The organism is Tenacibaculum halocynthiae (assembly GCF_964512825.1).
Taxonomy (GTDB): domain Bacteria; phylum Bacteroidota; class Bacteroidia; order Flavobacteriales; family Flavobacteriaceae; genus Polaribacter; species Polaribacter halocynthiae.
This window is the reverse complement of the sequence record NZ_CAZELG010000040.1, coordinates 115,343-206,888: the sequence shown is the minus strand read 5'-3', so window position 1 is coordinate 206,888 and position 91,546 is coordinate 115,343. Positions and strand designations below refer to the sequence as shown.

Sequence of the window (91,546 nt, the reverse complement as noted above, 5' to 3'; positions counted from 1 at the left end):
AAGTGGAAAAACAACCTTAATGAAATTATTACTTGGTTTTTATCAAGTAGATACCGGAGATATAAGTATAGGAAACTTTAATTTAAAAAATATTTCTCAAAAAGAATGGAGAAGAAACTGTGGAGTAGTAATGCAGGAGGGGTATATTTTTAATGATTCCATCGCAAAAAACATCGCTGTTGGAGAGGATTATGTAGATAAGGAGAAATTAGCACATGCTATAAACGTAGCCAATATAGCTGATTATATAGAGGGTTTACCTTTAGGATACAACACAAAAATAGGTAGTGAAGGAAACGGGCTTAGTACAGGGCAAAAACAACGATTACTAATTGCACGATCAGTATATAAAAATCCAAAGTTTTTGTTTTTTGATGAAGCGACTAGTGCATTAGATGCAAATAATGAGAAAGTAATTATGGGGAAACTGAATGAGTTTTTCTCTAATAAAACCGCAGTAGTTATTGCACATAGATTAAGTACTGTTAAAAATGCGCATCAAATAGTAGTGCTAGAAAAAGGAAAAATTATAGAAAAAGGAACACATCAGGAATTAATAGCATTAAAAGGAAGCTATCATCACCTAGTTAAAAATCAACTAGATTTAGGTAAATAAAATATAAAAACGTCATAACCAGGAATGAAATAACGAAGTTATCTCTTTAAAATTAGATCACTCCATTGGTCATGACAAAAATATTCTCTCGCGAGGAATAGACATATACCTTGAATGTCTTAAAATGATCAAGGGTTTAACAAACCAATTAAATCTTTTTAAAATGAAAAAATCAATTTTAAATTTAGGAAAAACCATAAACAAAGCTGAACAAAAACAAATTAATGGAGGATCAGGTCACAACGGTTGGCAATGCTGTAGTAGATCATCAAAATTATGTGGAACGTGTGTTTATACTACCAATAATAACTGTAGTGGTACATATGGAGAAGATATTTTTGCTCAGCCTTGTACTGTTAAAACAAAAGCCTCTTTTACAGATGTTTAATCTTGAAATCAAGATAAAAATATTTTTTTTGCGAAGAGTAGACACAAACTGTAAATGTCTTTAAATGATTACAGTATTAATAAATATTTAATTTTTTTAATTATGAAAAAACAAATTTTAATTTTAGGACAAGCTTTAAATAAAGCAGATCAAAAACAAATTTTTGGTGGTGGAAAAACTGTAACTGGTTCTAATCAATGTTATAGTGATAGTGATTGTTGTAATCATAAACATAACTCTTCATATGGATATGTATGTAGTGGTTATGGAGGTGTTTGTGTTCCTGGAATATTTGGAGAAAATCCTTGTGGATTATAATTTCAAAAAAAATATCTATTCTTAAAAGTTATATAAATAAGTTTAAGATATAATTTAGAATTAAAAATCAAAGAAGGTGCTCTTTACAGAGCACCTTAAAAAAAAGTTATATGCCAGATAATAATATAGAAATAAGAAGTGAAGAAGTTCAAGAGATTTTAAGTTATGTTCCAAGTTGGATGATTCGCTGGGGAAACACTTTATTTTTTTTACTGATTATAATGCTGTTATCTATTTCTTGGCTTATTAAATATCCAGATGTAATTACTGCAGAAGTCATGATTACAACAACAAATCCACCAGAGAAAATTTTTGCTAATTCAGCAGGAAAATTTGATGCTATTTTAATAAAAAATGGAGATTCAGTTACCATAAACAATAATCTAGCTATTCTTGAAAACTCAGCGCTTTATAAAGATGTTTTTTTATTAAAAAAAGTAATAGATATGTTTCCAATTAATAGAAATGATTTTTTATTTCCAATAAACGAATTACCTCCTTTAATGTTAGGGAGTATTTTATCTAGTTTTAATGATTTTGAAAATAATTATTCAGAATACCGTTTAAATAAAAAACTAAATCCTTTTAAGAATCAATCATCAGCAAATCGTTTATCATTAATAGAAGCAAAATTGAGATTACAAATATTACAATCACAAAAAAGTATAAATCTAAAAGAATTAGATTACAAGCAAATAGATTTAAAAAGGAGTAGAAACCTTTTTGAAAAAGGAGTTATATCAGCCAAAGAGAAAGAACAAAAAGAAATAGAGTTTTTACAAGAAAAAAAAGCCTTTAAAAACATAGAAAATTCGATATCACAAACTAAAGAATTAATTAGCAATTCGAATAAGACCTTAAAAGGAACTTCAATAGAGAAAATACAACAGGAAAGCAGGTTACTAAAAAAGACAATTCAATCTTTTTATCAACTTAAAGAGGCAATTAAAAATTGGGAAAAGCAATATCTCTTAAAATCATCAATTTCTGGTAAAATTTCTTTTCTATCCTTTTGGAATAAAAATCAAACAGTAAAAAACGGAGACTTAGTTTTTACAATTATTCCAACAGAAACGGAATCTTTTATTGGAAAAATTATTGCACCAGCTGCCAATTCTGGAAAAATAAAGAGAGGTCAAAAGGTACAAATACAACTAACTAATTATCCATCAGATGAGTTTGGCGAGTTAAACGGAGATATCAAAACTATTCCTTTAGTTCCAAACCAAGAAGGAAATTATTTAATAGATGTAGCATTGCCAAAAAAGTTGATCACAACGTATGGAAAAGAAATAGATTTCAGGCAAGAAATGAAAGGAACTGCAAATATTGTAACAGAAAATTTACGTTTAATAGAGCGCTTTTTTTATCAATTAAAAAATGTATTTAAAAGTTAATACATATTAACTATGCTTAATTTATTTTTTCATGAATTTACTTAACATCTTACTTCATTGAATTCAAGTGATATTTAATCGTTTTTTTCATTTCATAAAATACAAAGATACATTGTTACTCATATCACCCATATCTAAAAACCTTATTATCAACACCTATAAGGTTCTATTCAACAAAATCAAGTTAGATAATCATTGAACTCCGTTATCCCAGTAATTAAACCCTAAAAACTCAATAATCTTTATTCTAAATTGAATGTGAGGTATTCGTCCATTCCATTGCTCATTTAGATTCTGCTAATAATATTAATTCAACCCATATTGCTGAAACTATTCAATATAGAAACTTGGTTAGGGTAATAAATACAAATAAACAACACTTATTGTTAGGCTATATTATAATGTAATTTTAATTATAACTTAACAAAATTATGGTAGTACATGAAACAACTTATTTAAAAGTTTTTTTCGACCAACCTAATGATTTGTTCATTCAAACATGGAAAACATCTCCAAACACAAAAATTATTTTTAAAGGTGAAATGCTAAAATTTGTTCATAAATACAAAGAATATTCTCCTTCAAAAGCTCTTTGGTTGCATGAAAATTTTAAATTTATGATAGACTTAGAAACAAAAAAATGGACAGAAAAAAATGTAATAGTCCCTTGTGTTAAAGCTGGCAACAAAAAACTAGCTTTTGTAGTGAGTGAAAATATATTCTCTCATTTAAGTGTATTAGATAGTTTTAAAGGAACAAAAATAGATTCTCCAAAACATTTTCCAAACAAATCTTTAGCCATGGAATGGATATCTTCCAATACATTTAACACCCTTGAGGACAACGTTGAACCTTATATTTCATTTAACGGAATAGACGAACAAGGTAATGTGGTGTTAAAATTTAAAACAAATTCAGAAACTTCTAATCTTTTAAAATCTCTAAAGAGTATTATAGAAGTAGAAAAATTTAAACAAAAAAACTATTTAAAATTCCTTTCGCTTACAAAAAGAGAAAAGGAAGTTTTATTTAAATATATACATGGCGAATCTTTAAATACAATTTCAGACTCATTGTATATTTCAATTTACACAACAAGAACACATTGGAGAAGCATAAAAAGGAAATTAAAAATCCAGTCAAATTACAATCTAATAAAATACTTATGCTATTATTAAACAAGTAAACTTAAATTTTAAAAGCTATCGAATAAGAATTTATCCGATAGCTTTTATTCATTAGTTATTCATTGTTAATGATGGAATTTGGACACAAGGTTCATCTGGGAAAAAGACTAAGGGGCCTACATTTGTATTTCCACAACATATTTTTTGAAACAATCGTATTTCACAGTTTGAATTTGCAATTTCTTGTTGATGGTCACAAAAAGCTTGTTTTTTTGACGTACAATTACCTGGATACGTAGTATTATTCAATTCAAATGAATTTGGCAAACAATTATTGAATCCATCAGGAATTGGTGGATTAGAAGGATCAAAAGGAAAAGGGCTTATAGGATAATCACCTGTAAAATTCAACTCTTTAGAATTTGTATAATAAATAGGTTTCCCTTTATACTTAATAAAGTCAAGTTGATTTCTTGAACTTCTTCTTAACCAATTATACTGATTAAGTGTCATCCATAAAGTAACTTCTTCTTGAGCTATTTTATCTTTAATTTTTATATAACCCCAACCATTAAGATTAGTAGCTTCATCTTTTTTAAAAACAACTTCGTTTTCAGTTTTAGAATTACTTGTTAAAGGTAATTCCTCATTTTTTGTACAACTTAGTGCTAAAACTAACACTAACGATAAAATAAGTTTTTTCATGATTATTTGGTTTTGATTATTCATACAACAAAATTCAAATAATAGCCTCTGAAAATCAATACCTAAAATTGACTATTTTTTAATATAAATTACTTTTTTGAGTACTTCTTTTAGGTTTATATGGTTCATTAAATATTTATTACCTTAGTCGTCTACTATAAACTATTAATTTTAAATTAAACTAAAATGAAAAAATTAATTTACCTAGCAATTGCCTCTATTGCTATAGTTTCTTGTAAACAAGAAGCGAAAGATTATGTTACTTTTTCAGGAAAAATAACAAATAAAAATTCTGACTCTATTGTTGTTGCAAATCGAGCAGGCTTTAAAAGAGTAATAAAAGTTGACGAAAACGGTGCTTTTAAAGACACTATGAAAGTAGTTAATGGAGTTTATTCTGTTTTTGACGGTAAAGAATTTGCTACAACATTTTTAAGAAATGGTGATGATATAAAATTAACATTAGACGCTAAACAATTTGATGAGACCATTTCTTATACTGGTAAAGGTGCTGGGGAGAGTAATTTCATAGCAAAAACTGCTTTAGCTCAAGAAGAGTTTTTCAAGGATGAATCTCTTTTCAAATTACCTAAAGCTGAATTTGACGCTAAAATAAAATCATATATAGATGGTTTTAATTCAAGACTTGTAGCAAAACCATTAGATTCTGCTTTTACAGCGAATCAAACAAAAAACATTTCAGGTCTTAAACCGTATTTAGACAGTAGATATGCTCAAGAAAAATACATGGCTGAAACCTTAGCTAAAGGATTAGTTTCTCCAAAATTTACAGAGTATGAAAACCATAAAGGAGGAAAAACTTCTTTAGATGATTTAAAAGGAAAATACGTTTATATAGATGTTTGGGCAACTTGGTGTAATCCTTGTAAACAAGAAATCCCTTATTTAAAGACCGTAGAAAAGAAATTTCATGATAAAAACATTGAATTTGTAAGTGTTTCTATCGATCAACAAAAAGACCATGCTACTTGGGTAAAAATGGTTAATGATAAAGAATTAGGTGGAGTTCAATTATTTGCTGATAATAACTGGAATTCTAAATTTGTAAAAGACTATGCTATTTCTGGAATTCCAAGATTTATTTTAGTTGATCCAGAAGGAAATATTGTGAATGCAAATGCTCCAAGACCTTCTAGTCCTGAATTAGTTAAATTATTTGAATCTTTAAAAATGTAATAGACAGTAATAATTAATATACAAAAACTCGCCCATTGGCGAGTTTTTTAGTTACATAAGAATTAGCACAATAAAAAAACCTCTCAAATTGAGAGGTTTTAATTTAATAAAATAAATTATTAATTAGTATCTATAATGTTCTGGTTTAAAAGGACCTTCAACTGTAACACCAATATAAGAAGCTTGATCTTCACGTAATTCAGTTAACTCTACACCAATTTTAGCTAAATGTAATTTTGCTACTTTCTCATCTAAATGCTTAGGTAACATATATACTTCATTTTCATAAGCATCACGATTAGTCCATAATTCAATTTGAGCTAATGTTTGGTTAGTAAATGAGTTAGACATTACAAAACTAGGGTGTCCAGTTGCACATCCTAAGTTTACTAAACGACCTTCAGCTAAAATAATAATGTCATTTCCGTTTACATTATACTTATCAACTTGTGGCTTAATAGTATCTTTAGTATGTCCATGGTTTTCATTTAACCAAGCCATATCAATTTCATTGTCAAAATGCCCAATATTACATACGATGGCTTTGTCTTTTAATGCTTCAAAATGACGAGATTGAACGATGTCTTTGTTACCTGTTGTAGTAATTACAATATCAGCATTACCAATAACAGTTTCTAATTTTTTTACTTCAAAACCATCCATTGCAGCTTGTAACGCACAAATTGGGTCAATTTCAGTAACAGTAACAATACTTCCAGCTCCTTTAAATGAAGCAGCAGTACCTTTACCTACATCACCATATCCACAAACAACTACACGCTTACCTGCTAACATAATATCAGTTGCTCTACGAATTGCATCAACTGCAGACTCTTTACATCCGTATTTGTTATCAAACTTTGATTTAGTAACTGAATCATTTACGTTAATCGCTGGCATAGGTAATGTTCCAGCTTTAACTCTATCATATAAACGGTGAACACCAGTAGTAGTTTCTTCTGATAAACCATTAATTCCAGCAGCTAACTCAGGATACTTATCTAATACCATATTAGTTAAATCACCTCCATCATCTAAAATTAAGTTTAATGGTTTTTTATCTTCTCCAAAAAATAAAGTTTGTTCAATACACCAATCAAACTCTTCTTCTGTCATATCTTTCCAAGCATATACTGGAGTTCCAGCAGCAGCTATAGCAGCAGCAGCTTGATCTTGAGTAGAAAAAATATTACATGAACTCCAAGTTACCTCAGCACCTAAAGCTTGTAATGTTTCAATTAAAACCGCAGTTTGAATTGTCATATGTAAACAACCAGCAATTCTTGCCCCTTTTAAAGGTTGCTCGTCTTTATACTCTTCACGCAAGCTCATTAAACCTGGCATTTCAGCTTCTGCCAATTCTATTTCTTTTCTTCCCCAATCTGCTAAAGAAATATCTTTAACTTTGTATGGTACGTATGCAGCGGTATTTGTGCTCATATTTTTGTATATTTATTATCAAATTTTCGAACTGCAAAGTTACAAAATAACTTTTTAAATTATGCCACTTTACAAAATAGTAACAATTAGTAATAGCACTAAAGCCTTGATTTGGAAGATTGAAGAATCATTTAATGATTTGTTAAAAGAAATTCAATTAACCGAAAAAAGCGCTGACAGACTAAATGGAATGAAATCTGAACTGCATCAAAGAGGTTTTTTAAGTATTCGTCACTTATTAAAAGAGGTAGGATATACAGATAATGATTTAATTTATGATCAATTTGGAAAACCGCATTTAAAAGACGGAAAACATATTTCAATTACCCATTCTTTTACTTTTTCTGGTATTATTATTTCTGATGAAAAACCTGTTGGTATTGATATTGAGAAAAGAAGAGATAAAATTGTAAAAATTGCTCATAAGTTTACTCCAATTGAAGAATACAAATCAATTGCCAATCACGATGCTTTAGTAAGTAAACTTACCATTGTTTGGGGGGCCAAAGAAAGTTTATATAAAATTTACGGGAAGAAAAAATTATTGTTCTTGGAAAACATTTACATTGAAGACTTCTCTTTTAACAGTAATAAACAAACCACTGGTAAGATATTATACGAAGGTATAACCTCACATTACGATATTCATTTTTTAGAAATAGATGATTTCACCTGTGTTTATGCGTATTAGTTTTGGTATAGGTTTTGATTAACCATTGAAAACAATATCAAAACTAATTGCCATGAAACTACGTTACCTTTTATTTTTACTTCTTCCTTTTTTTTTTACTAGTTGTAAAAAAGAAAATCAAAAACCATTTATACCTAAGAATCATTTAGCTGATTTTATCACAGAAAAATCTCAGTTTTTTGATTTAGATACTATCGAATTTAAAGAAATTATAGGTAAATATGGAACAAAAATCAGATACGTGAGAGATTACTTTAACTTAAAACAAAATGATAAAGTTCAATTAGAGTTAATCGAATTATATGATTTTAATGAAATATTATATAGAAATATACAAACACTTACAACTGATAATGAACTTTTAGAAACTTCTGGAGTTTTAAAAATAGTGTTTACCTCTAATGGTAAAAAGTTAAACCTTAGAAAAGGAGAAAAGATTATTGTATACCCTCCTAAAAGGAAATTAAAAAATAATACTATTTTTCTTTCAGAATCAGATCATACAGGGAATATAAAATGGAAAATTACAAGTCAGAATTACCGTTTATTTTCAATTTATAGAGGTGGTGGAATTTGGGTAAAAACACTTATTGATAAAGATTCATTACCTTATTACAAAAAAATAAATTTAAATAGTATAGGTCATGAAACCTATGAAAAATATATTTCCAAAGATTTAATAGTTAAGGACTTTTTTATTCTTAATCAAAATGATTCAAACTGGATTAATATTGATCGCTTTGTTAAAAATACATCTAAGATTAATTTTAAGTTAAATGATAAGTCTAATAAATTCTCAGGCTTCGATTCCTATATAGTTTATAAAAACATAGATTCATTTATACACGAATCTAAATTCGAAAATGATATACTTTTTGAAAACATCCCAATAAGTGGAACAACTTATATTATTATAGTTGGAAGTTATAGAACTCAAATTTATTATGATAAAATAACACTAAATGAAAAGTTAGATAATTCAGAAATACAATTAAACATGAAAAAAACAACAAAAGAAGAATTGAAGAATTTATTCAAGCAATAGATTATCTTTACTTTTTTAAATTTAAACAATGAAAATATCTGTTGAATTGACTTTAACCCCACTTCAAAATGAATTTGAAGAACCAATAATAAACTTTATTAAAAAACTAAGAGCATCTGGTTTAACTATACTTGAAAATCCATTGAGTACTCAAGTTTATGGAGATTATGATAAAGTAATGCAGTTAATTACTTCCGAATTAAAAAATTCATTTGAACTCATAGACAATGGAATCTTATTAATGAAAATTGTAAAATCTGACCGTAGTAACTATGAACCAAATTTTTGATTTTCTTTTTAGCCAATACGCTAACTCTTCTACACTTGACATTTCTCTTGAAATTATAGCTGTTTTTTTTGGTTTCTTATCTGTTTGGTGTTCTAAGAAGAATAACATTTGGGTATTTCCAACAGGAATGATTAGTACTTCCATTTTTGTATACTTATTACTAAAATGGGGACTGCTTGGTGATATGATGATAAATGGTTACTATTTTGCTATGAGTGTATATGGTTGGTATATATGGACACGTAAAGTAGATGCATCTCATGTTACTCCAATATCAAGAACAACCTCCAAAGAAAAGAAAATAAGTATCCTTATTTTCTTCGCTACCTTAATTTTTGTGTATGCTGTGTATACTTATTTCGACAAATGGAATAATTGGACCGCATATGTTGATACGGTTACAACAGCAGTATTCTTTGTAGGTATGTGGCTTATGGCAAGAAGAAAAATTGAGAACTGGATTTATTGGATTATAGGAGACCTTATATCTGTTCCTTTATATTGGTATAAAGGCTTTACATTTACTAGTATACAATATTTCTTTTTTATATTCATTGCAATTTTAGGTTATATAGCATGGAAAAAAAATATAGACAACAACAAATCAACCTTGTAAAGGTTGTATTATTTGGACCAGAAAGCACCGGTAAAACAACACTTTCTGGGCAATTAGCACGTCATTACAATACAGTATGGACACCTGAATTTGCACGTGAATATTTGCAAGACAAATGGAATAACGAACGTAAAACTTGTGAACAAGAAGACATACTTCCTATAGCTGAAGGTCAAATAAAATTAGAAAATGAATTAGCTAAAAAAGCAGACAAAGTATTAATTTGCGATACTGATTTATTAGAAACTAAAGTATATTCTGAAGAATATTATGGAGGATTCGTTGATCCTGTTTTAGACAGCGCTGCCCTATCTAACACCTATGACATTTACTTCCTAACATATATAGATACTCCTTGGGAAGCCGATGATTTACGTGATAAACCCGAAGAACGAGAAGAGATGTTTAAAGCTTTTGAAAATACATTAAAGAAATACAACAGACCTTATGTTTTATTAAAAGGAGACAAAGAAACTCGTTTAAAAAAAGCAATAACTATTATTGATAATTTACTTTCTAAAAAAGAAAATTTATATTCTTTTTCTGATAGTTTAACTGATTTAGATATGCATTTTATGCATCAAAATATTGATTCTAATAATTTCTCTTTACAATAGTGAATATTACTGAGTTAATAAGAGAGTTTACCTTCAAAGCTACAAGAAGTTCTGGTGCTGGTGGACAACATGTAAATAAAGTTTCATCAAAAATTGAACTATCTTTTGATGTAAAAAATTCTATAGTACTTTCTCCTAGAGAAAAAGAATTACTTTCTAAAAACTTAGCACATCGATTAACTAAAAATCATTTCCTTATTTTATTTTGTGATGATACTCGTTCACAACACCGAAATAAAGAATTAGCTATTAAAAGATTTATTGAATTAATTAAGCTCAATTTAATTCGTCCTAAAAGTAGAAGACCTACAAAACCTACTAAAAACTCTATAAAAAAAAGGGTAGAAACTAAAAAGAAAAATTCTTTAAAAAAAGCATTACGTAAAAAACCTAAAATATAATATTGCATGAGTTTATTAAAATAAACTCATGCAATTACTATTTATTACAAAGGAATATTCCCGTGTTTTCTTTTGGGTCTTTCCACTTTTTTACCTTCTAACATTGCAAAAGCTTTTATTAACTTTCTTCTTGTTTCTTCAGGTAATATAACTTCATCTACAAATCCACGTTCAGCAGCTGTATAAGGATTTGCGAATAACTCAGCATATTCGGCTTCCTTCTCTAATAATTTAGCTTCTTTATCTTCAGCTTCTGAAATTTCCTTTTTAAAGATAATCTCACTTGCTCCTTTAGCTCCCATTACAGCAATTTCAGCAGCAGGCCAAGCAAAATTCATATCAGCCCCAATGTGTTTAGAGTTCATTACATCATAAGCTCCTCCATAAGCCTTACGAGTAATCACACTAATTCTTGGAACAGTAGCTTCACTTAAAGCATATAATAATTTTGCTCCGTTTGTAATAATTGCGTTCCACTCTTGATCTGTTCCTGGTAAAAACCCAGGTACATCAACCAACACTAATAAAGGAATATTAAAACAATCACAAAAACGCGTAAATCGAGCTGCTTTTTTAGAACTATTAACATCTAAACATCCAGCTAAACTCATTGGTTGATTTGCAACAATTCCGATACTTCTACCACCTAAACGAGCAAAACCAACTACAATATTTTCAGCATAATCTTTATGTATTTCAAAAAAAGAGTCAGCATCAGCAATTCCATTAATAACCACTTTCATATCATACGGTTTATTTGCATTCTCAGGAACTATACTCGCTAATTCTTCTCTAAACTCATCTCCTAGCGTAAAAGGAATTTTCTGAGTCGTTTCTTGATTGTTTTGTGGCATATAACTCAACAATGTTTTGACATCTTCTAAACATTGTACATCATTAACAGCTGTTAAATGAGTTACTCCTGATTTTGTTGAATGAGCACTTGCTCCACCCAACTCTTCAGATGTTACTTCTTCGTTCGTTACAGTTTTAACAACATTAGGTCCTGTAACAAACATGTAACTAGAATTCTCTACCATAACAGTAAAATCAGTCATCGCTGGTGAGTAAACTGCTCCTCCTGCACAGGGTCCCATAATAGCTGAAATTTGAGGAATTACTCCTGAAGCTTGTACGTTTCTGTAAAAAATATCTGCATATCCTCCTAATGAGCGAACTCCTTCTTGAATACGTGCGCCTCCTGAATCATTTAACCCGATTAAAGGAGCTCCTATTTTCACAGCTAAATCCATTATTTTACATATTTTTTCAGCATGAGTTTCAGATAATGACCCTCCAAAAACAGTGAAATCTTGTGCAAAAACATATATTAAACGTCCATTTACTGTACCATACCCAGTAACTACACCATCTCCATAAAACTTTTGATCTTCCATTCCAAAATCTTTAGTTCGGTGTGTTACTAAAATACCTACTTCTTCAAAAGAACCTTCATCTAATAAATAATGTATTCGTTCTCGTGCAGTAAGCTTTCCTTTTTGATGCTGACGGTCGATTCTTTTTTGACCTCCTCCTAACTTTGCTTCTGCTATTTTTTCTTGTAATTGTTCTATTTTAGATTTCACGAGTTGGTACTTTTAAAATTTGTTGTTCTTTTAAATATTGTTGTAATGCTATTTTAGCTGCAATTTTAGCCTCAATCTTGAAGTTTTCTTCTAAACTTTCAGGTGTATAAAACTTTTTCACAAAATGTGTGTCAAAATTACCTGAAATAAAAGCATCATGTTCACAAACAAACTTACCAAAAGGTAATGTAGTTTTTATTCCTTTTATTTTATAGCTAACAATAGCTTCTTTCATTAACTCAATGGCTTCTTCACGGGTTTCACCATAAGTAATTAATTTTGAAATCATAGGATCATAATAAATAGGAATTTCCATACCCTCTTCAAAACCATCATCTACACGAATGTTTTTTCCAACTGGTGCTTGATACTTTTCCAAAATTCCAATACTTGGACTAAATCCTTCTAACGGATCTTCTGCATAAATACGTAATTCCAATGCATGTCCTTTAATTTTTAAATCTTCTTGAGTAAACGACAGTGCTTCTCCTCTAGCTATTTTTATTTGCTCTTCTACCAAATCTACTCCAGTTATCATTTCTGTTATTGGATGCTCTACTTGCAAACGAGTATTCATCTCTAAAAAATAGAAATTCTTGTTTTCATCTAACAAAAATTCAACGGTACCAGCCCCTAAATAATCACATGCCTTCGCTACCTTTACTGCAGCCTCTCCCATTTTTTGACGAATTTCTGGTGTTAATACACTAGAAGGTGCTTCTTCAACTACTTTTTGATGACGTCTTTGAACTGAACATTCACGTTCAAATAAGTGTACTACATTCCCATGACTATCTGCGAGTACTTGTATTTCAATATGGCGTGGAGAGCCCACATATTTCTCAATAAAAACTGAACCATCACCAAAAGAAGATACTGCCTCAGATATTGCACGTTCCATTTGCTCTTTAACATCTGCTTGTTTTTCAACAACACGCATCCCTTTTCCTCCTCCTCCAGCAGACGCTTTAATAAGAATTGGATACCCTATTTCATTTGCTACTTTTTCAGCATAAGACACATCGGTAACGGCTTCATCTATTCCTGGTACCATAGGAATATTATATGCTTTTACAGCTTCCTTAGCTGCTAACTTACTACCCATTACTTTTATAGCTTTTGATTTTGGACCAATAAAAGTAATTCCACTTGCTGCTACAGCCTCGCCAAATGCGGCATTTTCGCTTAAAAAACCATATCCAGGATGAATTCCATCTACACCTAATTCTTTAGCAACTGCAATAATTTTATCTCCTAACAAATACGATTCATTAGAGGGTGCTGGTCCTATACAAACTGCTTCATCAGCAAACTTAACATGTGGTGATTTTCTATCTGCTTCTGAAAAAACAGCTACAGTTTTAATTCCCATTTTTTTAGCTGAACGCATTACTCTTAACGCAATTTCACCTCTATTTGCAACTAATATCTTCCTCATTTTACGCTTCCATTTCAATTAAAACTGTATTTTTTTCTACTTTATCTCCAACTTTAATGTCTATCGATTTAATAATCCCGTCTCGTGGAGCTAATAATGTATTTTCCATTTTCATAGCTTCAAGTACCAAAATACCTTCATTTTCTTTTACTTCCTGACCTACAACTACATCAATAGAAACAATAAGTCCTGGCATTGGAGCCTTAACATCATTCTCTTTCTTTTCTAAAGAGGCTTCCATTCCTAACTCATTAATTAATATATCTAACTCATCAGAAACTTTTATTTCGTACACATTTCCATTAATTTGAATTGAGTACTTTTTCTTATTAAAATCACTCTTAAGAAGCGCTGCTTCAAAAGTTTGATTATTCTCTATAACGTGATAACTTTTATTTGATTTTTCAACAATATCTAATGAGTTTATTTCATTCTCATTAAAGTTAAAATCATATAATTCGTTAACGTTTATTTTAAATGGTTTATTCATAAATAAAAATAGATTACGACTACTAAAGTATCAAATTAAATCTTGACCTAATAATTCTTTTTAATCATTTCTAATTCAAAAATCCGTCATACATTTGTGCCGTTCTCATAAAGGGGTGCCTTAAAAATTAAAATTAGGCTGAGATCATACCCATTGAACCTAGAACAGGTAATGCTGTTTAGGAAAATGAATGTCATAAACAAGTAATTAAAAAATTACGATACTAATTATTGGTAAAGAAAATTACACTTCATCAATGTTATAAAATGGCAACTAATTATTCAATAACAAACCATAGAATAATTACCTCTTTTTATTCCATTTTATTTTAAAAAAAAATGAGACCGATGTCTTTTATTAAACAAGTGAAGAGAGTAGCTTTTTTAATGGTATTATTTGCAACCTTAACTGCAAATGCACAATCTTTTATTTTATCAGGTAAAGTAGTTGATAGTAAACAAAAGGGCTTAGAAGGAGCAACTGTTGTTGTAAAATCTATCAAAAAAGGAACAATTACTGATTTTGAAGGTGGTTTTAAATTAAAATTAGCAAAAGGTACTCACTCTATTGAAGTGTCTTATGTTGGTTTTAAAACATTAATACAGAACGTTACGTTAACAAGTAACGAAAATTTTATTTTTCAATTAAACTCAGACACTGATCTTTTAGATGAAGTTTTAGTATCAGCAGTACGTGTAAAAGCAGACGCTCCTGTTACTCACTCTAATTTATCAAAAAAAGAGATTGCTAAACGTAATTTAGGACAAGATATTCCTATCTTAATGAATTACTTACCTTCTGTAGTAACTACTTCAGATGCTGGTGCTGGAATTGGTTACACAGGTATTCGTGTGCGTGGTTCAGATGCAACACGTGTAAATGTTACTATTAATGGTATTCCTTATAATGATAGCGAAAGCCAAGGAACTTTTTGGGTTAACATGCCTGACTTTTCATCATCTACACAAAGTATTCAATTACAAAGAGGAGTAGGTACATCAACGAACGGTGCTGGTGCATTTGGTGCTAGCTTAAACGTACTAACTGATAGTGACTCTGATGAAGCTTATGGTGAAATAGCTACTTCATTTGGTTCATTTAACACACAAAAATACACTGCAAAAGCTGGTACTGGAAAATTAAATGACCATGTTAAGTTTACAGGACGTATTTCTAGAGTTAGATCTGATGGATTTATTGATAGAGCTTCTTCAAATTTAAAATCTTATTTCTTACAAGGAAGTTATGTTGATGATAATACGTTAATTAAAGGACTTGTTTTTGGAGGTCATGAAATTACATATCAATCATGGAATGGTGTTGATGCAGCTACTTTAAAAACTAACAAAACTTTTAATTCTGCCGGTGCTTTATATGATACTAACTGGAATGTAATAGGATATTATGACAATGAGGTTGATAATTATAAACAAGATCATGCTCAATTGCACTGGAACCAAAAGTATAATGATAACTTATCATCAAATATTGCGTTGCATTATACTTTTGGAAGAGGATTTTACGAACAATACAAACAGGATGCAAATTTTTCAAGTTATAATTTATCACCTATTACTATTGGAGGTCAAACTATTAACTCTACTGATTTAGTAAGAAGAAAATGGTTAAGAAATGACTTCTACGGAATTACCTATAATTTAAATTACAAAAATGATTATTTAGATATTCTTTTTGGAGGTGCATGGAATCAATATAAAGGAGATCATTTTGGTGAAGTTATTTGGGCTCGCTATGCATCATCAAGTGAAATAAGAAATCGCTACTATGATAACTATGGAAATAAAGAAGATTTTAACCTTTTTGTAAAAGCTACCTATAAAATGAGCGATCAATTATCTTTATTTGTTGATCTTCAAAATAGAAACGTAAACTATAAAGCTAACGGAGTACAGCCTAACTTAGTAAACGATACATTTAATTTTTTCAATCCTAAAGCAGGATTCAATTTTAAATTCAATGATAATAACAGCTTATATTTTTCATTTGCACGTGCACAAAGAGAACCTAACAGAACAGATTACGAAAATGGAAATCCAAAACCTGAAAAGTTAGATGATTATGAATTAGGATGGCGTTTTAACTCAGGTAACATTAAGATTAATACAAATGTATACTATATGGCGTATACTGACCAATTAGCGTTAACTGGTGAAATTGACAACGTAGGATCTTTTATTAGGGCTAATATTGGTGAAAGCTATCGTTTAGGATTAGAAGTTGATGCTTCTATAAAAATAACTGATTATCTAAACGTTACCCCTAATTTTACAATTAGTAAAAACAGAAATGTTGATTTCAAAGAAACTACAGGAACTATTTTAAATAACTTAGGGAATACTAGTATTTCATATTCTCCTGAATTTATTGCTGGTAATGCTATTAATGTACAACCTATACAAAATTTAAACATAGCTTTTTTATCTAAATACGTAAGTTCTCAATTTATGAGTAACAATGAATTTAAAGATTCAAAGTTAGATGGTTATTTTGTGAATGACTTGAATATTAATTATACTATAAATACAACTTCTATATTCAAAAATATTGTTATATCAGGATTGATTAATAACATTTTCGATACAGAATATAGCTCTAATGGATACATGTGGGGAGCAACTCCATATTATTTTCCACAAGCTGGCACAAACTTTTTACTTGGAGCCACGTTAAAATTTTAATCATAAAAAAAACCGAGCAAATTGCTCGGTTTTTTTTATTCTGCTTTATTCAAACTAAAAAGCAGTTTTACTATTTTTTTTAATTCATTAGGTGGATACCCTTCATCAAATGTTGAAGATTTGTATGATGCTTCTCCAGTTTTTACAGCTAAGTTAGCATGCAAAACACGATCTGTAGCTCTTTTATTACTAGGTGCCTTTAATGAGTTTATATTTTTAAGTGATAAATCACTTAACATCTGAACAAGCTTATCTCTATTTACTTTAGATAAAGGAACTTCTTTTGTTTCTTTATTGTTTTTAAAGTATACACTATTTTGAGTTACTTTAATAACATGCTCACTTCCTCTTGTTCTTGCTTCGTAAGTAATTTCAGTAAAATCATTTACTTTTTCTTGTGCAAAACTATTCATCGCCATAAAAAATATGATTGATGTTATTTTTAATAAATACTTCATGTTCCTTTTATTTTGTGATAAATATAAAAAAAGGTGCCTAAAAAGACACCTTTTTAATAAAATAAATATTTTTATTAGTCAGCCATAGTAGCTCTAAATCCTCCTGGAGCAAAAACTGCATCCATTCTTGTTTTTTGACCTTGCGTAAACATGTACATACAATTATCATCAGAATAGTCCATGAAATTCATTGTCATATTATTACTACCACACTCATTTGTAGGATAAGAAGGACAACCTCTACTTGGACCATCTGCATCTGGTGTATCTGCAACAAAATCGCTAGCACCACATCCTCCATCACCCCAAATATGGCGTAAGTTTAACCAGTGTCCAACCTCATGGGTTGCTGTTCTTTGGTTTCTTCCAACAAAAGGAGCAGCTAAAACAACTCCATCAGTAGACCAGCTACCTCCTGGAAATTGTGCATATCCTAAAATTTGACCTGTTTGATATGGCATATAATTAACTATCCAAATATTTAAAAATTCTTGTGGATTAACTACATCACTACCTCCTGAAGAAGCAAATTTCATAGAATCATCTGGTCTCCAACGTCTTTTCTTTTTATTTTGAACTCTAATTACACTTTCAATTACAAAATCAACTTCAACATTCGCTTCAACACCTGCAAATTCAGCTGGTAAAGATCCTCTGTTTGGATTTTGAAGGTTAAAATCTTCATTCATTGCTGTTATTTGATCTTGCAATACTGCCAATGACACGTTTTCACTAGAACGCTTATAGATTACGTGAAACACCACTGGTATTTGAATTTTTCCATTTACTAATCTTTGAGAAAACTCACCTTTTTTTACTTTAGAAACATATTCATTAGTAAAACTTTCAACAGCTTCCATTTTACCTTTTAAAGATGGATCATTATTCATGTTTTTACCTAAAACATCCATTGTAAAACATTGCTTTTCTGCTTTTTGCAATGAAGTTGTCTCAGTAAATTCGCTTTCAATAGGGTTTTGCTCATTGGTTTCACATCCAATTAAAACACTAGCAACTACTGCTAGAGATAAAATAAGTTTTTTCATCTTTTAAAATTTTAAATTTTAATTAATATTAGTTAAGAGTTTAAAAAGCACTAATACTTTAATGATTACTTAATAATTAAGACAAGAGGGAAACTTAATAAGAATTATTAAAGAAGGGATATAAAAAAAGCGCTATTTTCATAGCGCTTATATATTTTTAGTTGATCATTGAAGCTCTAGCTCCACCAGATTGAAAGATAGCTCTCATTCTTGATTTTTGACCTTCTGTAAACAAACTCATACATGCATCATCCGTATAATCCATATAGTTCATTGTCATATCATTTGAACGACAGTTTACAGTTGGATATGATGGACATCCATAGTTAGGAGCATCAGAAGAAGGAGTATCAGCAACGAAATCATCTTGACGACATCTACCATCTCCCCATATATGACGTAAGTTTAAATAATGACCTACTTCATGTGTCATAGTTCTACCACCATCAAATGGAGAAGAAACATAACCTGTTGTACCAAAATATTGTGGTGCACAAACAACACCATCAGTAGAAGAGTTTCCTCCAGGAAATTGTGCATAACCTAAAATTCCACCACCAATATTACATACCCAAATATTTAAGTGAGTTTCTGGTGTTACAGGAGGATAAGCTGACTTTACAGCATCATTAGTTCCCCAAGAAGTTCTAGAATTAGAATATCTAAACGTACCTGCTAATGAGAAAGTAAATTCTGAATCAGCAGCAACCCCTGCAAATTCTGAAGGAGTATTACTAGCATCAGAATTAGTCTTTCTAAAATCATCATTAAGCACACTCATTTGAGAAGCTATTTGAGTATTACTAATATTTTCGTTTGAGTTACTATACACAACATGTACATAAACAGGAATATTGATAACACCTAAGTTGTCAGGTGTAGTTCCACCGCCACCGCCACCGGTACCACCGCCGCCGTTTCCATTTCCACCACCGTTACCACCTTTCTTACCAGCGATTAACTTTCTTGTAGCGTACTCAACATCGTACATTTTTTTGTAAAGCTTTGGGTTTTCTTTAAGCTGTCTGTTTAGAACTTTCATTGAATGACATTGATCATTCCCCCCTCTATGTTGAACTTCATCAGTTTGAACATAGAAATCACTCATGTCAACCGGCACTTCTTGACCTAAAACTTCGTCATTCTTTGACTCATCTTGACACCCCATTAGAACAGCAGTTGCTACTGCCATTGTTAAAAAAATTTTTCTCATGTTAATAAATTAAAATTAATTATATACTGTTTGTCAAAAAACCATCTATAAAACCTAAAAGGTTAAAGAAATGTTAACTTATTACCGAAAAGATAAAATTAGAAGGGTTTTCTTAACGATTTGCAAGATATAATCTTTTTTTAATAATAAAAACACTTTTTTTTAACAACAAAAATGTATAAGAACCCTTTTAAATATCACTACTGAGCTCCTTTTAACAAATTCATAAAACCAAACGTTAAAATCAAAAAAGATTGAAAAAACGTCAAATAATCACTTAAATAATTAAAAAATTAAACAAATTAATGCAATTATGTTGCATTTTAAACATTAAAAATAACAAATAATAAACTAACTTTTTAGTATTAGTTATTTATAAATATCTTTACAGAAAATTAAATATTTATGGAAAATTCATTCAACAACAAAGTATTAGTATCTCAATTATCAGGAGCAGAAAGAATCGCTTTTTACAAAAAGACCTATGCGCATGTAGCTGGTGGTGTATTACTTTTTGTTTTATTCGAATACTTATTACTACAAAACGCTACCATTGTAGAGTTTACGTTATCTATGACTCAAGGGTATAAATGGTTACTTTTATTAGGTGGTTTTATGCTTATTACAAACTATGCTGAAAGTACTGCTTTAAAAACTACAGATAAAAATTTACAATATTTAGCATATGCAGGTTATACTTTTGCTCAAGCTTTTATATTTATTCCGCTTATTTATATTGCAATTTCTTATACTAACAATTTTGACTTATTAAAACAAGCGGCTATAGTAACATTAGGGTTGTTTGCTGGTATTTCTTCTATTGTTTTTATTACAAAAAAGGATTTTTCTTTTATTAGTGCAGGATTATCTATTGGCTTTTTTATTGCTATTGGTTTAATGATAGCTGGTATGTTATTTGGATTTAACCTTGGATTATGGTTCTCTGTAGGAATGTGTGTATTAGCTGGTGGTTCAATATTATATCAAACATCAAACTTAGTTCATAAATTTTCTAATGAAGATTATATTCCTGCTGCAATGGGATTATTTGCTTCTTTGATGCTTTTATTTTGGTATGTATTGCAAATTTTCATGTCAAGAGATTAATAAAAACTTATAACAAAAAATAAAAAAGCAATGTAATTTACATTGCTTTTTTATTTATATCATTTTTTGATTTCAAACAAACCTTATCTAAATCAATTAGTTAAGACAACATCATTTTTGCTTTTTTAACAGCATTCACCAAAATATCAATTTCTTCTTTTGTATTGTAAAAAGAGAAAGAAGCTCTTATTGTTCCAGGAATACAATAAAAATTCATTATAGGTTGAGCACAATGATGCCCAGTTCTAACTGCCACCCCTAATTTATCCAAAATAGATCCAATATCATACGGGTGAACTCCTTCTATATTAAATGAAATAACAGATGCTTTATTGGTAGTTCCATATATTTTTAATCCATCTATTTTTTCTAACTCTTGAGTTCCATAAGCTAACAATTCGTTTTCTTGTTTAGCAATGGCATCAAAACCTATTGAATTCATATAATCTATAGCAACTCCAAAAGCAATACCTCCACAAATATTTGGAGTCCCTGCTTCAAATTTATGAGGTAAACCTGCATACGTGGTTTTTTCAAAAGTTACTGTTTCAATCATCTCTCCTCCTCCTTGATAAGGTGGTAATTTATTCAATAGCTCTTCTTTTCCATACAAAAGTCCAACACCAGTAGGTCCACACATTTTATGAGCAGAAGCTACATAAAAATCAACATCCAACTCTTGAACATCTGGCCTAATATGAGGACAAGCTTGTGCACCATCAATCAAAACATAAGCACCAAATTTATGAGCGGCATGAATCATTTCTTTAATTGGATTAATGGTACCCAAAGCATTAGAAACATGATTACAAAACACCAATTTTGTTTTAGAATTTAATAGCTCATGATAAGCTTCCATTTCTAATGAACCATCTTCAGCCATAGGGATTACTTTTAAAACTGCTCCTGTTTTTTCACATAGCATTTGCCACGGAACAATATTAGAGTGATGCTCTAAAGATGAAACAATTATTTCATCTCCTTCTTTTAGTAATGAAGCAAATCCAGATGCAACAATATTTACACTATGTGTTGTTCCAGCTGTTAAAATTATCTCATAAGAATGTTTAGCATTAAAGTGCTTTTGAATTTTAAGACGTGCCTCTTCATACTTATCAGTAGCTTCTTGACTTAAAGTATGAACTCCTCTATGAATATTTGCATTGTAATTAGAATAATAATCAACAATTGCATCTATAACTATTTGTGGAGTTTGTGAAGTAGCACCATTGTCAAAATATACTAATGGCTTTCCATGAACCTCACGATTAAGAATAGGAAAATCTGCTCGAATTTTTTCTATACTAAACATATTATCATCTAATTTAAAACAAAGGTAATACTTGGTTTTTAAAAATGAGAACAATCAATTAAATTATTACATTTGCTAAAAAACATTGATAATGAAACTCCTAAAAAGAATACTTCTTATTATTTTAGTTATAGTAATAGCTGTAGTTTTTTATAATTACTCTAAGTTAAACATATTAGCAGGGTATTCAGCAAAAAACACCGCTTCTTCAGTTTTTGTTGCAGGCCGAAATTTAGCTTTTACTGATAGTACAGACAATAATTTTTCTCCAATTAATTTAACTTCAGATAAAATTAATTTAGAAGAAAAATCAGCAACAGGTTCTGCTTTTGGCTTATTAAAAAGAAAAGCTATATACAGAAAAGGGTTAGGAGCTGTTTTAATTACTGATGATTTTGACACCTCTGCACCGTATTTAACACCAAATAGAGAAACTTCAGATAACTTAACTCCATACCCTTATGGAAACGCATCTCAAAAGGATTCGGTTTTTGCAAATATTGACTACAATAAGCTACACAATACTGTTAGCTCTATATTTAACGAAACCAATAAAACTAGAGCTGTAGTTGTTGTTTACAAGGATAAAATTATTTCAGAAAAATACGATAAAGGTTTTACTAAAGATTCAAAGTTATTGGGTTGGTCTATGACAAAAAGTATAACCTCAACCTTGTTTGGAATTTTACAATGTAAAGGTGGAATTAATGTTATGGATAAAGCCCCTATAAAAGAATGGCAAAATGATGATCGTAAAAACATAACCATACATAACCTGCTTCAAATGAATTCAGGGCTAGAATGGCTGGAAGATTACAATACAATTTCTGATGTAACAAAAATGTTATTTTTAGAAAAAGATGTTACTAAAACCCAAATAAACAAACCATTAGTTGGTAAACCAAATGAAACTTGGAATTACTCATCTGGAACCACAAATTTACTATCTGGTATTTTACGTAGTCAATTTTCTACACATCAAGAATATTTAGATTTTTGGTATAGTGCTTTAATTGATAAAATAGGAATGAATTCTATGATTTTAGAAGCTGACATGAGAGGGAATTATATTGGTTCTTCTTATGCTTGGGCTACCCCAAGAGACTGGGCTAAATTTGGATTATTGTACTTACATAATGGTCATTGGAATGGTGAAAATTTATTTGACAAGGATTGGGTTACCTATGCAACCACACCAACACCTACCTCTAATATTAAAAAAGAAGGTGGTTACGGTGCTCAAATATGGTTAAACACAGCTAAAAGATACCCTGATGCTCCTACAAACATGTATTCTTTTAACGGATATAAAGGACAAAATGTATTTATTTTACCTGATCAAGAATTAGTAATTGTTAGAATGGGATTGACTAAAAATGCAGATATTAATGTATTTTTGAAAAATATAATTTCATCTATAAAAAACTAATATATGAATCCTTACTACTACGTATTATCAATTAATGGATTACTATTTATATTTAGTATTGTCTTTTATTTTTTTCCTCCTAAAAAGATAAATTCTTTTTATGGCTACCGTACTAATAAAACAATGAAAAATGAAGTTGTTTGGAATTTTGCTAATACCTTTTTTACCAAACAATTTTTAATATACGCCACTATTTCTTTAATAGCTTCTTTATTACTCGTTTCTATTAATGCTAAAATAAGCTGGCAACCAATGGCTATAATGCTATTATCATTAGCTGTTTCAGTAATAAAAACAGAACAAGAAATTACTAAAAATTTTGATGAAGAGGGGAATAAAAAATAACAATCTATTTTTTATACTCTTCTTTTAGCAAAGTAATATCGTTAATAATTTTTTGCATATTCTCTTTCTTGGTACCATCATAAATACCTCGAATGCGACGTTCCTTATCTATCAATACAAAATTCTCGGTATGAACCCAGTCATTCTCATCACCATTACCTTCATCTAATACAGCAAAGTAATGTTTACGAGCTAGATTATAAATTTCTTTTTTTTCTCCTGTAGTTACATTCCACTTCCCATCAATAACCCCTTTTTTATCAGCATAAGCCCTTAAAACAGGAACACTGTCCATAACTGGTGTTACCGAATGTGATAAAAATAAGACATCTTTATCATCTTTAAAATGACTTTGTAATTCAGTCATATTTAAAGCCATTATTATACAAATAGTTTGACAACGCGTAAAAAAGAAATCAGCTACATAAATTTTATTTTTATAATTCTCTTGAGTAATTGTCTCTCCATTTTGATTTATTAAAGAAAAATCTCCAACTGTATGATTTTTAGATTTATTTCTAACAGAGGCGTCTACTAACTTAGGATTAATATCAACTGGATTATAAATTGGTAACTTCTTATCTACTTTTACTAAATGATAAAAGACAGGAAGTGCTATTGCTGAAAAAACAAGTAAAAAAATTAATGTGCTTTTCGATTTTTTAAAGAATTTTAAGTCCATTCTTCTGAAATTTTACACAAAAATACGACTAAAAACAAGTATTCTATATTCTTACTACAAAAAGTTTGTTAAATCAATGAATCCCTCCTATTGCAAACTTTTAGAACTCTTTTTAAAAACGTACATTTGTCAAATTTTAAATTTTAGAAATAAACCCATTTATGGAAATTTTAATAAAAGCATCACAATTTATTTTAAGCTTATCGCTTTTAATTGTTCTTCATGAGTTAGGCCATTTTATCCCAGCCAAACTATTTAAAACCAAAGTAGAAAAGTTCTACTTATTTTTTGATTACAAGTTTTCTTTATTTAAAAAGAAAATTGGTGAAACTGTTTATGGTATTGGATGGATTCCTTTAGGTGGTTATGTAAAAATTGCTGGAATGATTGATGAAAGTATGGATACTGAGCAATTAAAAGAAGAACCTAAACCATGGGAATTTAGATCAAAACCAGCATGGCAACGTTTAATTATTATGTTAGGTGGTGTGGTTGTAAATTTCATTTTAGGTATCTTAATTTACATTTGTTTAATGTGGGGCTATGGTGAGAAATTTTTACCTAACGATAATGTAAAAGATGGTGTTTGGGTACAAGACAAACTTGCTTCCGATTTAGGATTGCAAACTGGAGATAAAATATTATCTATCGATGGTCAAAAACCAAGAATGTTTAGAGAACTAACATTAAGTTTTATTAATGGTAATGAATTCTCTATTGAAAGAAATGGCGAATTACTAACAAAAAAAATCCCTACAGATTTTATATCTAAATTAATAGATCGAAAAAAAGAAGCTGGACCTTTTTTATCTGTAAGAGTTCCTTTCATGATTGCTGAAATAGATAAAAAATCAAAAAATTTAAATGTTGGTTTATTAAAAAAAGATATTATTATAGGAGTTAATGGGAGTCCTGTTAAATATTATGATGAGATTGTCAAAAAATTTAAAAGTTATAAAGGGCAAACAATTTCTATAGATGTAAAAAGAAATGATGAAATTAAAACTTTTACGGTTTCTATTTCGGACAAAGGAAAACTAGGAGCTTACCCTGTTAATTTAAAGCCTAACCAACTTGAAAAACTTGGATATTATAATCTAGCTAATAACAATTACTCTTTCTCTGAAGCTATTCCTGTTGGTTTAAATAAATCTTGGACAACATTAACGAGTTATATAAAACAACTAAAGAAAATAGTAAATCCAAGTACTGGAGCATATAAGGGCTTAGGAGGTTTTTTATCAATTGCTGATGTTTTTCCTTCTACTTGGAGCTGGCAAGCATTTTGGGAAATAACAGCATTCTTATCAATCATGTTAGGCTTTATGAATTTATTACCTATTCCAGCTTTAGATGGTGGTCATGTAGTATTTACCTTATGGGAAATGATAACAGGGAAAAAGCCAAGTGATAAATTTTTAGAATACGCTCAAGTTATTGGATTTGTTTTATTATTAACCCTATTACTATTTGCTAATGGTAATGATGTTTTTAGGAAATTCTTTAAATAAGTCACAATAACATATCTATAAAAACTCCCAAAGAAAGTTAACTTTCTTTGGGAGTTTTTATATTTTTACTGTATAGACTTACAACCTCCATATAAAAAAATAATTCATGTTGATATGGATGCATTTTATGCATCTGTTGAGCAACTTGATAATCCAGAGTTACTGGGTAAACCTGTTGCTGTTGGAGGTAATGAAATTAGAGGTGTTGTATCTGCTGCTAGTTATGAAGCCAGAGTATTTGGCGTACGATCAGCAATGAGTGGCGCTTTAGCAAAACAAAAATGTCCGCATTTAATTTTTGTAAAACCAAGATATAGTCGTTACAAAGAAATATCATCGAAAATAAGAGCTATTTTTTATGACTATACTGATTTGGTTGAGCCTTTATCTTTAGATGAGGCCTATTTAGATGTTACTGAAAATAAAAAAGGTATTTCGTCAGCTAGTTTAATTGCACAAGAAATTCGTCAACGTATCTGGGAAGAATTAGAATTACGTGCTTCTGCAGGTATTTCTATTAATAAATTTATAGCCAAAGTAGCTTCTGATATTAACAAGCCTAACGGACAAAAAACAATTAAACCTAATGAAGTTATTGACTTCTTAGAAAAACTCCCTGTAAATAAGTTTTATGGCGTTGGAAAGGTAACCGCAGCTAAGATGCATAACTTAGGGATATTTACTGGTTTAGATTTAAAGAGAAAAAACTTAGAAGAACTCATTAAACTTTTTGGGAAATCTGGCTTACACTACTATAACATAGTAAGAGGTATGCAGAACAGCAAAGTAAAACCTAACAGAATTCGTAAATCTATAGCTGCTGAAAGAACTTTTAATGAAAATATTTCTTCAGAAATATACATGATAGAACGGCTTGATGCAATAGCAGAAGAGTTAGAAAAAAGAATGCTTCATTCTAAAACCAAAGGAAAAACATTAACCTTAAAAATTAAATATAGTAATTTTACTCAACAAACAAGAAGTAAAACTGTTTCTGAGTATATTCATTTAAAAAAAGACTTTATGCCTATTATTAAAGAGCTCTTATATCAAGAGGAATTAAAAGAATCTGTTAGGCTGTTAGGTATATCATTTAGTAACTTAGATACTGATAAAAAAGATCCAGTTTGGATACAGTTATCTTTTGATTTTTAACTAAGTGGTATTTTCAATGATACTTTTGTCCCAGCTGGAGAATTATTTTTATCAGTTAAATCAGTATAAACTAATGAATAACAATTCTTAAACTCATCTGTAAAGTTTTGCAACCGTTGTTTTGTTAACTCAATACCTATTGACTTTCTTTTAAGTGATTTGTTCTTTTTTATTCTTAAAGCTTCCTCTCTCCCTATCCCATTATCTGATATATCAATTTGTATAAAATCATTGGATACTTTAAGTACAGATAAGCTTACTTTTTTTATTCCTTTTTTTGAAGACAAACCATGCCATATTGCGTTTTCTAAAAACGGTTGTAAAATTAAAGGAGGTACTTTTACTTTGTCTAAATTTATTCCTTCATCAATATTTTCATGATAAACAATTTCATTTGAAAACCTAATATTTTCAATACTCATATATAGGTTCATTGTTTTTAACTCATCACTTAGAGGAACTTCTTTTGTTTTTGATGATTCTAAAATACTTCTAATTAGTTTTGAGAATTTATTCAGGTAATAAACTGCATTTTTCTGTTCATTATTTATAATATAAAGTTTTATCGAATTAAGCGCATTGAACACAAAATGAGGATTCATTTGATTTTGTAGTGCTTCTTGCTCTAGCACCAGTATTTTTTTATCATTACTTAACAAACGTTGGCCATAGATAGCATACAGTAAAACACCAAATAAAGCAATTGAAACTAAAGCTATTATTAAAATATTTCTATTTCGAGTAAGCTTTAATTTAGTAATCTCATTTTCTTTCGCTAAACTTTTTATTTTATTATTTTTTACTTCATTATCATACTTATTAATCAAGTTATTCACATAAAGAATATTCCTATCATTAAATGTTTTATGAGTTCCTACAATAGATTTTTTATAAAAAACATACGCTTTCTCAAAATCTCTCTTTAACCTATAAATTTCTGATAAATATTCATATGATTTATTTGTATTAGTAGGAATACCATGCTTTAACGAAATACTTAAAGACTTGTTTACATTCTTTTTACCTTCATCAAGTTTCCCTAATTTTATTTGACAATAACCAAGGGTGTTGTAAATTCTAGATATGTAAAATTTGTTTCCTATTTGTTCAGATAAGACTTTTACTTCTTCAATATATTTTAAAGCTTTTTTATATTCACCTTTTAAAATTAAAACATTACTAATACTATTATGACATATAACCTTACCTATTCTAGATTTATTTTCTAAATTGTATTGTAACGACTTATTATAATTAACCAATGCACTGTCTAATTTTTCTAAATTTTGGTATGCAAATCCAATATTTTGGTGATTAATTGCTAGTCCTCTTTTATCTTGTAACTCTTGTTGGGTTACAATTGCTTTTTCAAATTTTTCTAACGCTAATTTATATTGCTTCAGTTTTAAATATATATTACCAATACTATTTTCACAAACACTTTTACTTATTTTTATGTCTTTGGTAGGATTGGGTATTTTATTTACTAACTCAAGAGCAAATTGATGATAGTTTAAAGCACTTCTTATTTTATCTTGTCTTCGATAAACAACCCCTATTTGATTTAATACAACAATTTCTGCATTTACCTTTTTAAACTCTCTTGATAAATTAAGCGCATTTAAATAATTTTCAATTGCTTTTTCATAGGTTGTTTTATTTCTATAATACCTACCTAATAAGGTATAAGAATAAATTTTTCCTAGAATATTTTTACTCCCCTTACTTTTTTCTAATAGGAAATCTATTTCACCTTTTCCAAACTGCGTCTTATTAAAATAATGCTGTACTTGAAAATAGTCGTTAAAGTCTTCTTTAAAAAAAGCTTTAATCATAGTTTCACTCTCAACAGGTTGATCTTGAGAATATCCACTGAAGTTTATACAAAAAAAGAAAATATATAAGGGAAAGAGTTTCATTAAATTTTAAAATTTGTCTAAAAAATCTGATTTTTTCTGCCTTGAAACAGGTATTTTATGATTGTTTTCTAAAATAACATAGCCATCTGATTTTAAAAACTCTTTTATCTTATTAAGGTTGATAATAAAAGAATTATGAATTCTAAAAAAATGATCGTCAGGCAACAAGATATTAACTTCTTTTAATTTTTTAGTTATTACTATTTTTTTATTATTTATTGTATGTATTGAACAATAGTTTCCATCAGATTCAACAAACAAAATTTCTGATTCCTCTAAAAAAACAAGTTTTCCATCGGTATTAATTGTAATTTTACGTCTATTAAACTTCTCATTAAAACTTGATAATATTTTATCAAACTTACTTGTACTACTAGTTTTAGAATAGTAATTTTTTATTCGACTTAATGTTTCTTCCAAGTCATCAGAATCAACAGGCTTTAACAAGTAATCAATTGCTTGGTTTTTTAATGCTTTTATAGCATACTCATTATAAGCAGTTGTTATTACAACCGCAAAATCTTTTCTCTCTAGTTTTTCTAACAATTGAAAACCATCCATAGTTGGCATTTCAATATCTAAAAATAAACAATCAAGAACATTTGAATTGATATATTCAATTGCTTTATCAGCCTCAGTAAAAGTTTTAATAATTTCTAAGTCATTATTAAAATTAGACAATTCCCAGGTAAGACCTTGAATTGCCTTAGGCTCATCATCTACAATAACTGCTCTTATCATATTATAGTATTTGTATCAAATGTAACCTTTAAAAAGCTAAAATTAAAATTGAAAAAACCTCATTTTAGTGCACTCACATCATAAATAATACATCTCATAACAAATTATATGCAAATTATACATGAAGATATGCAAACTATACATTAAGCCTATATTAAATTATTTTTTAATCTCATATTTGCAGTGTAATATACAAGGGGAATCATTTTGATAATTGGGGGATTAATCAACAATGATAATTAAATTGAAAAGCACTACATTGTAGTGCTTTTCTTTTTTTATAATTCTGATAAAAACCTATAAAAAGATTCTTTTAAAAGTTAGTTTAAAATATTTCTTACTGCTTTAAAGCTTGTGACAAATCATCTAATAGATCATCTATATCTTCAACACCAACACTTAATCTAATTAAAGATTCAGTAATTCCTATTTTTAATCTTTCTTCTTCTGGAATTGAAGCATGAGTCATTGTAGTTGGATGATTCACTAAACTCTCTACTCCTCCTAAAGATTCTGCTAACGTAAATAACTTAGTGCTCTCTAAAAATTTAAACGTTGCTTTTTTACTTTCATCCTTCAAACGAAAAGAAACCATCCCTCCAAAATCATCCATTTGATTCTTAGCAATTTCATGATTAGGATGACTTTCTAAACCTGGATAATATACGTTACTTACTTTGTTATGCTCTTTCAAAAATTTAGCTACAGCCATTCCATTTTCGCAATGGCGTTGCATACGTAAATGCAATGTTTTTATGCCTCGTAATGCTAAAAAGGAATCCATAGGGCCAGCTATCGCCCCAGCTGCGAATTGTATAAAGTGTAACTCTTTAGCTAACTTTTCATCTTTTACCATTAGAGCTCCCATTACTAAATCTGAATGACCTCCTAGATATTTAGTAGCTGAATGCATAACAATATCTACTCCTAAATCTAATGGACGTTGTAAATAAGGGGTTGCAAATGTATTATCAACAGCAACTAAAATATCAGTATTTTTATTTTTTACAGCATTAGTTACTCCTACAACATCAACTATTTTCATTAATGGATTGGTAGGCGTTTCTAACCAAATTAACTTTGTTGCATCAGAAACCTCATCAACTACATTAGTAACTTCACCTACATCAACAAATTTAAACTTTAAACCATATTTTTGAAACAGTCTGGTAAACATTCGATACGTTCCACCATACAAATCATCTCCTGTAATAATCTCATCACCTGGTTTTAATAAACGTAGTACACAATCAATAGCAGACAACCCTGAAGAAAAGGCAAACCCATGAGTTCCATTCTCTATAGATGCAAATGCATTTTCTAAAGCAGTTCTTGTAGGATTAGCTGCACGTGAATACTCGTAACCTTTATGCACACCAGGACTAGATTGAGCATATGTAGAAGTTTGAAAAATTGGGGTCATTACCGACCCTGTTGCTTCTTCATGCTGTTGACCACCATGTATAGCTTTAGTATTAAATTTCATACTACTAAAAATTTACACTAACTTTCTCATTGCCATAATTACTCCTAAATGCATTCCTTCATGCATATTATTAAAAGCTAGAGCAGTTTTAAAAGAATCTAAAACAAAACCTGTACTTGTTTTATAAGACGTATAATCTGTAAAAATACCAGCTTCAAAATCTTCTTTTAAAGTATCAGGTAATCCCAACAACAATTCTTTCACCTCTTCTAACTCTTCTTCAGTAAAAGTTTCTGATGGCTTAGTTCCTTTTCTATAATTATCTATCAATTCATCTGACACTAAACACTGTAATCCAGATAATTTATAATGTAACAATTGTTGAGTTACTACCAAATGAGCAACATTCCAAGCTATATTATTATTAAACCCTTCTGGAATCTTATGTAACTGCTCAATAGTTAGTCCATCTATAAGATTAAACACTAACTCTCTAGATTTTTTTAGAACTTCAAATTGTGTATCCATTTTTCTGTTTATTTTAGCTCAAATATATTATTAAACATTTACATAAAATGAAGAAAGTTTATTTTTTACAAACCTGTGATACTTGTCGAAGAATTTTAAAAGAAGTAAACTTAGATGGTTTTGAAAAACAAGAAATTAAATCAACTCCAATTACTATAAAACAACTAGAAGAAATGTATAGTTTAAGCGGAAGTTTTGGAGCGTTATTTAATAAAAGAGCAAAACTGTATAGAGAAATGGATTTAAAAAATCAAACATTAACAGAAACTGATTACAAACAATATATTTTAGATGAATACACTTTCTTAAAACGCCCTGTTTTCATCGTAAACAATGAAATTTATATAGGAAATAGTAAAAAGGTTATTGAAAGTTTAAAAAAGGCAATTCAATAAAAAAAGGCGGAAATAATTTTTCCGCCTTTTTTATTTTATTTGGAAGCAACATCTTTATTATTTGATGAACTAATAATTGAAGCTAACTCTTCTTTTGTTAATTTGGTTTTAACCCCCAACAAAACAAGTTTATCATCATCAGCACTTGCTTTAATAATAATTTCTCTCACTAAATTATTTTTTTCTATAAAAAGAATTTCTGCTTTCCCTCCTTTATCCTTAGCCCTTATCAAAGTTTTCAATTTATTCCTTCTAGAAAACCTTTTAAAATCTTTAGCTACATCGCTTCTATTCTTATCAAAAATCATAAGTTTAAAATCACTTGATTTTTTTATTAGATTTTTAATTTCGTCATCATCTTCATCATCAAAAAATGAACCAGCAAAAGAACTTGATAAATTTATTGAGAAAGCTGTTTTGTTTTTATTCGCCTTATAAAAGCTTTTAAATTTTGCTTCTTGTGCATTAATACTAACTAAAAATAAGCAAAAAAATGCAGTTAAAAATCGTTTCATAATATTTGGTTTTAAAAAGAAGACGACTCGTTTTAAAACTTGTTACAAAAAAAAGTCTTAACTAAAATATAGTTAAGACTTTTAAGTTGGCCTACAAGGACTCGAACCTTGAATGTCGGTACCAAAAACCGGTGTGTTGCCAATTACACCATAGGCCAATAATTTGTGAGTGCAAATATAAAAATAAAGTTTGTATTAAAAAACACAAACTTTATTAAAAAATCATAATTACTTTTTTTAACGCTTCATTTAACTATTTAGCTACTATAAAAGTTCCATTATATTTATTTTCTTCATCATCAATTACCATATATTTATATATTCCTGATGTAAATCCTGGCTCGTTAAACACTACTTGCTTTCTATTACTAAATGATGTTTGTACTTTTTCTGAATAAACCACTCTACCTAATAAATCAAAAACCTTAATATTTGCAAAAGATGATTCTCTATTTAACCTAATCATTGTGGTATTTTTAAATGGATTCGGGTAATTTAAGAGCTTATCATTAGATGCTGTGTCTGCAAAATCTTGAACACCTAAAGCAACTCCACTTCTAAAAACTACGTCTTTAATACCTACAGAATACTCAACCTCATTAATATAATCTCCTATCACAGAAAAAACAATTGTTTTAACATCTTTCACATCACCTTTTACGCCATTCTGATCTACAAAATCATTAAAATTTATCTCATATTTTGTTTCTTTAGAGTTTCCTTTTATTTTATAACGTAACCTAGAATTCCAATCTTCCAAACCTTCAGGCATTAATACTATCTCGATATCTTTATTTGTATTAACAGTAAAAGATAAATAATCATACTCAGCAACATCTAATGTTTGATCTCCAGCTAAAAGGTGTCTAAAAATATTCATATTTCCTTTTACCTTCCCTTCCACTTCTATTTCTCTATTCACCTCATAAATTCCTTCTATATCAGTTACATCATTATTCGTTACTTCAAACCTACTTACACTTGCGTATTCTTTTAAGTAATCTAAACCCCATGGTCCATCAGCTAAATACAATGCATCTATTTGATCGTTTCCTGACACACTTAAAGAAAAACCAATATCAAACAACACTCCAGTTTCTATAGTTAAAGTTTCATTCCATTCTCCTGACAACTCTATTGCTGTATTCATATTAAATGAATTAGAAGTTTCAGTTGGATATATATTACCGTCAAAAACTACTTCTTTACTCTTACTTTTATTAATAATATCTATCGTTATTTTTCCATTAGAATAGCTCCCAGACTTTACAAACACTGTTGGTATTGATGTTTCTTCAGGATTGCTAGTCAGCGTTTTTTCTTCAATAAAAGAATCTAAAATATGATTTACTACTGAAAATACTTGAGAATATGTGCTTCCCCATACTTGAAAATTCATATAATTTCCTTCCGGGTATTTATCTATATTCCAGTAACTATGCAATTCATTTCCACCATCTTCAGTTTTTATTGAAAAACTTAAAGCATACTCAACAACACCATTTGCTCTTCTTATTTTTGAACTTACAATTTTATGCTCTCTAGTAATTACTGTTCTTACATCTTCAATTTCAGAATTATTTAAACGATCACAAATAGCTTTAGAGTGATCATATACTTTACCTTCTGTTCTAGTTGCTAACACAGCTGAAACTCTTTCATTACCATTATAATAATCTACCGAAAACACTTCTTTTGCATTTGTTATCCCTATCAGGTCTGTTGGGCTAGATACATTTGAAGTTTCATTTCCATACATACCTGTTGTAGGTAAATAATCTACTAATGTTTTAGTTCCTTTTTTTAATAATTTTGATTTATTAAAAGGCTTTTGAAATTCTTTAAGATTTTTAAACGTTTTATTTCTACTTCTCTCAAGGTTTCTTTTTGCTATTAATTGAGCTAATTTACCATTACTTTCTAATCCTCCATCATATGACGAAGTAACATTACTTGCTGAACTTACATCAGCAACATTAGTTGTTTTTAATGCTGAAAAAGGAGTAGCTGTTACATAAAATATAGCATCATTAAAATCATTATCACAACTACCATAATCCCTTCTAATATCTTCAAAACCTAAAATCACTCTTTCGTTATCTGGATCAGACAATAATACATTATGATATTGTAAACTTGAAGAACTTTCAGGATTAAAACTTGGTTCAGAAAATAACGTCCAATGTCCGTACCCAACAGTTTGATATGTTGAACTCCATGCATTCGCCATTAACACCCAACCAATTCCTGTATTTGCGGGAAAACTTCCAATTTTAACTTTATCTCCAGCCTGAAGTCCTCCTCCACTTCCTAATGCAGATACATTAGGAAAAATTATGGTGATATCTTCATCACTTGGTTTTGTTGTAGGAGGGTTATTAATATCATACGTATAGAATCCTAATACATTTCTATACCCTGCACCCTCAGAAACAAAAGTAACAAATACGTCTGCTTGTGCATTTAACTCAATACTTGTATCATAACCAGCCGTTATATATTGTGGATTGTAATCTGGAACTGGATATGATTCTGGCAAAGAATTACTTATCATTTCTAAAGTCTCTACCGAAACATTATCTCCTGGGGCTTCCAAATAATCTGGTTTTCCATTAGAAGAATATGTTCCTAGATAATTATAATTCTGAGCTATTGTAACTTGCCCTATAAATACGATAAAAAGTAATAATTTTTTCATAATTCCTTGATTTATAATATCAAAATTATGATGATTCTTACCTTTTTAACATGTTTTTCGATTACTGGTAGCTATCTCAAAGATAAGTTGACTTAAAAAGAAGATTAAAGGTTCTATTGATTTAAAATAAAACACAAATAAAAAGCTCTTACTTTCGTAAGAGCTTTGTTGGCCTACAAGGACTCGAACCTTGAATATTGGTACCAAAAACCAGTGTGTTACCATTACACCATAGGCCAATTGCTTATTGCGGGTGCAAATATAAAACAGAAATTTATTTTGACAAAATAAATTTTACTTTTTTCTTTTAACAGAACTTTATTCTGAAAAAATAAATCAAAATTATATTTTTGCTATACTTAAAACACACTAGTTATTAGTACATTCGCAACAACTTATTAAAAATTATATGAACGATTTTAACTACAAAAAATGGAATACTATTTTAGGATGGGCTTCATTTGCCGTGGCGTTAATAACCTATACCCTAACTCTTGAACCTACAGTAAGCTCTTGGGATTGTGGTGAATACATTTCAACAGCCGTAAAATTAGAAGTTGGTCATCCTCCTGGTGCACCATTATTTCAAATGCTAGGGGCATTTTTTGCTATGTTCAGTAATGACCCAAGTCAATGGGCAAAAATGGTTAACTTCATGTCTGGTTTAGCTAGTGCTTTTACCATCTTATTCATGTTTTGGACAATTACCAATTTGGCAAAGAAAATGGTAATTAAAAACGGTAATTTTAACAAAAACGAAGCGATTGCTGTTTTAGGTAGTGGATTAGTAGGTGCTTTAGCCTATACTTTCTCTGATAGTTTTTGGTTTAGTGCTGTAGAAGGTGAAGTATACGCAATGTCATCTTTTTTAATGGCTTTATTATTCTGGTTAGGTTTAAAATGGGAAGAAGCAATCCACTTACCTAGGGGTAATAAATGGTTAGTTATCATAAGTTTTGTGGTTGGGTTATCATTTGGAGTTCATATTTTATCTCTATTGGTTATCCCTTCTATTGTAATGTTATACTTCTTTAAAACTTATAAAAACATTACTATAAAAACCACTGCAATTGCTACTGTAATTTCAATATTGGTTTTAGCTTTTGTTTTTAAATTTTTATTCCCTTTCACATTAAAATTCTTTAGTGTTTCTGAGCTGTTTTTTATAAACCAAATAGGATTACCTTATAATTCTGGAACTATCATTGCTGGTATTATTTTAATAGGATTGTTTTATTTCGGATTAAACTATACTCGTAAAAAGAATTTAATTACAGGTAATACATTAATACTATCTGTTCTATTTATAATGATTGGTTTTTCATCATGGCTAATGTTACCTATACGTGCTAATGCTGATACTGTTATTAATGAAAACAACCCATCAAGTGCTCGTGAACTTTTAGCTTATTACAATCGTGAACAATATGGTGATGCTAATGTTTTTTATGATAAATATTATTCTATAACTTATAACAGAGAACAAGACGCTAGTCAGCCTTTTAAAGATGACAAACCAAAATATGAGAAAAGAAATGGTAAATATGAAATTGTAAATAAATACAAAAACGTAATACCTAACTATTCTGATAAACATAAAGGTTTTATCCCTAGGATGGTTGACCCAGGTTCTGAAAAACATTATAAAAGAATTGCTGGTATTCCAGCTCGTAGTAAAAGAAGACCAACATTCCTTGAAAATATAAAATTCATGGTAGATTACCAGTTTGGTTATATGTATGGGCGTTATTTTATGTGGAATTTTGTTGGACGTCAAAACGATATTCAAGGTCATTTAGATTTTGAAAATGGTAACTGGCTAAGTGGTATTAATTTTATTGATGAAATGCGACTTGGATCTCAACAAAATCTCCCTGAAGTAATTAAAAATAATAAAGGTAGGAACACTTACTTTTTTCTACCTCTTATATTAGGTTTTATAGGGTTACTTTATCAAATAAACAAAGACAAGAAAAACTTATATGCCTTAACTTTATTTTTTGTTTTTACTGGTTTTGCAATTATATTTTACACAAACCCTAAACCTTTTGAACCTCGTGAACGTGATTATGCAGTAGTAGGTTCTTTTTACGTATTTGCTATCTGGATTGGTTTCGGTGTACTTGCATTATATGATTACTTTAAAAAGTATGCAAACAAACAAACTGTAGCAATTGCTGTTTCTGTAGTTTCATTATTAGCAGTTCCTGTATTAATGGGTGCTCAAAACTGGGATGATCATGATAGAGGAGATCGTTTTGTAGCACAACTAAATGCACAGACATATTTAGAAAGTTGTGATCCAAATGCAATTATTTTTACTATTGGTGATAATGATACATTCCCTTTATGGTACATGCAACAAGTAGAAGGTATTCGTCCAGATATAAAGATTGTTAATACTAGTCTTTTTCAAACAGATTGGTACATTGACCAAATGAAAAAGAAAACATACGATGCTGATCCTATTCCTTCAACATTAACACATGATCAATACAAATATGGAACTTTAGATTTAGCGTACCATATTCCGCATCCTAGATTTAAAGACTCTATTATGTCTATAAAAAACTTTATGCGTTGGATTGAAAGTGACAATAAAGTTACTTATTATATTGATGAAGAAAATAATGTAAAAGAAAAGTTTTACCCAACTAATAGAATTCGTATTCCAGTAAATAAAGAAAATGTATTAAAAACTGGTTTAGTTGCACAAAAAGACGCTACTAAAATAGTAGACTACATTGATATTACTATTGACAGACAAGGCATTGCTAAAAACCGAATTTTAATGCTTGACATCTTGAATAACTTTGATTGGAAACGTCCAATTTATTTCACTGGAGGTGCAAATGCTGATGAAGAATATATTTGGTTGAAAGATTATTTACAATTAGATGGTATGTCTTATAAGTTAGTACCTATAAAGACTTCTAACAAAGGAAAATCTATGTTTGATATGGGAAGAATTGATCCTGAAAAGATGTATGCTAATGTAAAAAAATGGGACTGGAAGACTATTAATAATGGAAAAATATACTTAGACGAACAAAGTAAGCGAAATGCTATATCATTACGTAATAACTTAATGCGTTTATCAGAAGAATTTTTAAAATTAAACGATTCAGTTAATGCCAAGGATGTTTTAGATTTATCTCTGTACAAAATGCCTATTAAAGATTTTGGCCATTATAGTATTTCTCTTGGATATCCTGAATTATATTACAAAATAGGTGATAAAGATAAAGCACGTGAAACTGCTGAAACATTAATAGATATTTTTCAACAAAATCTTATTTATTACACTACCTTTAAAGGTGCTGATGAAAAATTAGTTTTTGAAAATATTGATACTAATTTATATATGTACCAGAATATAGTGCGACAAATTACTCAATACGATTTAGATAAAGATTTTACTGACAAGATTTTTAAAGCCTATATTGATCATGCAAAATTATTTAAGCATTTAATGGGTGATGAACAAGATTCTTTACCTGAAGAATTAGACTCTATTAAACCTTAGTGCATTGAAATTTTACACAATTAAAACACCACGTATAATCAAGAAATTATTTTCAAGATATACGTGGTGTTTTTCTTCTACTAAAAAAGAGATTTATTTAACTTTTGATGACGGACCTATTCCAGTAGTAACTGAATTTGTGTTAGATCAACTAAAAATACACAATGCTAAAGCCACTTTTTTTTGCATTGGTGACAATATTAAAAAGCACCCTATTGTATTTAATCAAATTTTAAAAGAAGGTCATACCATAGGAAATCACACTTTTAATCATTTAAATGGCTGGAAACACTCCTTAAAAAATTACATAAACAATACAAAGAAAGCTGAGGGAATTATTCAGAAATATAGTAAAGAAAAAGTTACCACAAAGCTTTTTCGCCCACCGTATGGTAAAATAAAACGTTCACAAGCTACTGAACTTATAAATAAGGGGTATAAAATTATAATGTGGGATGTTCTTTCAGCAGATTTTGACAAAAATATATCTAAAGAGGAATGTTTTGAAAATGTTATAAAAAACACCAATAATGGAAGCATAATTGTTTTTCACGACAGTATAAAAGCTAAAGAAAAGCTTTACTATGCATTACCAAAAATTCTTGAAGAATATACTAAGAAAGGATACCTTTTTAAAGCTATTCCTTAAACGTATTGTTGAACTAAACCTATAAGCGTATTTGCATCTTGCTCTCCAGTTTGGCGCCACTTCATTTCTCCATTTTTATAGATCATAAATGTTGGATTTCCCTTTACACGAAGTGCATCTGCTAAAATCTCATTTTTTCTAATGTCTATTTTTATAACTTTTGCTCTATCTCCTAAAGCAGCAGCAACATCACGAAGTGTGTCTATACTTGGTTCAAACTCACTCCAATCAGCATAAAAATCAATTAACACAGGTTTATTAACACTTATGATTTCACCAAATTTTGTCATATAACATAATTTTTTTCTGTAAATCGCCTAAAAGTACTAATTTTTTAGCACTAAAATCTTAAATTAAGATTAAAAACGCTAAAAGCTAGGCTTTTTTCAACTCTATAACAGTTATTTCAGGCCAAATACCAACTCTACCAGGAAAAGCATGGTATCCAAAACCTCTATTCACATTAACATATCTACCAAATTCTTCATATAATCCAGCCCACTGTTTGTACACATATTGAGATGGACTCCATTTAAAAAAACCAGGGATTTCAATTCCAAATTGCAACCCATGAGTATGACCACTTAATGTTAACTGATAATTAAAATCATCTGTTTTTACTTTGTATTCCCAATGGCTTGGATCATGACTCATTAAAACTTTAAAATCCTCTTTATCAATTCCTACAGACGCCTTTTTTAAATCTCCAGCTTGGTTAAAACCTTTACCCCAGTTTTCAACTCCAACTAGTGCTATTTTTTGTCCGCCTTTTTCTATATATCTATGCTCATTTAGCAATAAATCAAACCCTATTTTTGGATGAATATTTTTAATTGCTTCAAAATTCTCTTTTTTATCATCTTTATTTTTCCACTTTGAATAATCACCATAATCATGATTTCCTAAAATTGAATATTTTCCCATTGGAGCTTTAAGTTGAGAAAAAACAGGAATCCAATCATCCATTTCATGTGCAAAATTATTTACTATATCACCTGTAAATAAAATAACATCTGACTGTTGTTTATTAACTAAATCAACGGCATATTCAATTTTTTCTTTGTTATCAAAACTTCCAGAATGAATATCTGTTATTTGTGTTATTGTAAAGCCATCAAAAGCTTCAGGTAAATCATCAAAACTTAATTCATATTTTAATACCTTATAATTATATTTCCCTTTAAAAATCCCATACAATAAACTTGCAAATGGAATTGCAGCTAAACCTAATGCTAATTGAGCTATAAATTTTCTTCTACCTACTAATACTTTTGTTTCTTCATATGAAAAATAAGAAATCCCCTTTTTTATCAACCTTACTATATCTTCCCCTAACATAAAAAGAATCATTATCAATTTTGGTAATAAAATTAACAACAAAAAACCTACTGCCCATTGAAATTGGCGAGTTTGCCCCGAGCTTCTGTCTGTAGAAAAAATTACATAAAAAAAATTAATATATGCTAAGGCACCTACAAATAACCATCCATACCTGATCATTTTATTTTTAGTTAGCATTTTAATTGCTTGAAAAGCATAAGCTTCAAAAACAATAATTATTAAAGAAGCAATAATTAAGAAGGAAATCCAACGAGGCATATATCTAATTTTAGAAGAATGTAAAGATAGTGGTAAAACTAAAAATCAATTTTTAACATCTTGTTAAAGTTTCGTAGCTTTACTGCTTAGTTAAATGTGACATTTACTTTAGATTTATTTCTAAACAATTAAGATATTTCAATAGCTTTTATATAACAACATGGCAAATAGAAAACGACTTTTTTTACTGGATGCATACGCTTTAATTTTTAGAGGATATTATGCATTTATCAAAAACCCAAGGATAAATTCAAAAGGGCTAGACACTTCAGCAGTTTTAGGCTTTACAAATTCTCTTTTAGATGTAATAAAAAGAGAGAAACCTGACTATTTAGCTGTTTGTTTTGATAAAGGAGGAAGTGTTGATAGAGTAGAAGCTTTTCCTGAATACAAAGCCAACAGACAAGAAACGCCTGAAGCAATAAAAATAGCAGTTCCTTATATTGAAAAAATATTAGAAGCCATGAACATCCCTGCTATTGTAAAAACTGGATATGAAGCTGATGATATTATAGGAACTCTTGCCAAAAAAGCTGAAAAAGCTGGTTTAGAAACTTACATGGTTACGCCAGATAAGGATTTTGCGCAACTTGTTTCTGAACATATTTTCATGTACAAACCACCTAGAATGGGAAATGGATATGAAAAATGGGGAGTTGAAGAAGTTAAAGACAAATTTGGAGTTGAACACCCTGAACAAGTTATTGATTATTTAGGAATGATGGGGGATGCAGTTGACAACATTCCTGGATTACCTGGAGTTGGAGATAAAACAGCAAAAAAATTCCTTGCGGCTTATGGTAGTATGGAAGGCTTATTTGAAAATATTGATCAGCTAAAGGGTAAAATGAAAGAAAAGGTAGAAGCTAATCAAGAATTAGGCTTACTTTCAAAACAACTAGCTACTATTATGCTAGATGTTCCTGTTGATTTAGAAGAGGATAAACTTATTTTTGAGCAACCTAATTTTGAAAAAACTACAGAAATATTTAGTGAATTGGAGTTTAGAAGATTAGTTGAAAACTTAAAAAAAACTTATAATATTTCTGTCGAGACGAAAAGTCAAACAGAAACCACCACTACAAAAACTCCACAAACAACTGATAATCAACAATTCGATTTATTTACTACACCTGGAAGTGGAACAGTTTCTGAAGAAAACAATATTAACGGATTTAAAACGATTGAAAACACTAACCATCTTTATCAATTAGTAAATACTCCGTTAAGCAGAAAATTATTACTTAAAAAACTTAAACAACAAACTTCAGTGTGTTTTGATACTGAAACTACTGGTTTAAAATCTTTAGAAGTAGAATTAATTGGTATTTCTTTTTCTTGGGAAGTTGGAAAAGGATATTATATAACTTTTCCAGAAAACCAGGAAGAAACTCAAACTATTATTGAAGAGTTTTTACCTTTCTTTGAAAACGAAAAAATCGAGAAAATTGGTCATAATTTAAAATATGATATTAAAGTTTTATCAAATTATAACATTCCAGTAAAAGGAAAATTGTTTGATACTATGATTGCACATTATTTGATAAATCCAGATATGCGTCATAATATGGATATACTTTCTGAAACCTATTTAAATTACCAACCAGTTTCTATTACTGAATTAATTGGTAAAAAAGGAAAAAACCAACTTTCTATGCGTCAAGTTGAACTTTCAAAGCAAAGTGAATATGCTGTAGAAGATGCTGATATTACTTTACAACTTAAAAAGCATTTTACTAAAGAATTAGAAAGTGGCAACGTAACAAAGTTATTTAATGATGTTGAAATCCCTTTAGTGTCCGTTTTAACCGCCGTGGAAATTGAAGGTATTAATTTAAATATTGATTTTTTAAATTGTTTATCAACTGAGTTAACAAATGACATTCAAGAATTAGAAAAACGAATTTTTGAACAAGCTGGTGAAGAGTTCAATATTGGTTCTCCAAAACAACTAGGAATTGTTTTATTTGAAAACATGAAACTAGTTGACAAACCTAAAAAAACTAAAACTGGTCAATATTCAACAGCTGAAGATGTATTATCAAACTTAGCTAAAGACCATAAAATAATAGAAGACATTTTATTATATCGTCAATATAAAAAACTACAAAGCACTTATGTTGATGCATTACCAAATGAAGTTAATCCGAAAACAAAAAGGGTTCATACAGTATACGCACAAGCAGTGGCAGCTACAGGAAGACTAAGTTCTAACAATCCTAACTTACAAAATATTCCAATTAGAACTAAAAGAGGACAAGAAGTACGTAAAGCTTTTATTCCAAAAGATAAAAACCATGTATTATTAGCTGCTGATTATAGTCAAATAGAGTTACGTATTATTGCTGCTTTAAGCGAAGAGGAAACAATGATTAAAGCTTTTAAAGATGGTGAAGACATTCATGCTTCAACTGCTTCAAAAGTATTTAATGTACCTATAGAAGAGGTAACTCGAGAACAACGTAGTAATGCTAAAACAGTAAATTTTGGAATTATCTATGGTGTTTCTGCATTTGGATTAAGTAATCAAACATCTTTAAGTAGAAAAGAAGCTAAATCTTTAATTGATGCTTACTATGAAACGTATCCTAAATTACGTAATTATATTTCTAAGCAAGTAGATTTTGCTCGTGAACATGGATATGTAGAAACTATTTTAGAAAGAAGACGTTACTTAAAGGACATAAATTCTCGTAATGCCATTGTGCGTGGTGCTGCTGAACGAAATGCCGTAAATGCACCTATTCAAGGTAGTGCAGCTGACATTATTAAACTAGCAATGATTAATATCCACAACCGTTTTAAGCAAGAGAACTTTACTTCTAAAATGTTACTTCAAGTGCATGATGAACTAGTTTTTGATGCTCATAAAGATGAATTAGAGGTCATAAAACCTATAATAAAGGAAGAAATGGAGAATGCTTTTAAATTATCTGTTCCTTTAGATGTTGAAATTGGTATTGGAGATAATTGGTTAGAAGCTCATTAAAGTAATTTATTTATTTGATTTTTAAGTTCAGGGAGAATATTTTTTTCAAACCAAGGATTTTTAGTTAACCAGAAACGATTTCTAGGAGATGGATGTGGTAATACAAAATAATTTGGAAGATATTTTTGATAATTACTAACTGTATTGGTTAACGTTTTTTCAGCTTTATCTTTTAAATAATATTTTTGAGCATACATTCCTATTAATAATACTAGCTCTACATTTGGCATTTTATTTAACAATAATTTATGCCATTGTGGAGCACATTCTTTTCTAGGCGGTAAATCTCCCGTTTTTCCTTTACCAGGATAACAAAATCCCATAGGAATGATTCCAAAATTATCTACATTATAAAATTGATCATTAGTAACGTCTAACCATTTTCTGAGTTGTTTTCCACTAGCATCGTCCCAAGGGATACCAGAAGCATGAACTCTTGTTCCAGGTGCTTGCCCAATAATTAATATTTTAGATTTCTCATTTGCAAAAACTACTGGCCTAGGTGTAATATAATTTTCACAAATATCACAACCTCTAACCTCTTCTAGTAATTCATTCATTTTATAAAACTAACAAAAAAAACACTCGCTTTATCTTAAAACGAGTGTTTTCTATTCAAAAAAATTTTGCTTAATGATTTATAGCATATCCAGCGCCCTTGCCAAATTCTGCTAATACCAATAACATGTTTTTTAAAATTTTTTGAATCCCCTTAAGTAATCTTTTTTTCATTGTTAGTTAATTTATTAATTTTTCCCATGGTAAATATAAAACATAACCAACTGACAATCAAGAGTGTTTTCCCCCTTTATGATTTAGTTTAAAAAACATATAAGTATTATAAAATAAAATTATGGAAGAAATTGAATAAATAAAACACTTTAAATTAAGTAAATAAAAAAACACTCGCTTTATCTTAAAACGAGTGTCTCTTCTTCAAAATATCTTTATTGTTTAGTGGTTTATAGCGTATCCAGCTCCTTTGCCAAATTCTCTTAAAACCAATAATAAGTTTTTAATAAAGTTTTGAATCCCCTTAAGTAATGTTTTTTTCATTGTAATGTTTATTAATTAATTTCCCTATTGCAAAAATAAAACATAAACACCTGATTATCAATATAATCAGGTGTTTTCTAATATTAAATTAAAAAAAATGTATAAATGGTATAGAATTAATTATAATTGGTTTTGGAATACTTATAAATAGTTCTAATAAATTATTATAAAATGGTTAAAAAATCATTAAAAGCAACATAATATGGTTGGTTTTTAAACACTGGCAAGTCAACACTTTCAGCATTTGCTATTCCTATACCTGCATACCATATTTTCGCATTTTGCTTTTTTGCATGCTCTTTAAATGTTTCCATCCATAAAACATCGTAGTCTTCTGGGTTTTGTATGTTTTGAGTTACGTTTACTAATACAAAGATTGTTGGCTCTCCTTTTTTAAACAATACAAATTGAGGATGTTTTTTTAAAGTGCTATTAATTGCAACAAATTCATACCCTTTTTCTTGTAGTTTTTTCCCTACAATATTCATCCCTAAATTGTGCAATTCTTGCTCGGTAAGTCTTTGCATTTTTATTTTTTCTTATTGCGCTTATTGTAATTCTTATCCCCTCTCGTTTTAGGTTTCTTATATTTTTTTACTATTTCCCTTCTATAAGACCCCCCTAAATTGACTTTCTTATTTTTTTCCTTCTTTTCATGAAAAGCAGGACCTGGAACATACTCTTGTGAGGTTCTATTTTTTGACTGATCTCTATCTTCACTTGGTCTTTCTTCTTCAGTTAATTCTTTAGATATTACTACTTGTTCAGGAATTTCAACTAGTGGTATTTTATAATCCATCAGTTCTTCTATCGCTAACTTTACCTTTTGTTCATTTTCAGTTGCAAATAAAATAGACTTCCCTTTACGCTCAGCACGACCTGTACGACCAATTCTATGCATATAGTTTTCAGGGTATTGAGTTGGATTAAAATTAATTACATGAGTAATCTCATTTAAATCTAACCCTCTAGCTATCACATCAGTAGCGATTAAAATCCTATGATTTCCATTATTAAATTCTTCAATTGATCGTAAACGGTAATTTTGAGTTTTATTAGAGTGTATTACACAAGATTGATTTGGAAATTCATCTTCAACTAAATTAAATATCCTGTCAGCATTCCTCTTATTTGGAGCAAAAATTAACACTTTACCAAATTCATTTTTATCGAATAGTAACTCCAACAATAAATTAATTTTAGTGTAAAAATTAGGTACATTATAAGCTACTTGCTCTATATTATCTAGGGGTGTTCCACTTACTGCAATTGCTATTTTTTTAGGCCCAACAAAGTAATCGTCTATTAACGCTTCAACATCTTCAGTCATTGTTGCTGAAAACATTACATTTTGACGTCTTACTGGTAATAATTCAAAAATATTCAACAATTGAAAACGAAAGCCTAAATCTAACATTACATCTACTTCATCTATAACTACTTTTTGAATAGATTTTAGTTTCAACACTCTGCTTATTGCCAAATCATATAAACGACCTGGTGTTGCAACTATAATATCAGTTCCTTGTAAAACTGCTTCTTTATGACGATTTAAATTTACACCACCATAAACTCCTAAAACACGTAAGTTTATATACTTTGCTAGCTTTTCAATTTCATCTACCACCTGAACTACTAATTCTCTTGTAGGTACTAACACTAATATTCTAGGGTGCTGCTGTTTAGAAAACTTTAAATCCCTTAAAATGGGTAACATGTAGGCAAATGTTTTTCCTGTACCTGTTTGCGCAATACCTACTACATCTTTACCAGAACGAACAACCGAAAAAGCTTGTTCTTGTATTGGTGTTGGGTTGATAAATCCTAAGTCTTCAATGGAATTTCTTAGTGGATTTGATAAATCTAAATCTTGAAAAGAGATCATTTATAGAAAATTTTGACAAAGGTACGGTTTCTATATTTAGAAAAGGAAATCTCTAGTATGTATACCTATACAATATGAAGAGCATTTATGAATGAAATTCTTGAAAATATTTTTTTACAAGAATGACATTTATATAATTTTGGTAGAAATAAAGTTTTTTGAAGTGTAGTTCTTTTAACCTTTTTAATCAATTTAGAGTTACATTTAGGACATTCCATGATGGTTTTGTTTATGAAGTTGGGTAGCCTCATAAATATAACTAAAAAAAGAACTTTAATAGAAGGGGGGGTTCCTGTTTTTATAAAAAATGAGCCTAAATATTTTGATTACTAATTTGCTTATTTATTTTAGTTTTATATGGAACGATAGATTTTCCAAAAAAAGGAAAATAAAAAAACACTGTAGCACAACTAAAACATTTTAATTTTTTGCTGTTTGGCAAAATAATTTTTTGAAAGACACTTCTCTTTTTACGATTAACTATTATTGATTGGCAGTTTGGACAATTCATTATTATTATTTTTTCAAAAGTATTACTTTAACTAATATTCCAAATCACCCAAAATGGGTGATTTTAATCTTCTGCTAAGATTCTAAAAAATCACATAGAATATCCACAAAACTTTCCGAACGACATTAAATAGCTTCTAAATGTAAAAAACCAACGCATAAGCGTCGGTTTTTAATAGCTTTAATTTTATTTTAATGTAAATCTACCCATAATGATTTTCCAAACTTTACTTTCATCCATAAATCCCCTGGAAATGCAAGATTAACAGTAAAAGCTGTACCTCCGGCATATGTAGCAAATGGGTAATACGCACAAGTAGTATTTACAAAAACAGTGTATTGCTGACCAGATACTACATTTATTGCATTAGATAGTACAATTTCTTGTTCTCCAGCTCCTACTGTATATGATTGTGTATGTATTGGAGTACCCGTTACAGTATTACCACTATATATTTTTAATGTCCCTCCGGTTACTGCTGCCTGGAAGTTCAAAACTAATTTTGTGAAATTGCCAGTCTCTGTAGCTGTAAATGATTGTCCCGAAAAAGTTAAATTTCCTATAAATGTATTATGATTAATAAATAGTTCAGATTCTGGAAACCCTTGATATCCTTGAAACTTACCTGTTTCTTTATTAAAAATAATCAATCCAGGGTTTTTAGCTAATGCATCTCTTTCAGCAGTAGTTAAACGAGGTAAAAGAAGACCTCCCGTTGTTGAGTTGATCTCTACTGCTGCTCCTGAAGTTACGGTTGAAGTTCCAACACCTAATTTACTCACATTAGTAATTGTTTTTGTGCCTGCATCACTACTTTTAGTTAGCACCTCAGTAAGAGAAGGTTTAGCTGGAGCGCTCCATGAAGATGAAGTACCATCAGTAGTTAAAACTTTTCCTGAATTTCCAGATTGGGTTGGCAATTCAGAGTACTTACTTAAATCTACTGTAGTTGCTGAACTATTATTAGTAATTTTTAAATTATTATCAACTAATGATAAATCTTGAATTTCATTAGTTAAACTACCATCAACTTCTGTTTGTAAATACCCATTGTTGTTTGCAAAGACATCTACTTGTGATTCAGTTAATTGTGTGTTAGTATTGTCTAAAAATTTACTTAAATCTATTGTTACTGCAGATTCATTGTTAGTAATCTTTAATTTATTTCCAACTAATGATAAATCTTGTATTTCATTCGTTACACTACCATCAACTTCTGTTTTTAAATACCCATTATTATTTGCAAAAGCATCTACTTGTGATTCTGTTAATTGTGTATTTGTATTATCTAAATATTTACTTAAATCTATTGTTGTAGCTGTTCCATTTTTAGTAATTTTTAATTTATTTCCAACAAGCGACAAATCTTGTATCTCATTAGTTACACTACCATCAACTTCTGTTTTTAAATACCCATTATTGTTTGTAAAAGCATCTACTTGTGATTCTGTTAATTGCGTATCTGTATTATCTAGATACCTACTTAAATCTATTATTGTAGCTGTTCCATTTTTAGTGATTTTCAACTTATTTCCAACTAACGATAAATCTTGGATTTCATTAGTTATACTTCCATCAACTTCTGTTTTTAAATACCCATTATTATCTACAAAAGCATCTACTTGTGTTTCGGTTAGTTGTGTATCTGTATTATCTAGATACCCACTTAAATCTATTGTTGTAGCTGTTCCATTTTTAGTGATTTTCAACTTATTTCCAACTAACGATAAATCTTGGATTTCATTAGTTATACTTCCATCAACTTCTGTTTTTAAATACCCATTATTGTTTGTAAAAGCATCTACTTGTGATTCGGTTAGTTGTGTATCTGTATTATCTAAATAACCACTTAAATCTATTGTTGTAGCTGTTCCATTTTTAGTGATTTTCAACTTACTTCCAACTAACGATAAATCTTGGATTTCATTAGTTATACTTCCATCAACTTCAGTTTTCAAATATCCATTATTATCTACAAAAGAATCTACTTCTGCTTCACTTAACTGTGTATTTGTATCAATTGTATGTTTTAAATCTGATATTTGACTTTCTTTAATAGTACCTGAGAAATTACTAGCAGTTTTGGCATGCAAGGCATAAGGAACACTCATTAATTGACTAGTACCTGTAATCTTATAATTCGTACCTCCTACTGGATCTATTTCAGTTTTAATAAAAAAAGTATCACTAGACCAATCTATAGAATTAAACTTGCCTGTAACATTTATACCTTTTCCTATTTCTAAGCTAATTAAACCATTTTTATTAGTTAAAGGTGTTTGTGTTTCTGAATATACAGCAGAACCGTTAATACTACCTTTTAATATACTTATTTGTACACCTATTGATTGCTCTTTAATTAATGCATTAGTTGCATCTCTTATTACTGCTTGGTAACTTATTTGATCTGGAGTTTGCCCAAATACACTACTTGTAATTATTATTGCTATTAATAAGGAGAAAAATTTCTTCATGTATTTAATTTTTAATTATTTTAAATATCTTCATTAATCTATTTTTGTCATATACACTTAATAAATAAGCACCTGCTGGTAAATTCAACATACTAATCACTGTTTTGTTAGTTTCAAAATCTTCTTGCTGTATGAATTTTCCTTGGATATCATAAAGTTTATAACTTAAATTTTCATTTATATAATTCCCAACGCTAAGAGTAAGATTTTCAATAGTCGGGTTTGGAAATGCTTTTAATTGCAGCTTAACCTCCTCTAAATCGATTCCTAAAACTGTCGATATTTCAAAAGGTTGTTGTACTCCCTCAGTTATAGAACCGTTTGCATTTGAATATGTTTGATAAGCAAAGCTTCCAATCGTATAACTTAAGCTTCCATTACTACTCTTAACACTACCTCCAGAACTAATAATTGCTTGTTGTGCTTTTAATCCACTAATCATTAGTAAAAAAAACAGCATGTTTAATTTTTGTTTAGACCGCATTTATGTTTTAATTAAAAAACAAATATGCTTCGCTTAAATATTTTTATAAATTATTTGTGAAGATTGGAGTGTTTTTTGTGAAGTTGAATACAATAATTATTAATATTCTTATATAGCCTCATTTTATAAGACTTACATACATTTGAAATAAAGAGTACTATTTAACGATTAATACTTGCTCTACTTCTTTTTTATATTTTAAAGAAAGTGGAATATTTTCATCATTTATAGAAACATAATCTTTTCCAACCACCTTAATTTTATTTATGTTTACTAGGTACCTTTGGTGACTTTGAAAGAATATAGTATGAGGTAGTTGTTTTTTAAATTCCATTAATTTATTTCTTACAACATATTTTTTTTCTTTTAACTTAATTTCTAAATAGTTTCCATCAGATTTTATATAATAAATATCATTGATATTTATTTTTACTTTCATAGATCTATCTTTTATGAAGATAAAAACATCAGAATCATTGTTTTCTTTAAATACCTCTCTTTCTTTTTCACTTTCTAAAAAATTATTTAATGCAATAGTAATTGTTGTTAATAATGTTGCCTCTTGATAAGGCTTCATTAAATAACCATTAGGCTTTGTTTCTAATACTTCTTTTAACGTTTGTTGATCTCCATAAGCAGTTAAATAAACTATTGGAATTTTAAAATTTTCTCTAACCTTTTGAGCCAACCAAATACCATTTTTATCTCCTGATAAATTAATATCTAATAAAATTAAATTTGGTTTTGTTTGTTGAATATCAATCCAAGCAACTTCTGCTTTAGCAGCTGAACCAGATACGATATAGTTATTTTCTAACAACATTGTTTCTAATGACATTCTTGATATAGCAATATCTTCAACTATGTATACTTTTATAGGTGCTTCCAATTAATCTATTTTAAAGTTAAAAATATAAGTCAATCCTTTTTCATTTTCAATTTTTAAATCGGCTTCTATTTCTTCAGCTAGCATTTTTATCAATCTCTGACCAAGTGAATTATTATTATCTTTTTTAGCTATATAACCGCTACCATTATCAGAATACTTAAATAAATACTCATTTTTATGAATCTCTTTTAATGACAATTTTACAATTCCGTTTTGAGAAGTTAGAGCATATTTTAATGAATTAGTTATCAATTCATTTACTATCAATCCAAGGGTTGTTGCATAATCTACAGGTAAAGAAACATCTATAATATTTAACTTATAAGTTATTTTTTTTTGAGATGAAACTTGTAGTAATTGAGTTCCTAGTTCTTTTAAATACTTTTCCATTGAAACTAACGAAATAGTATCATCTTTATATAACATTTCATGAACTAAAGCAATCGAATTTATATGTTTTTGAGACTCATCTATCATTGCTGATACTTCATCATTTTTGTGTTTAACTGATTGCAAATACAAGAGTCCTGAAATTAATTGTAAGTTGTTTTTAACTCTATGGTGAATTTCTTTAAGTAGAATAGTTTTTTGCTTCGCAATTAATTCTATTTCTTTCTTTTTCTCTTCAATGTTAATTCTATCCTTTCTAGATTTAAGTATAAAAACAATGATTGCTATTAAAAAAATAAACAAAAACATGATTGCATAGGCTACAATCAAAAACAAATCTTTCTGATTATTAATCATCTAAACCATTCTTATTTATATAATTCCATTCAACAAAAATAAACACTTGATAAACGATGTAAAATAAGGTGTTAAAAATCCAAATATCTATATAAGGGTCTTCAATAAAAACTAATTCATAATTTCCAAACAAAAATATTAAAGAACTACATAAAAGATACAATATCATACCTACAGACAGGTAAAAGTATTTTTTCTTAGTACCCATTGTATTACTCAAATGAATTAACGCATAAATAATTAGTAATACAGAAGTCATAGCTATTTCAAATAAATTGAATTGCCAAAATAATTGGTTATTGTAAATATACATTCCAAGTATTATAAGAGTTACTATTACATAATTCAAAATAACTAGTTTTTTTAGTTTTTGACTCTTGAATAAGCGATAAAAAACGATACTCAATAAAATGAATTGTGCATTGAAATAGAAATGCGATAAATAAAAGTTTTGACCTGGATATAAATAACCAATTGTATTACAAAACAACTCTACTATAAATAATATTACCAAATAGGTTGCTACATAACTATATGTAGAATTATTGATTTTTTTTACTTTGCTTACAAATAATATTGAATTGATGAGTAATAAGAATAAACTAAAAACACTCAATACAAATCCTAAAAATAATGCCCCCATATTTTAACTGATTTTTATAAATATAATAATTTTTCAATAAGAATTAATATTTACCATCCTATGCCCTTTTATTATTAACAAAAAACCGAGCAAATTGCTCGGTTTTATATATTAAAAGGTTAAAAGTTTCTATCCTCCAAAATCATCAAATCTGATGTTTTCATCATCAAGACCAAAATCTTCACCCATTTTTTGTACTGCTTTATTCATTAGTGGTGGACCACAGAAATATAATTCTAAATCTTCAGGACTATCATGCTTAGATAAATATTGGTCTATTACAACTTGGTGAATAAAACCAACAAAACCGTCTCCTGCCTCATCATTAATATCTGTTTTAGGCTTCCAATTATCTTGTTCTAATGGTTCTGATAATGCCAAGTAGAATTTAAAGTTTGGAAAATCTTTTTCTAATGCTCTAAAGTAGTGAATATAAAACAACTCAGCTTTAGAACGACCTCCGTACCAATAAGTTACTTTTCTACCTGTTTTTAAAGTTCTAAATAAATGATAAATATGTGAACGCATTGGTGCCATACCAGCTCCACCTCCAACATATAACATTTCTGCTTCAGATTCATTTATGAAGAACTCTCCATAAGGTCCTGAAATAGTTACTTTATCTCCTGGTTTTTGATTAAAAATATATGAAGAAGCTACACCTGGATTAACATCCATCCATCCGCCTTTAGCACGGTCAAAAGGAGGTGTTGCTACACGAACATTTAACATAATTTCTCTTCCTTCGGCAGGATAAGAAGCCATAGAATATGCTCTTTCTACTATTTCAGTATTCTTCATTACCAATGGCCACAATCCAAACTTCTCCCAATCAGCTTTAAATTTATCAGGTTCTCCTGGATGATCTGAAGGATGTGCTGAAATATCCATGTCTGAATATTTAATTTCACATTGAGGAATTTCAATTTGAATATAACCTCCAGCTTTATAGTCCATTTCCTCAGGAATTTCAACTACAAATTCCTTAATAAAAGTTGCAACATTATAGTTACGTACAACTGTTGCCTCCCATTTCTTAATTCCAAAAATTTCTTCTGGAATAGAAATATCCATGTCTTGTTTTACTTTAACCTGACATGCTAAACGGATACCGTGTTGTAATTCTTTACGTGTAAAGTGAGGTGTTTCAGTTGGTAAGGCTTCACCTCCACCTGCATTTACATGACACTCACATTGTACACAAGATCCACCTCCACCACAAGCTGATGGTAAGAAAATCTTTTCGTTTCCTAAGGTTGTTAACAATGTAGCTCCAGAAGCAACTTCAATTGTCTTATCACCATTAATTGTAATTTTTACTGGTCCTGATGGTGCTAATTTTTGCTTTACAAATAATAACAACCCTACTAAAACTAATACAATTCCTAAGAATGCTACTACAGTTACAGCTACTGTACCTCCAGTACTTACTTCCAAAAACATCATTATTCTGTAATTTTTTTAGTGTTATCAGCTAATTTAGCTTCAGCTTCTTTCTTTGCTTTTTCTAAATCTTCTTTCTTAATTTCAGCTTTAGGTGCTTCTTCTTTCTTTTCTTCATCTCCTCCTGTTAACATTCCACCAAAACTCATAAATCCAATTGCCATTAAACCAGTTATAATAAAAGTAATTCCTAATCCTCTTAATGCTGGTGGTACCGATGAGTATCTAATTTTTTCACGAATAGCAGCAATAGCTAAAATTGCTAAAAACCATCCGATACCAGACCCTACTCCATATGTTAATGATAATCCTAATGTAGGAATTTCACGAGATTGCATAAATAAAGACCCTCCTAAAATTGCACAGTTTACAGCAATTAACGGTAAGAAAATACCTAAAGAGTTATATAAAGCAGGTGCGAACTTTTCTACAATAATTTCTACCAATTGTACCATTGTTGCAATTGTTGCAATAAACATGATAAATGATAAGAAACTTAAATCATAATCTGCATATTCAGCTCCTAACCAAGATAATGCTCCTGGTTGCAATAAATATTGATCTAATAACCAGTTAATAGGTACTGTAACCGCTAATACAAATATAACTGCAGCTCCTAAACCTACCGCTGTTGATACTTTTTTAGATACAGCTAAGTAAGAACACATTCCTAAGAACGTAGCAAATACCATATTATCAATAAATATCGACTTGAAAAATAATTCTAAATGTTCCATATTTTATATTTTTCCCTCTATCAAATTATCTCTAAAAATTGAAGAGATATTGAAGAGGATTTAATCCTCGATTAATGCTTTGTTTCTACTACGTTGTACCCAAATAATAATACCTACAACAATTAATGCCATTGGTGATAATAACATAAATCCGTTATTTTCGTATCCAATAGAATATAATCCAGTTTTTTCAATTGGGTCTCCTAATACTTTAAATCCTAGCAGAGTACCTGAACCTAACAATTCTCTGAAGAAACCTACAGCAATTAAAATCACTGCATATCCTAAAGCATTTCCAATTCCATCTAAGAATGATCTCCAAGGCCCGTTTCCTAAAGCAAAAGCTTCAAAACGTCCCATAATAATACAGTTCGTAATAATTAACCCTACGAATACCGAAAGTGTTTTACTTAATTCATAAGCAAAAGCTTTTAATACTTGATCAACTATAATTACTAAAGCTGCTACTACGATTAACTGTACAATAATTCTAATTTTTGAAGGAATAATATTTCTTAATAAAGAAATTACAACATTTCCTATTCCTAATACAAACAATACAGATACTGACATTACAATAGATGCTTGTAATTCAGCAGTAATTGCTAATGCTGAACATATACCCAATACTTGAATTGTAATTGGATTATTATCTGCTAATGGGTCAGTAATTAATGCTGCGTCTTTTTTTGATAAAAGTCCCATAATTATTTTAATGTTTTAAAGTAAGGTACGTATAAACCTAGTTCAGATTTAATCATTGCTGCAACACCGTCTCCAGTAATAGTTGCTCCTGCAATTGCATCTACCTCGTTATCATTTTTATCTTCGTTCTTCGGGTCATTATTTGATTTAGAAACAGTAATTCCTTTGAAAGAACCATTACTTTTTAAATTTTCTCCGATGAAATCATCCATAAAATAGCGTTGCTTAATGTTAGCTCCTAAACCTGGTGTTTCTCCTTTGTGATCAAAGAATGCACCTTGAACTACCATATCCTTATCCATAGCAACGTAACCCCATATAGCGTCCCAAAGACCTTTTCCTCTAATTGGTGCTATATAAAACGTTTTACCATCTTTTTCTCCAATAAACAAAGGCAATTTTCTTACCTTACCAGCTTTAGCAGCTGTTTGTTCTTTTTTAACATCTATTAAATAAGCTTTAGCATTTTCAGTAGTATTATCACCTTCAATAACTAATTGCTTTTTAATATATTTAGAAAACTCTTCAGCTACCTTTTCTTTTGACACAAAGATTGCGCTACTTTCATCATTTTCATTTACTCCCATTGCATACAAAATATTTTGTTGCTTTTCAATACGCTTATTAGCGTCTATCATTGGGCGAAGTGATGAAGCTGTAAAAGCTAACAACGCTCCTACTACTAATACCATACCAATGGCAAAAAGTAGTGTATATCCATTACTATCTGTTCTCTTACTCATAATTAGGCAGTTTTAACTTTAGCACGTTTTAATCTTCTCTTTACATTACCTTGAACCACATAGTGATCAATTGTTGGAGCAAAAACGTTCATTAATAAAATAGCTAACATTACTCCTTCTGGGTATGCTGGATTGAATACACGAATCATTATAGATAAAAAACCTATTAAGAAACCGTAAATCCATTTCCCTTTATTAGTTTGTGAAGCTGTTACTGGATCTGTAGCCATATAAACTACTCCAAATGCAAAACCTCCAATTAATAAATGGTGCCAAAAAGTAGTATTCATTAAACTAAAGAATTTACTTCCTTCACCTATCCATCCTAATGTTGCAACTTGATTAAAAATTAATCCCATTACTAAAGCTCCTATTACTGCAGACAACATAATTCTCCAGCTTCCAATTTTTGCAAAAATTAAAAACAAAGCTCCCAATAAAATTAATAATGTTGAAGTTTCACCTACTGATCCAGGAATAAATCCAAAAAACATATCCCAAGTAGAAAAAGCAAATTCTTTCCCTTGAGCTAAGCTTCCTAAAACTGTTTCTCCTGAAATAGCATCAGCTGTTCCAGCTAATTCTCTAGCTCCTTCAACCCATACTTTATCTCCTGACATCCATGTTGGATATGCAAAGAATAAAAATGCACGAATTGTTAAGGCTGGATTTAAAATATTCATTCCAGTACCTCCAAATACTTCTTTACCAATTACAACACCAAAAGCTACTGCTACTGCTAACATCCATAATGGTAAATCAATAGGTACAATTAACGGAACTAACATTCCCGTTACTAAATATCCTTCTTCTATCTCGTGTCCTTTTATAATACAGAAAACAAATTCTATAGCTAAACCAACTACGTATGATACAATTACTAAAGGTAAAATTTTAACTGCTCCAATAAATAAATTATCTAAATTCCAAAAGGCAGTACTAAAAAAAGACATCCCTTCTGTAAATCCATTTACTGCTGCATTGTGTTGATACCCTGCATTAAACATCCCAAAAATTAAACATGGCACTAATGCCATAATCACAGTATTCATGGTACGTTTTAAATCATCAGCTGCCTTTATATGAGTTCCTCCGTGAGTCGTTTCATTTGGCAGGTATAAGAATGTATGGAAACCATTAAATAGCGGTGCCATTTTGGTTCCTTCATACTTCTTTTTTAAATTATGTAAATTTTGTTTTAAGCCCATAATCTTATCCTAGTTCTTCTCTCATTAAATCTAATCCTTCACGAATTATTTTCTGGTGAGGTTGTTTAGATACACAAATAAATTCTGTTAATGCAAAATCTTCAGGTGCAATTTCATATGCTCCTAATCCTTCCATTTCATCTAGATCTTTATACATACAAGCTTTTAAAAGTTGCATAGGATAAATATCTAATGGAAATACTTCTTCAAAAGCTCCTGTCACTACAAAAGCTCTGTGCTCTCCATTTGTATTTGTATTTAGATCGTATTTTTTCTTAGGATTTAACCAAGAAAATGTTAACGCTCTTGAAGTTGATACTTTATTAAAAACTGGTTTATTCCAACCAAATAATTCATAATCATCTCCTTCAGGAATTGCAGTAATTTGATTAGCATAGTATCCTAAGAAATCATTACCACTTACTTGCAATCCACTTAAAACGTTTCCGCTAATTACACGAGCATTATCAGCATTTAAATTCCCTTTAACAACATCCTCTATTTGAGCACCTGCTAAAGCAGTTACATATTGAGGTTTATTAAATTTAGATCCAGTTAAGGCTATTGTTCTTCTAAGGTTCAACTTCCCTGTTAATAACAATTCTCCAATTACTACTAAATCTTGCGGAGTTACCACCCAAACAACTTCTCCTTTGTTTATTGGATCAATTTGTGCTATTTGAGTACTCACATTCCCTACTGGGTGTGGCCCTGAAACTTTATGTAACTCAACTCCTTTCGCATCTTTAAAAGGTGATGAAGCTACATTTTCACCAACAGAAACATGTACTTTTCCAGCTGTTAACTTTGTTAAAGCTGTTAAAGCAACTTGCAATTCTGATTCTTTTCCTTTTAAGGAATAATCATAATCTCCTGCTAAAGGTGCACTAGCATAAGCGGATACAAAAATTGCTTTTGGAGCTTGATTTGGATTGGCTACCACATCATAAGGACGTTGTTTGATAAATGGCCAACATCCTGAAGCAAAAAGGTGGTTTTTCACCTCTTCTCCAGACATTGCCTCAACATCTTTTTTACCAAAATCTTTGTATTCCTGCTTACCATCAGCAGTGATTTTAATTGCTAAAACTTTTCTTCGTGCTCCACGAACGATTTCTGAAATTTTTCCGCTTACAGGACTAGGAAATAACATACGCTCATCACTTTTGTTATAAAAAAGTGCTTCTCCCGCTTTTACTTCTGTACCTTCTTTTGCTAAAATTTTTGGAATAACGCCGTGAAAATCATCTGGTCTTACAGCAAAAACACTACCTAAAGAAAGTTCGGTAGTTACCTGTTCTGCTTCGCCAACGAGTTTGATATCCAAACCCTTTTTAATACGGATGTCTTTTGACATAGTAACTGATTAATTTGATTTTCTTAAAAACACGCAAATTTAAAAATTTTGAAAACCACATAAGAGCAAATCCTTTCTTATCTTCAAGAAACAGCTTTATTTATACTTATTCTAAATAAAAAATGTTTTTTTGGCTTATATTTTGATACTTTTGTTTACTATGATTAGAAATATTTTCATTTTACTTTTTTTTCTGGCAATTAACCAAATTATTTCTCAGAATATCAAAACAATACAATTAAGACAAGTTAACAATTTAAATAATTTTAGTCCTATTGTTAGCTTAGGAAATGTATTAGAATTATCATTTGATGATTTAGATGCTGACAATAAAGAATACACTTATAAAATTGAACACATGACTCATGATTGGAAACCTAGTAACATGACTAGCAACCAATACATTAATGGATTTGAGCAAAACACAATTATAAATGTAACTAACTCTTTTAATACATTACAACCTTACACACATTACTCTGTAAAACTACCCAATGAAAATACTATAATAACTAAAAGTGGAAATTACTTAATATCAATATTAAATGAAGATTACGAAGTAGTATTTACGCGTCGTTGTATATTTTATGAAAACATTAGCACTGTAGGTGTTTCTGTTATCAGAAGTAGAAATACCTCAAAAAACAAACAAGAGCAAACAGTACAATTTTTAGTAAATCATTCTAATCTACCAATTAACAACCCAAGTCAAGAAGTAAAATCTGTTCTCATACAGAATTACGATTGGAGTACAGCTATTAGTAACATACCACCTCTTTTTATAAAACCTCAACAATTAATTTACAATCATACACAAATCACTAATTTCTCAGGGAATAACGAGTTTTTAAATTTCGACACTAAGTATGCAAGAAATACAAGTTTAAACATTTCCAAGGTAGAAAGAAATGAGGTATACAATTCATATTTATTTACTGATGAATCCCGAGCTGACAGACCTTACACATACAATCCAGATATTAATGGACAATTTGTTATAAAAACATTAGATGCTCAAGAAACGAACACTGAAGCTGATTACACACTTGTTCATTTTTCTCTTTTTGTCGAGGAAGAATATACTAACGAAGAAGTATACGTATATGGTGCTTTTAATAATTTTGAACTGAGAAAAGAGAATAAAATGACTTATAACAGCTCAAATAATACTTATGAAACCGCAATACTGCTTAAACAAGGGTTTTATAATTATTCTTATGCAGTTATTAACAATTCAAAAGAAGTTAACTTAAGTAAAGTAGACGGGTCATTCTTTCAAACTGAAAATGAATACACTGCCATTATTTACTACACCCCTTTTGGCGGTTTTTACGACAGAGTAATAGGAGTTGGCAACGGATATTTTAATCAAAATAGATAATAATACTTCTACAAATTTGTGGAAATTTATATTTTGTATTATATTTATTATATGTTTCAACAAAAAACAAAAGGCATAAAAATATCGGTAAAAACAATATACAACGGAACCATATACCGTGGTTACCTACCTTATTATGCTTTTAGTTACTTCATTACTATAGAAAACAAATCAGAAAAAACTGTTCAATTACTTGAGCGTTTCTGGACTATTTTCGATTCACTAAACAACACAGAATACATAGAAGGAGAAGGTGTTATAGGCCAAACACCTATCATTACACCTAATGGCGTGTACAACTACAAATCCAATTGTTTTCTACTGTCTTCAATAGGCTCTATGAGTGGAAAATATAAAATGATTGACACTAATTCTTCCAATGAGTTTTTTGTTAAAATACCAACTTTTCAACTTACTACAACACCAACTCTTAATTAAATGGCTAAAAGAAACAAGCTGCCAATTGTAAAAGATCCTAATTGCTTAAACTGTGGCCACCCCTTTAATCAAAATGAAAAATTCTGCCCTGAATGTGGTCAAAAAAATAAAGGAAGCAAAGTTACTTTTGGAAGTTTTATGCGTGAAATGTTTAGTGGCTTTTTCTCATGGGACGCTAAATTTTGGAGAACCTTATTCCCTTTGCTTATTAAACCAGGGAAGGTGTCTAAAGACTATATAAACGGGAAACGTAATAAATACACCAACCCTTTTAGATTTTACCTAGCCACCTCTATTATATTTTTCATTTTAATAGGCTTAAAAGAGAATTACAAAAAATATCAAACTTTGAGAAGCGAGAAGAGCATGCCCTCTTCTGAATTGGCTATAAATATTGGCAAAGGAAACAAAAAAGCTCCTCTTCAAGATGAAGTAATAAAACAATTAGACAATACCAATAAACTTATAGATTCTATTGAAAAAACAAACATCCCAAAAGACTCAATAAGCACTGACACTATTAATCATAATTTCATCAATTATGACAGGTCTTTTATTGACGGTGAAAAACTTCAAAAATTTATCACTTTCAACAAAGACAACCCTAATACAGATATTGATGTAGCTCTTGACAGTTTAAAAATGAAAAAGAACTTTTCAAACAGGTTCTGGTATTCAAGAAGCAAAATTATTAATGGTTTTATGACTAACAAAAACGAAGCAAAGAAATTTACTCAAAAAATGGTTTCTTACACATCAATAGCTTTGTTTTTGTTACTTCCAATTTTTACGCTGTCATTAAAGTTTCTTTACATTCGACGTAAATTTACTTATGTAGAGCACTTAGTTTTTGTTTTCCATATTCAAACTGTATTCTTTTTACTCTTAATTATTTTTACAATAACTAGTTTTTTCAAAGTAATTAACAGTAATCAAATGTTACTAACTTTTTTATTCCTGTTTTTATTATACTTGTTTTTAGCTATGAAGAATTTCTACAAACAAAAAGTCATAAAAACTTTTATAAAGTTTTGCTTTGCAAATTTCGTTTTCATGCTATTAACTGCGTTTGGTATTATGGCAATTTCAACCATAACATTTGCATTATACTAGAATATCACTTTAAAAACTGATACATAAAGTTTTGAGATTTATTCTTCAAGCTAATCTCAATTGTTACATCATTTTGACTTGTAACATTGGCTTTAATGTTTTCTATTAATCGAAAGTATTTATTAGATATGTTGTAAATTCCTCTATTAACTTTATTATATTCTTCGACATTAAAGAATAAAGTAAACTTATCATTAGCGTTACTTTCCTTTTTCAAAGGCTCTTTTGAAGAATACAAGAGCACTCCTAATTTATCTTCATTTATAAATGTTGTGAATAAAGTGTTCATAGTAAACACTTTTTTTGAACCTATTGTTTTAACAGCTTTTTTTGACGTTAGATATTTATAAAAAGCATCTGTCTTATTTAAATACAAGCTTACATTCGGATTTCTTTTCTTCTGAATAGATTTCTTTTCTACCTTATTAAAATCATCATCATACTCATATGTAACTATTGTATCTATTTCTTCTTTAAACCCCTGTAAATTTAACTCAAAACCACCATTCCAAGATGTACTCAATGAGTCTAATGACATTGTAGTTAATTTCTTAAAAGATTCCTTATTTGACTTTTCTATAAGATTAGAAATAAACCCCACTTTTAACTTACCAGTAACATGAGCCATTTTTCCAGCTTTAAATCGAGTTTGATGCGGTAAAAATATATTATTCACCTCTCCAATTACCCCAGTTAAATTTAGTACCTGCTTGTTAATTTTAATTTCAAAAAAATTATCTTGCTTAGTAGCTAGAGTTAATAATCCTTTACTTTCTCTAATCTTCTGTATAATTAAATCTTCATCAGTTAAATACTCTTTAACATTCAATACAGCTGCTAATTTTATTTCTATATTTTCAACCTTCTTTAATTTAATAAGCACCTTCAAGTTATCATCCAACAATACATAAACAATATTTTTAGATTCGTAATATCTAAAATTTTGACCTGTTTTTTCCTTGAATCCTTCTTGTTCAAAAAACTCGATTAAAGTTTTTTTCTCTTTAACTTTTATAGCACTACTTACCCAAACTCCCTTTAAATTTTGATAGTTCGTATAAAAAAACAAATCAGTAGGAATTTCAACTTGATCTAACAATGCGATTTTTCTCACTTTAGTACTAGAAGATGATGTACTCTTTTTTGAGTTAAAATAAGAAAAAGGATGACTTATAATATCAGTAACTACATTATACTCTATTGCTCTTAAATTAACACGAACAACAGCCTCCGCTGTATTCGGTATTACCTTATTAACAACAACGGTTGGGTTATATCTAAAATACCCAACCGTTATTAGTATACACCCTATAATTAAAATGGTATAACTTATTTTTTTTATCATAAATTTTATTTAGCCATGCTATTAATAAACTTAAACAACAATTTTAACGTATTTTCTTCATTCCCTTTTGTGTTTAGTTTAACCTCAGCAGACACTTGGTTTCCTTTCATTTTCGAAACTCTAAAATGCATGTCTTCTATATTTTCATTTGAAAATAAAACCATTTTACTTTCTTTTTTCCCAATAAATTCTTTTGGTACTCTGTTTACAATTTCATTAATATCTGCATATAAAACACTTGAATTTCTTTTTATTAATTTAGAGTGTTTACTTGAATTATACCCACCTCGTCCAAAACTAATATTCATTGCTCTAGTTTTTGAAGTTGTAATATATAAAACTTCATTTTTTACTACTGCAAATAAACCAAAAGGAAGTTTTTGACCTTTTAAATCGAATTCGTAAATATTGTTGACTTTATCAAGAACCTTATATTTTTGACCTAATCTTAATACTTTATTTAACAATTTCTCTTCTTTAGAGCCAATCATTAAAGTAAAATCTGGCACAACAGTTTCTTTTGTTTTTATTATTTCTTTTTTCTTGTAATCTTCATCATACTTGTAAGTAGTATATTCAACTTCTTTCTTAGCAAAATCATTCAATACAAAAAGAGCATCACCTGTAACTAATCGTCCTATTGCATCTTCATCAATTATTAATGACAATACATTCCCAGCGATATCTATTTCTTCTTTAAATTTAGGAAGAATCCCTCCATACATTTTATTCATTAATTCAGGATATTGAATCAATAATTCTTTCGTACTCATAGAAACACTCCAAAATGCTAATACATTATTATGATCGAAACCTTTTATTAAATCATTATCCATTCTTTTATTATAAATCTTTTTAAAAGATTTTTTCATATCAGAATTTACAGTCATATCTAATAAAACACTTGCATTGTTTTTATCAAAAAACAAATTGGCAGTAACCTCATCTATACCGTATATATTATTATTTTTTTGAGGCATAAAATAAGACATTGATCTGTACATTTTACTACCAAAAGAACTAATAAAATTAGACATCATAATTCCATAATTACGAACCCACAGTGATGCAGAAGCATTTTTCTTCTTTCCTCTTTGAAATTTTGAATTTAATGCAATAGAGTTAGAAGGACGGTTATTTAAAATTTCAAAAGCTTTCTTCTTCACCCACTCATTCACAATTCTTCTTTTAAAAGAATAACTTTTCTCTCCCTCTTTTTTTAACTTATTTAATCGCTCTTTATGGTCGTTAAAATAACTATATGATTTACTACCGTCAACCATTAAAAGAAACTCATCATTCCAAATGGTAAAATCACTATAACCTTCTATATAATTATAGCCATTTTCTCTTTTTATTTTTTTTACTTTCCTTTTACTTAAATTAGATTCATATTCTTTTCTATTATAAATTTCGGCTAGAAAAGAATGATACGTAACACTATCAGTCTGTTTAAAGAAATAATATGCATTTGATTTTATATTAACTCCCGCTTTACTAACTGAACTTACTTTATTTTCTCTTTTTCTATTAATATTTTTCAATATTTCTTTACCAATCATACTATTATCCATCTCCGAAACACTAATTAACTTGAAGATATTTTCAGCATTAGCAGTAATAACCACATCTGCTGTATTAGGTATTTTAGTTTCAAGTTTTTGAGCTTGAACAACAGTTATGCTTACTAAAAGCAGGGTAGCAATAATTTTTTTCATAATAAGTTTTAATTCTGTAATTGTATTTTATTTTTGATTGTTTGTTTATTCGTAATTATATCTTGAGCTTTAACTCGTAACATAATTGCTTTTTTACTTTTTGATATTTTTGCTTGAGTATTTGTTGATGACAGTATTGGATTATCAAAACGATATATTCCTGTATAAGTAGCAGTTTCAAAAACTTTACGATCTTTCATTTTTGTTTTTTGAAACTCTTTACCAATGTTAAAATGATGACTGCGCGTGAATGTTTTATTCTTTTTATTATAAGTAAAGTGTTTATTCTTCTTTATAGCTAAAGCTTCTCTTTTAGAACTAAACGTTAACAATACTTCATTAAGGGCTTCTACATTGTCAAAATCACATGAAATAGTAACTATAAACTCATCAAAATTCAATGTATTTTTCACATTATGAATCCCTTTTGTTTTCTCTATTTTATTAACCATCTCGGTTAATTTATTTTTAATTGTTTTTTTCGTAGGAACTTTATATCCATTAACACTATCTAACAACATAATAGAAGCAATTTTAGTTTTACTTTTACTTAGGTTAATTGTTAAAGTAGCACTTCCCGATCCATCTTTATTAAAAGTTATTTCTTCTACAAACTCGAAACAACTAGTACATAAAAAGAGAGACAGCAGAGAGAAAAATAATAATAGTTTTTTGCTCATAACATATTTTTTGCAAATATATTAAAAGTCTTTAGTACAACACTTCTATTTTAAAAGTTCTAAATTGTTTTTAGCATCTAAAAAGTCAAAATATTCCATAGTTATAGTAGTATTATTCTTCATAATTGAAGTTACACTTACAGTTTCCACATATTTTCTCTTCATTTTTAAAGAAGTTTCTTTATTCCCTTTTGATTCATCTTGATGAAAATTTAAAATATCTTCTTGCTCAAATTGTTTATTCTTTTCTAACCAATTTGCAAACCACTCTTCACGAAGCTGTTTCATTTCATTTGTATACAACATTGACGACGACCATATCTTAGGTTTTTTATCTAAGTCCTTAAAGTGTATTTTTTCTCCATCCCAAATCAATTCAAAAATAGAAAGTTTCTCTTCCCAATCAATCAAAATAACAGTAAATGGTTCAATTTCATTAAAATCAAACGCTCTAATTTCAAGAATTACATCATCCGATTTTAGTAACATTTTCACAATAACACCTCTGCTTTTCTTATAATTACCAGTTCTGTTATGTTTTACAAAAACACCATTCAATAAACAAACTAATCGCTTTTTATTACTTAATCCAACCCAAGTACCTCCTGCTAATTTATCTTTAGGATACGTTAACTCTACTCCATTTTCAATATAGCTTTTTGGAGGAATCGTTTTCCTAATTGGACTTTCATCTCTATTTGATGTTAATATAAAATCATGATCTCCTATAGGTAAATAAGTTACCGTACACATATAGTCTTCAATTTTGATTAATAAGACGCAAAAACAGCTTAGTTATTACTAAAAATAAATGTTAACTTTGCCCTTTAAAATTAATCTAATTTAACAAACAACATATAAAATGGCAAGAGGATTTTTTAATGTTCCAAAGGCAGTTAACGAACCTGTTAAAGGATACGCTCCAGGATCTCCAGAAAGAGAAGAGTTATTAGCAACGTATAAATCTATGTTCAATAGTACTATAGATGTACCAATGCATATTAACGGAGAGGAAGTTAGAACAGGAAATACTAGAAACATTACCCCTCCACACGATCATAAACACGTGGTTGGTCAATACCATACAGCAGATAAATCTCACGTAGATACTGCAATTAGTACTGCTTTAGCTGCAAGACAAGAATGGTCTAGCACAAGTTGGACAGAACGTGCAACTATCTTTTTAAAAGCTGCAGAATTATTAGCAGGTCCTTACCGTGCTAAAATGAATGCTGCAACTATGATTGCTCAGTCTAAAAATGTACATCAAGCTGAAATTGATGCAGCTTGTGAAATGATTGACTTTTTCCGTTTTAATGTTCAGTATATGACTGACATTTTCAAAGATCAGCCTGGTTCTGCTCCTGGAATATGGAATAGAGTAGAATACAGACCATTAGAAGGTTTTGTATATGCAATTTCACCTTTTAACTTTACATCTATTGCAGCTAATTTACCAGCATCTGCAGCTTTAATGGGGAACGTTGTTGTTTGGAAACCTTCTGATCATCAAGCTTACTCTGCACAAGTAATTGTAGATTTATTTAAAGAAGCTGGTTTACCTGATGGTGTAATTAATGTTGTATACGGTGATCCAGTAATGATTAGTGATACTGTTTTATCTTCTCCAGATTTCTCTGGATTACACTTTACAGGATCTACACACGTTTTCAAAGATTTATGGAAACAAATTGGAAACAACATTCACACGTATAAAACATACCCAAGAATTGTAGGAGAAACTGGTGGTAAAGATTTTATTTGGGCTCACAATTCATCTAACCCTTTACAAGTTGCAACTGCAATAACTAGAGGTGCTTTTGAATACCAAGGACAAAAATGTTCAGCAGCTTCACGTGCATACATCCCTGCTTCAATGTGGGAAGAAGTAAAAGGTCATTTAATAGCTCAAACTAGTGAATTAAAAATGGGATCTCCTGAAGACACTAATAACTTTGTTAATGCTGTTATTCATGAAGGTTCTTTTGATAAAATAGCTAGTTATATTGATGCTGCAAAAACTGACGCAGACGCTGAAGTTATTATTGGTGGAAACCATGATAAATCTGTAGGATACTTTATTGAACCTACAGTAATCGTTGCTAAATCTCCAACTTATGCAACAATGACAACTGAATTATTTGGCCCTGTTATTACTATTTTCGTTTACGAAGATGCAGAATGGGAAGCTTCATTAAAATTAGTTGATGAGTCAACTGAATATGCATTAACTGGGGCAATTTTCTCTACTGACAGATACATTGTTGAAAAAGCATCAAAAGCTTTAGAAAATGCAGCAGGTAACTTCTATATTAACGACAAACCAACTGGTGCAGTTGTAGGACAACAGCCTTTTGGTGGAGGTAGAGCTTCTGGAACAAACGACAAAGCTGGTTCAGCTCAAAACTTGTTACGTTGGACATCTGTTCGTTTAATTAAAGAAACACTTGTAACTCCAACAGATTATAAATACCCTTTCTTAGGTTAAGATATAAACATCAATAATTTTAAAACCTCATCATTTCATGGTGAGGTTTTTCTTTACAACAAACTCTACACTTAATTAATATAATTTTACTAATTATAAGTATCACAATAACACAACTAGATCATTTAAACGATTCATAAAATTAATCTTCAGTTTTAACCTACCTTTGCAAAAAAAAACAATTAATGCAATTTTCAGATTTCCCTATACATACAACCATACTAAAAGCTCTTACTGAAAGTAAATACCACACAGCTACTCCTGTTCAGCAAGAAGTTATTCCTTTAGTTATAGATAAAAAAGACGTTGTTGTAACGGCACAAACTGGAACTGGAAAAACTGCAGCGTTTGCTTTACCTATTATTCAAGGGCTGCTTAAAGAACAAGATGCAGAAAAAGGCGGTAAAAAAATTAAAGCATTAATTATTACTCCTACTCGTGAATTAACAATACAAATTCATGAAAGTTTTAACATGTATTCAAAATATACAAATTTAAGAAGTACAGCTGTATATGGAGGAATGCCTACCGCTCCTCAAAAAGATGTATTAAATAAAGGTGTTGATATTTTAATAGCTACTCCTGGAAGATTAATTGACTTACATAAACAGAGTGCTATTGATTTACGTTTATTAAAAACTCTTGTCTTAGATGAAGCTGATTTAATGCTTGATATGGGCTTCATAGATGATGTTAAACGAATAGAAGAGTTATGCCCTCGCAAGAAACAAACATTACTATTTTCTGCAACCATGCCAGAAAAAATAACAGAGTTAGCAAACTCAATGTTATACAAACCAAAAAAAGTAATAATTGCTCCTTCAGGAAGTACTTCAAAAAACATAGGGCAATTATTATATTATGTTCCTAAAAAAAATAAAACCGATTTATGCTTACATTTATTACGTAATACAATTAACGGTAAGATTATCATTTTTAGACGTACCAAAATTGGTGTTGATAAATTAGAGCAAACACTTGTAAAAAACAACTATAAAGTAACCAGTTTACATGGTGACAAAACCCAAGCATTGCGAAATAAAGCTATTGAAGATTTCAAAGAAAAAAAAGCTACAATTTTAATTGCAACAGATGTTGCTGCTCGTGGTATTGATATTAGCAAGGTAGATGCTGTTATTAATTTTGATTTACCTAACATTCCAGAAACCTATGTTCATAGAATAGGTAGAACTGGTAGAGCTGGTAAATCAGGTATTGCTTTTTCATTATGTAGTGCTGATGAAACTTCATACATAAAAGCAATTCAGGAAGTTTTAAAAAGGTCTATAACTGTTATAGAGGATCATCCTTTTCCTTTAGTAAAACCCAAACATATTAAACAACCAAATACAATTAGTAAAAATAAAAAAGGGCGAAAATCTACAAACTCTAAAAAAAACAAAAAACGTTGGTATTAATATATCCAAGTATTTTTTAAATATTCTCAAATTTAGTATTTCCAAAAAAAATTAGTAAATTTATAAACTAAGTACATTATCCCCTTATTAATGGAAAGTTTAAATCAATTTACTCAAGTTTTGGGTTTACGTAGGGCTAAACACTTTTTACGAAGAACCTCTTTCAATTTTACCAGTGAAGTTTTAGATGATTTCTCTAAATTAACACCAGAAGAAGCATTTAATAAACTTACTTTACAACAAAATAATAAATGGATAGAACCCTATGATCCATTACCTACAAGTGCTCCTGATGGAAATTGGACATCATCTACTAAAAAACCTACCGATTTTTCTGGTCAATCTAGAAAACGGAGAATTGTAACCTCTTGGTGGTGGTATAATGCAATTACTCAAAATTCTTTAAAACAAAAACTTACTTTCTTTTTACATACCTCCTTTACTGTTTCAAAAGATGGAGGAGCTGGTACTTCTACGCACTTTTTTGATCATTTACGTCTTTTAGAACATTATGCTTTTGGAAATATAAAAGCTTTATCAAAAAAAATAACATTTGATAATGCAATGTTAGATTATTTGGATAATACAAAAAACAATGCGAATAATCCTAACGAGAATTATGCCCGTGAGTTTCTTGAATTATTTACCATTTTAAAAGGCCCTCAAAAAGGAAGTGGAGATTATACAAATTATACTGAATTAGATATTCAACAAACCGCTAAAGTTTTTTCAGGTATAAAAACACAGGTAGATAGGAGTTTAATAGATACTGACACCAATTTACCCAAGGGGAGAATTGTTATAAACCAGCATGAAAAAAATGATAAAACTTTTAGTGATGCTTTTAACAAACAAATAATTAAAGGTCAAAATACTGAAGCAGGAATAGAACAGGAACTGGATGATTTTGTTGAAATGATATTCTCTAAAGAGGCAACAGCAATTTCTTTTTGCAGAAAACTATATCGTTTTTTTATAAAAAGCGAATGGAATGATGAGGTTGAAAATTCTATAATAAAACCATTAGCTACTGAATTAAAAAATGGTAATTATGAAATATTACCAATTGTTAAAAAACTACTCATATCTAAACACTTTTTTGATGTAAGTGATTCAAACCCGAGTGATGAAATTATTGGAAGCATTATTAAAAGTCCGCTTCAATTAATCAGTGAAACCATCTCTTTTCTTAAATTAGAAATTCCTGACCCTGTAAATAATAGCGGTGAATTTTATACTTTTTTCAACTTTATTCATAGTTCTTTTCTAGCTGCATCAGGAATGAATTTATGGTCACCCGATTCTGTTGCTGGTTACCCTGCACATTATCAAGAACCCGATTTTGATCGTCATTGGTTTTCTTCTAATACTGTATTAGCAAGATACAAAATGATTGAAAGCTTAATTACAGGGAGAAATAAAGTTGGAAATAATGGAAGAATTCAAGTAAGTATTCATCTTCCTTCCTTTGTTAAGGATACCATAAAAAATGCTTCAGATCCAATTGAATTAATTACTGAACTTTCTGGCTACTTATACCCTGAAGTTATTTCTGAGGAAAGAAAAAACTATTTTGCTGAAAATTTACTAGAAGGATTCCCTAATTACTATTGGACTAGTGCTTGGGTAGCCTATACCAATGGAGGTGATGATACTATTGTAAAATCGCGTTTAGATTCTTTAATAATAAGAATGGTAAATACTCCTGAATATCAATTAATGTAATATCTAAATATTCTTTTAAATACATCCCCTTACAATGAAAAGAAGAAATTTCATAAAATTAGCATCCTCAGTATCAGCCTTAGGTTTAATGCCTTTAGAATTGAGAGCTATGCTAAAAACTGTAGATATAGCAAGCTGTGGCGATCTTTCAAATAGAAAACTGGTTTTAATCAATTTAGCTGGAGGAAATGATGGCTTAAATACTGTAATTCCCTTAAATGTTTACGATGAATATGCGGCACTTCGTCCTACCCTTAAAATACCAACATCTGGGAGTAAAAGCTATATTACTTTAGATAATACGTTATCAGATACTCAAAAGATTGGCTTAAACCCAGCACTTACAGGTTTTAAATCTTTATACGATCAAGGCTCTTTAAGAATACTTCAATCTGTAGGTTACCCTTCTCAAAACAAAAGTCATTTTGCTTCAAAAGACTTGTATTCAACAGGAAATGATGGTAATAGTTGGGATAACGGAAACGACTCTGGGTGGATAGGTCGATTTGTTGAAAAATATTATTCAGGAGAGTTAAAAGAAAATTACCCGTTAGGTGTACAAATAGGCTCAACTAAAACTGAGTTGGGATTTCATGGTGAAGATGAACATGGCTTATCTATAAATATTTCTGGTCAAGATCCTTCTGGGTTTTATACTGAATTAAATGGCCTTGGTGGAGTAGCACCCACAAATATTCCAAATTCTGATTTTGGAAAAGAATTAGAATATATTATCAATGTAAATTCTTTATCAAACCAGTACTCTCAATCTATTTCATCTGCCTTCAATAAAGGTAAAAACATTGCTACTTATCCTGACACCGATTTATCAAATCAATTAAAAACTGTAGCTCGTTTAATTAGCGGAGGCTTACAATCTAAAGTTTATATGGTTCGTATAGGAGGATTTGACACTCATAACAATCAAAACCAAGCTTCTGGAGATGTTGAAGGAAAACATTACAATTTATTAAAAACTGTTTCTGATGCAGTTGAAGTATTTATGAGTGATTTAACTTCACAAACTATAGCTGATGATGTGGTTGGTTTAACTTTTTCTGAATTTGGGAGAAAGGCTAAAGAAAATGGAAATTTAGGTACTGATCATGGAGAAATAGCACCTATGTTTGTTTTTGGGAAACCTGTAAACGGAGGAGTATCTGGTAATAATGTAGATTTAACTGAAGCTATATCTGGTAATAATTACCAACTAGAAACAGTTCAATTTGACTACAGACAAGTATTAGGCACCTTACTTCAAAATTTTTTAGGTGCCAGTAATTTGGTAATTGACAATGCTTTTTTTAACAACACAACCAGTCAAAGTTTTTCTGATTTAAAAATAAATGAATTATTAAAAAACTCACATTCAGTAGCAACAAATTGTTTAAGTGATACACTTTCTAACAATGATGTAATTTTAAACAACAGCAATAACAAATGGTTAGTACATCCAAATCCATTTAATACTATTATAAACTTAAACTCATTAGAAGATTTTTCAACAGTAAATTATCAATTATACAATAATCAAGGCCAACTTGTTTTACAAAATGTAGTTAAAGGTTTTAATAATAATATTAAAATAGTTGCTCCTAATTTAGCTTCAGGAATTTACTTTTTAAAAATTAAAAATAATGGTAAAACTGAAATACACAAGCTACTTAGGCTGTAATCTGCCTATCCTTTAAATTTTATAGGAACATGCACAACCTTTTTGGTTTCAAAAAAATCTTCCTCATAATAATCAGGCAATTCATAAATAGTTGCACTAGGAAAATTAGTTAATTCTTCTGTTAAATCCCCACCTTTTAAATACAAAATTCCATTTTTAAGTTGGTGATTTTGCTTTTTTTGCACTTTCTTTTTTATCCAACGATGAAAAGTTTCCATTTGAGCTACGGCCCTACTTACTATAAAATCATAAGTTTCTTTTACCTCTTCAACCCTACCATGAGTAGTTTTTACATTTTCTAAGCCTAAGCCTTCAACAACTTCATCTACTACTTTTATTTTTTTTCCTATTGAATCTACCAAATGAAAATTAGTTTCTGGAAATAAAATAGCTAATGGAACACCTGGAAAACCTCCTCCTGTACCAACATCCATAACATTCGCTCCTGGTTGAAATTTCATTACTTTAGCTATTCCTAATGAATGTAATACATGGCGTAAGTATAGCTCGTCAATATCTTTTCTAGAAACTACATTAATTTTCAAGTTCCAATCTTCATACAATTCCTGTAGTTTAGAGAATTGTTCTATTTGTGTTTCCGTTAAATTTGGAAAGTATTTAAGTATGATTTCCATAAAATTGCTAATAAGTTGCAAAAATAGTTAAATGTTAACAAACAATTCCTAACAAAAACTGACGTTTATCATAAAAAACAACAACAAAAAGCATATTTTTGCTCTTTCCTTTAACAAACAATAAATGAAGACAATAAACTTCTCAAGAATAGACAAGCAAAAGTTTTTTAGAACTTTGAATAAAAGAGTTAATACATACTTTAAAGAAAATAACATAAAACGTACTGGTAACTGGAAATTATATACCAAAGCTATCGTTATGTTTTCTTTATTTTTAATTCCTTTTGTTTTTATCTTAACTGTTGACATGTCGCAATGGATTAAATTAATTTTGACCATTGTAATGGGTATTGGTATGGCTGGTGTTGGTATGAATGTAATGCATGATGCAAATCATGAATCATTTTCAAGCAACAAATGGGTAAATAAACTAATGGGTAGTAGTATTTATATTTTAGCTGGAAATGTATATAACTGGAAAGTACAACACAACGTACTTCACCATACATACACGAATATTAAAGATCATGACGAAGATATTGATGCTGGTAGAATTATCCGTTTCTCTAAACATTCAAAATGGTTAAAAATTCATAAATTTCAAAAATACTATTCTTTCTTTTTATATGGTTTATTAACCATTAACTGGGCTATTACTACCGATTTTAAACAAATGCATAACTATTTAAAAAGAAAATTATCGTATGGTAAATTTCCTAGTCCTGCAACAGAATGGACTAAACTAGTTATCTCTAAAGTAGCGTATTATTCTCTTTGGATTGTATTACCTATTGCAGTTTTAAACATCGTTTGGTGGAAAGTATTAATCGGTTTTTTTGTTATGCATTATACTGCTGGAATTATTTTAAGTGTAGTTTTCCAATTAGCACATGTAGTGCCCAAAACAGAAATGCCTTTGCCTGATGAAAATGGAAATATGAAAAACACTTGGGCAATACACCAATTGTATACTACAGCAAATTTTGCTCCTAAAAATTGGCTTATTAACTTTTATACTGGCGGTTTAAACCACCAAGTAGAACACCATATTTTTCCAAATATTTCTCATGTTCATTATAATAAGTTAGCAAAAATTGTAAAAGAAACTGCCTTAGAGTTTAATTTACCTTATAATGAGTATAGAACAACAAGAAGAGCAATTATTGAGCACTTCAATCATTTGGCTGAATTAGGTAAAAAGCCTCAACTAGCATAATTAAAAAACAACAACGCAATATATAACAATGTCAAACGCATTATCAGACAGAATTAACAGTTTACCTGTTTCCCAAACATTAGCTATGGCAGCTAAAGCAAGAGAATTAAAATCTCAAGGGAAAGACATTATTAGTCTAAGTTTAGGAGAGCCAGATTTTAACACTCCTGATTTCATTAAAGAAGCGGCAATTGAGGCCATTAACCAAGATTATAACTCATATACCCCTGTTGATGGATATGTAGAGCTAAAAGAAGCTATTTGCGCTAAATTTGAGCGTGATAACAATTTAACCTATAGCCCAAATCAAATTGTAGTTTCTACTGGAGCTAAACAGTCAATTGCTAATATAGCTCAGGTTTTATTAAACCCTGGAGATGAAGTTTTATTACCTGCTCCATATTGGGTTAGCTATTCTGCAATTGCTACTTTGTGCGAAGCTAAATTTATTGAAATACCTTCATCTATTGATACTGATTTCAAAATTACACCTGAGCAATTAGAAGCTGCTATTACTCCTAAAACAAAAATGATTTTCTTTAATTCACCAAATAACCCAAGTGGTTCTATTTATAGTGAACAGGAATATAGAGCTTTGGCTGAAGTTTTAGAAAAGCATCCTCAAATTTATATTTTATCTGATGAAATTTATGAGCATATTAACTATGGTAGCGAACTTTTTAGTTTTGCTGCTATTGAAAGTATGTATGATCGAACCATTACTGTAAATGGATTAGCAAAAGCTTTTGCTATGACTGGTTGGAGAATTGGATATATTGGTGCTCCACAATGGATTGCTAAAGCTTGTACAAAAATGCAAGGACAAATCACTTCAGGAACTAATTGTATTGCTCAACGTGCTGCTATTACTGCTGTATTAGCTGAACCTAGTAAAGTGCAATATATGGTTGATGAATTTAAAAACCGTAGAGATATAATGTTGGCTTTATTAGGAAAAGTTAACGGATTTAAATTAAATATACCTGAAGGTGCTTTTTATGTATTTCCTGATATTTCTGCTTTTTTCGGAAAAACTATTAAAGGAAAATTAATTAACAATGCTAGTGATTTTTCTATGTTATTATTAGAAGAAGCTAATGTTGCTACCGTAACTGGTGAAGCTTTTGGTGCTCCTGATTGTATTCGTATGTCATATGCTGCATCTGAGTTACAATTACGTGAAGCTGTTAAAAGAATAAAAGAAGTTCTTAGTTAATTTACTTAATGAAGTATCGTTTAAGTTTAAGAAACATAGAGAACCTATCTAAAGACAATGTACAAGAAAGGATTAATAAAGGGTATAGGTTTATAATATACCCTTATTGTATATCTCTAGTTATATCAAATATTAATGCAGTTTCTCCAGCTTTTTTTTTGAGTCCAAAAGATGACAGAAAAAAGCAAGGTTTTATTTATAATGTTATTTCATTAATTTTTGGATGGTGGTCGATTCCTTATGGCCCATCTGACACTATTAATAGTGTGAAAACTAATTTAAAAGGTGGAATTGACATTACTGATGATGTGATGATTAATCTAACTAATGATTCTTTAAACTCAAAAAAATTAAAGATAGAACAATTATTCACTATTTTTTCATCTGTTCAAAAATCTACAAAAAAAAATTTCTTAAAAGCTATAGATAAAACAAACGGTATAAATAATCAAGATATTTATATTGGTAAGTACATAAATACTGAAGCTACCTATTATTTCCTAGCTTTCGAATCTATATCTGATGAAGTTGTAGAAAAATTAAAAAAGAATCTTAGAAAAATATTCTATGATCATGTTTTGATTGAAATAATGGAAATTGATAAAGAAGATGAAATTCATTTAAAATTAATGAATCAAGGTGAGAAATTAAAATAAAGAGAGAAAACATATGTTTTCTCTCTTTATTTTATTATTTACTCATTTTGCCTGTAGCACAGCTTACAAAAGATTTCGCTTTATGCAGCACTGTATTTTTATCTCCTACCTCTGGATAACCTAGCTTAGATAACTTTTCCTTTACTTTTTGTAAATTTTCTAAAGGAGTATTAACAGCTATTAATGATTTTTCTACATCTACAGTAACTGTATCTACTCCATCAATTTCTAATAATCCTTTTTTTATAGTTGCAGCACAACCACCACACTTTAAGTTTTCTATATATATATCTTGTATCATTTTAATTAGTTTTTTGTTGCCATTGCATATACCCACCTTCTATATTATAAACCTCAAATCCCTTTTTCAATAACGTTTCAGCTGCAATCATACTTCTTCCTCCTGATCTGCAATATAAATATACAGGTTTAGTTTTATCTAGTAGCTTTAAAGCTTCCTTTTCAAAACTTGAAGATGTGACATCTATCTTAATTGCATTTTCAATAATCCCTTTTTGCCATTCAGCAGGCGTTCTCACATCAACTAACTGTATTCTTGAATCACTTTTTAAAACAGTTTCTAATGTACTGGTAGTAATATTTTTAATTTCTTTAGATTGTCCTTTACACCCAGTTAAAAACAATACGGTAATTATAAGTATACTATTTATAAATTTCATTTTTATTTATTTTAATGTTGACGGACACACACCAATTGTTCTTTCTATACTAGTTTCTTTTATAGCTTTATATCCACCAGCAACATCAATTACATGATGATACCCTCTTGCTTTCAATATAGAAGCTGCAATCACTGAACGATATCCTCCAGCACAATGTAAATAAAAGTCTTTATCAACTGGAAATTCATTAACGTACTCATTAATAAAATCTAACGGTGTGTTTGTTACATTAATAATATGATCATTGTTATATTCACCCGGTTTACGAACATCATAAACCGTTACACCTTCTTTTAATTTATTTTCTAAAGTTGTTGCCGAAACAGACTGTAAGGTATCTACTTCATTATTTGTTTTTTTCCAAGACTCAAAACTATTATCTAGATACCCTAAAACATTATCAAAACCTACTCTTGATAATCTTGTTATTGTTGTTTCTTCTTCTCCTTTTGGAGTAACTAATAGTATAGGATGCTTAACATCTTTTATTAAAGCACCAACCCAAGGCGCAAATGTACCTCCTAAGCCAATAAAAATAGACTTTGGTATAAATCCTTTAATAAACTCCGATTGATGTCTAACATCTAAAATTACAGCGTCAGAATCATTTGCTAATTTTTCAAATTCATTTACTGATAATGCTTTTGATCCACTTTTTATTACATCATCAATTGATTGATATCCCTCTTTGTTCATTTTTACATTCAATGGGAAATATGCAGGAGGAGGTAATAAACCATCTGTAACTTCTTTAATAAACTCCTCTTTGTTCATATCTTCACGTAATGCATAATTAGTTCTTTTTTGTTCACCTATAGTTCCAACAGTTTCTTTACTTAAATTTTTACCACAAGCAGAACCTGCTCCGTGTGCAGGGTAAACAATTACTTCATCATCTAAGGTCATTATTTTTGTTCGTAAACTATCGTATAACAAACCTGCTAACTCTTCTTTGGTCATATCTGCCGCTTTTTGAGCTAAATCTGGTCTTCCAACATCTCCTAAAAACAATGTATCTCCACTAAATATAGCGTGATTATTACCTGCTTCATCTTTTAACAAATAAGTTGTACTTTCCATGGTATGGCCAGGTGTGTGTAAAACAGTAATGGTTATATGTCCAAGTTTAAAAACCTCTCCATCTGTTGCTATATGTGCTTCATATTTTGGTGCTGCTGTAGGACCATATACAATTGTTGCCCCAGTTTTTTCAGCAAGTGTTACATGCCCGCTTACAAAATCTGCATGAAAATGAGTTTCAAAAATATATTTTATTTCACTTTTATTTCTTACTGCTGTATCAATATAAGACTGAACTTCTCTTAATGGATCAATAATAGCTACTTCTCCATTACTCTCAACATAATAAGCTCCTTGTGCTAAACAACCTGTATAAATTTGTTCTATCTTCATAATATTACTCATACGCTTGATGTATGTATTGTGCGTATTTTTTTTGATTTAAATTATCTCCTGTTTTAAAAAATTGTACGGCGCCATTAGCTCTCATGAAAAATTGATCTAAACTTACTACTTCTAACAAACCGCTTCTAAAAAGAGCATCTCTTACCGGTCCTTTAACACCAGCAAAATAAAAATTAACTCCTCTTTTATTATAATATAATATACGCTCTTTAAGCATATCAACACCTGTACTATCAACTCTATTAATACTTTCAGCATCAAGTACTATTAATTTCAATTTCGTTCCTTTTTCTTCAACCAATTCATCTAGCTTATCTCTAAAATAATTAGCGTTAGCATAAAATAATTGGGCATCAAATCTAAAAACTAAAACTTCTTGATCAACAACAACTTCTTTAAATCTATTTTTATTTCTATAAAAATCAGAATTTGGAACTTTTCCTAGTTCAATTACATAAGGCCTAGATGTCCTAAATATTAATAAAATAAGCGACATCCCTACTCCTGTTAAAATACCATACTTAATACCAAAAAAAAGTGTTGAGAAAAAAGTTGCTACTAATAACCAAAAATCAAGATTATTAGCACTCCATAATCGTTTAGCTTCTTTAACATTAATTAAATTAAATACAGCTACTACAATAATTGCCGCTAATATTGTTTTAGGTAAAAAATAAAACACTGGTGTTAAAAACAATAACGTTATGATTACTAACACCACTGATATAAATGCAGCAATTCCAGTTTTTGCACCAGATTCTGCATTAATAGCTGAACGTGAAAAACTTGAAGCTGAAGGATAGGCTTTGAAAAGAGAACCTATAATATTACTTAATCCTAATGCTATTAATTCTTGATTAGGCCTAATACGATAATCATCTTGTTTTGACTCAAGAGTTTTCCCTATAGAAATGGTTTCTAAATATCCTACCATTACTAAAGTTAATGCTATAGGCATTAATTCTTTTATTAATGCAATATCTATAACTGGCATTGCAAAATTTGGTAAGCCAGAAGGTATATTTTTAACTATCTCTACATCTGACCAACTTTTTCCAAAATATTTAACTGTAATAATACCTAATATCACTACAATTAAAGCATTGGGTATTTTTTTATTTACTCTTCTAAAAAATACTATAATCAAACATGCAGTCAGTCCAATTATAGTTGTATTTTTATTATAGTATTGTATTTTATCAAAAATATCTTCTAATAATATATGTATTTGATCACTTTGTAAAAAATCAACTCCTAATAAATTTCTAAATTGGTTCAATCCAATTATAAGTGCAACCGCTGAAGTAAATCCGGTGATAACAGGTCGTGAAAGAAAATTAACTATAAAACCTAATTGAAAAACTCCCATTAAAAACTGAATTGTTCCTACAATTAAAGCCAATAATATAGCTATAGCAATATAACTTTCAGAGCCAGCCAATGCAAGAGTTGATACCCCAGTTGCCACAATTAAAGAATCCATGGCAACAGGACCAATAGCTACTTGACGAGAAGAACCAAATATTGCATAAATTAATTGAGGAAAAAGTGCAGCATATAATCCATAGATTGGAGGTAATCCGGCAATTAAAGCATATGCTATTCCTTGAGGTATTAAAACTATAGCAACAGTTATACCAGCAATTACATCTCCTTGTAGTTGTGATTTTTTATAGTTAGGTAACCACTCTAAAATTGGTATCAGTTTTTTAAGTAACTTCATTTTATTTAAAAAAAGTTAATTATTTTAAATTATAGAAAGGAATTGTCCATTCTAAAAAACTCTCTTTCTTATTTTTCTTTTCAATTTTAATTTCATGTACCCCTTCAGATAAATTTTTAATATTTATAAAACAAAGTAGTCCAAATTGGTTAGTACGCACATGATTATCATATCTTATAAAATCTACATTCACTTTTTCTCCATCTAGTAGAACTATGTTGTATTTTTTATAACAAGTTGACAAATAATTTGCATAATCATTCTTTTGTTCTTTCTTAGATTTTTCATGATCTTTTACAAATTCACCACAAACTTTATTTCTAATTTTACTTTCATAAGTATATATAGGGATAAAAACTTCTAAAACGTTAGACTCTATTTTATCAGATTGAATTTCAGGAGCCAATAAAAAAGTATTATTTACATTAGCGTCTTTATAATAATTTGAATAAGTTTTATGAACATCGAAAAAATTATTTTCACCTGAAATAACTAAATAAAATATGTTTGTTTTTGCTATTTGTACACTCGTTACAATTCCTCCAGATACTATAAACAAGAATATTAAATATACTAGTGCCTTTTTCTTTTTAAAATTAGATCCAAATACCATTGATACTTGTAAAATACTTTTATAAAGTGGCCCAAAAGACAACATAGAAACGAATTTTACAATCTTAAAGTTAAATGTTTGTAATTTTTCTTTTTCTCTGTTTCTTTTCAAGTTTGCATACAAACCTACAAGAGCTTGAAATATTGAACTTGTAAATATGAATATAGCTGGAATTAAAAGAATATAATGGTTCACATAATCAGAAAGCAAATTATAAACAAATAAATATAAACTTGAAAATAATGCCATATAACCATACATTAATAAAAATGTAAAAGCAACAGAAAAAATAACACTACATAACTCATCAACTTTTTGAATTGAGTCTTTAAGTTTTGGTAAAATTGAAAGAATTTTTTCTGTATAAATTTTTGAATACGCACTATCCTCTATACTATAATCAGGAAACACAGAATTTAAACCTACTAATCCAACCCAATATGCACGTAAGAAAAAATGAATTACAAACATGGACGCTAAAATACTTATAGCTATAAGACCAAAAAGAACTATAAAATAACCGATATAGTATTGTGATGGACTTAAAAAATCTATAAATAAGTTTGTGCTCCAACTTATAAGATCGAAAAGTTTAAAAGAACCAAAAATGGCAATTGCAGAAACTAACAATTCAGCTTCCCAACTTTCATCCTTTAGCCTTTGTAACCAACTTTTAGTATCTTTTTTTTCCATAAATTAAAATAATTCACCTTGCGTTTTTCCTTTTATTCTTCCTAAATGTTTATAAGCTAAATCTGTTACTTCTCTTCCTCTTGGCGTACGCATTATAAACCCTTGCTGTATTAAAAAAGGCTCATATACCTCTTCTATAGTTTCAGCATTTTCGGCTACTGCAGTAGCCAATGTAGTAATACCTACTGGACCTCCTTTAAACTTATCAATGATAGTAGTTAAAATTTTATTATCCATCTCATCTAGCCCATGAGCATCGACATTCAATGCCTTAAGAGCATATTTTGCAATCTCAATAGTTATTTTACCATCTCCTTTAATTTGAGCAAAATCTCGAACTCTTCGTAATAATGCATTTGCTATACGAGGTGTTCCTCTACTTCTACCTGCAATTTCTATTGCTGCCTCCATTGAAGTTGGTACTTTTAATATAAGTGCACTTCTAAGAAGTATATTACTTAATAATTCAGTTGAGTAATAATGCAGTCTACTACTAATACCAAAACGAGCTCTCATTGGAGCTGTAAGTAAACCTGATCTGGTAGTAGCACCAACTAAAGTAAATGGTTCCAAATTGATTTGTACTGTACGTGCATTTGGCCCAGACTCGATCATTATATCAATTTTGAAGTCTTCCATTGCAGAATATAAATATTCTTCAACAATTGGGCTTAAACGGTGTATTTCATCAATAAATAATACATCTCTTTCATCAAGATTGGTTAACAACCCAGCTAAATCTCCAGGTTTGTCTAAAACTGGTCCTGAAGTGACTTTAATTCCTGCATCTAATTCATTTGCTAAAATGTGAGCTAGGGTAGTTTTACCTAAACCAGGAGGGCCATGAAACAATGTATGATCAAGTGCTTCATCTCTTTGATTAGCTGCTTCAACAAAAATTTTAAGGTTTTCTATTGCTTGATCTTGGCCAGTAAAATCGTCAAATGACAACGGACGTAGTTTTTTTTCTACATCTATTTCTTCATTTGAATAATTACTATTTTCCGGATTTAAGTTCTCGTTCATATGTTTCACAAATATACTTCAAATAAAATGTTTGTTTTGTGATAAAAGTTACTAAACAAACAATGGCTGTATTGCTAAGGTACTCATAAGAAATGATAATTTTAAACAAAAAAAAAGCCTTTCAAAAGAAAGGCTTTTTTTGTTTATATATTTTTAAGATGGCTCTTCGCCCTCTAATAATGGTGTAGTTTGTAATACGAAATCTTTCCCGTGAACATACTCTCCATTTTCATCAGTTTTACTATAATCATAAGCCCATCTATGAACTTCAGGAATTGCACCTGGCCAGTTACCATGTATGTGTTCAACTGGTGTCGTCCATTCTAATGTATTAGAATTCCATGGGTTTTGAGTTGCTTTTTTACCTCTATAAATTGAAATAAAGAAATTAGCTAAGAATATTAACTGAGCTAGTCCTCCTATTATAGCCATTACAGTCATAAATACATTGATTTCAACTAAATCATCAAACATAGGGAAGTTTGTATTTGTATAATAACGACGAGGTAAACCAGCTAATCCAACAAAGTGCATTGGAAAAAATACACCATAAGCAGTTATAATAGTTAACCAGAAATGCCAATAACCTAATGTTTTATTCATCATTCTACCATACATTTTAGGAAACCAGTGGTAAACACCTGCAAACATTCCTAATAAAGCTGATACTCCCATTACTAAGTGGAAGTGAGCTACCACAAAGTAAGTATCATGTACATTGATATCTAATGCAGAATCACCTAAAACTAATCCTGTTAATCCTCCTGTTACGAATGTAGAAACTAATCCGATAGAAAATAACATTGCAGGATTCATTTGTAAATTACCCTTCCATAAAGTAGTTACATAATTAAATGCTTTTACTGCAGATGGGATTGCAATTAATACTGTTGTAAATGTAAACACAGATCCTAAAAATGGATTCATTCCAGAAATAAACATATGGTGACCCCAAACAATCGTAGATAAAAAGGCAATAGCCATAATTGATCCAATCATTGCGCGGTAACCGAAAATTGGTTTACGTGAATTAGTTGAGATTATTTCAGAAGTTAATCCTAATGCTGGTAATAAAATAATATATACTTCAGGGTGTCCTAAGAACCAAAATAAGTGTTCAAATAATACTGGTGAACCTCCCTGATAATGTAATACTTCTCCTGAGATAAAAATATCTGATAAAAAGAATGATGTTCCAAAACTTCTATCTAATATTAATAATAAAGCGGCAGATAATAATACTGGGAAAGAAATAACACCGATAATTGCTGTAATAAAGAAAGCCCACATAGTTAATGGCAATCTTGTCATTTTCATTCCTTTTGTACGTAAATTTAGTACAGTTACAATATAGTTTAATGAACCAATTAAAGACGATGCAATAAAGATAGCCATAGAAACTAACCATAATGTCATTCCAGTTCCTGAACCAGGTATCGCTTGTGGTAAAGCAGAAAGTGGTGGGTAAATTGTCCATCCAGCTGATGCAGGTCCAGCTTCAACAAATAATGAAATTACCATTATTACTGAAGATAAGAAAAATAACCAGTAAGAAACCATATTTAAGAAACCAGATGCCATATCACGAGCACCAATTTGTAAAGGAATCAATAAATTTGAGAAAGTACCACTTAATCCAGCTGTTAATACAAAGAATACCATTATTGTACCGTGAATTGTAACCAATGCTAAGTACATATCTGGGTCCATAACTCCATCAGTTTGATGGTTACCTAAAAACGCTTCAATAATTGAGAATGATGTATCTGGCCATGCAATTTGTAAACGAAATAACATAGACATAAAACCTCCTATAACCCCCATGAATATTCCGGTTACAAGGAATTGCTTCGAAATCATTTTATGATCTTGACTGAAAATATATTTCGTTACAAATGTTTCTTTGTGATGGTGATCTGACATAATCTATATCTTTATATATATTTTAAAAATATCTTATTTAATAACTTGAGCTAATGTTTTTTGTTCTGATAACCACTTTTTATATTGTTCTTCTTCAACAACTGTGATTTTCATTTGCATGTTGTAGTGAGAAGCACCACAAATTTTGTTACATAATAACAAATAATCAAACTCGTAAGGCTCTTCCCCTTTAGCTTTTCTAATCTTATTTATACCTTTAGTCTTTGCTATTACTTCAGAGTTTTGACGCATCTCTTCAGTTGTATACTTAGGTGTAAAAGCAAATTGAGTAACCATCCCTGGAACACAGTTCATTTGGGCTCTAAAGTGAGGCATATAAGCTGAGTGAAGTACATCTTGAGAACGGAACTTAAATAACACTTTTTTACCTTTAGGTAAGTACATTTCAGTAACTTTCTTATCATCTTGAGCACTTGGGTCAGACATATCAACTCCCATTGAGTTTATACCTTTAATAAAGTTTACGTTACCTAAACCTAACTCATTATCATCACCAGCATATCTTGCTTGCCAGTCAAACTGTCTTGAATAAACTTCAATTACAATAGGATTTTCGTCATCTCCAACATACATAATGTTGTTCCATGCCCATAAACCATATCCAATTAAAATAACAATTGTTACAGCAGGTATAGTAGTCCATAATAACTCTAACTTATGACTGTCAGCATAGAACAATGCTTTGTTATTTTTATTTCCTCTATACTTATAAGAGAAAAAGAAGATTAAGAATTGCATTCCAAATTGAACAATTCCAATTAACCAAAAGGTTATATTAAAAAGGTTATCGTCATGTTCTCCTTCAAATGAAGCAGATTCTGGCAATAAATAAACGTTCATTGCAATTAAGCAATAAATCATCATAACATAAAGGAACACTAAGAATCCTATTGCTAATTTACCTTGTGTGTCATTGTCTTTATCTGTAGCAATTACAGAACGAAAATTCATAATACGAGTAATTTGCCAAAAGCTAACTCCTATTGCAACTGCTATAAAAATGTAAAATAAAGCGAGCATAATATCTAAACTATTATTAGTTATAATTTTATTTTATTAATGGTGATTACTATCTTCTCCTCTGTGTTCGATGTTATAGTAATGGTGTGTTTCACTTTCATGTAAGAAAGGACTTCCTTTTGCTAATGGATTTACTTTTGCAAATGCACTAAAGGTTGCAAATATAAACAATCCGATGAAGAATAGTATACCACTTATTTCTCCAATTCCGAATCCCCATTGACCTCCAACTGTTCCAGGCATAATCATTACAAATAAATCAATATAATGACCAATTAAAATAACAACTCCACCTATAATTACTAACCAAGGAATACTTTTAAAATCACTATTGATTAATAATAATACAGGGAAGATAAAGTTTAATACTACCATTAATAAAAATGGAAGTTTATATTCATTAAAACGTTGTGCAAAATATGTAGTTTCTTCTGGCATATCAGCATACCATATTAACATGAATTGTGCAAACCATAAGTAAGTCCAAAACACAGAGAAACCAAACATAAATTTAGCTAAATCGTGAATATGACTATCATTTACAAATGGTAAAGCACCTTTTTGACGTAAATATATTGTTACTAAAGCGATTACGGTTAATGCTGATACTAAGAAAGTAGCTAACACATACCATCCAAATAATGTTGAGAACCAGTGAGGATCAATCCCCATAATCCAATCCCAAGACATCATTGATTCAGAGATCATGAAAAACACGATAAATCCAACACCTATGTTGTATAAGTTTTTGTGTAATTTTAAATCTCCATTATCTTGTTGTATAGATTTTTTTCTAATGATAAATCTGAAAATATTCCAACCTAAAAGATAAATAACACTTCTTATTGCCCAACCTGGAAGATTCATAAACCATTTTTTTCCATCAATAATAGGATCGTAATTATCACTTAAAGGATCAACAATTCCTTCTGCCATCCAAGGGAATAAGTGATTTTTATGCATTACAGTTAAGATAATAAATACTAACATAAAACCACTTACATAGTGTAAGTTGTTTGTAATAGCTTCCATTACTCTAAATAATACAACTGACCAACCAGCGTTAGCAACTCTTTGAGAAACATAAAAAGCAAATACTAATAATGTTACCCCTAAGAAAAATAACATAGCTACATAAAAAGCAGACCATGGTCTATTTTGCATTTGGTGAAAAACATGTTCTGCATGATGATCATCATGAGAACCTGCATGTGCATCTTCTGATGCTACTTTAGCGTGAGTAGTTTCAGCAACTGTGTGAGCTTCTTTTTTTACTTCTTTAGTAGTAGAAGCAGAAGCATGAGTGGTATCTTTAACTTCCTCTACATGTTTAGCTTCACCATGACTTTCAGTCGTTGCTTCTTCTTTATGTGTAACTTCACCATGTGCTTCAGTAGTTTTTGCTTCTTCAGCATGATGTGTTTTAGCTTCTCCATGACTATCAACCTCTCCATGTCCTCCATGATGAGCAGCCTGTTTTGCAATAATCTCTTTTGCTTCTTTAAGAGAACTAGGCGTAGTCATAAAACTCCACGCTGTACCTAAAAGACCAATTACCATTAAAGCAAGCGCAAGTATTTTTAATTTTCCTGTAAACTGATACATATCTTTATACTATCTATTATAGACTTATTTTAATTCGCTTCTTAATTTCTCAACATACTGAACAACTTGCCAGCGTTCTTGATATCTTAATTGTGAAGCATGAGATCCCATTAAGTTTTTACCATACATAATAACATGATAAATATTTCCTGAATTTAAATCTCTATCCTTATAGTTTGGAATACCATTAAACTTATCTCTTTGTGATAATACTCCATTTCCATCACCTTTCTTACCATGACAAGAAGCGCAATAGATATCATATAATTCTTTCCCTTTTTCTAAATTCTTTTCATTAGCTTCTAAAGGGTTTTTCAATTCTGCTTTAGCTTTTTCATATCCTTCATTAGTATCAGGTATATCATAAGCTACTATTCCATTTCTACTAACAGTACCAGCAACTGGTATTCTGTTAACAACTACCCCTCCAGCAGATTTTACTCCATTAGCATCATAAGGAACAGATACGTACATATCTGGCATGTATTGTACTTGCGGAGTTCTTTTATTATTACAAGAAGCAAAGCTTGCAACTATAACTAAAGCTAAAATTATTTTTAAACTTTTCATACTTTCCTTAATTAATGCTTTTCTACTACGTTAATTTCAACTGCTCCTGTTGTTTCTAACAACGCCTTCAATTCTTCTTCATTATCATGAACTGGTATTTCCATTAAGAAATGGTCATCTGTAGTTCTTGGATCAGGATTTTCAGCTTCTTTAAAAGGCCAAATTCTACTACGCATGTAAAATGTTATAACCATTAAGTGAGCTGCAAAAAAGACCGTTAATTCGAATAAAATAGGAACAAAGGCAGGCATGTTAGTAGCCCAAGAGAAACTTGGTTTACCACCAATATCTTGTGGCCAATCAGCTATCATGGTATACCATGTTAACCAAGTTGCTACTGCAGTACCGGTAATTCCATATAAAAAAGCTGTAATAGCTAAACGTGTTGGAGCTAACCCCATTGCTTTGTCTAGTCCGTGAACAGGAAATGGACAAAAAACCTCTTCTATATGATGATGATCTGCTTTTACTTTCTTAACAGCATCCATTAAGATATCATCATCATTGTATAATGCGTGAATTACTTTATTAGTGCTCATTGTTCTCGTCTCTTAATTTTTTAAAGTTCTCTCCTGAAGATTTTAAAATCGTCTTAACCTCTGCTGTAGGAATTACTGGGAATGTTCTTGCATATAATAAGAATAACACAAAGAAGAACCCTATTGTTCCGATAAATATACCAACATCTACAAACGTTGGTTCAAAACGCCACCAAGTAGAAGGTAATTGACCTTTACTTAATACAATTGCAATAATATCAAAACGCTCAAACCACATACCAATGTTAATTGCTATAGAAATTAAGAAAGACCAAATAAAACTTCTTCTTACTTTCTTTATCCATAAGAATTGAGGTATCATAATATTGAATATCATTAATGACCAGAATGCCCATCCATAAGCACCAGCTTCTGCTCCAAATGATAAATATGTATAATTTTCATAAGGTGAACCTGTATACCAAGCTATAAAAAACTCAGTTGCATATGCTACAGCTACAATACCACCTGTTAAAATAATTACAATATTCATATACTCAACATGTAAACGAGTAATATACTCTTCCATGTTAGTTACCTTACGCATAACACCTAAAAGTGTTTGTACCATTGCGAAACCAGAGAAGATTGCTCCAGCTACGAAATAAGGAGGAAATATTGTTGAGTGCCATCCTGGATTTACAGAAGTAGCAAAGTCCATCGATACAATTGTATGTACAGAAAGTACTAATGGTGTTGCTAAACCTGCTAACACTAATGATACTTCTTCAAAACGTTGCCAATCTTTAGCTCTACCAGACCATCCGAAAGAAAGTAATGCATAGATTTTCTTTTGGAAAGGTTTAACAGCTCTATCACGAATCGTAGCGAAATCAGGAAGTAAACCTGTCCACCAGAATACTAATGATACAGACAAATAAGTAGAAATTGCAAATACATCCCATAATAACGGCGAGTTAAAGTTAACCCATAATGATCCGAACTGGTTTGGAATAGGCAATACCCAATATCCATTCCAAGGACGTCCCATGTGAATAATAGGGAATAAACCTGCTTGGAATACCGCAAAAATTGTCATTGCTTCTGCAGAACGGTTAATTGCCATTCTCCATTTTTGACGGAATAACAACAGTACAGCAGAAATTAAGGTTCCGGCATGACCGATACCTACCCACCATACAAAGTTGGTAATATCCCATGCCCAACCAATGTTTTTACTTAATCCCCATACACCGATACCTGTTCCAACAGTGTAAAAGATACATCCAAATCCCCATAACATTGCTGCTAAAGCGATATAGAATGCTATATACCAATTTTTGTTTGCCTTACCTTCAATAGGTCTTGCAATATCCTCTGTAATATCATGGTAACTTTTGTTACCAAGTATTAAAGGTTCTCTATAAGATGATTCGTAATGAGACGACATAAATCTATATACTTATTAATTTTATTATTAAGCTTCGTTTGTATTTCTTACTTTCACTTGATACACTACATTTGGTTTTGTACCAATATAATCTAACACATGGAAAGCTCTTTTATCTTCTTTTAAATGCGCTACAGTATCTTCTGAATTATTAACATCACCAAATACCATTGATCCAGTTGAACATGCTTGAGCACAAGCCACTTCGAACTCATCCTTCTTAACTGCTCTTCCTTCTTTTTTAGCCTTTAAAATAGTTGCTTGTGTCATTTGAATACACATAGAACATTTCTCCATAACTCCACGAGAACGAACAACCACGTCTGGGTTTAACACCATCTTACCGTACTCATTATTCATATTGAAGTCAAACTCATTGTTTTCAGCATAGTTAAACCAGTTGAAACGACGAACTCTATATGGACAGTTGTTTGCACAATATCTTGTACCAACACATCTGTTATAAGCCATTTGATTTTGACCTTGACGACCATGAGAAGTTGCTGCTACTGGACATACTGTTTCACATGGTGCGTGATTACAGTGCTGACACATCATTGGTTGGAAAGTAACCTGAGGGTTTTCAGCAGGATTTTCTAATGCATCAAATAAATCACCTTTACTTAATCCTAAAACATCTTCTGTATACTTTCTTTCAAGCTCTTGATTGGCAATTTTACCAAACTCTTTATTAACCTTTCCTTGAATATCCGTTGCTGGTAAATCAGGATAATTAGCTTTGTATTTTTCAGTTAATTTAACTTTATATGCAGCTTTAAACTCATCTAAAGTCATATCACCTTGCACTCTTGAAGAATAGTAACGATCAATACGTAACCAGTGCATATCTCTACCAACACGTACTTCATCTTTACCAACTACTGGCACATTGTTTTCAGCGTGACAAGCTACAACACATGCTCCACAACCTGTACAAGATGTTAAGTCAATAGACAAATTGAAATGATGACCGATACTTCTATCATGCTCATCCCATAAATCAATTGTACTACCTTCTTTTTCTTGGTGATCATAAGAAACCATAAATGGTTTATTCCAAGTATGCTTTGGGTCTAATTTATTATTAGAAACTTCTTTTAAAGAAGCTTCTCTTAAAATATCATGACGCCCAGCTAATGTACTTTGAACTTGTGTACAAGCAAACTTATGCCATCCTGCTCCTTTTTCAATAGTAACATTGTATTGTACATTGTTTCCATCTTTATAGAAAGGATATGCATTTATACCAACTTGCATTTCTTCTTTTAATCCTTCAACTCTACCATAACCTAATGCTAATCCAACAGATCCTTTTGCTTGACCTGGTTGAATCATTACTGGAATATTTTTAATACTTACTCCATTAACAGTTACATTAGCGTAATTACCATCAATAGCTCCGTTATCTTTAACAGGGTTATCAAAA

The 91,546-nt window shown here is 29.9% G+C and carries 82 protein-coding genes and 2 tRNA genes (1 of these 84 only partly in view); 32 read left to right on the top strand and 52 right to left on the bottom strand.

The features are described from left to right. The 5 genes from ACKTTQ_RS15850 to ACKTTQ_RS15830 all read left to right on the top strand — a co-directional run. Window positions 1–616 (top strand): ATP-binding cassette domain-containing protein (locus ACKTTQ_RS15850; protein ID WP_408049773.1); only part of this gene is annotated, 616 nt, incomplete at its 5' end. Window positions 617–779: 163 nt separating this feature from the next. Continuing rightward, a complete protein-coding gene (locus ACKTTQ_RS15845) occupies window positions 780–1,004 on the top strand; it encodes a hypothetical protein (protein WP_408049772.1) in 225 nt (74 codons plus the stop codon). A gap of 102 nt (window positions 1,005–1,106) precedes the next feature. Next, window positions 1,107–1,322, top strand: a complete 216-nt coding sequence (locus ACKTTQ_RS15840; RefSeq protein WP_299133448.1) for a hypothetical protein — start codon at window positions 1,107–1,109, stop codon at window positions 1,320–1,322. Between the two features lie 110 nt (window positions 1,323–1,432). Next, window positions 1,433–2,719 (top strand): HlyD family efflux transporter periplasmic adaptor subunit, encoded by a 1,287-nt coding sequence (locus tag ACKTTQ_RS15835; RefSeq protein WP_408049771.1) that lies wholly within the window; start codon window positions 1,433–1,435, stop codon window positions 2,717–2,719. 431 nt (window positions 2,720–3,150) lie between these two features. After that, window positions 3,151–3,897, top strand: a complete 747-nt coding sequence (locus ACKTTQ_RS15830) for a helix-turn-helix transcriptional regulator (protein WP_408049770.1) — start codon at window positions 3,151–3,153, stop codon at window positions 3,895–3,897. A gap of 60 nt (window positions 3,898–3,957) precedes the next feature. Here the strand turns inward: ACKTTQ_RS15830 and ACKTTQ_RS15825 are convergent, their stop codons facing one another. After that, a complete protein-coding gene (locus ACKTTQ_RS15825) occupies window positions 3,958–4,551 on the bottom strand; it encodes a hypothetical protein (protein WP_408049769.1) in 594 nt (197 codons plus the stop codon). 186 nt (window positions 4,552–4,737) lie between these two features. On the opposite strand from ACKTTQ_RS15825, the gene ACKTTQ_RS15820 reads away from it, so the two are divergent. Next, window positions 4,738–5,748 carry a TlpA family protein disulfide reductase gene (locus ACKTTQ_RS15820; RefSeq protein ID WP_113786026.1) on the top strand — a complete coding sequence of 337 codons (1,011 nt, stop codon included), beginning with the start codon at window positions 4,738–4,740 and terminating at the stop codon, window positions 5,746–5,748. Between the two features lie 123 nt (window positions 5,749–5,871). On the opposite strand, the gene ahcY is transcribed toward ACKTTQ_RS15820, so the two are convergent. After that, window positions 5,872–7,188, bottom strand: coding sequence for an adenosylhomocysteinase (gene ahcY / locus ACKTTQ_RS15815; protein WP_093869905.1), 1,317 nt, complete (start codon window positions 7,186–7,188; stop codon window positions 5,872–5,874). A 61-nt stretch (window positions 7,189–7,249) separates the two neighbouring features. Here ahcY and ACKTTQ_RS15810 point away from each other — a divergent pair, with 61 nt between their 5' ends. Genes ACKTTQ_RS15810 through arfB form a run of 6 tightly spaced genes read left to right on the top strand, consistent with a single transcriptional unit; the run spans window position 7,250 to window position 10,847 of the window. Next, a complete protein-coding gene (locus ACKTTQ_RS15810; RefSeq protein WP_408049768.1) occupies window positions 7,250–7,879 on the top strand; it encodes a 4'-phosphopantetheinyl transferase family protein in 630 nt (209 codons plus the stop codon). 25 nt (window positions 7,880–7,904) lie between these two features. Further along, complete coding sequence (locus ACKTTQ_RS15805; RefSeq protein ID WP_408049767.1) at window positions 7,905–8,924, top strand: hypothetical protein; 1,020 nt, start codon at window positions 7,905–7,907, stop codon at window positions 8,922–8,924. A gap of 28 nt (window positions 8,925–8,952) precedes the next feature. After that, the gene (locus ACKTTQ_RS15800; RefSeq protein WP_113786028.1) at window positions 8,953–9,213 is read left to right on the top strand and encodes a hypothetical protein; all 261 of its coding nucleotides are present in this window, start codon (window positions 8,953–8,955) and stop codon (window positions 9,211–9,213) included. Further along, a complete protein-coding gene (gene pnuC / locus ACKTTQ_RS15795; RefSeq protein WP_299133433.1) occupies window positions 9,197–9,829 on the top strand; it encodes a nicotinamide riboside transporter PnuC in 633 nt (210 codons plus the stop codon). The genes ACKTTQ_RS15800 and pnuC overlap by 17 nt, the downstream gene beginning before the upstream one ends. Beyond that, complete coding sequence (locus ACKTTQ_RS15790) at window positions 9,790–10,446, top strand: AAA family ATPase (RefSeq protein WP_093869900.1); 657 nt, start codon at window positions 9,790–9,792, stop codon at window positions 10,444–10,446. The genes pnuC and ACKTTQ_RS15790 overlap by 40 nt, the downstream gene beginning before the upstream one ends. Further along, complete coding sequence (gene arfB / locus ACKTTQ_RS15785; protein ID WP_299133430.1) at window positions 10,446–10,847, top strand: alternative ribosome rescue aminoacyl-tRNA hydrolase ArfB; 402 nt, start codon at window positions 10,446–10,448, stop codon at window positions 10,845–10,847. The genes ACKTTQ_RS15790 and arfB overlap by 1 nt, the downstream gene beginning before the upstream one ends. Before the next feature lie 44 nt (window positions 10,848–10,891). On the opposite strand, the gene ACKTTQ_RS15780 is transcribed toward arfB, so the two are convergent. The 3 genes from ACKTTQ_RS15780 to ACKTTQ_RS15770 are packed head-to-tail and all read right to left on the bottom strand — an operon-like array spanning window position 10,892 to window position 14,361. Further along, a complete protein-coding gene (locus ACKTTQ_RS15780) occupies window positions 10,892–12,433 on the bottom strand; it encodes an acyl-CoA carboxylase subunit beta (RefSeq protein WP_408049766.1) in 1,542 nt (513 codons plus the stop codon). Continuing rightward, complete coding sequence (gene accC, locus ACKTTQ_RS15775; RefSeq protein ID WP_408049765.1) at window positions 12,423–13,871, bottom strand: acetyl-CoA carboxylase biotin carboxylase subunit; 1,449 nt, start codon at window positions 13,869–13,871, stop codon at window positions 12,423–12,425. Before accC ends, ACKTTQ_RS15780 begins: the two co-directional genes overlap by 11 nt. A 1-nt stretch (window position 13,872) precedes the next feature. Further along, the gene (locus ACKTTQ_RS15770; protein WP_093869896.1) at window positions 13,873–14,361 is read right to left on the bottom strand and encodes an acetyl-CoA carboxylase biotin carboxyl carrier protein subunit; all 489 of its coding nucleotides are present in this window, start codon (window positions 14,359–14,361) and stop codon (window positions 13,873–13,875) included. 347 nt (window positions 14,362–14,708) lie between these two features. Here ACKTTQ_RS15770 and ACKTTQ_RS15765 point away from each other — a divergent pair, with 347 nt between their 5' ends. Continuing rightward, window positions 14,709–17,060: a TonB-dependent receptor gene (locus ACKTTQ_RS15765; protein ID WP_408049764.1), complete on the top strand. Its 2,352-nt coding sequence runs from the start codon at window positions 14,709–14,711 to the stop codon at window positions 17,058–17,060. A gap of 35 nt (window positions 17,061–17,095) precedes the next feature. Here the strand turns inward: ACKTTQ_RS15765 and ACKTTQ_RS15760 are convergent, their stop codons facing one another. The 3 genes from ACKTTQ_RS15760 to ACKTTQ_RS15750 all read right to left on the bottom strand — a co-directional run bounded on the left by ACKTTQ_RS15760 (window position 17,096) and on the right by ACKTTQ_RS15750 (window position 19,777). Continuing rightward, a complete protein-coding gene (locus ACKTTQ_RS15760) occupies window positions 17,096–17,518 on the bottom strand; it encodes a hypothetical protein (RefSeq protein WP_408049763.1) in 423 nt (140 codons plus the stop codon). Between the two features lie 74 nt (window positions 17,519–17,592). Beyond that, entirely contained in the window at window positions 17,593–18,564 is a 972-nt protein-coding gene (locus ACKTTQ_RS15755) for a zinc metalloprotease (RefSeq protein ID WP_093869893.1), read from the bottom strand. Window positions 18,565–18,721: 157 nt separating this feature from the next. Beyond that, window positions 18,722–19,777, bottom strand: coding sequence for a zinc metalloprotease (locus ACKTTQ_RS15750; RefSeq protein WP_093869892.1), 1,056 nt, complete (start codon window positions 19,775–19,777; stop codon window positions 18,722–18,724). 405 nt (window positions 19,778–20,182) lie between these two features. Between ACKTTQ_RS15750 and ACKTTQ_RS15745 the strand changes: the two genes are divergently transcribed. After that, the gene (locus ACKTTQ_RS15745) at window positions 20,183–20,884 is read left to right on the top strand and encodes a Bax inhibitor-1/YccA family protein (protein ID WP_093869891.1); all 702 of its coding nucleotides are present in this window, start codon (window positions 20,183–20,185) and stop codon (window positions 20,882–20,884) included. A 100-nt stretch (window positions 20,885–20,984) separates the two neighbouring features. Here the strand turns inward: ACKTTQ_RS15745 and ACKTTQ_RS15740 are convergent, their stop codons facing one another. Then, window positions 20,985–22,196 carry an aminotransferase class V-fold PLP-dependent enzyme gene (locus ACKTTQ_RS15740; RefSeq protein ID WP_093869890.1) on the bottom strand — a complete coding sequence of 404 codons (1,212 nt, stop codon included), beginning with the start codon at window positions 22,194–22,196 and terminating at the stop codon, window positions 20,985–20,987. 91 nt (window positions 22,197–22,287) lie between these two features. On the opposite strand from ACKTTQ_RS15740, the gene ACKTTQ_RS15735 reads away from it, so the two are divergent. Then, the gene (locus ACKTTQ_RS15735) at window positions 22,288–23,625 is read left to right on the top strand and encodes a serine hydrolase domain-containing protein (protein WP_408049762.1); all 1,338 of its coding nucleotides are present in this window, start codon (window positions 22,288–22,290) and stop codon (window positions 23,623–23,625) included. Between the two features lie 3 nt (window positions 23,626–23,628). Further along, complete coding sequence (locus tag ACKTTQ_RS15730; protein ID WP_408049761.1) at window positions 23,629–23,970, top strand: SdpI family protein; 342 nt, start codon at window positions 23,629–23,631, stop codon at window positions 23,968–23,970. Window positions 23,971–23,974: 4 nt separating this feature from the next. Here the strand turns inward: ACKTTQ_RS15730 and ACKTTQ_RS15725 are convergent, their stop codons facing one another. Then, on the bottom strand, window positions 23,975–24,652 hold the full coding sequence (locus ACKTTQ_RS15725; protein WP_408049760.1) for an SCO family protein: 678 nt from the start codon (window positions 24,650–24,652) through the stop codon (window positions 23,975–23,977). A 161-nt stretch (window positions 24,653–24,813) separates the two neighbouring features. Between ACKTTQ_RS15725 and rseP the strand changes: the two genes are divergently transcribed. Next, window positions 24,814–26,163, top strand: coding sequence for an RIP metalloprotease RseP (rseP, locus tag ACKTTQ_RS15720; RefSeq protein WP_408049759.1), 1,350 nt, complete (start codon window positions 24,814–24,816; stop codon window positions 26,161–26,163). 72 nt (window positions 26,164–26,235) lie between these two features. Beyond that, window positions 26,236–27,318, top strand: a complete 1,083-nt coding sequence (gene dinB / locus ACKTTQ_RS15715; protein ID WP_113786044.1) for a DNA polymerase IV — start codon at window positions 26,236–26,238, stop codon at window positions 27,316–27,318. On the opposite strand, the gene ACKTTQ_RS15710 is transcribed toward dinB, so the two are convergent. From ACKTTQ_RS15710 to ACKTTQ_RS15695, 4 genes are all read right to left on the bottom strand, one after another. Then, the gene (locus ACKTTQ_RS15710; RefSeq protein ID WP_299133407.1) at window positions 27,315–29,237 is read right to left on the bottom strand and encodes a tetratricopeptide repeat protein; all 1,923 of its coding nucleotides are present in this window, start codon (window positions 29,235–29,237) and stop codon (window positions 27,315–27,317) included. The two genes, dinB and ACKTTQ_RS15710, sit on opposite strands and share 4 nt — an antisense overlap. 6 nt (window positions 29,238–29,243) lie before the next feature. Continuing rightward, window positions 29,244–29,978, bottom strand: coding sequence for a LytR/AlgR family response regulator transcription factor (locus ACKTTQ_RS15705; RefSeq protein WP_093869883.1), 735 nt, complete (start codon window positions 29,976–29,978; stop codon window positions 29,244–29,246). A 337-nt stretch (window positions 29,979–30,315) separates the two neighbouring features. Next, window positions 30,316–31,464, bottom strand: coding sequence for a cystathionine gamma-synthase (locus ACKTTQ_RS15700; RefSeq protein ID WP_408049758.1), 1,149 nt, complete (start codon window positions 31,462–31,464; stop codon window positions 30,316–30,318). A 12-nt stretch (window positions 31,465–31,476) separates the two neighbouring features. Then, on the bottom strand, window positions 31,477–31,932 hold the full coding sequence (locus ACKTTQ_RS15695) for a DinB family protein (protein ID WP_093869881.1): 456 nt from the start codon (window positions 31,930–31,932) through the stop codon (window positions 31,477–31,479). A gap of 47 nt (window positions 31,933–31,979) precedes the next feature. Between ACKTTQ_RS15695 and ACKTTQ_RS15690 the strand changes: the two genes are divergently transcribed. After that, window positions 31,980–32,327 (top strand): arsenate reductase family protein, encoded by a 348-nt coding sequence (locus tag ACKTTQ_RS15690; protein ID WP_408049757.1) that lies wholly within the window; start codon window positions 31,980–31,982, stop codon window positions 32,325–32,327. A gap of 35 nt (window positions 32,328–32,362) precedes the next feature. On the opposite strand, the gene ACKTTQ_RS15685 is transcribed toward ACKTTQ_RS15690, so the two are convergent. The 4 genes from ACKTTQ_RS15685 to ACKTTQ_RS15670 form a co-directional block, all read right to left on the bottom strand. Further along, window positions 32,363–32,842, bottom strand: coding sequence for a DUF4252 domain-containing protein (locus ACKTTQ_RS15685; RefSeq protein ID WP_299133398.1), 480 nt, complete (start codon window positions 32,840–32,842; stop codon window positions 32,363–32,365). Window positions 32,843–32,928: 86 nt separating this feature from the next. Further along, window positions 32,929–33,000 (bottom strand) — tRNA-Gln (locus ACKTTQ_RS15680). A gap of 95 nt (window positions 33,001–33,095) precedes the next feature. Continuing rightward, window positions 33,096–35,540 (bottom strand): DUF4114 domain-containing protein, encoded by a 2,445-nt coding sequence (locus ACKTTQ_RS15675; protein ID WP_408049756.1) that lies wholly within the window; start codon window positions 35,538–35,540, stop codon window positions 33,096–33,098. 168 nt (window positions 35,541–35,708) lie between these two features. Next, window positions 35,709–35,779 (bottom strand) — tRNA-Gln (locus tag ACKTTQ_RS15670). 170 nt (window positions 35,780–35,949) lie between these two features. On the opposite strand from ACKTTQ_RS15670, the gene ACKTTQ_RS15665 reads away from it, so the two are divergent. Together ACKTTQ_RS15665 and ACKTTQ_RS15660 are read left to right on the top strand one after the other, a co-directional pair. Then, on the top strand, window positions 35,950–39,066 hold the full coding sequence (locus ACKTTQ_RS15665; protein WP_408049755.1) for a glycosyltransferase family 117 protein: 3,117 nt from the start codon (window positions 35,950–35,952) through the stop codon (window positions 39,064–39,066). A gap of 4 nt (window positions 39,067–39,070) precedes the next feature. Further along, complete coding sequence (locus ACKTTQ_RS15660) at window positions 39,071–39,715, top strand: polysaccharide deacetylase family protein (protein WP_408049754.1); 645 nt, start codon at window positions 39,071–39,073, stop codon at window positions 39,713–39,715. Here the strand turns inward: ACKTTQ_RS15660 and ACKTTQ_RS15655 are convergent. Together ACKTTQ_RS15655 and ACKTTQ_RS15650 are read right to left on the bottom strand one after the other, a co-directional pair. Continuing rightward, window positions 39,712–40,005: a thioredoxin family protein gene (locus ACKTTQ_RS15655; RefSeq protein ID WP_093869875.1), complete on the bottom strand. Its 294-nt coding sequence runs from the start codon at window positions 40,003–40,005 to the stop codon at window positions 39,712–39,714. The two genes, ACKTTQ_RS15660 and ACKTTQ_RS15655, sit on opposite strands and share 4 nt — an antisense overlap. 85 nt (window positions 40,006–40,090) lie before the next feature. After that, complete coding sequence (locus ACKTTQ_RS15650) at window positions 40,091–41,314, bottom strand: metallophosphoesterase (RefSeq protein ID WP_408049753.1); 1,224 nt, start codon at window positions 41,312–41,314, stop codon at window positions 40,091–40,093. Between the two features lie 160 nt (window positions 41,315–41,474). Between ACKTTQ_RS15650 and polA the strand changes: the two genes are divergently transcribed. After that, window positions 41,475–44,303 (top strand): DNA polymerase I, encoded by a 2,829-nt coding sequence (polA, locus tag ACKTTQ_RS15645; RefSeq protein ID WP_408049752.1) that lies wholly within the window; start codon window positions 41,475–41,477, stop codon window positions 44,301–44,303. On the opposite strand, the gene ACKTTQ_RS15640 is transcribed toward polA, so the two are convergent. From ACKTTQ_RS15640 to ACKTTQ_RS15575, 14 genes are all read right to left on the bottom strand, one after another. Further along, the gene (locus ACKTTQ_RS15640; protein WP_408049751.1) at window positions 44,300–44,863 is read right to left on the bottom strand and encodes a uracil-DNA glycosylase family protein; all 564 of its coding nucleotides are present in this window, start codon (window positions 44,861–44,863) and stop codon (window positions 44,300–44,302) included. The genes polA and ACKTTQ_RS15640 overlap by 4 nt on opposite strands. 660 nt (window positions 44,864–45,523) lie before the next feature. Continuing rightward, complete coding sequence (locus ACKTTQ_RS15635; protein ID WP_093869871.1) at window positions 45,524–45,886, bottom strand: Na(+)-translocating NADH-quinone reductase subunit F; 363 nt, start codon at window positions 45,884–45,886, stop codon at window positions 45,524–45,526. A 2-nt stretch (window positions 45,887–45,888) separates the two neighbouring features. Further along, complete coding sequence (locus ACKTTQ_RS15630) at window positions 45,889–47,244, bottom strand: DEAD/DEAH box helicase (protein WP_176974366.1); 1,356 nt, start codon at window positions 47,242–47,244, stop codon at window positions 45,889–45,891. A 702-nt stretch (window positions 47,245–47,946) separates the two neighbouring features. After that, a complete protein-coding gene (locus ACKTTQ_RS15625; protein ID WP_408049750.1) occupies window positions 47,947–50,229 on the bottom strand; it encodes a hypothetical protein in 2,283 nt (760 codons plus the stop codon). A 4-nt stretch (window positions 50,230–50,233) separates the two neighbouring features. Next, a complete protein-coding gene (locus ACKTTQ_RS15620) occupies window positions 50,234–50,689 on the bottom strand; it encodes a T9SS type A sorting domain-containing protein (protein ID WP_299133384.1) in 456 nt (151 codons plus the stop codon). Between the two features lie 181 nt (window positions 50,690–50,870). Beyond that, a complete protein-coding gene (locus ACKTTQ_RS15615; RefSeq protein WP_299133383.1) occupies window positions 50,871–51,602 on the bottom strand; it encodes a LytR/AlgR family response regulator transcription factor in 732 nt (243 codons plus the stop codon). After that, window positions 51,603–52,349, bottom strand: coding sequence for a sensor histidine kinase (locus tag ACKTTQ_RS15610; protein WP_408049749.1), 747 nt, complete (start codon window positions 52,347–52,349; stop codon window positions 51,603–51,605). It lies immediately after the preceding gene. Continuing rightward, window positions 52,342–52,992 (bottom strand): hypothetical protein, encoded by a 651-nt coding sequence (locus ACKTTQ_RS15605; RefSeq protein WP_408049748.1) that lies wholly within the window; start codon window positions 52,990–52,992, stop codon window positions 52,342–52,344. The genes ACKTTQ_RS15610 and ACKTTQ_RS15605 overlap by 8 nt, the downstream gene beginning before the upstream one ends. A 129-nt stretch (window positions 52,993–53,121) precedes the next feature. After that, window positions 53,122–54,435 (bottom strand): NADH:ubiquinone reductase (Na(+)-transporting) subunit F, encoded by a 1,314-nt coding sequence (gene nqrF, locus ACKTTQ_RS15600; protein ID WP_408049775.1) that lies wholly within the window; start codon window positions 54,433–54,435, stop codon window positions 53,122–53,124. Window positions 54,436–54,437: 2 nt separating this feature from the next. Continuing rightward, window positions 54,438–55,172 (bottom strand): NADH:ubiquinone reductase (Na(+)-transporting) subunit E, encoded by a 735-nt coding sequence (nqrE, locus tag ACKTTQ_RS15595; protein ID WP_093869864.1) that lies wholly within the window; start codon window positions 55,170–55,172, stop codon window positions 54,438–54,440. Between the two features lie 60 nt (window positions 55,173–55,232). After that, on the bottom strand, window positions 55,233–55,877 hold the full coding sequence (locus ACKTTQ_RS15590; protein ID WP_093869863.1) for an NADH:ubiquinone reductase (Na(+)-transporting) subunit D: 645 nt from the start codon (window positions 55,875–55,877) through the stop codon (window positions 55,233–55,235). 2 nt (window positions 55,878–55,879) lie between these two features. Continuing rightward, window positions 55,880–56,620 carry a Na(+)-translocating NADH-quinone reductase subunit C gene (locus ACKTTQ_RS15585; protein WP_408049747.1) on the bottom strand — a complete coding sequence of 247 codons (741 nt, stop codon included), beginning with the start codon at window positions 56,618–56,620 and terminating at the stop codon, window positions 55,880–55,882. A 2-nt stretch (window positions 56,621–56,622) separates the two neighbouring features. Continuing rightward, window positions 56,623–57,828 carry an NADH:ubiquinone reductase (Na(+)-transporting) subunit B gene (locus ACKTTQ_RS15580; protein ID WP_299133375.1) on the bottom strand — a complete coding sequence of 402 codons (1,206 nt, stop codon included), beginning with the start codon at window positions 57,826–57,828 and terminating at the stop codon, window positions 56,623–56,625. A gap of 4 nt (window positions 57,829–57,832) precedes the next feature. Next, entirely contained in the window at window positions 57,833–59,185 is a 1,353-nt protein-coding gene (locus tag ACKTTQ_RS15575; protein WP_093869860.1) for a Na(+)-translocating NADH-quinone reductase subunit A, read from the bottom strand. Between the two features lie 160 nt (window positions 59,186–59,345). Here ACKTTQ_RS15575 and ACKTTQ_RS15570 point away from each other — a divergent pair, with 160 nt between their 5' ends. The 3 genes from ACKTTQ_RS15570 to ACKTTQ_RS15560 are packed head-to-tail and all read left to right on the top strand — an operon-like array spanning window position 59,346 to window position 62,117. Further along, window positions 59,346–60,566, top strand: a complete 1,221-nt coding sequence (locus ACKTTQ_RS15570; RefSeq protein ID WP_408049746.1) for a type IX secretion system plug protein — start codon at window positions 59,346–59,348, stop codon at window positions 60,564–60,566. Between the two features lie 51 nt (window positions 60,567–60,617). Continuing rightward, window positions 60,618–61,004, top strand: coding sequence for a Co2+/Mg2+ efflux protein ApaG (gene apaG / locus ACKTTQ_RS15565; RefSeq protein ID WP_408049745.1), 387 nt, complete (start codon window positions 60,618–60,620; stop codon window positions 61,002–61,004). Then, window positions 61,005–62,117: a DUF3667 domain-containing protein gene (locus ACKTTQ_RS15560; protein ID WP_408049744.1), complete on the top strand. Its 1,113-nt coding sequence runs from the start codon at window positions 61,005–61,007 to the stop codon at window positions 62,115–62,117. Window positions 62,118–62,121: 4 nt separating this feature from the next. Here the strand turns inward: ACKTTQ_RS15560 and ACKTTQ_RS15555 are convergent, their stop codons facing one another. Genes ACKTTQ_RS15555 through ACKTTQ_RS15540 form a run of 4 tightly spaced genes read right to left on the bottom strand, consistent with a single transcriptional unit; the run spans window position 62,122 to window position 66,613 of the window. Continuing rightward, window positions 62,122–63,462, bottom strand: a complete 1,341-nt coding sequence (locus ACKTTQ_RS15555) for a hypothetical protein (RefSeq protein ID WP_408049743.1) — start codon at window positions 63,460–63,462, stop codon at window positions 62,122–62,124. Window positions 63,463–63,467: 5 nt separating this feature from the next. Then, window positions 63,468–65,180 (bottom strand): hypothetical protein, encoded by a 1,713-nt coding sequence (locus ACKTTQ_RS15550; protein ID WP_093869855.1) that lies wholly within the window; start codon window positions 65,178–65,180, stop codon window positions 63,468–63,470. A gap of 8 nt (window positions 65,181–65,188) precedes the next feature. Next, entirely contained in the window at window positions 65,189–65,860 is a 672-nt protein-coding gene (locus ACKTTQ_RS15545; RefSeq protein ID WP_299133364.1) for a hypothetical protein, read from the bottom strand. A 45-nt stretch (window positions 65,861–65,905) separates the two neighbouring features. Further along, entirely contained in the window at window positions 65,906–66,613 is a 708-nt protein-coding gene (locus ACKTTQ_RS15540) for an NRDE family protein (protein ID WP_408049742.1), read from the bottom strand. Between the two features lie 109 nt (window positions 66,614–66,722). On the opposite strand from ACKTTQ_RS15540, the gene pruA reads away from it, so the two are divergent. The 4 genes from pruA to ACKTTQ_RS15520 all read left to right on the top strand — a co-directional run bounded on the left by pruA (window position 66,723) and on the right by ACKTTQ_RS15520 (window position 73,166). Beyond that, entirely contained in the window at window positions 66,723–68,348 is a 1,626-nt protein-coding gene (pruA, locus tag ACKTTQ_RS15535; RefSeq protein ID WP_408049741.1) for an L-glutamate gamma-semialdehyde dehydrogenase, read from the top strand. A gap of 185 nt (window positions 68,349–68,533) precedes the next feature. Next, window positions 68,534–69,766 (top strand): DEAD/DEAH box helicase, encoded by a 1,233-nt coding sequence (locus ACKTTQ_RS15530; RefSeq protein ID WP_113786067.1) that lies wholly within the window; start codon window positions 68,534–68,536, stop codon window positions 69,764–69,766. A gap of 90 nt (window positions 69,767–69,856) precedes the next feature. Then, window positions 69,857–71,491 (top strand): DUF1800 family protein, encoded by a 1,635-nt coding sequence (locus ACKTTQ_RS15525; protein ID WP_113786068.1) that lies wholly within the window; start codon window positions 69,857–69,859, stop codon window positions 71,489–71,491. 34 nt (window positions 71,492–71,525) lie between these two features. Further along, a complete protein-coding gene (locus ACKTTQ_RS15520; RefSeq protein ID WP_408049740.1) occupies window positions 71,526–73,166 on the top strand; it encodes a DUF1501 domain-containing protein in 1,641 nt (546 codons plus the stop codon). A 5-nt stretch (window positions 73,167–73,171) separates the two neighbouring features. Here ACKTTQ_RS15520 and rsmG read toward each other — a convergent pair whose 3' ends face one another. Next, window positions 73,172–73,801: a 16S rRNA (guanine(527)-N(7))-methyltransferase RsmG gene (rsmG, locus tag ACKTTQ_RS15515; RefSeq protein WP_093869848.1), complete on the bottom strand. Its 630-nt coding sequence runs from the start codon at window positions 73,799–73,801 to the stop codon at window positions 73,172–73,174. A gap of 124 nt (window positions 73,802–73,925) precedes the next feature. On the opposite strand from rsmG, the gene ACKTTQ_RS15510 reads away from it, so the two are divergent. From ACKTTQ_RS15510 to ACKTTQ_RS15500, 3 genes are read left to right on the top strand one after another with little or no spacing between them, the layout of a single operon-like run. After that, complete coding sequence (locus ACKTTQ_RS15510; protein WP_093869847.1) at window positions 73,926–75,017, top strand: fatty acid desaturase family protein; 1,092 nt, start codon at window positions 73,926–73,928, stop codon at window positions 75,015–75,017. 28 nt (window positions 75,018–75,045) lie between these two features. Next, the gene (locus ACKTTQ_RS15505; protein WP_176974364.1) at window positions 75,046–76,233 is read left to right on the top strand and encodes a pyridoxal phosphate-dependent aminotransferase; all 1,188 of its coding nucleotides are present in this window, start codon (window positions 75,046–75,048) and stop codon (window positions 76,231–76,233) included. Window positions 76,234–76,241: 8 nt separating this feature from the next. Next, window positions 76,242–76,889 carry a hypothetical protein gene (locus tag ACKTTQ_RS15500; RefSeq protein WP_408049739.1) on the top strand — a complete coding sequence of 216 codons (648 nt, stop codon included), beginning with the start codon at window positions 76,242–76,244 and terminating at the stop codon, window positions 76,887–76,889. A gap of 34 nt (window positions 76,890–76,923) precedes the next feature. Here ACKTTQ_RS15500 and ACKTTQ_RS15495 read toward each other — a convergent pair whose 3' ends face one another. The 13 genes from ACKTTQ_RS15495 to ACKTTQ_RS15435 form a co-directional block, all read right to left on the bottom strand. After that, window positions 76,924–77,190 carry a heavy-metal-associated domain-containing protein gene (locus ACKTTQ_RS15495; RefSeq protein ID WP_093869845.1) on the bottom strand — a complete coding sequence of 89 codons (267 nt, stop codon included), beginning with the start codon at window positions 77,188–77,190 and terminating at the stop codon, window positions 76,924–76,926. Between the two features lies 1 nt (window position 77,191). Then, complete coding sequence (locus ACKTTQ_RS15490) at window positions 77,192–77,569, bottom strand: rhodanese-like domain-containing protein (protein WP_408049738.1); 378 nt, start codon at window positions 77,567–77,569, stop codon at window positions 77,192–77,194. A 6-nt stretch (window positions 77,570–77,575) separates the two neighbouring features. Then, window positions 77,576–78,985, bottom strand: coding sequence for an MBL fold metallo-hydrolase (locus ACKTTQ_RS15485; RefSeq protein ID WP_408049737.1), 1,410 nt, complete (start codon window positions 78,983–78,985; stop codon window positions 77,576–77,578). Window positions 78,986–78,989: 4 nt separating this feature from the next. Then, on the bottom strand, window positions 78,990–80,720 hold the full coding sequence (locus ACKTTQ_RS15480) for a SulP family inorganic anion transporter (protein ID WP_093869842.1): 1,731 nt from the start codon (window positions 80,718–80,720) through the stop codon (window positions 78,990–78,992). Between the two features lie 19 nt (window positions 80,721–80,739). After that, window positions 80,740–82,026 (bottom strand): hypothetical protein, encoded by a 1,287-nt coding sequence (locus tag ACKTTQ_RS15475; protein ID WP_093869841.1) that lies wholly within the window; start codon window positions 82,024–82,026, stop codon window positions 80,740–80,742. Between the two features lie 3 nt (window positions 82,027–82,029). Then, the gene (ruvB, locus tag ACKTTQ_RS15470; RefSeq protein ID WP_093869840.1) at window positions 82,030–83,052 is read right to left on the bottom strand and encodes a Holliday junction branch migration DNA helicase RuvB; all 1,023 of its coding nucleotides are present in this window, start codon (window positions 83,050–83,052) and stop codon (window positions 82,030–82,032) included. Between the two features lie 153 nt (window positions 83,053–83,205). Continuing rightward, complete coding sequence (locus tag ACKTTQ_RS15465; protein ID WP_093869839.1) at window positions 83,206–84,975, bottom strand: cytochrome c oxidase subunit I; 1,770 nt, start codon at window positions 84,973–84,975, stop codon at window positions 83,206–83,208. Window positions 84,976–85,008: 33 nt separating this feature from the next. Continuing rightward, a complete protein-coding gene (locus tag ACKTTQ_RS15460) occupies window positions 85,009–86,016 on the bottom strand; it encodes a cytochrome c oxidase subunit II (protein ID WP_093869838.1) in 1,008 nt (335 codons plus the stop codon). Window positions 86,017–86,052: 36 nt separating this feature from the next. Beyond that, complete coding sequence (locus ACKTTQ_RS15455; RefSeq protein ID WP_408049736.1) at window positions 86,053–87,621, bottom strand: quinol:cytochrome C oxidoreductase; 1,569 nt, start codon at window positions 87,619–87,621, stop codon at window positions 86,053–86,055. 24 nt (window positions 87,622–87,645) lie between these two features. After that, on the bottom strand, window positions 87,646–88,191 hold the full coding sequence (locus ACKTTQ_RS15450; protein ID WP_199488189.1) for a c-type cytochrome: 546 nt from the start codon (window positions 88,189–88,191) through the stop codon (window positions 87,646–87,648). Window positions 88,192–88,202: 11 nt separating this feature from the next. Next, the gene (locus tag ACKTTQ_RS15445; RefSeq protein WP_113786073.1) at window positions 88,203–88,730 is read right to left on the bottom strand and encodes a DUF3341 domain-containing protein; all 528 of its coding nucleotides are present in this window, start codon (window positions 88,728–88,730) and stop codon (window positions 88,203–88,205) included. After that, entirely contained in the window at window positions 88,720–90,120 is a 1,401-nt protein-coding gene (gene nrfD / locus ACKTTQ_RS15440; RefSeq protein WP_093869835.1) for an NrfD/PsrC family molybdoenzyme membrane anchor subunit, read from the bottom strand. The genes ACKTTQ_RS15445 and nrfD overlap by 11 nt, the downstream gene beginning before the upstream one ends. 27 nt (window positions 90,121–90,147) lie before the next feature. Beyond that, window positions 90,148–91,546, bottom strand: the final stretch of a protein-coding gene (locus tag ACKTTQ_RS15435) for a TAT-variant-translocated molybdopterin oxidoreductase (RefSeq protein WP_408049735.1). The gene runs 1,829 nt beyond the window's last position; the window shows 1,399 of its 3,228 coding nt (coding positions 1,830–3,228); its start codon lies off the right edge, out of view; it ends in the stop codon at window positions 90,148–90,150.

Excerpts from the sequence above, each read along its gene's own strand:
- ACKTTQ_RS15845 (WP_408049772.1), top strand. The coding sequence starts at position 780 with ATGAAAAAATCAATTTTAAATTTAGGAAAAACCATAAACAAAGCTGAA.
- ACKTTQ_RS15840 (WP_299133448.1), top strand. The coding sequence starts at position 1,107 with ATGAAAAAACAAATTTTAATTTTAGGACAAGCTTTAAATAAAGCAGAT.
- ACKTTQ_RS15835 (WP_408049771.1), top strand. The coding sequence starts at position 1,433 with ATGCCAGATAATAATATAGAAATAAGAAGTGAAGAAGTTCAAGAGATT.
- ACKTTQ_RS15830 (WP_408049770.1), top strand. The coding sequence starts at position 3,151 with ATGGTAGTACATGAAACAACTTATTTAAAAGTTTTTTTCGACCAACCT.
- ACKTTQ_RS15825 (WP_408049769.1), bottom strand. The coding sequence starts at position 4,551 with ATGAAAAAACTTATTTTATCGTTAGTGTTAGTTTTAGCACTAAGTTGT.
- ACKTTQ_RS15820 (WP_113786026.1), top strand. The coding sequence starts at position 4,738 with ATGAAAAAATTAATTTACCTAGCAATTGCCTCTATTGCTATAGTTTCT.
- ahcY (WP_093869905.1), bottom strand. The coding sequence starts at position 7,188 with ATGAGCACAAATACCGCTGCATACGTACCATACAAAGTTAAAGATATT.
- ACKTTQ_RS15810 (WP_408049768.1), top strand. The coding sequence starts at position 7,250 with ATGCCACTTTACAAAATAGTAACAATTAGTAATAGCACTAAAGCCTTG.
- ACKTTQ_RS15800 (WP_113786028.1), top strand. The coding sequence starts at position 8,953 with ATGAAAATATCTGTTGAATTGACTTTAACCCCACTTCAAAATGAATTT.
- pnuC (WP_299133433.1), top strand. The coding sequence starts at position 9,197 with ATGAACCAAATTTTTGATTTTCTTTTTAGCCAATACGCTAACTCTTCT.
- ACKTTQ_RS15790 (WP_093869900.1), top strand. The coding sequence starts at position 9,790 with ATGGAAAAAAAATATAGACAACAACAAATCAACCTTGTAAAGGTTGTA.
- accC (WP_408049765.1), bottom strand. The coding sequence starts at position 13,871 with ATGAGGAAGATATTAGTTGCAAATAGAGGTGAAATTGCGTTAAGAGTA.
- ACKTTQ_RS15770 (WP_093869896.1), bottom strand. The coding sequence starts at position 14,361 with ATGAATAAACCATTTAAAATAAACGTTAACGAATTATATGATTTTAAC.
- ACKTTQ_RS15765 (WP_408049764.1), top strand. The coding sequence starts at position 14,709 with ATGTCTTTTATTAAACAAGTGAAGAGAGTAGCTTTTTTAATGGTATTA.
- ACKTTQ_RS15760 (WP_408049763.1), bottom strand. The coding sequence starts at position 17,518 with ATGAAGTATTTATTAAAAATAACATCAATCATATTTTTTATGGCGATG.
- ACKTTQ_RS15755 (WP_093869893.1), bottom strand. The coding sequence starts at position 18,564 with ATGAAAAAACTTATTTTATCTCTAGCAGTAGTTGCTAGTGTTTTAATT.
- ACKTTQ_RS15750 (WP_093869892.1), bottom strand. The coding sequence starts at position 19,777 with ATGAGAAAAATTTTTTTAACAATGGCAGTAGCAACTGCTGTTCTAATG.
- ACKTTQ_RS15745 (WP_093869891.1), top strand. The coding sequence starts at position 20,183 with ATGGAAAATTCATTCAACAACAAAGTATTAGTATCTCAATTATCAGGA.
- ACKTTQ_RS15740 (WP_093869890.1), bottom strand. The coding sequence starts at position 22,196 with ATGTTTAGTATAGAAAAAATTCGAGCAGATTTTCCTATTCTTAATCGT.
- ACKTTQ_RS15735 (WP_408049762.1), top strand. The coding sequence starts at position 22,288 with ATGAAACTCCTAAAAAGAATACTTCTTATTATTTTAGTTATAGTAATA.
- ACKTTQ_RS15730 (WP_408049761.1), top strand. The coding sequence starts at position 23,629 with ATGAATCCTTACTACTACGTATTATCAATTAATGGATTACTATTTATA.
- ACKTTQ_RS15725 (WP_408049760.1), bottom strand. The coding sequence starts at position 24,652 with ATGGACTTAAAATTCTTTAAAAAATCGAAAAGCACATTAATTTTTTTA.
- rseP (WP_408049759.1), top strand. The coding sequence starts at position 24,814 with ATGGAAATTTTAATAAAAGCATCACAATTTATTTTAAGCTTATCGCTT.
- ACKTTQ_RS15710 (WP_299133407.1), bottom strand. The coding sequence starts at position 29,237 with ATGAAACTCTTTCCCTTATATATTTTCTTTTTTTGTATAAACTTCAGT.
- ACKTTQ_RS15705 (WP_093869883.1), bottom strand. The coding sequence starts at position 29,978 with ATGATAAGAGCAGTTATTGTAGATGATGAGCCTAAGGCAATTCAAGGT.
- ACKTTQ_RS15700 (WP_408049758.1), bottom strand. The coding sequence starts at position 31,464 with ATGAAATTTAATACTAAAGCTATACATGGTGGTCAACAGCATGAAGAA.
- ACKTTQ_RS15695 (WP_093869881.1), bottom strand. The coding sequence starts at position 31,932 with ATGGATACACAATTTGAAGTTCTAAAAAAATCTAGAGAGTTAGTGTTT.
- ACKTTQ_RS15690 (WP_408049757.1), top strand. The coding sequence starts at position 31,980 with ATGAAGAAAGTTTATTTTTTACAAACCTGTGATACTTGTCGAAGAATT.
- ACKTTQ_RS15685 (WP_299133398.1), bottom strand. The coding sequence starts at position 32,842 with ATGAAACGATTTTTAACTGCATTTTTTTGCTTATTTTTAGTTAGTATT.
- ACKTTQ_RS15675 (WP_408049756.1), bottom strand. The coding sequence starts at position 35,540 with ATGAAAAAATTATTACTTTTTATCGTATTTATAGGGCAAGTTACAATA.
- ACKTTQ_RS15665 (WP_408049755.1), top strand. The coding sequence starts at position 35,950 with ATGAACGATTTTAACTACAAAAAATGGAATACTATTTTAGGATGGGCT.
- ACKTTQ_RS15655 (WP_093869875.1), bottom strand. The coding sequence starts at position 40,005 with ATGACAAAATTTGGTGAAATCATAAGTGTTAATAAACCTGTGTTAATT.
- ACKTTQ_RS15650 (WP_408049753.1), bottom strand. The coding sequence starts at position 41,314 with ATGCCTCGTTGGATTTCCTTCTTAATTATTGCTTCTTTAATAATTATT.
- polA (WP_408049752.1), top strand. The coding sequence starts at position 41,475 with ATGGCAAATAGAAAACGACTTTTTTTACTGGATGCATACGCTTTAATT.
- ACKTTQ_RS15640 (WP_408049751.1), bottom strand. The coding sequence starts at position 44,863 with ATGAATGAATTACTAGAAGAGGTTAGAGGTTGTGATATTTGTGAAAAT.
- ACKTTQ_RS15635 (WP_093869871.1), bottom strand. The coding sequence starts at position 45,886 with ATGCAAAGACTTACCGAGCAAGAATTGCACAATTTAGGGATGAATATT.
- ACKTTQ_RS15630 (WP_176974366.1), bottom strand. The coding sequence starts at position 47,244 with ATGATCTCTTTTCAAGATTTAGATTTATCAAATCCACTAAGAAATTCC.
- ACKTTQ_RS15625 (WP_408049750.1), bottom strand. The coding sequence starts at position 50,229 with ATGAAGAAATTTTTCTCCTTATTAATAGCAATAATAATTACAAGTAGT.
- ACKTTQ_RS15620 (WP_299133384.1), bottom strand. The coding sequence starts at position 50,689 with ATGCTGTTTTTTTTACTAATGATTAGTGGATTAAAAGCACAACAAGCA.
- ACKTTQ_RS15610 (WP_408049749.1), bottom strand. The coding sequence starts at position 52,349 with ATGATTAATAATCAGAAAGATTTGTTTTTGATTGTAGCCTATGCAATC.
- ACKTTQ_RS15605 (WP_408049748.1), bottom strand. The coding sequence starts at position 52,992 with ATGGGGGCATTATTTTTAGGATTTGTATTGAGTGTTTTTAGTTTATTC.
- nqrF (WP_408049775.1), bottom strand. The coding sequence starts at position 54,435 with ATGTTTTTGGAAGTAAGTACTGGAGGTACAGTAGCTGTAACTGTAGTA.
- nqrE (WP_093869864.1), bottom strand. The coding sequence starts at position 55,172 with ATGGAACATTTAGAATTATTTTTCAAGTCGATATTTATTGATAATATG.
- ACKTTQ_RS15590 (WP_093869863.1), bottom strand. The coding sequence starts at position 55,877 with ATGGGACTTTTATCAAAAAAAGACGCAGCATTAATTACTGACCCATTA.
- ACKTTQ_RS15585 (WP_408049747.1), bottom strand. The coding sequence starts at position 56,620 with ATGAGTAAGAGAACAGATAGTAATGGATATACACTACTTTTTGCCATT.
- ACKTTQ_RS15580 (WP_299133375.1), bottom strand. The coding sequence starts at position 57,828 with ATGGGCTTAAAACAAAATTTACATAATTTAAAAAAGAAGTATGAAGGA.
- ACKTTQ_RS15575 (WP_093869860.1), bottom strand. The coding sequence starts at position 59,185 with ATGTCAAAAGACATCCGTATTAAAAAGGGTTTGGATATCAAACTCGTT.
- ACKTTQ_RS15570 (WP_408049746.1), top strand. The coding sequence starts at position 59,346 with ATGATTAGAAATATTTTCATTTTACTTTTTTTTCTGGCAATTAACCAA.
- apaG (WP_408049745.1), top strand. The coding sequence starts at position 60,618 with ATGTTTCAACAAAAAACAAAAGGCATAAAAATATCGGTAAAAACAATA.
- ACKTTQ_RS15560 (WP_408049744.1), top strand. The coding sequence starts at position 61,005 with ATGGCTAAAAGAAACAAGCTGCCAATTGTAAAAGATCCTAATTGCTTA.
- ACKTTQ_RS15555 (WP_408049743.1), bottom strand. The coding sequence starts at position 63,462 with ATGATAAAAAAAATAAGTTATACCATTTTAATTATAGGGTGTATACTA.
- ACKTTQ_RS15550 (WP_093869855.1), bottom strand. The coding sequence starts at position 65,180 with ATGAAAAAAATTATTGCTACCCTGCTTTTAGTAAGCATAACTGTTGTT.
- ACKTTQ_RS15545 (WP_299133364.1), bottom strand. The coding sequence starts at position 65,860 with ATGAGCAAAAAACTATTATTATTTTTCTCTCTGCTGTCTCTCTTTTTA.
- ACKTTQ_RS15540 (WP_408049742.1), bottom strand. The coding sequence starts at position 66,613 with ATGTGTACGGTAACTTATTTACCTATAGGAGATCATGATTTTATATTA.
- pruA (WP_408049741.1), top strand. The coding sequence starts at position 66,723 with ATGGCAAGAGGATTTTTTAATGTTCCAAAGGCAGTTAACGAACCTGTT.
- ACKTTQ_RS15530 (WP_113786067.1), top strand. The coding sequence starts at position 68,534 with ATGCAATTTTCAGATTTCCCTATACATACAACCATACTAAAAGCTCTT.
- ACKTTQ_RS15525 (WP_113786068.1), top strand. The coding sequence starts at position 69,857 with ATGGAAAGTTTAAATCAATTTACTCAAGTTTTGGGTTTACGTAGGGCT.
- ACKTTQ_RS15520 (WP_408049740.1), top strand. The coding sequence starts at position 71,526 with ATGAAAAGAAGAAATTTCATAAAATTAGCATCCTCAGTATCAGCCTTA.
- rsmG (WP_093869848.1), bottom strand. The coding sequence starts at position 73,801 with ATGGAAATCATACTTAAATACTTTCCAAATTTAACGGAAACACAAATA.
- ACKTTQ_RS15510 (WP_093869847.1), top strand. The coding sequence starts at position 73,926 with ATGAAGACAATAAACTTCTCAAGAATAGACAAGCAAAAGTTTTTTAGA.
- ACKTTQ_RS15505 (WP_176974364.1), top strand. The coding sequence starts at position 75,046 with ATGTCAAACGCATTATCAGACAGAATTAACAGTTTACCTGTTTCCCAA.
- ACKTTQ_RS15500 (WP_408049739.1), top strand. The coding sequence starts at position 76,242 with ATGAAGTATCGTTTAAGTTTAAGAAACATAGAGAACCTATCTAAAGAC.
- ACKTTQ_RS15495 (WP_093869845.1), bottom strand. The coding sequence starts at position 77,190 with ATGATACAAGATATATATATAGAAAACTTAAAGTGTGGTGGTTGTGCT.
- ACKTTQ_RS15490 (WP_408049738.1), bottom strand. The coding sequence starts at position 77,569 with ATGAAATTTATAAATAGTATACTTATAATTACCGTATTGTTTTTAACT.
- ACKTTQ_RS15485 (WP_408049737.1), bottom strand. The coding sequence starts at position 78,985 with ATGAAGATAGAACAAATTTATACAGGTTGTTTAGCACAAGGAGCTTAT.
- ACKTTQ_RS15480 (WP_093869842.1), bottom strand. The coding sequence starts at position 80,720 with ATGAAGTTACTTAAAAAACTGATACCAATTTTAGAGTGGTTACCTAAC.
- ACKTTQ_RS15475 (WP_093869841.1), bottom strand. The coding sequence starts at position 82,026 with ATGGAAAAAAAAGATACTAAAAGTTGGTTACAAAGGCTAAAGGATGAA.
- ruvB (WP_093869840.1), bottom strand. The coding sequence starts at position 83,052 with ATGAACGAGAACTTAAATCCGGAAAATAGTAATTATTCAAATGAAGAA.
- ACKTTQ_RS15465 (WP_093869839.1), bottom strand. The coding sequence starts at position 84,975 with ATGTCAGATCACCATCACAAAGAAACATTTGTAACGAAATATATTTTC.
- ACKTTQ_RS15460 (WP_093869838.1), bottom strand. The coding sequence starts at position 86,016 with ATGCTCGCTTTATTTTACATTTTTATAGCAGTTGCAATAGGAGTTAGC.
- ACKTTQ_RS15455 (WP_408049736.1), bottom strand. The coding sequence starts at position 87,621 with ATGTATCAGTTTACAGGAAAATTAAAAATACTTGCGCTTGCTTTAATG.
- ACKTTQ_RS15450 (WP_199488189.1), bottom strand. The coding sequence starts at position 88,191 with ATGAAAAGTTTAAAAATAATTTTAGCTTTAGTTATAGTTGCAAGCTTT.
- ACKTTQ_RS15445 (WP_113786073.1), bottom strand. The coding sequence starts at position 88,730 with ATGAGCACTAATAAAGTAATTCACGCATTATACAATGATGATGATATC.
- nrfD (WP_093869835.1), bottom strand. The coding sequence starts at position 90,120 with ATGTCGTCTCATTACGAATCATCTTATAGAGAACCTTTAATACTTGGT.